Below are 115,343 nucleotides of genomic sequence, written 5' to 3' on the forward strand. Positions count from 1 at the left end.
AAAGGCAATATTTCTTGAACTGTAAATAAGTGATAGCCATCCAATATTAATTGAAATATATTTTCTTCAATATGTAATCTTACTTCTTTTTCATTTGAAATAATTTTTGTGTGCATCTCAAATTTCATGATAGATACAACCCCTTTTTATAATCTCTACATTTTAATAGTATAGTGGCTATGCAAGATTGACAAGTACATACACAGCAAAGTACACACTTTTCTATTGTTATATACTTCATGTATTTTATATAAAATACGGTATGTGAAATTTTATATTTTCTCCAAAATAAAAATGCCTATTATGACATCTTTATTTTTGTATAAAGTCTTTCATTACATAATATAAAACGGTAATTAAAACGATTGCGACGAAAAATGAGAACACTGCGACAATGTACCCATCTTTATTTAATAAAATACAGAATGAAATAGATATTATAAAAATCGGAAATACGAGACGTACTTTATCCTTCACTTCTTCTGTCGTATCTGTATGATGAAAATACTGCGTTATTCCTATCATTAAAAAAGACAAAATAATAACCGACAATAGTAAAGGTCCTGGCATTCCGATTTCTCCTTTCTCTATTTCTAATTCAGTGTAAAGTTTTTTATTACAATTGTACGATTCATTTTTTCTTCAAACACTCTTTTTAGAATTGATAATGAACAATTCACACCTATATAATAGCGTTTTTATCATTATAACTTCAAATAATTACACTTACAGTAATGTTGTAATATTCCCCCTTAGTCTCTGAAATCCTGCAAAGATAACTCGTCAAAATATGCGGTGACCAAATTAATATTTACCGTCAACTTTTGACAAAATTTATAAAGGACATTTCAGTACATATCAAGAATTAAGAATAAGAAGATATGTAAGGGAGGATGCATTATGACTGAACACGTTTTATTTTCTATTAGTGAAAACGGCGTTGCAACAATTACTTTAAACCGTCCAAAAGCACTTAATTCTTTATCTTATGACATGTTACAACCTATCGGACAAAAACTTAAAGAGTGGGAACACGATGAGCGTATTGCACTTATCGTGTTAAAAGGTGCTGGCACAAAAGGTTTTTGTGCAGGCGGCGACATTAAAACTCTTTATGAAGCGCGTTCCAATGAAGTGGCATTGCAACATGCAGAACGTTTTTTTGAAGAAGAGTATGAAATTGATACATATATTTATCAATATACAAAACCGATTATTGCTTGTTTAGATGGAATTGTAATGGGCGGTGGTGTCGGTCTTACAAATGGTGCGAAGTATCGCATTGTAACTGAGCGTACGAAATGGGCAATGCCAGAGATGAATATCGGCTTCTTCCCAGACGTCGGAGCTGCATATTTCTTAAATAAAGCACCTGGATATACAGGACGCTTCGTTGCTTTAACAGCATCTATTTTAAAAGCTTCTGACGTATTATTTATTAATGCTGCTGATTACTTTATGACATCTGATTCATTACCAGAGTTTCTTACTGAACTTGAAAGTGTAAATTGGCATAAAGAAGATGATGTACATACTAATTTAAAAGAAGTTATTCGTACATTTGCAACTGCTCCAAACTTAGAAAGCGAGCTGACTCCTTCATTAGAAGCAATCAATTCACATTTTGCTTTCGATACAATTGAAGAAATCATCCATTCATTGGAGAAAGATGAAAGTTCCTTTGCTCTAAAAACAAAAGAAACACTGTTATCAAAATCCCCTATTTCACTAAAAGTAACCTTAAAACAGTTTATTGATGGACAAGATAAATCCGTTGAAGAATGCTTCGCTACGGACCTTATACTTGCTAAAAATTTCATGAGACATGAAGATTTCTTCGAAGGAGTACGCTCCGTTGTCGTTGATAAAGATCAAAATCCGAATTATAAATATAAACAGTTAAGTGACGTTTCAGAAGAAGATGTGAATCGTTTCTTTAACTTACTTAATGCATAAAATGAAACTGTAATGCGTGGGTGTTTTGTTCATCCCCCACCTAACTTCTTTGCTTCAGCTAAATCTTGTGCGGTGGAAATCTTACTACCCGCAAATAGCGGGATAAAATCGAGGCTATATAGTAGTGTAATTACAGCTACTATATAGCCTTTTTATTTAATGATTTTTAATAAAATTTAATTTTATTAAATACACTTTTGTGCTACACTGATTTTAATCAAATATTCTAAAAATAAAAAGGAGGGACGGCTATGATAGAAAATTATCTTCTTTTCATCATTATGTCTATTTGTCTTATCATTTTACCTGGTCCAGATACAGCAATGGCTACGAAAAATACATTGATTGCCGGTAAAGTCGGTGGAGTAAAAACAGTGTTCGGTACATGTATCGCGCTATTAATTCATACTTTAGCTGCTGTAATTGGTCTTTCTGCACTTATTGTAAAGTCAGCTCTTTTATTTTCTATTTTCAAGTACGTTGGGGCTCTCTATTTAATATATATCGGTATTAAAGCCCTTTTAGCAGTAAGAAATAAAGAAGGCGTAGATACAAATGATATATCTTTAAATAATGAAAACAAACATACTTCTTGCTTTCGCCAAGGATTTCTAACGAATTTATTAAATCCTAAGATAGCAGTCTTCTTTTTAACTTTTTTACCGCAATTTTTAAATCCAAATCATAATACATTTATTCAACTTCTTGTAATGGGCCTTACTTACCTCGTTTTAACCGCCTTTTGGTTTGCGTTTTATATATTTTTAATTGATAAAATTAGTGCTTTTATGAAAAAACCGAAAACGCAACGTTATATTCAAGGGCTAACAGGAATCGTCCTAATTGGATTTGGTGTTAAACTAGCTTTTGAAAAAAGTAATTGATAAAAACGAAAAACACCACTATTAATAGTGGTGTTTTTCATTTCACAACTAATTTGACAGTCTACTCTTTATTAAAACCAGCGCTCAGTTACAACTTTTTTACGTGTATAGAATTGAACGCCATCTGTACCATTTGTACCTAAATCACCAAAGAATGAAGCTTTATTCCCTGCAAATGCGAAGAATGCCATTGGTGCTGGAACATTTACATTTACACCAATCATACCAGCATCGATGTTATCACGGAATGTTTGTGCATGTTTACCATTTGACGTATAAATAACCGCACCATTTGCAAATTTAGATTGATTTGTTAGTTTAATACCTTCTTCTAAATCTTTAACACGTACAATGCTTAATACTGGAGCAAAAATTTCATCTTGCCAAATTTTCATTTCTTGATTCACGCCATCAAAGATTGTCGCACCTACAAAATAACCTTCTCCAACTTCTTCATTAATTTTACGGCCATCTACTAATAAAGTTGCCCCATCTGCTACACCACTATTAATATAGCCTAAAACACGCTCTTTATGAGATTCACGAATTAATGGTCCAACATAGTTATCTTCGTTAAAGCCATCGCCTACTTTTAATTTTTTCGTTTCTGCTACTAATACATCAATGAATTCATCAGCAATTTCATCCACTACTGCTACTACTGAGCATGCCATGCAGCGCTCTCCACTACTTGCAAATGCAGATCCAATTACACCTTGTACTGTTTTCTCAAGATTGCAATCTGGCATTACAATCGCATGGTTTTTTGCACCCGCTAACGCTTGTACACGTTTTCCGTGTTTCGTACCTGTTTCATATACGTAACGAGCTACTGGCTCAGAACCGACGAACGAAACAGCTTGAATATCTTTATTTTCTAAAATGCTATTTACAACATCTTTTCCGCCTTGTACTAAATTTAATACGCCTTTTGGGAAACCTGCTTCATAGAATAATTCTACAAGTCGCTCCGCTAAAAGTGGCGTTCTTTCCGATGTTTTTAATACGAATGTATTACCGCAAGCAATTGCAAGTGGGAACATCCATAACGGAATCATCATTGGGAAGTTAAATGGCGTAATACCAGCAACAACTCCGATTGGGTAGCGCCAAATTGATCCATCAATTCCACTAGCAATATTCGGCAGCGCTTGACCCATCATTAAATTAGGTGCCGATGTTGCAAGTTCCACTGCTTCAATACCACGCTGTACTTCACCTGTTGCATCCGTTAGCGTCTTACCATTCTCTAGCGTAATGATTTTTGCAAGCTCATCTTTGTTTTCTTGTAATAGCTGTAAATATTTATATAAATTTCTTGAACGATTCGGAACTGGTACTTTAGACCACGTTTCGAATGCTGCTTTTGCCGCTTCAACAGCTTTTTCAACATCTTCTTTTGGAGATAGTGGAACGTAAGCGATAATTTTTCCAGTCGCTGGATTTGGAACTGCTTCTACTTCCGTACCTGTCGATTCAACCCACTCACCGTTAATGTGATTTTTTACTCGTTTAATTTCAGTTGTAATCATTGTATTCTCTCCTTTGTATAATTTATTTTTGATTAGAAATTAATTGCTCGCTAACTTTCTTATATAAAGCAGCCATATCGTTTTCACCATATCCAGCTTGACTCGCTTCGTCATATACGTTTAATAACATTTCGCTTACCGGTAAATGGAGTTCGCTTTCCTTAGCTAAGTCAACTGCAAATCCTAAATCTTTCTTCAATAAGTTCACAGTAAATCCTGGCTCGTAGTTTTCAGGTGCTATAAAACTTTTAAAATTACGTTCATAAATTCTACTTTGACCGTAACTTACATTTAAAATATCAAACATTTTATCTAAATCCATATTGTTCTTTTTCGCTAATGTTAAAGCTTCACTCACTCCAGCTGTATAAAAACCAATTAATAAGTTATTAATTAACTTAACAGTTGTACCACTATCAATCTGCTCACTAACGTGGAAAATGTTCGCGCCTAGTACGCCCATGATAGATTCCGTTTTCTCATATACCTCTTTTGATCCACCAACCATAAACGTTAATGTACGGTTTTCGGCTCCGATTACTCCACCACTCACAGGTGCTGCTAAAAAGTCTACTTTCTTTTCCTTTGCAGCTTCCTCTAATTGTTTGTTTAACTGCGGCGATACCGTACTTGTATCAATGAAAACTACATTCGAGTGACCATTTTCAAATAATCCTTCTGCTCCAAAATATACCGCTTCAACAGCACGAGGAGAAGGTAAACTTGTAAAAACTACATCACATGTTTCTGCTAGTTTTAAGATTGATAGACCGATAATTCCGCCTTCTTTTTCAAAGGACGCTTCTGCCTCTTTATTTAAGTCCACGCCATATACTGTGTAACCTGATTTAACTAGATTTTTTGACATCGGAAGACCCATGTTACCTAAACCGATAAAACCAATCTTTTTCATATCGCTTTCCTCCTATTTACACAATATATTTCCCACGATTTATAATAGCTTTCGCAATTTCTCTCTTCTTCATAAATACGTTCGTGTATAAAGGTACTAATAATTGACGGATTTCAGCTAAAATCACATGTCTATCTTTTTCTTCTGTGACAGCCGCTGAAAGTACAGAAATCGCCGCTTCTTCTACTTTACGATATCCTTCTTCACAAATAACATCCGTTATTTGTTGCTTCGTACGTTCTTTTTCCTCACCATTTTTACTTACTGCTTTTCTCGTACGTAAAAACGCTGATTCCATGACGTACACGTCCGTCAACATATTTGATATTACACGTGAATATTCTTGTTCTTGGTCGATTTTTAGACTTGGAGTTTTAGAGAGCGTTTTCAAAGATTGTTTCAACAATTTTTTCGCTAATAAAATGTAACGATGGTTTCTTTCGACATTTGCTACATCACTTTCTACTTCAGTATCTTCTAATTGTTCGATTTGCTTCATTAACATTTTGGCAACTGTTAATCTATTAATTTCGTTCGTTCCTTCAAAAATACGACTAATTCTAGCATCACGATACAATCGTTCTACCTCGTACTCTTGCATATAACCGTAACCACCATGAATTTGTACAGCTTCATCTACAATATAAGCAAGTGTTTCAGAAGCATTTACTTTATTTAGTGCACATTCAATTGCAAATTGAGACATTTTTTTCATAAGATCTTCATCGCTCTCATGAATTGCTTCATCAATTACACCTGCTGTACGGTAAGCTGCACTTTCGGCTCCATATGTAGCAATGATCATATTTGCAATTTTCTCTTGAATCATCGTAAAGTCTACTAATTCCGTTTGGAACTGTTTTCGCTCTTTTCCATATTGAACCGACAAACCAATTGCTTGTTTTGCTGTTCCAATATTTCCAAAAGCAAGTTTAAGTCTAGCAAAGTTAAGAATATTAAGAGCTACGTGATGCCCTTTCCCAACTTCCCCTAAAACATTTTCAACAGGGATGACAACATCTTCTAAAATAAGAGTCGCCGTTGAAGAACCTTTAATACCCATTTTCTTTTCTTCTAACCCAATGGATACACCTTCACATGTTCTTTCGACAATAAATGCTGTCATTCCTTTATTTGTCTTCGCAAAAACAACGTATACATCTGCCATATGAGCATTTGTAATCCATTGCTTCTCACCATTTAACTTCCAAGCTGTTCCCTCTTCATTCAATACTGCGCTCGTTTTTGCACTTAATGCATCCGAACCAGCATTTGGCTCAGTTAAAGCATAAGCCCCAATCCATTCTCCCGATGCGATTTTTGGTAAATATTTTTCTTTCTGTTCTTTCGTTCCGTAATATATGTAAGGCAATGTACCGACACCAGCGTGTATATTAAATGAAACGCTAAATGCACCAGCGTAACCCATTTTCTCTGCTACAAGACCTGAGACAGCCTTTCCTAACTCGAACCCGCCATAATCTTCTGGTACCTCAATGCCTAATAATCCAAGTTCCCCAGCTTTCTCAAATAATTGACGAGAAACTTTATAGTTATGTTGTTCAATATTCTCCATTTGTGGAACAATTTCTTGTTTAACGAATTGTTCTGTCGTTTTTGCGATTAAATCTTCATCACCTGAAAAATCTTCTGGTGTAAAGTAAGTATGATTTATATCTTTATTGAGTGAAAAAAATTCATCCCATGGTAACTTCGTTTTCTCCATATGTATCCCCCTATCATTCGGCTTTCATAGCTTTTTGCTTATGCTCGTCTACGATGAGTGGAATATCTTTTTTTGAAAATAGAAGGCGATGATTTTTCACATCAAGCATTTTATTTTGCCAAAGATGTATTTTCATCGCCTTCACTGCTTTATCTATTGATCTTCTGATAATACTGTTTTTGCAATACCAGTATCTAACTCTTCAAAGTCATGATATGAAATTGTTTCGTATAATTCACTTCTCGTTTGCATATTAGAAAGTGCATCTTTTTGAGAACCTGTTTCTTTAATCAAAGTAAACACATTTTCATACGCTTTCGCTGCAACGCGAAGTGAAGTTACAGGATAAATAACCATTTGGAAGCCCATATTCGCAAATTCCTCTGCACTATAATATGGAGTTTTTCCGAATTCAGTCATATTCGCAAGTAAAGGTGCATTTACCTTACTATTAAATAGACGGAATTCTTCCTCTGATTGAAGCGCTTCAGGGAAAATTGCATCTGCACCTGCTTTTACATATGCATTTGCTCTTTCAATTGCTTCATCTAACCCTTCAACGCCGCGAGCATCAGTACGTGCTACAATGTATAAGCTCGGTGCAACTTCTTTAATTGCTTTAATTTTTTGAACCAATTCTTCTGTAGTAACAAGTTTCTTACCATTTAAATGTCCACATTTTTTTGGTAATTGCTGATCTTCAATTTGGACAGCTGCTACTTTCGCTTCCATCATTTCTACAGCTGTTCTCGCTACATTTAGTACACCACCAAATCCTGTATCAATGTCAACAAGAACAGGTAAGTCTGTAGCTCTTACTAAATCTCTTGCTCTCTCAGCCACTTCAGTAGACGTCACGATACCTAAATCTGGTAACCCTTTACTTGCAGTATAAGCAGCTCCGGATAAATAAAGAGCTGAAAAACCTGTATTTTTTGCAACTAAAGCCGCCATTGCATCATGAGCACCTGGAATTTGCAAAATTTCATTTGCTTCTACTAAAGCTCGGAATCGATTCGCAAGCTCCTCTTGTGTTGACTGCTTTTTCACAACCCAAGCCATTCTAAATTCCCCCTATTATTAAATTAAGAATAGATCTACAAATTCGTTTACATTCATATTTTCTAGTTTTTCTTCATTTAAACAAACTTCATGAATTTGTTCTTGTTGCTTACTAGAATAATGGCCTGCCATATTTGCAGTGAACTTTTGAACAACTTTTGGGATTGCTTCGTCTCTACGGAAACGGTGACCAAGTGGATATTCACATTCCACATTTTCTGTTACTGTGCCATCTTTAAAGTGAACTTGAACAGCGTTGGCGATTGAGCGCTTGTTCGGGTCAAGGTAATCTAAACTGTACTGTTTGTTTTCAACAACAACCATCTTATTACGTAATTCATCTACACGTGGATCGTTTGCTACTGCATCTTCATAATCGTCTGCAACGATATCTCCTTTTAATAAACCAATTGCCGTAATGTATTGTAAGCAATGATCACGATCAGCTGGGTTATTTAATGGACCTTCTTTATCAATAATACGAATTGCTGATTCATGAGTTGTAATTGTAATACGGTCAATTTCATCTAATCTCTCTTTAATTTCCGGATGCAACTTCACTGCACATTCTGCAGCCGTTTGTGCATGGAATTCTGCTGGATATGACACTTTAAATAATACATTTTCCATTACATATGACTCTAGTGGTCTTGCTAATTTTAATTCCTGTTTATTGAATAATACATCTTGGAATCCCCATCCTGGTGCAGATAGGGCTGTTGGATAACCCATTTCACCTTTTAGAGCAGTCATTGCAAGATGAACACCGCGGCTCGTTGCGTCACCTGCAGCCCATGATTTACGTGAGCCCGTATTTGGAGCATGACGATATGTACGAAGACTAGAATTATCAATCCACGCATGTGATAATGCATTAAAGATTTCTTCACGTGTTCCGCCAAGCATTTTCGCAACTACTGCAGTTGTTGCTACTTTTACATATAATACATGGTCAAGACCAACTCTGTTTAAGCTGTTTTCTAAAGCGAGCACGCCTTGAATCTCATGTGCTTTAATCATCATTTCTAATACTTCACGTACTTTTAAAGCTTCTTTTCCTTCTGAAATACGAACAAGGCTAATATAATCTGCAACCGCTAAAATTCCGCCTAAGTTATCAGATGGATGTCCCCACTCTGCTGCAAGCCAAGTATCGTTATAGTCTAACCAACGGATCATACATCCGATATTAAATGCACCTTTTACTGGATCTAGTACATAAGACGTACCTGGTACACGTGTACCATTTGGCACGATTGTTCCTGGCACAACTGGTCCTAGTAATTTCGTACATTCTGGATATTGCAGTGCTAAAATTCCACATCCAAGTGTATCAAGTAATACGTAACGAGCTGTACTGAATGCTTCTGCACTAGTAACCTCTTTATTTAATACATAATCGGTAATCTCTTCTAATAATGCATCTTTTTGCTTAATTTCATTTGTTTTAATCATGCTATCCTTCCCTTTCTGTCGAAAATTCGTTATTATTAATGATGGGTGTCGGTCAAACACCCATCTGGCGGGCGGCGCTAACAACTCCCCAGTTGTTCTTATTTACTAAGTACATGTCGCTCGCCAATATAATTTACACGTGGACGGAACAAACGATTATTTGCATGTTGCTCAATAACGTGCGCACATAACCCCACTGTTCTAGAGCTAAAGAAGATTGGTGTGTAAAGTTGAATTGGAATACCTAGCATCCAATATACTGGAGCTGCATAATAATCAAGATTTGGATAAATTCCTTTTTCTTTTTCCATAATCTTTTCTCCAGCTTCACACATTTCATATAGTGTATAATCACCTTTTACATCACATAACTGTTTTAAAGCTTCCTTCATCATAAGTGCTCTTGGATCCATCTTCTTCATATAAACACGGTGTCCAAAGCCCATAATTTTTTCTTTGTTATATAGTTTCTTCTGTAATAACTCTTCAAATTTCTCAACATTACCAGCTTCTAAAAGCATGTACATAACCGCTTCATTTGCACCGCCATGTAAACTTCCTTTTAAAGATGCAACTGCACCTGTTAAAGCACCGTATAAATCTGATTGTGTTGATGCAATAACGCGAGCTGTAAATGTAGAGTTTGGCATTTCATGCTCACTATATAAAACAAGGGAACGATCAAAGATCTTTTCCTCAAGTTCAGTTGGTTTTTTACCAGTTAACATATAGAAGAAATTCGCACTATAAGATAATTCTTTAAGAGGTTCAATTGGCTCCTCATTATTTAAAATATGATAGCTATTCGCTACAATGTTTGGCACTTTACTTAACAGCTTGTACCCTCGGCTTTTATTCACTTCTAACGAGCGGTTTTCGATATCATTATCGTAACCAGCTAACGCTGACACACCTGTACGTAATCCATCCATGGGATGCGTCTCTTTAGGCAATGCCTTTAGTACGTTGAATACACCTTCTGGTACTGCATATTCTGCTTTTAGTTTCTTTTCAAGTGTTGCTTTTTCATCTTCATTCGGTAGGTGTTCCTCCAATAAAAGGTGCACAATGTCTAAATACTCTTTTGTTTTTGAGAGTTCGATTAAGTCATACCCTTGAATTACAATTTCACCTTTTACTGTGTCAAGAAACGAAATTTTCGTCTCCGCTGCCACTATACCATCTAATCCCGGGGAAAATTTTTCTTCAGCTTTCATCATTATTTCCTCCAATCCTAATAGATCTTCGTGCACATAACTGTAAGCCTTTACAATATTGTGAAACTACATTTCTACTTCAATGTATCAGAGTTTTTAGAAGATTTCAATTTATTTTATAATGATAAGTTTCCTACACTTTTCTTACTGTAACAATACAATTTTTTGAAAATAATTCTTATGTTTTATAAAGAAAGAATAGACTTCTTTGCGTATTTTAAAAAACAAGATATAAAGATTTTTCATATAACACCGCCAAATATACAATTATTCTAATTTTATTTGAGAAATAAAAAAAACGAGCTATACATAAATACAGCTCGTTACTATATGATATTTATTTCACTATCTCTTAAATATAATTTTTATATAAAACTTATTCATTTTTAATAAAGTTATTATTTTACATAATTAAATTGAATTTCTTCCATTTCCTCATGATAACTTACAAATAAATCATAGTTTTGAAAATACCAAAGATCATCACAATCTACAAAAAATATAATACCTTCCTTCTCAACTGACACTATTTCTCCATCTGGTTTCTCAGCAACAACCCCTAAAGAATATCCGGGCTGAATTGAACTATCCCCTCCGTACCTTACAGTAAAACGTACAGATTCACCGTGCTTTATACGTAATTCTTCCTGGAACCATTGTAGAGCTTTACGATCAATTGAAATTTCCATCTTTATTCCTCCAGTTTACACAAACTCTTTTTTTCCTAATCGTTGTTTTACAAAGAAGACGAAAATAATTAAGGCTATCAATGCTGAAATTGCACTCCCTGAAAATAAAATACGATAACCAAACATTTGTGAAACAACTCCAAGTACAATAGCACCTAACCCGATTCCTAAATCAAACGCTGTAAAAAATGAAGCATTTGCAACTCCTCTTTTACTCGGATCGACAATTGTAAGCATTGCCGCTTGCAAAGCTGGCTGCGCTGAACCAAATCCAATACCGTATAATGTTGCTGCGATAATTACACCTATCAAACCATTTGAAATAGTTAAAACAACTATAGCTAAAATAGTAATACATAATGCTGGGAGTATGATGAATACTTCTCCATACTTATCTAATAGTTTCCCTGAAATTGGTCTTACAATTGTTAATGCAATTGCATATACAAGAAAGAAAGTTCCCGGATTTACATGAATTGATGATGCAAATAACGGTAAAAAGGTTGTTATTCCTCCATATGCAAACGATAAAAAGAATACTACAATCGTGATTGTTAATACGGATTTCTCAAATAGCTGAATTTTTCCTTTTTCTTTTTGTAGCGTAAATGGCATCTTCGTTATTAGTGATAATACGACTGCCATAAAAGATAACAACGTCGCTAATAAAAATAGACCATTAAATGAATAATTTTGCACAACCCATAATCCAATCATAGGTCCGATGGCCATTGCAATTGTCATCGCCATCCCGTACCAGCCCATTCCTTCTCCACGGCGTGAATCTGGAATAATATCAGTTATTGCTGTTCCAACAGCTGTTGTAGAAACAGCCCATGTTACTCCGTGAATAACACGTAAAACAGCTAAAAGGACAATAGTCGATGCTATATTATAGGAATACATCGTTAATCCAAAAAAGATAAGTCCGAAAATAATAAAGGATCTTCTACCATATTGATCTAGCATTCCTCCAATAATCGGTCGTATTACTACAGCAGCTATCGTAAACATCCCCATCATGAGTCCAACTTGTGATTCATTGCCACCTATCTCTTTAATAAAGAGCGGTAGCGTTGGAACAAGTAAATAAAATCCTGTAAATAAAAATAACATTGCGAAAGTCATTTGAATAAGTGATTTCGTCCATAATCGTTCCATAAAAATACCTCCATACACTCGTAAAATATTACGATTAACAACCTCATTGTACATTTTATTGATCTCTTTTCCCTCCGCAAATAGACGTATCTTTTCATATTAAATAGTCCACCATCAGCTTACATTAGTCTTAAGACTTTGTACGCATGTTTTAAACGAAAGTCCTATATATGTACCTTTATACGTGTGAAAAGAATATACTAATTTATTAACACAACTTAGGAGTGAATATTTTATGTGGGTATCATTAAGAGTAACTGCCGTAGTTCCTTCGACTCCTGGGATACATGTTCCTGCAGTTCATACAGCTAGCTCCGATGTAGGAATTGAACTTCCCGCAACTTGGCAACAATATCAACTTCCCGGTCAAGTTACCCCCTCATTTTGGCATCATGGTGCACACCCAAGTAGTACTACCATTTATAGCCATAGTTATCCTCCACTACCTCCGACTCAAGTCTTTTATCATTTCCCTTCAATTTATTTCCAAAATTTTCATGGTACGTTTAACATTTAATAGCTATCACTGTATTACCCTACATCTTAATAAAGCGAACCTTTAATCCAGTTTCAACATAAAAAGTCGAATTTCTTAAATAAGAAATTCGACTTTTTTATTGTTTTCCAAACGAAAGTAACCGTTAAAGAAAGACATTTATTAAAGACTTGAATATAATTCCCTCTTATTTAATGCTTTATGTAATCCATTACAGTTAGTCCCTTTCCGGAATAACCCATACGTACAATCATTTCTCTCTTTACGTTACATTTCACATAAACTACATTCACTCTTTTTCTTCTATCCGGCCCTTAACATAAAATTTTCTATAGCAAAATGAAAAAAGCACTTAAGATTGTAAATTCCCACAAATCTTAAGTGCTTTTTTGAAAACTTTTCTATAATTTTTTCTTATTGTCCATTATTGGCAGGAACCTCTCCTGCATTTCCACCATTATTTGGTTGTACTGTTGCAGGTGGGGTTGGAGTTCCTTGACCTCCATCATTATTCGCTGGAGGTGTCGTTCCTTGGCCTCCTCCGCTATTTGCTGGAGGTGTCGTTCCTTGGTTTCCTCCGTTATTCGCTGGAGGTGTCGTTCCTTGACCTCCTCCGTTATTCGCTGGAGGTGTCGTTCCTTGGCCTCCTCCGTTATTCGCTGGAGGTGTCGTTCCTTGGCCTCCTCCGTTATTTTGTTCATTTTGTTTCTTTTCTTCTTCTTGTTTCTTTTGCTCTTCTAGTTTCTTTTGTTCTTCTTGCTTCTTAAGTTCCTCTTGTTTCTTTTGTTCTTCTTGTTTTTTCAGTTCTTCTTGTTTCTTTAATTCTTCTTGCTTTTTCTCTTCTTCAGTTTTTTGCTGTTGATCTTGTTTTGGTTGCTCCGTTGTATCCGGTACGCTAGTATTTGGCGATGAATCACGTTTTTCACCTTTTATACGTAGCTCACTACCTTCTTGAATGACGCTACTTGGCATTTTAAAGCGTGATTTATCTGTAGCCATTTCGCTCATCATTTCTTTAAAGATCAACTGTGCAATTTTCGTATTTTTACTACTAATATACTCGTCTTTGCCATCTTTCATATACCCAGTCCATACTGCCATCGTATATTGCGGTGTATATCCAGCAAACCAACTATCACGAGTTGCACTTTCTGGAATTTTATATTGAGCTAATTGTTTTGATGAGTAGTTTGTCGTACCCGTTTTTCCAGCTACATCTAAAGATGCTACATTTGCAGATGTACCAGTACCTGATCTAACTACAGAACGAAGCATATCTGTAATCATATATGCTGTAGAATCTGTCATAACTTGTTTTGGTTTTTGTCCAAAACTTTGTGACTTACCATCTGGATAAACGACTTTCTTAACAAAATGCGGTTTCGTATATTTACCATCATTACCAAATGCCGCATAAGCGCCCGCTATTTCAGTTGGTGATACTTCATTTGTACCAATCGCTGTTGATTCAGTCGGTGCTGCATTAAATGTAATGCCTAATTTCTCAGAGAAGTCTTTTGATTTATTAATTCCGACTTCTTTCGCAGTCTTAATTGCTGGGATATTTCGTGACTTTTCTAATGCTACACGCATTGTAATTGGACCCATGTGACTTCTATCTGAATTTCGTACTTCTTGTCCCGTTGAATACTTAAATGGAGAGTCATCAATTTGATGGTACGTAGCCCATTTTAAATATTCAATTGCAGGAGCGTAGTCGAAAATCGGCTTCATCGTTGAACCAGCTGCACGATCTAATTCAATTGCCATATTGTGCCCTTTAAATACAGCTTTATTTTCTCCACGGCCACTACCTATAGCACGAACTTCTCCTGTTTTCGTATCCATAAATGTAAATGCACCTTGGAATTTATCGTTCGGATAATCAATGATATTATTATTTAAAATATTATCAGCAAGTTTCTGTGCTTTCGGATCTAACGTTGTATAAATTTCTAAACCGTCAGAACCTATATTAGCATCTGGCAATTCTTTTTCTACTTCTTTCACAACTGCATCCATAAATGCAGGATATGGCATTGTTTGTAGTTGAGTTGCAGGCTTGAGTCCCTTTTCTACGTCAACTTTTGATGCTTCTTCCATTTCCTGTTTTGTTATATATCCATGTCGATTCATTAAGTTTAGAACAACATTTCTTCTTTCTGTTGCTTTTTGAACATTTTCTTTTTTCGTTGGATCATAGTTATTCGGTGCTTTCGGTAAACCTGCAAGCATCGCAACTTCTGGTAATGTTAAGTCCTTCAATTCTTTACCATAGTAGTTTTGTGCTGCTGTTGCGATCCCATATGAACGGTTTCCTAAGTTAATTTTATTTAAGTACATCTCTAATATCTCATGTTTTGAATACTGTTGTTCTAGCTTATAAGCTAAATATATTTCTTGTGCCTTACGCTTTGGTGTTTTGTCCATTGATAAGAAGTAGTTTTTAATAACTTGCTGTGTTATCGTACTTCCACCTTGAGAACCATAATCTCCTTTAAGACTTACTAGAACAGCACGGGCAGTACCTTTAAAATCTACTCCGCTATGCTCATAAAAACGTGAATCTTCTGTCGCTAAAAATGCATTTTCTACTAATTTAGGTATTTGCTCATACGTAACATTCGTCCTTTTTTCTTTTCCATATTCATATACCAAATCCCCGTTTTTATCATAAATTTTTGAGGATAACGGATTAACAAGTTTTGCTTTCTCAAGTTTTGGTGCATCCTTAATCATTACAAAAAAGGTAGCAACCCCCGCCACTAAACCAACAATACCAAGTAATAAACAAGTAATTAAAAACTTGCGAAAGAATGATGTTTTACCTTTTGGTTTTTGTGTTTTAGACGCTGGCTGTTTTTTCTTTTTAACTTGTCGTCGTTCCTCTCGAGAACGATAATTTTCTGACATGTTACTTTCTCCTGCCTTTCAATTCTCCCGTTGATTTACTTAAAAATATTGAGGTCACTTTCTAAAATGAATTTGATTAAGAAAGTATATTGACCTGGAGCATTCAATATTTTCCCAATTCACAGATTATAATTTTTAGAATACTTCTTATACAAACTATTTTCACTTCTATTTTTCCTAATAACGCTGCCCCTTTAAGCATAGAATGTAAAAAGTGAATTTTTAATACCTCGTATAAATAATATACCTTTTTTTCAAATGGTCAATATTTTCTTATTTATAAATCAAAGGTGAAATAAAAATAGCACAACGATATGTACTTCGTGTGAACTTCCTTATAATTACGTATAACAAACATTTAATATATTGCATATAAGTATAATACCTCTTAAATTATAAGGATTTCAACTTCATAACCTCAACATCTACAAGAAATTATTAAAAATGAAAAGTGAGGAGTTGCGTAATGATGAAGCTATCTCCCGTGATTTCAAAAAATATAGTTGCTGTTGGCTACAATCCTTTTTCTATGATTTTGCGAATCCAATTAAAGAATGGTATGTACGATTTCTTTAATGTACCAGAAAGTATCTATACTGGCCTATTACATGCACAATCTAAAAGTTATTATCATAAAACTTACATTAAAAATTCTTTCCGCCACACAAAAATTTAAACTTAACACCCACTAAAAAAAGGAGGTTAATCCTCCTTTCTTTTAAAAATATTTCACGGATAAATTACCTTCGATTCCTCTTATTAATTTCATCATATGCTTGAATTTGTTTTTTCAAACGCCGATCAGCTTTTTTATCATGCACTACAAGAATTGCATGTATAACTCCTGGAACCCAAAATATTAGTGTTAATATGAAATTTATTATTGCCTGAATTGGTTTTCCACAAAATAATACAGCAACAGGCGGAAGAAAAATTGCTAATAAATACATCATCCCTTGAAAACTCCTTATTTTGTATTTTATATATCACTTTTCAAAATATACGCAAAGAAACCTACTACTATTTTAATCTTAACTTGCCTCTAAAATCAATGTCTCTCCTTCTACTTATATAAGTATTTCAGACTTTTCATTGTTTGCTAGCCTATTTTCTTCCTCTATTGCAGTTACTCCAATTGCAGAAATTAACGTTCCAACCGCTTGTATCCAAATACCAATGAGTGCAATTATTCTCTCATCCTTCTTATCAAAAATTCTATCTTCATTTTCTCTCTCATCTTTCAATAAATTTGAAACGCCTTGATACGCTTGTAATCCAGCTCCTAAACTTTGCATGGAGTTACCTAGTATAATAATTTTCTGTAGTACATTTATATCCATCAAAGCTGCTTCTACTCCTAAAAAAGCACCGATTGATTGTAAACTGTTCCCTATAATAATAAGAAAATCATTTTCTTTCAATTGTTCATTTATATTAAAATATGTTCCTATTACATTTGATATATTCCCTAATGCTAATAACTCAATTCCTATTTTATCAAGTAATTTACTTTGATTCTCTAAGCCTATATTTTGATTTTCTCTTTTTTCTTCCCCGTCATCATACTTGCTCGCAATGATTTGTAATATATACCCGAGGGCTTGTAATGAGCTCCCTACAATAACAAGGTCCGATTCAACTTTCTCTTCTCCAATAAATCCTCTTGTCGTCCCAATAGCAGCTGTAAGGTTCCCTCCCACTTGAAACCATGCCCCTGTCACTCTTAAACCGCGTGGATTCATTTTTATCACCTATTTAAATATTTTCTAAAGCTTTCAAAACAAACAAATCTCACCCTTAATCGTTTATTTTATTTTTCATATGTAATTTTGTGAATGATATAATGTACTACTAATATAAAAAAGCACCTTAAAGGTGCTTTTTTATATGCATGCTGGACATGTCAACGAATCTCCATTTTTATCTATTGTTATATTCAATATATATTGAATTGCTTTATGTGACCAAGTTTCAGGTGTAGGTGATTCATTTATATATTGTGGAGCACATGACTTCAGCATTGGAGTACTAATACTCCCTCCAGGATCTAAAGCAACTACAGCCATGCCATAGGGTAATTCCAGGGCCATAGATTTAGTGATACCTTCAATAGCAAATTTCGAGGCACAATATGGCGCAAGCTCAGCCTCACCTTCTCTTCCCCAACTAGAACTCATATTAATGATAATCCCTTCTTTCCTAACTACCATTGCTGGAACAAACGCTCTTATTACATTTACTACACCATTCACGTTTACATTCATTACATTTTCAAATTCTTGAGCCGTAATTTTCCAAAGTTGTGCATTTTGATTTACAATCGATGCATTATTTATTATCAGATTGGGAGCCTTATGTCTATTAAGTATATAATTTGCCCAATTGTTAACTTGCTGAGAATCTGAAATATCAATTACTTGGAAATCATGTATTTTACTGTACTGTTTTTTTAGTTCTTCAATTTTATCTTTTGAGCGTCCACAACCATATATGTTCCACCCTAATTCATGAAATCGATCAACCATCGCACGTCCTAACCCTTGTGTCACACCTGTAATAATTACAGACTTACCAATTTCTTTTCTCTTCATTTCGCTCATCCTCCTTCCCTATATATTACTCTCTTCATTTTTATTCAGCCATTTACTATAGTATCAACTCAACTCATACTTTAGTAATAGTTTTGATATTGCATACATAAACAAAAAAAGTAACCATCATGGTTACTTTTTGCTACCTATCTAAAAATTCATTGTTTATTTCATTATTGTTTTTACATTTCAACTTCTCTTTTCCACATTTCTCACACTGGTACATATAAACTACACCTAATGTACCTTTTTTAAAATCCTCATTATCCTGCATCTTAATAAAAATATATTTATGTTTACAATGCGATTCACCCAAATAATTTTTAAACCACTTTTTCAACACAACACATTCCACCTTTATGATAGAACCTTTATTTAGCTGCCTTATGACATACTTTTATTTAAATGTTCAATCTCATATTGCAATTTTTTAAATTGCTCAAAATGCATGGTAATAGATTGACTACTACCATAATCAACATTTTGTTTCACTAATATAACACCCGTATCATGAAAAAGCGCTTCAAGTTCTTTCCTAATAGAAACTTTCGCAATATGAGCTGTTTTAATTGCAGATAAAATTGCAATTTCATTAAACTTTAATTTTATTTCATTTGGACAAAATGCGTCTTCAACTAATATAACTTCATTACTATAAATTAGTGCAACAAGATTACTTGATTTGGCATCTGTTAAATCAACTTTTTTCATAATATCTTTCATTACATTTTGCCTCCTTTATTTTCATATATATTAATTATACAAATTTTTCAAAAAAATACTCAACTTTATTATATTAATTTTAACACACTTTTATTGAAATCCATGCTCCAAACGTTTTACTATCCCACAATTTTTATTGTATGAACCATCTGGACTATAACTCCATATAGTAATGTTAACAACTTATTATAAAGCAGGTGAAAATTATGCCATCAGTTGTAGGAAATTTAGTTGTACAAAATAGTAATGGTTCATTTAACTTAGGTGATTTCTACAACGTTTCTCCGAAAGAAAATACGAAAGCTTATAATGGCTCCGGCGCATCAAACGTTGGTTTTGTTGTTAATACTTTTAGCGGTGTTAGCGCGACCAATACATTTGATTCTGACCTTGCAGATCAAAACCAAGTGGGTACAGCCTAATCTTATGTTTAACCTTCTGTATAGAAAATTTTAATTTGTCTATACTATAATCAGGCTGTTTGACAGCTCTTGTTGATTTTGGAGTACCCTATCTTTTTCTCCCTTTCCCTGGGGCTCAGCAGCTAGCACGAAGCTAGCTGCTTTTTCTTGTATTATTTATTTCATAAATCAGAAATAAAAGAAGCTGCCATTTAATATTCAGCTTCTTTTACGTTATTTCAATAATATCCATAGCGTTAAATACGTAAGTTTTATAAAAGGCGTCTGTACAAATTACAATTTGTTTTACCGGATTAATATGTACAACTGTCATGTAGCTTGTTAATATGTAGCCATCTTCAAAATATGTTACCAATATTTCTTTCTCAGACAGTAATGAATTTAATAATTTATCAGAAATTCTCTCTTTTGCTTCATTTGTTAAAAGCGGTTTTTGTACTTTTAATTTCTCTCCAATAATCTTTCTCATATTTAAAAGTTGTTCGGATATTACTGTAAACGGAACCCACTCTCTTTCTTCTTTTTGTATCTTTACATCGTTCATTTTTTATCTCCTTGATCATTTATACATTTATTTAGTCATACTATCCCTTAGTTATTTTTAATACTCACTAAACTCGGATTTACTTCTAAATTATAATTAGGTTATCCCTCTGAGGAACATTAGTTCTTATTATACACGAACTTACGTTCTTTTGAGAAGAGCCATACTTATTATTTTTTAACAAAAAACACAATTTTATTTACCTCTATACTTTCTTTTTCCTTTATCAAATAAACTTCTCATTTCTTATGTAAAATGAAATACATATAACAACTAAAAAGCGACTTCACACAAAGTGAAATCGCCTTTTTCTAAAAAATATTTCAAATTTTATTTTTCTATCCTAACTAATGTTCTTTCTGGAATACATAATTCATCTATATTAAAATGATTTATTTTTAATTTCAATTCCCCTACTCGTTCCTTACCTTCATAACCAACCCAACAACTAAATAATTCGAAATAGTCTCCATCTTCCAAATGGCCTTCCATAATCTTGCATAAAGTTAAAAGTTTTTCTTTCGCTTCTTTTTTTTCCTTTACGTTTTGCCACTCGACAAGTTCAATTCCCCAACTAGTTGAAACCTCATATGTGAAATTTGTTTGGAATTGATACTCTTGTACAATTTCAAGCATACTTTCATCTGAAAAACACGGTCCAAAAACAATTACATCATTAGAATCTGGAACCGTTAACGGAATTTCTACATTACAGCCTATGTAACTAGCTAAACTCATTTTATACTCCTCCAATATTCGTATAAAAAATACTTCATAGTATATTTATTCATATATAAAATCCCTACCCAAACAAAAAAGTTTTAAATTTTTTCGTTTATTAACCATCTATAACTGAAAACATATACTATGATGAACGAACTCACAAAGCATAAGAAAAGAGAACATTTACAACACTCTCTTTTCTTACATACTCTATGAAACTTTGCAAAACTGAATCAGTGATTTTTATTATTATATTTTATTACATATACATAGGTTGTACTATTATATGTAACTCTCTCTCTGTATCCGATTTTTTCGGATGACGAAAATAATTAAGTTCGTACTTTAACACTTTATACTCAACCATCCCTATTTTAATCCCTTTCGTTTCTTTTAATATTGCTAATAAATCACTTATATTTTCATCATATGACTCAAAAATTTTCGCACCGCCCTCTCCCTGAAAGATTACTTTCATATATTCTCCCCACCTAATTTATTGATGTGGTAAATGACGCGTTTAAAACGATTCATTCTTTATCCTAAAATGTTCATACTAAAAAGAACATCCTTTCCAATCGAATGCTCAGTTTTTTACTAATTATCCATGTTAAATATTTATTCAAAAACATTATATGTACTATTTTTTAAATTAAGTTCGATATCCATTATTAAAGAGTAAATATATGTAATAAACTTACATAATGAAAACCGTATCATATCTACTTCCATTGAAATAATTATAATTCCTTTAATTTAAACCCATAATTTCCCATTGTAATTCTTAATATTTAAATGTAATATTGTATTGTCTTACTATCTATTTATAACTCACACACTAATTAGAAAAGGGAACTCTATATGAGTTCCCTTTTCTAATTATGATTACAGTTATTATTTCTTTTCTAGAAATTTAAATGTATCTTTAAATTCTTTATTATTCACTTTAATATTAGCATCTTTCAATAAATCATTGACTACTTGTTGTTTCCATTTACCTGTCGTATCTTGTAGTCTTTGTTGTTCTAAATCTTTACGAATTTTATCCTTTACTTCATCAAATGGCTTCAATTCTTTTTTATCCGTCACTTTAATAATATGGTAACCGTAAGTTGTTTTAACTGGATCACTTACTTGGCCTGCATCTAATTTATACGCAGCTTCCTCAAATTCTTTCACTGTTTGCCCAGGAGCAAAACCAGATATTTCCCCGCCCTGTTCCTTTGAACCAGTATCTTCTGAATACTGTTTTGCTAAGGCAGCAAAATCTTCACCATTATTTACTTTCTCCTTTATTTCTTTAGCCGTTTTTTCATCTTTCACTAAAATGTGACTTACTTTCATTTCTGGTTTATAGTTATCTTTCACATCTTTTTCTGTGACTGTTGCTTTGATTGCTTTCTCAAATGCAATTTCTGGCTTCATTTTTTCTTTTAATTCATCTTCATTTTTCAATCCAAGTTGTTCTAAAGTCGATTTAAAGTTCTCACCCATTTTATCTTTTGCTTCTTCTACTTTCTTTTTTGCTTCCTCATCTGAAACTTTATATTTATCTAGCAATGCCTTACTTAACATCATTTGATATAAAGTACTTTCTCCATATTGTTGTCGTAATTCTTTACTTAATTCTTTCTCTGTAACATTTCCTACTTTTGATGTTACTACGTTGTCTGAGGAACCACATGCAGATAATGCTAGCATCACGCATGAAATAATCGTTCCAATAAATATCTTTTTCTTTTTCAATTCAAATACCTCACTTTTATCATTATGCAAATTAACTATACACAGTCATTGTGAAAACAGTGTGTTTTCTACATGTAATTCATTTCATATGAGTAGACTATGTATCATGTATTTTCATTTTTAAATATAAAGAGTTTTCTTACTATGTATAGTAAGAAAACTCTTTATGTGCTCCAAAAAAAATATAGCTTCTATAGTTACTTAATAATTACATGTTCTTCAGGTATCCAACTATTCTGCCCGATATCTAACGCATTTCCCACTCTACCCCACACTCGAAAAGATGTCGATCCATCTATATTTCCTTTATAATTCATACATTCAGGCTCTTCATAATAATTTACTCTGTAGCCGACAGGATATTTCGAAGTTGCATAAAACCATTTCACCTTAAAATGTTTTAAATATGCCCACTGCTTATCGTTCCCTAAACAAATCATATCTTGCTCACCGCCTCCCCAATAACCTGTTAAGATTAAATATGGAATTTTCTGAGTGAGTGCACCTGTAAATTGAGGATTCATGGGGTTCTCATATAAATTTATTCCGTATCCATCAGGATATTTCGAAACTGCAATACCAATGCCATTCGGTTGCTGTTTATACACTATGTTAGATTGATTTGCTTTGTTCGAATCTATAAACCAAGAAAGTGACTTATTTCCTACTAATCGATTCAGATCACATTTCCCAATCCCAGGAACATTCCCTGAATCCGTATATTGCCAAATATCACATGGATATGCTGGCTTATTCCCTCCATAACGAGGGATCCATACGAAATCAGCTTCAATATTACGTGCTCCAAATGATAAATACATGTGATGCCCTACATATAATCCTACTTTTTCCGCACCTAAACGGCGTAATTCATCAATAAATGCCTGTGTCCCGCCTTGCATATCTGCCATCGTTTGAACTTCTACGTCCGCCACCCAAAACTTAGCTGATTGATCACCACGATTCCAAAAATCTTGTGCCTCTTTCTTTGCATCAGCAATAGATATAAAACGGCAAAAAGCATAATTACCGAATGGGATACTATACTTTTTCATTTCACTAACATAATTTTGATACATAAAATCCACCGTATTAGAGCCATCTTGAACTCTAGCAATCACTAAATCTAGCTGAGATGCTGCAATATCCCAATTGATAGTTCCATTCCATTTTGAAATATCTACAATATAACCCATACATTCCAGCTCCTTTTTAATGTCTTATTCATAGCTTGTTTTATTGTAAGCCTTATCTCTCTAAAACTAGCTATCTATAATATAAATAAAAAGAATCGTTACTGTTTTTCAAAATATATTCTCTTTCAGAAATATTTCTATTAGCTTTAACATGTATGTCACAAAAAATATTATCATATTCGAAATATACCTTACTATTTGTTATGTAGTCTCATCCTATCAATTTAGGTATTGATCATTTTTACGGATATTAGAAAAAATCCTCTTATAGTATTAACTTAAAACTTCCAGTATCAATTCCCTTTCAGTTAATAAAAATCATTCCTCATTTTCTATATATTCTTAAATCAAAATTACTATCTTTCCATGAAATATGAGATTTAGAAAAATTTTAATTAATTGAAAATTATTCCTGTTAACCTACAATTGTCCAACCTGAACACTATTGGTGCATAAAAAAGACATTTTCTATTACTGAAAATGTCTTTTTATAGTCTAATAAAACAATTTTGGTGTTAAATCTTTATTTTGTAATTGTGTATTTTCACTGTTCATAACACAACTTGTAGAAAATAATATTGGGCTATCACAAACCTCATCATTCATTACATTACGAAATACATTGGCAGCAACACCTGTAAACGTTTGACATAAGTTAGAAATATCGTCATTAAAAAACTGAATGACTTCCGCAGTGAACACCGGAAAGACAACATTCGGTCCGCCAGGGAACTGAGGCTGTACCACAACTTGTTCAAAATAAGGATTGTTTTCTAGTGCTACTTGAAATAAATGAGCTATTTCAAATGCATCTAGTGGACAAGGAAATGGATTTACAATTTCATTCTCATTATTCGTTACAATAACTGTCACACTTACATTCCCAAATTGTACAAAAGATTTTAAAAACGTTGCTAACGCTCTCGCTTTTTCATTACTTAACGCATGCACTAAAATAATATAATTACCACCAACAGGAATAAGTGGCCCAACTGTAACAGTTGGATCAGCACCTATTGAATTTTTTAATTCATTAAAATATGTGATCCACGGTGGCGAAAGCTGAGCTTGTACATTTTCTTCCACTATTTTATACTACCTCCTTATACAATTCTTACTAACATGATATGTAACAAATTAAAAAATGTATTAGTTATATTAACTATTTTCGTGTTTATTGATTATATTAATTATACATTTTATTTCGCATTCTCAATTTCCCTTTTACATCTTTAAGCACTTTTACTACTATGAAATTCTTTATTATAAGCAAATCCACTGAAATTTCATATTATACTAATACGACTCTATATCCATTAAATTATAATACTCAATATTAGGAGCTGATTTCATGGAAAAAAAGCCTATCGTGTTCAAAATCCCACCAAATTCAAAGCTAAAAGTTACATTTTTCGGTCCTTGTAACGAAGTAATTACAAATGTGTCTATTATTAATCAACTATGCACCCCAAAATGTCAAACTATCACGCAATATCCAGACTTTAAGAAATATGTAACTGAAGTACGATCGTTATCCCGTTGTTAGTCCGCATAATGCACGATTTTCACAACTTTGTTACCTAAAATAACTGAGAAAGAAAATGACTGCATTTCTAGACTAAAATTACTCATTTTATGATATTCCATCGATAATTCATTGATTTTTTACACGTTTTTATTAAAAGGACATATATTATCGTATGGAGATTATCCACTCATAAAACCTATCTTTCTTTGGAGCGTACTTATTATGTATGCTCTTTTTTTATGTAACCGTCCCCTTCTAAATTGACCAACAATATATTAAAATTCTTTATGTACTCAAGGAGGTCAAATATGTTCAAGCTGCATCCAATACTACTCATCTTAGGATTGATTTTGTTTTTATATAGTGTAATCGCCTTTATGTTATTCTTTTCAGTGTACTAGCATTCCCTACACAAATTTATGTTCAATATGTAATTTCTATATAGTAAAGAAAAAACGTAATGATACGATCTTTTATGTATTTCGTCTTTCTTGTTCTATAAAAAAACTAGTAAACTTACTAACACTGAGTTTTCAGAAGCATGTTACTTATTTACATATTATTTTTTTCATTATCTGAATAAGGTTAAAGCCTCTACAAATTAAACTACACTTTACCTGTTTACTTATATATTTTAGAAAAACAATAATAATCCCCCACCATTTGGTAAGGGGATTAACTAAACCTACTAAAAAACATTTAATGATCTGTTTTATTTAATTGGAGAAGGAAATCTTGCCGCTTCAAAGTGAACCGTATTTAAACCATTAACATTTTGTACAATTACGCCCGCAATACTACTTTCTGCAAAAACTTCAACTGAATCTCCTGCTTCTAATTGAAGAATAGTAGTTACTGAAACATCATTATTAAAAAATACTCCTGTTCCAAAGAAATCATTATCTATCGCTATTGCTGGATTTCCATTTACACGAATTTCTACTCTAGCTCTGTAATTCACATTAAAATCATTTGGAGAAAATGTTATATTTCCTAATACACTATATACTCCTCTAGTTTTCGGAGTGAAAATGGATGTTACTGGATTATATTCATTCGCTAGATCAAATTGTTCATTTTGAAATAATACTTTAACAGGAGTATTTGCTAGAACAGGTTGATTAACTGTATTCACAGCTCTAAATGCCGATGCCCTTACAAGCTCCTCTTTCTTATCATCACAACACTTCACCTTTACATACTTCCTATCACATTTACTACTTTTTCTATAACAATCATGACTTTCCTTTTTGTAATCTTTACAATACTTACAGTAATAATAAGACATAGTTAGTCCCCCTTTACACTTATTTTTATATAGTATGCTATATAGATTAGAATAGCTTGGACGACCTGTTACTATTTTTAATAGAGTAAAAAACCCTCACCATTTCGGTGAGGATTTACCTTTAAGCTTCTGTAAACTCAATGTTTAATGACTTTATTTAATCGGAGAAGGAAATCTTGCTGCTTCAAAATGTGCACCATCTTCTAAAGGACTTAAAACTCCATCTATACTACTTTGTGCATAAACCTCAACTTCATCCCCTGCATTCAATTGAACAATCGTCGAAACACTTACTACATTTCCAAAACTTATTGGACCAAAAAAGTCATTATCTATAGCTATCGCTGCGTTTCCATTCACACGAATTTCTACACGCGCTCTATAATTTAAAGTTGGATCGTTTGGAAAGAAACCAATCGTTCCAATAATAGAATATACTCCTTTAGTCTTCGGCATAAAAATAGATGTTGCTGGATTATACTCATTCGCTAAATCAAATTGTTCATTTTGAAATAACACTTTCACAAAAGTATTAGCAGGAACATTTTGATTCACAGTATTTCTAGCTCTAAATGCCGATGCTCTAACAAGATTGTCCTTGTTATCATGGCACTTACTAGTGTTCTTACAACAATCATGGTGCTTCTTTTTATACTCCTTACAATACTTACAGTAGTAATAACAAGACATACTAATTCCCCTTTCAAACTTATTACTACATATTATGTAAGATTGATTTATAAGGTTTGGACTAGCTATTTTTATTGTTCATAAGGGCGCTATTAACCTGCACCCTTATTTATATACACCACATAATTCCTTACTAGTTATAAGTTGTATACAGTTCCATATGGAATAGTAAGAAAAGAACTTCCATACGGTGTAACATGATGTACTGGGTAAAAATACTCTACGGATGAGTAATATGGTTGCACTCCTTGCTGCTGCATTTGCATTTGTTGTTGCATTTGTAATGCTTGTTGAATAGCTTGGACTGTACTTTGTGCTCCACTATACGTTATAGACGTACCATACGCTGGTCGCATGCCAGCTTGAGAATTAAAATATGAATAAAACATGATTTTCAACTCACTTCCGTATAAGTTATTACAAAATATGTTATGATTCTATATTTCAGTGAGTGCAAAAGCTAATTCACTAGCTCTTATTAAGGTTAAACATTTTCAATATAAATATCATTCTCTAAATAAAAGCACACTCAACGGATGCTTTTGGTTTCTCGCTAAATTTTCCTACTGCCATAATTCATTAGCAATAATTTAGTTGTCCACGAATTTCACCATTAGGATGTTGTACTGTATGAACATTAATATATATGTTTCCAGATATAATCTCATTTATAAGAGTGCCTAATGTTTGACCCACTAGCGTTCCGACCAAATCTTCTTGAGTAATCATTCCCGTAAAAGTTGCACACTCTATTGAAATTGGATTTGTTATCGGTCCAAATAAAAAAGCTACAACAGGACCGTTCTTTCCTTTTAATCCAAGATGCAGATGTGCAGCTACTACATCCTCTATATCGAATAAATCCAACTTAAATTTTAGGCTAAGCTCGTCCCGGCTTAATTTAAAGAAACCTTCTCCTCGAGCATCTGTTTCTACTGGTGGAACTTCATTTCTACCACGCAACTTTGCAAAGAACATATCTATCACTCCTATAATTTTTATACTTCTAATATATTCTGACCCTTCTTATAAAGTGACAAAAAAGCAGCTGTTAGGTCAATTTTAATTTATTAAATATAATAGTTTAATTTATTAATTATATTGAATTCATACATTTAACTATTACACTTTTTAAGTTTAATCCATATACTATATTAGATTACTAGAAAGGAGGCGTAAGCATGGAAAGTTGTGTTTTGTTCGTTAATGGACAACCTCTTTTAGTGATTTCAGTTGCTGGAATCGAAATTGCTAGATTAGAACTTTCTCTTCAAGTAGCATTGACTCTAATAGCATTAGGAATTCCAATTTGCGCATAATAGTTAGATAATTATAAAAAAGAGGGTTTAAACTCTCTTTTTTATTTATTCCTTAACAATAAAAAAAGACACCACTTGGATAATGGCATCTATCGAAATATTCGTCATAAGTTTCATTACTACTAAACTAACAATCCTACTAATTCACGTGTAATTCCTGAGAACGAATAGCCATATGCAAAACCTACAATACGAACTCCTGTATTCCATTTTCAATAAGTATATGTTATTTTTCTAAAAAGCAGTTTCTATTACCAGTTTTCATGAAAACTTTTCGCTTTTGCTAACCGCTCTTTTTTATTAAACTAATAATACTCCTTGAACCCTTTTTACTTACTGCATCATATAATTTTAAACTTAGCATTCAATAAAAAAATTTCCTACTATCAAATATGCGCAATATGTGAGGCTCTTTTACAACTAGTCTATTTATCGCTCCCTTCTAACTCCTCACTTTCTTCACGTATTTGTCCAATTAATGAAAATATAGAACCTACGGCTTGAATCCAACTTCCTATGGTATCTATTGACTGGCCTTCTTTCTTTTTATCCAGTTGACTATTTGCTTGATTGTCTAAAATTTCCCCTGTATCATTTACTAGATTTTCTTTACTATCCTGCCGATCTCCTCTAATACTTTTTAGCTCATATATTCCTCCAATCGCTTGCAAGGAATTTCCTATAGCTTGCAATAAGTTTCCTACAACATTAAAAGACTCATCCTTATCTGAAGTATCTTCAAATTCATCTGCTAATGCTGTAAGTCCTCCTAAAGCCTGCGCCCAATTTCCAGAAATAACTAATTTAACTTTTGTTTCATCTTTAAAATCAATAACTAACCCTGATATTACAGTTACATTACCAATTGATTGGATTTCATTCCCAATTTTTTCAAGAGAAATTCCCCCTTGACCATCAGCCTCTAAAGCGTTACCAACTGCTTGCAATGTGTTTCCATATATATTCAGATTCTCCCTTACATTACTGCTTATAAAATAGAACGGTGTACTTCCAATAGCGGAAGTTATTGTACCTATAGCTGCTATCAATGCACCAAATATTTCTTTTAATTGGTTCTCCATTTATAACCTATCCCAACATTAAATAATTACTTTTATCCTATTTAATCACACAGCTCTCTGTTAGAAATTCAAACTGTCCCTTAACCTGTTCCTTCTTTATTATATTGTCTTATAAAAATAAACATCCTTAAAAATAACACCTATATATTGATCGTTTCTCTACATTGTTTTGTATAATACATATTACTAACACCGCTTTTTTTATGTTCCTATCTTTAAATGTATTAAACCACTCACTAGTCATTATTCTCTTCACATAAATTGCTCATTTTATGATTCGAAAAAATAAATAAATTTCCATTAAACTTTTTAACCTTTATTATATTTCCTATTAATAACCAAGCGTTGATATATATCCAATTAGAACCTCCCAATTTTCTTGAAAATTTTTTAAAAACTCAGAAGCGATAATAATTTATCTATATCACGATCTAAGCTAATCTTCCTAGCCATACATATTCTTCGCCTTCGAATCATGTCTCTATAAAATAAAAAAACAGCTATTAAACTGCTTTAAATTCATTTTATCCCCAAAAGAAATGATATATATATTCTCCCGTTACACTTTAATTGATTCCAACAATTCTAGCAAATCTCATCAAGTCCGCTCCCTGAAGAAAATACATTGTGAGCGTAACTGGCACTTGTGACCACATAAATTGATAAAACTCCTCGACTCTCCGATTTGTCGAAACAATTAAATCATTTACAGGTCCTTGATTCCATATTGAAGTTCTAACTGAAGTAAACGGAAGATCTTTCCCATTAACCACTATTCTGGCCATACTTTGAGTTATGTCCACACCAATTCCCTCCATCGTTATAAAGATCGGACCTGTTTCTACAGTCATATTTTATAAATATTCTTGGCTGTTATAAATGATTAAGGCAAATCCCTAATAAAATTTTTTATTAATTACTTTCCATTACATTTATATAAATTCTAGCCTTATACAGTTTTTATAATAAAATATGAAATATTCATGTGTTATCTTCAGTACGTTCTTTTCTTTTTATAATGTCGTGTGAGATATACCATGACTTGAAGCCCTAGCCTCCTAATCCTAGGGCTTCTCCATTGAAATAACGATTTTAATAAAACTTTTCACCTTTTAACTGGACAAGCATATATTATTGTATGGAGGCATCCACTCATAGAAATCTATCTTTCTTGTGAAAGAGCATGCTTATATGCATGTTCTTTTTCGATATTATGAAATAAAGACTTCACATACATTAGAGAAATACATACAATACTTATGATCATCTCATTATGAATCATTTAGTATCATTTTCCATACATTCCTTGGTCATGGAACGCCTTTCTCCCAAGGCGTTCTTTAATTTCCAGATAAGGGGTTTGTTAAAGAATTGAATAAAGTGAAACTCTAATCAATGGGGGGGTGTTCATCCCCCATTGATTATTAGCCCTCACCAATCGGGCTTTTACGGGCAGCCCGACCCCCACCTAACTTCTTTGCTTCTGCTGAATTTTAAGGTGGGGTCTTACTGCTCACAAATAGCGGGCTAAAATCTTTAAATCCACTGAAACCATGTTCCTTTGTCTCTCTGATTCCATCAATTATAGAAAATAGCTAAACTAATTAACGCCTTTGTTCACTGTAGTAATTTTCTTGTATAATAAAAGTTAATTAATCTAAAAGGAACTGAATTATGCGCAGATATCAATATTTTTAAACTACCTATTCTTACAACATAACGGAGGTAAAAGTATTGATTACTGAACTACACACACAACGATTATATTTAAGGCAAATGAAAGCATCTGATTCATTAAGTATGTTTAAAATATGGTCTGATCCTGATGTTACTAAATTCATGAATATAAGTAATTTCACCGATGAAAGCCAGGCAAAAGATATGATTCAATTTCTTAACGAACTCGCTCAAAATAATAAAGCTATACGTTTTACTATTATTGAAAAAGAATCTAATCACATTATCGGTTCATGTGGCTATAATTCCTTAGATTTTGAAAACTCAAAGACTGAGATTGGTTATGATATTTCAAAAAAATTTTTGGGTAAAGGATATGCCCCTGAAGCAATATCCTCTTTATTAGATTATGCTTTTACACATTTAAAACTATATCGTGTTGAAGCAAAAGTTGAACCTGCAAATGTAAATTCCATAAAGGTATTAGAAAAATTAAACTTTACTTTTGAAGGGACTCTGAGAAAGAGCGAAAAATCAGCTGGAAAGCTTATCGATTTAAATATCTATTCGAAATTAATAAGCGATTAATTTTAGTCACTCTGCCCACACTCAATCAAAGTGTGGGCTTCTTTAATTGCTGTATAAAATTCAGAAGTTTGACACAATCCTGGAAAAAGCTTATAAAGAAAAGTGAGGTTCCGTTATTTTCACACTTAGAAGTCCAGTCATGTTATATACAATTTAAAATACAGTTTTATAAGTGTGAACGAACTACAAAACTAAAAAACAAATAATAAGTTTGCAACATGTTTGCAAATACGAATTTTGCATATAAATTCGTGTAATATTGAAAGGAGTTTTACTTATGAAAGAAATTAAAACAGAACAAGAATTCAAAGACATCATCGCAAGCGAGGAGCCTGTAGTTGTTAAGTTCTTTACTACATGGTGCCCAGATTGCGTACGTATGGACAACTTTATCGGAGATGTAATGGAAGAGTTCAATAAATTTGAATGGTATTCTATTAATAAAGATGAGTTTCCAAGTATCGCTGAAGAGTATCAAGTAATGGGTATTCCAAGTTTACTTGTATACCAAAATGGTGAGAAGCTAGGCCACTTACATAGTGCTAATGCAAAAACTGAAGAGCAAGTTACTGAGTTTTTAGAAGCATACTAAAATAAAAGCCCTCTGGAAAATATTTTTCAGAGGGCTTTCATCTGTTTTCACAATTATCTTTTGATGTTTTTCATCGTTTAATGAATTACACCCTGTCATTATAAGAATAGTACATATTAAGAAAAGTATTCGCTTCTTCATCCATCTACCCTCCTATCTCTTTAGTAAATAAACTCTAATTAGGTTCACACCCTGACTTTGTACTTTTCAACATATTTTTCCTTCACGAAACTTTGTTATCCCCTTCTTAAAAAGCTATAAAACGTCAACAATGTTTGTATAGACCCACACGACTTTCGTTTGATACTCTATTTATAGAAAGAAATTCCTTTAAAGAAAGGTGAGTGATTAAAATGGATACTCTTTCTCATAAAGAAGCTGATAAAGGTGCTATTGTCAGCATTATGGCCTACATATTTTTATCCTCTATGAAAATCATCATCAGTTATATTACCCTCTCTAGCGCATTACGTGCTGACGGTTTAAATAACTTAACGGATATCGGTGCTTCTTTAGCGATATTAATTGGTCTAAAAATATCTCGTAAACCTCGTGACCCAGATCATCCGTATGGGCATTCACGGGCCGAACAAATCGCATCACTTGTTGCGTCCTTCATTATGGCAACAGTCGGATTAGAAGTTGTTATTAGTGCCATTCAATCTTTCTTAAATCCGAAACAAGCAGCACCTAATGTACTCGCTGCATGGGTTGCTTTATTTTCTGCTGTCGTTATGTACTGCGTGTATTTGTATACGAAAAAAATTGCAGCACGAACAAAAAGTAAATCACTAGAAGCTGCTGCAAAAGATAATTTATCAGATGCACTCGTAAGTATCGGTACTGTAGTAGGTATTGTCGGTTCTCAGTTCCAAATGCCTATTTTAGACCCTATTGCCGCTTTAATTGTTGGTCTTATTATTTGTAAAACTGCATGGGAGATTTTCGTAGAATCTTCTCATATGCTAACAGATGGAATTGATCCTGATAAAATGGAGGAATACGCTGATGCTATTGAGCATATTGGCGGTGTGGAAAACATTGTAGATATTCGAGCACGTATGTACGGGAATCAAACGTACGTTGATATTACAATTGAAGTAGATGCTCGTATGGATGTTGGAGAAAGTCACTGTATTACCGACAACATCGAAGCTATGCTTCGCAAAAAGTTTGGAATTTACCATGCACACATTCATGTTGAGCCAATGAAAAAAGAACCTATTATGACATAGGTTCTTTTTTTATGAACGTTTTATGGAATATAACACATAAAACGAGCCAGCTACCGCCAGCTGCCCATCCTGCTAATATGTCAGATGGATAGTGCACGCCAAGATATATTCGGCTAACTGAAATAGATAATACAACAAAGCTTGCTATAAGAATAATTAGCAATTTTTTATGCAACGAAATACGATCTTCAGTAATTGTGACGTATGCAATAAATCCTAAAAAAGCCGTAGCATTCATCGTATGACCGCTCGGAAAACTATATCCAGTTGCAGTAACAAGCTGCGTAACATCAGGTCTTGCTCGTTCGTACCATAGTTTAAGCAGACTGTTTAAATAACGAGATCCGTAGTAATTAATTGTTAGAAGCAATGCACTAAGCAACTTTTTTCTAACGAGAAAATACATTACAAGAATAATGAGTAATGGGAAAAATATCCTTTTGGAACCGATAAAAGACACCCAAGTAAAATAGGTCGTCAAATAATCGTTTCGAAAGCTTTGAATAAAATGTGCGACTATATTGTCAAAATTCTCAATACAAGCGGTATGATACGAAAGTGATAATACGACAAAACAAATGAGTAACGTAAAACTTAGCAAGTATAAATGTCGATATCGTTTCACATACATAACCTCACTATGCAAAAAAATGGAGCGGTTGTTTTAGTTTTCCTCTCCATTTCTTTTTTATGCATAGTTTATTAAAAAATATAATTATTAATTTTTTGCTTCATCTCAGGGATATCTTCTCTTGTTACGGTAAAACGAATCACCTTCTCATCAAGATCAAGCGCCTCAGCGAATAATCCAGCTAAACCACGAGATTTTCTATCTACTTCCATAATAATTTCTAGTCGATCGTATGCACGTGGCAAGATTAATAATTCTAATTCATCTAATTTCCCATAATACTCTCCAGAAACTGGAATAAACTCAAATTCTTGTGCGAATGGAACTTGCTTACGTAATCGATGCGGTAATTCTTCACATTCTATATGACGTGCTTTAAACCCTAATTCATTTACACTATCTAAAACACTACTTAATAATGCATTGGGTAACACTTGAACGTAGTCGCGGTCACTTGGGTCTATACTACGTTTAATATCAAGACCTGTATGAATCCAAACCGTTTTCATACCAAGTGTAAGTGGTGCTTCAATTGGCATTGGAAAAGAAAATGGAATTTCAACTTTTTCATTCGGTTCTATAGAAAATGGTTCTGTTAAGCGTACTCGCTCTAAATCATACGTTGCTGTTACTTTTTTATCATCCACTTCTCGTACATACGACGTCGATAATGTTAAGTAAATGCTTTCAATTTGCTGGCTAACTGAACCCCCAGTTATATGAACCTTTCCAACTATTTCTTCCCCAACAATATACTCATCTTTTTCAAGAACAGTATCTACCTTTGCACTTCCAATACCAACGCTTGCTAAAAACTTTTGAAACATGGAGTCTCCATCCTTTCTAAAGCAGAAGCTACATCTTGTTTTAAATCTTGTACATTCTCATAGTACGGCGTTTTTATTTGTAACATTCGCATAAGCATTTCGCGATTATAATTTTCCAAAGTTAATTCTTCGTACCATGGTTTTTCCTGTTTTTCATTAGATTCATATCCTGCATATAATAAAAATAACGAGAAATGACCGAGTGCATAAAAGTCGCTACGAAAGTGGACTTCTCGCATCAAAGCTTGTTCACCTTCGTAAGTTGTAGCTCTCTCATCACCCTCACCTTTCCATTTAGCCAATCCAAAATCAATAATACTAATTTGATTTTCTTTCATTAATATGTTTGGAATGCGTAAATCTCGGTGAATAATGCCTTCACTATGAAACACCGATACAATTTCTAATATTTCATATAAAATCTCAAAAACTTCACGTTCTGTATATACATACCCATCTATGAAAATATAATCTTCAAAATTTTTACCAGGCATGTACTCCATCACAAAGAAGCTCTTTTTCTCCCATATGAAATGATCATACAGACTAGGAATTGCATGATGATTTAATGTTTGTAAAATCATTTTCTCTTGTTCAAATGATTTTCTACCAGACTCATATCTTTGTTTACTTTGTCTTAATTGTTTTAAGACTTTATATCTATTTACTTGTAAATCATTAACGACATATGTGACCCCATAACTGCCCATTCCAATTACTGATTCAATTTTATAACGTTCTGCAACAATTGTATTTTTCCGCAGTGGTCTATCAAATAATGCTAGTACACGACGCCATTTCATCAGCTACTTGAAAAGAAGCTACGGCTTTTACGTTTTCTTTTATAATGTTGATGTCCATAACCAGATGAACGTCGTTTATAATCGCTACTTGAATACGAGCGCCCTCTACGACGATAATCACTACTTGAATACGAACGATATTTTTTCTTTCCTAATAAAGAATCAATAATTTTTTTGAACATCCCTTCACCTCTTGAGTAAAATTTCATTTTAATTATACCAATAATTATTGACTATATTTGTGACAGGTTTGTAAAGAGTAAAAAAACGACGAGTTATGCCCGTCGTTACTTTCATTCATCCTCTTCATCAAAAACTTCATCAATCATGCATTTCTCTAATAAATACTCAAATGTAATATCTGCGAGATCTTCAATTTCTTCTCGTTTCGGGACGTACCCTCTTTCAATTAGTTGCTCATAAAAAAACTCCGCAATCTCTTCCGTATCAATCACGACTTCAATTTCCTTCATGAGCATCACTCCTTTATTTCTGTTTTATGAAAAAATCTCAAAATTATGTATATGAGATTAGAAAAATAGATTTTATTTTTTTATAGGTCATAAGCTTTGGACGAGATGCATACGATTGTAGTACAAGCTATTCAAAGGGGGAAATAATAATGGAAAATCAATATGAAGTAGGACAAACAAAAGAAGAGTTCATGCATGAAGATCAATGGGCAGACTCTCTTATAAAGTGGCTTTTTATTTTTTTAATAATTGTAGGCATACCTTATACTGCATATGTTGTTGTTCAATTTATTCTCTCTTTCTAGTTAACTATTTTTTCTCTGTCAATTTAACTAAATAATTATGAACAACATCCATTACAATTTTATATTCTTCATCTTTAAATGTATCGAACAATAATTGATAATCGTTATAAATATCAAGTAATCCATCAATGATTTCTTGACGATTCGTCTTAACACTCACTTTTTTCGAGTTGTTAATTGACTTTAGCTTACCTAAATCTAATTTATTCATACCTGCTTTATCTTGTTTCAGTTTCTTCAAAATTGCATTTGCCGTTTGAGCATTGGCAAGTAACGTTAAATCTGACTCATCCGCTTCTAACCATTCACCATCCGTAATCCGTGACAATTCATAAATTGTATCTTCCCATGCGTCATTCTTATATCTCCATACTTCTGTACGAAAACCAACAATACGGAAAACATCTTTATCATATCCAGTTACTTGCACAAGATCACCAAACGTGAAATTATAATTTAATTCAATCCACTCCGTATCGCCCTTTTTCATATCTTGCTCTGTAACGTGCTGCAGCGTTTGCTCTACGTAAAATCCATCGTGATTATTGACTTCGTATACATAAACTCCATCTAAAACCTTCATATTTGTGATTTTCCCAACGGTTCCATATAGCGTAATCACGACTATGTCCCCTACGTTGTATTTAGGTTGTTTTTTTCTTGCCATCTCTATCTCTCCTTTTTTTGACGTCGTGATTTTGATATCAGTATATGCAACCTACATAAAAACGCTTATCACAGAAGCTTATATTCATAAATTTTTTCAATAAAAATTATAATCTTATAAAATTTACGTTACACTCAAAAAAAAGCTAGTAACTAGACTAGCTTCAAATCAACAAATTTCATATAAAAAAACATACAGAATACTTCACTTTAAACAAAGTAATGTATTCTGTATGTTTTCAAATAGTTTTTATCTATCTTGTATGTATAAATCCCAGGCTTCATCAAATATAGACATACTTTCTAGCATTCCGCTCAACTCTAAGTATGAACTAATTTCATCATAGTCTTCAGATTGCTTCGGAAAACTTAAATCATCATACATCGCCTCTGCTAAATCTGAAATTTCATTTCTAAATAAAGCTGCACGATGCTTCATCATATAATGGTAAAATGTCTTTTTCAAAAATATTCCCTACCTTTCTAACTTGGGTACATTATACAAGGCAAAAAAGAAAAAAACCAGCATAAAAGCTGGTTAAAAGTCGAAGTAATTTCTTTTTAATAGACGTGGTCTTCCCATTAATTCTTCATATGTTAGTTGTTTTGGTAAATCTTTCGTATAAATTAAAAATAACTGATCTTCAATTTCTTTTACTGTATGGTCTGATTGATAGTCCATCCCGCACGAGGAACAAGAAATACATGGTGTCTTTTGGATTTCAATGGCTTTCGTACCATCTGGTAATTCCCAATATACAGTATTCAAGCTTTCTTTCGCTTCTGTACTGTCACACCACATACAATTCATACTGCATCACCCTCAGTTTTTTTGTCGTTTTCTTCTAATTTAGCCATTTGTGCTTGATATTTTTTATCTTTTAATTGATCACGCTTATCACGTTTATCTTTTAAAGATGCATGAGTATCATTATCTTCGTAGTCTTTACGACGGTTCATACGCTGTAAGTCGTCTGGAACGAGGTTAAATTTCTTATCGCTCATAAGACCTGCGATACCAACATCTGAACGTTTTTCTTCGTAGTTCGGATAAATCTCTTTAAAGTATCCTTCCGCTCTTCCTGGAATATAGCTCTCTGGCTCTGGATACGTCGTAATAACACCTTCAAAGTTACGAAGTACAACTTTATCTGCACTTTGTGAGATTAAATAGTTTGGTTGAAGTGCAATTTTACCGCCTCCACCTGGCGCATCAACAACGAATGTCGGAACTGCATAACCAGATGTGTGTCCACGTAAACCTTCAATAATTTCAAGACCTTTAGATACTGGTGCACGGAAGTGACCGATACCTTCAGATAAGTCACATTGATAAATGTAGTATGGACGTACACGGATTTTTACTAAGTCATGCATAAGTTTTTTCATAATTGGAACGCTGTCGTTAATACCAGCTAAAATTACTGCTTGGTTTCCGACTGGAACACCAGCATTCGCTAACATTTCACATGCCTTTTTCGATTCTTCAGTAATTTCAATAGATGTATTGAAATGTGTATTTAACCATACTGGATGGTATTTTTTAATAATGTTACATAAATTTTCTGTAATACGTTGTGGGAATACTACTGGTGCTCTCGTTCCGATACGAATAATCTCAACATGCGGAATCTCTCGTAAATTTTTCAATACATATTCTAAAATTTTATCGTTAATTAGAAGTCCATCACCACCGGAGATTAATACATCTCGTACTTGTGGTGTTTCACTAATATAAGCAATCGCATCATCTAATTGTTTCTTCGGTACACCCATTCCAATTTGTCCACTAAAACGACGGCGTGTACAGTAACGACAATACATAGAACATTGATTTGTTACTAAGAATAGTACACGGTCCGGATAACGATGTGTTAGCCCTGGAACTGGTGAATCTTCATCTTCGTGAAGCGGATCTTCTAAATCATATTTTGTTTTATATAACTCTTCCGAAATCGGTACTGATTGCATCCGAATCGGACAGCGTGGATCATCAGGATTCATTAGCCAAGCATAGTACGGTGTAATGTTTAACGGGATCGTTTTCGTTGAAATTTTAACGCCCTCTTCTTCTTCAGGTGTTAAGTTAATTACTTTTCTTAAGTCATCTAACGTTTTGATCGTATTCGTTAATTGCCAAACCCAATCATTCCATTGCTCTTCAGTAACATCTTTCCATAATTCGATATCCTTCCAGTGACGATTTGGTTTGTATACATCATGTAACATTGCTATTCCCCCTTTTTATACGCTCACCCTTTATATAAGCAATAGTTATGCCAACTTTACATTGTTGATAAGTAAATGTGCGGAGAACCCTATTATATAAGCGAAAAAATATTTTTAAGCGTTGTATGAAATCAATACTTAACATTATATTCATTACTTTATATATATGTAAACGCTCTTTTATTCGTGCAAACACACAAAAACCGCCGATTATTCGGCGGTTTTGTCGTACTTGCTCAGTTTATATTGAAGCGTTTGACGAGGGATACCTAACATTTTTGCGGCTTGTAATATATTCCCTTCCGTTTCAATCAACGCTTGATCTATTAATTCTTTTTCTGTTTGATGAAGTGCTTCTCTAAGTGGCATTATACCCTTCTTCTTCGAAAACTTCTCTTTCCGAAATGTACGTGGTAAACAATTGGCTGTTAATGTATTCCCTTCTGCAATAATAACAGCATGTTCAATCGTATGTTTTAACTCCCGGACATTTCCAGGCCACTGATAAGCTTGCAGTCTATCTTTCGCTTCCTCATCAATTTGAAGTACACCTTTTTTATAACTTTTATTATATTCTTCCAAAAAATAAGATGCTAATAATAGTACATCCTCAGTTCTTTCACGAAGTGGTGGGATATATAATGAAAATACGTTTAAGCGATAATATAAATCAGTGCGAATTTTATTCTCTCGTAAACATATTTCTGGAGGCTGGTTCATTGCGGTAATAACGCGAACATCTACTTTTCTCGTCTTATTATCACCAATTCTTCTAATGACTCCATCTTCTAACACTCGTAACATTTTTGCCTGCAAATCAAGAGGCATTGAATTCAGTTCATCTAAAAATAATGTACCACCATCAACAAGTTCAAATAGCCCAGCTCTTTCAATCGCTCCTGTATAGCTTCCTTTTGTCGTTCCAAACAATAAACTTTCTAATAACGACTCTGGTAAAGCTGCACAGTTTTGTGCAATAAATGGCTTGTTTTTTCTTTTAGAAGCTTCATGAATTGCTTGTACGAACAGTTCTTTTCCTGTTCCTGTTTCACCATATATTAAAACATTTGCGTCTGTTGGTGCTACTTTTTGTGCTAGCTCTTTCGTCTGTTTAAACCGCGTATCATTTGTCACTATCGTCTCAAATGCAGCATGCTTTTTAATCAATTTTTTTCTAGATGACCGTTTTATTTTCGACTGTAAATCAACAATTGTGTCAGTAAGTTTTTGAATTGTAGAGTAATCCTTTGCAATTTCAACAGCCCCGGCAATATTCCCATCTATAAAAATAGGTAACGTCGTATTTACTGTACAAACATCTTCACCATTTAAATTTTGATAATGCTGTACTTGATGTACGATAGGTTTTTTTGTATCTAATACTTTCATCAATGTACTCGTTTCCCTTGATAAAGACGGGAACACTTCTAACAAATGCTTCCCTAACACTTTTTCAATCTTGGATCCATCGTGTTTTGCAGCTACAGAGTTATAAAATATTGTAATTCCATTTTCATCTACAGCGTGTATAGCCTCATCAATACTGCCCAAAATCGCTTCAATGACTTCTTGTGTCGAAACTGCTAGCAATGTCATCCCCCCTTTTGCCGAAAATCCAGCAATTACATGCCGAATTTTCGGCATACCTATGTGCGATTGTAAGCATGACGATTCCGTTCTATAATTTTGATCAATTTTATATTTTAATTAGTACGGCTTGTTCGAACACCCAGCTCCACCTAACTATTTTGCTTTACAGCCGAATTTTGAGGTGGAATTTTTACTGCTTTCGAATAGCTAGATAAATCTTTCACCCATATATTCATATCTTCCAACTTATCGAAAATGTAGCAATTATTCGCCAGTCTTCCTGTATACGTATAGCCTAATTGATGAAATGCAGCATTCATTCCGAAAGAAAGCGATCGAGCAATTGTATAGGAACAGAAAATAGATTTTTCTCGGAGCTCTTCCTCTAATTTAATTAGTAAACTTTTCATAAATCCATGTTTACGATATTCAGGTAAAGTAGCACAATTTGTTAATTCTGCATTCCCTTCTTTTATATTCATTTCTGCAGATGCTGTACTAATAATTTCCCCCTCAAATTCATACACGTAGTAAATTGTATCGTCTTCTTTCATCGTCTGTAATACATAACTCGCTTCATTTAAAGGTGTCGGATACACTTCAAATACTTTTCCGAATACAGTTGCTAATTCTTCTGCATCTTCTTCAGTCGCTTTTCTCAGCAGAAATTTCTCTGGAACTACTTTTTCTTTTATTTCTTTTCCTTTTACACCGCTTAATATAGTATCTTCCTCAGTCCAATGCATACTATTTCGTCTTTCATCATTATTATATTTCACAAAAAAGTATGCATCGTGTCCTTGAAAATAATGAGGTATCGTTGCTTCCAACAAAAAACCGAAAGAGAGCCATGTTGAAACATGCTCTCCCTTTCCTTTAATAATACATTTAGTGAAAGAATGTTTCTCTGCTAGTTCGTCAATTGTCTGTATAATACTTTCAACATTTCCTGTATAGTGGTCTACTCGGATACGTTTATTAAAATAATCTAAAACGCCTTCTACTGTATAACAATTCGTCTGTTCTCTAAAAGATTCATAGTATTTCATTTTTTCACCTCACACCAATCTAGTAATGTACATGCAATAATTTTTGCGGCAGCTATCATTTTATCAACTTCTATATACTCGTTTGGATAGTGTGCTACTTTTGTCTCTCCTGGACCAAATACTATAGTTGGTACACCTGAGATTTGTGTAAATAAACCTCCATCAGTCCCCCAAGGAGATGCTTCAATAATTGGTTCGTTCCCTTCGATTTCAACAAAGTTATGATGAAGTGCGGTAATAAGTTCATGATTTTCTTCTAATTCACCAGGAACCCATCTCGCTCCAAACCATTCTACTTCTACTGGATTTTCAACAAACCAATTGTCCACATCATTTAATTCAGCAATCCAATTCTCAAATTCTACTTTTGCCGCCTCTATAGTCTCATTCGGCGCAACACCGCATCTTCCTTCTAAAATTAATTCATCGGGAACAGAACTTGGCCAACTCCCTCCTTCAATTTTCCCAATGTTAATTGGAATTGGAATCGGAATTCCTTTAAATAACGGATCTGTGATTCGACTATTTCTTTTCTCCTCTAGCTTTCTTACATGTTCTATAACAAACATACTTTTTTCAATTGCACTAACCCCTTCATAACGCGTTCCACCGTGTGCTGCTTTCCCTTTTACACGTAGACGAAACCACATGGAACCTTGTTGTTTCGGAAAAAACTTCATATTAGTAGGTTCTGGAATAATGACACCATCTGCCTTATATCCTCGTAATATAGTTGCTAATGTCCCTGCTCCGCCACTTTCCTCTTCTATTACACTTTGAAAATAGATGTCTCCTTTTAATTCAATGCTAGATTCAATAATCGCTTCCATCGCAAGCATGAGTGCGACATTTCCGCCTTTCATATCCGTCGTTCCACGGCCATATATACGATTTCCTATTCTCTCACCACTATAAGGATGATGTTCCCACTGATTCACATCCCCTTCCGGAACTACATCAATATGCCCATTTAATATCATAGATTTCCCGTCGCCACTTCCTTTTAAAGTTGCTACAATATTTGGGCTATCTGAAAAACTTGTACGGGGTGATACAAAATAAGGATGACCTTTCATTTTAGAAAAAGAAGGCTCCCAAATATCGAGGTCTAAACCTAATTCACGTAATTTTTCAATCACAATCGCCTGCGCACCGCTTTCATCACCAGATACGCTCTTTTCTTGAATTAATCGCTTTAAAAATTTTACACTTTCTTCTTCATGACTCTCAATATAATCACAAACTTGCTTTTTTAATTGCTCCACATATTACATCTCCCTTCATTCAATTACTAGTAAGTTAGAACTAATTTGAAAATCAGCTTCTGTATGTCGTTTTACATCTTCTACTGTGTATGGGCTCATTAATTCTTGTAATATAAGTCCACTCGGAGTTACCTCCATGACCGCCATATCAGTAATAATTAAATCTACACATTTCTTTGAAGTTAATGGCAATGTACACTCTGAAACAATTTTTGCATTTCCATACTTATCAACATGATTCATCACAACAACGACCCGCTTCGCTTTTTGTGCTAAATCCATTGCTCCACCAATGCCTGGAACACGTTTTCCAGGTACAATCCAGTTTGCTAAATCACCATTTTCACTTACCTGTAATGAACCAAGAATCGTTATATCTAGCAAACCTTTTCGAATCATACCAAACGCTGTACAGCTATCGAAATAACTCGCTCCTGTTATAAGAGAAGTTGGTAAACCTGCTGCGTTACACAAATTTTCATCTTCATTCCCTTTACTTGGTGTTGGTCCCATTCCGACGATTCCATTTTCCGCATGAAACATAACATTTATATCGTCAGGCAAATGATTTGGTACAAGCGATGGTATGCCAATACCTAAATTTACAATCATGCCATTTTGTATTTCTTTCGCCGCTCGCCTAGCAATCTTATCTCTCACTTCTACGCCCATACCCATTTCCAGTTCACTCCTTCCGACGGTACAATATAATTTACGAAAACACCTGGAACGACGATTTCCTCTGGATCTAAACTTCCTAGCGGGACTATTTCTTCTGCTTCTACAATTGTTATATCCCCAGCCATTGCTACGTGAGGATTCATATTTCGTGCACTTTTGTCAAAAACAAGGTTACCAAACGGATCTGACTTTTTCGCATATACAATTGAAACTTCAGCAGTTAATGCTGTTTCAACTAAATATGTCTTACCATTCATTTCAACTGTTCGTTTTCCCTCTTCCACAATCGTATCAACACCTACATCAACTAAAACACCACCAAGACCAACACCACCAGCACGAATGCGCTCTGCTAATGTTCCCTGCGGAGAAAACTCAATTTGTAATCTTCCCTCGTTTAGTTGCCTTCCTGCATTTGGGTTGGAGCCAATGTGAGAAGTAATTAGTGATTTAACCCTTTCATTTGTAACAAGACGACCGATACCTACATCAGGAAATCCAGTGTCATTTCCAACCAAATTTAAATTTGTAACGCCTTTTTCTAAAATTGCCTGTATTAAAGATGGAGGGGATCCAATCCCTCCAAATCCCCCAAACATTAATGTCATATCATCATGGAACAAAGAAATTACTTCCTCAATTTCTTTTAATTTACCGAATGTATTTGTAATAGTTGTCATGCGATACTATGCCCTCCTTTTTGCATCATCTCTTCCACACTTTTAGAGAAAATTGAAAGTAATTCATCTAACTCGGAATATGTAGTTGTCATTGGCGGTGCTACTAGCAGTGCACTATCTTCTTTTCCTGCTTGCCCTGAAACTGCTTGGTATAAAAGCAGGCCATTTTTAGCTGCAACCGAAATAAGCTCCGACGCTTTTGTAAACGGTTGCAATTCTACTCCAATTAGCAACCCTTTTCCGCGCACATCAGCAATGATTGTCGATTGTTGTTGAACTTTCTGTAAGCCTTTTATTAAATATTCTCCCTTTTCTGCTGTTTTTTCAGGGAGATTATGTTTCTCCATATATTCAATAACAGCTAAAGCCGTTGCTGCAGACAATGGATTTGCACTTAACGTATGACCGCTCATTACTGAACGTGATCCACGTAATATTGGTTCTATAACACGATCACTTACAACTGTCGCTGCCATCGGTGTATATCCCGCTCCTAGCCCTTTACCAAGTGTCATAATATCAGGTTCTACACCCCAATGCTCCATCGCAAACCATGCTCCCGTACGACCAAGCCCAGTCATTACTTCATCCGCAATAAATAAAATATCGTAATGGTTGCAAATATCTTTAATGACTTTATAATAGTCTTTTGGCGGAACAACCGCGCCTCCAGCTGCTCCGATAATCGGCTCAGCAATAAAAGCAGCAATATGCTCTGCACCAATTCTTTCAATTGATCTTTCTAATTCAGTCGCACATGCCAGCTGACAAGTTGGATATACCTTTTGAACAGGACACCTGAAACAATATGGAGCTGGTATAGTCGGATAATCTTCCAAAATAGATACGAAACGTTGTCTACGTAGTGGGTGACCAGACATCGATAACGCACCCATCGTAATACCGTGATAACTCATCCATCTCGATAAAATTTTATGCTTACCTTGAATACCTCGCTCTTGAAAATGCTGAATTGCAATTTTCATAGCTGTTTCATTTGCTTCCGTACCACTATTTACAAAGAAACTCCAGTTCAAATCTCCTACACTTAAATCACTTAACTTCTTCGCTAATTTTTCAGCTGGTTCACTCGTAAACTGTGATCTATAAACAAAAGCAATCTCCTCAGCTTGCTTTTTAATAACGTCTGCAATCTCCTTTACGCCATGCCCAATACCTGCCGTAATTGCTCCTGACGAACCATCAAAATATTTATTACCATTTTGATCATACAAATAAACACCTTTTCCATGTGAAATCATTGGATACGGCTGACCAACAAGTGGTTTAATTAAGTAATCGCGCATAGCGCTCCCCCATTTCTCCAATTTGTATATATATATGAAGAAAATTGACGTTTCTTTCATAAAAAAGAATCCTCTGCAAAAGCAGTGAATTTATCAAAAAACTATTATAAAATATACAAATGAGTGCTTAAAAATACCTATAAAACAGAAAATTCAGAACTTGAAATGAAGACCAACCCTTTTCTATACGCCCAAGTAACCCTCCCTTTTATATGAAATGACTACATCACCAAATGTTTTTATAGCATAATGCCAGCTGCCCTCAAATGCCGACATTCTGTACACTTCGACGGAACTCCCGTTAAACTCCTTCCTATTATCCTACTTTAAATTGCATATTTTAAAACAAATTTCGACAACGCTACACCTTTCTAATCAGTTCAGATTCATATTTAATATGTAAATTTTTCATTTTTAAACTATAAAAAAAGAACCGATTAACCACATTAATCAGTTCGTCATGACGCTCTCTTATGGGTTAATACTGTCAATTGCTAAAATAAATAGAAAAATCAAGTTTACAAATTCATCCTACAGCCTATAACACAAAACCTTTTCATAACTTCATTCACAATTACTATCAGGATATCCCTATCCCGAAGTGGCACCCCTTTCCTCAGATTCAAACTACCTTTCCTTTATAATTTATGTAGGACAATTATCACTTTGTATGTGTATTTGCCTATAATTAAAAAAAACCCTAGTTTTCTAGCGATTGCTGGACATGTATTCAATATGTTATTGGAATGCACTTTCAATTTGGCATTTATTTTACTTTCGTGCAATCATATGTACTGCTTTACTCTGCAAAATACTCGTAAGCACAAGCACCTCTTTATGACAACATATTTGTTGTAAATTTTTAATTTTCCCCTTTATAAAATCATTTTTTCGCATAACCGCTTTCTTGCTTCGCATATAATTTTAATGATGACAAAGGAGGAATGTTCATGTCTCAATCTGAAATTGAAAAATATGGACAAGAAGTTACGCAATACGAACAGCTCGCACGTTACTATCAGTTTCGTAATCCTAAAAAATATATAGAATTATATATGAAATATTGCGATGCACTTTCAAAACTTGTACAGGCGCATGAAACAAGGGATTCACAAGAAGCTACTTTACCGTCACATATAAGAATTTTTCATGCCGATCCAAATATACCGGCGGTTGACATTTTAGTAAACGGACAAAAAGTTATTAAAAATATTTCATTTAAGCAATTCAGCCCTTATTTATCATTAGTACAAGGTAAATACCGTATAGATATTGTCCCTGTCGGAAATGAAACTCCAATCTTTTCAGCATTGGTACCAATAATGGGAAATCATACTTATACTCTTGCTGCAATAAATAGTGATAACCACCTACAATTACAGCCTATACTTGATAATACACATTTACCAGCTGGTCAAGCCAAAATACGCTTTGCACATTTCTCTCCAGATACCCCTGTTGTAAATGTCGATTTAAAAGATGGAGATCATTTATTTGAAAATGTAATCTTTAAACAGATAACAGATTTTTTGCAAGTTAGCCCCGGTACAGCGGATATTGAAATTTCACTCGCAGATAATAAAAACGTTTTATTGACTATACCGAAATTCAATGTTGAACCAAATGTTATTTATACAATTTCAATAGTAGGTTATTCAACTAAAGATCCTAAATTAGAAGCCGTTATACTCACAAATTAAAACAGTCTACACCATTCATTTGGTGTAGACTGTTTATTTTTGAAATGCAATTTGAAATTCTGTCCAATCGTTATCTGATCGACACATAATGGACCCATTATGTTTTTCCACAATTTGTTTACATACAAATAAGCCAATACCAGTTCCTAACTTTTTAGTAGTTACAAACGGTTCAAAAATCGTTTCTACATTTTCAGCAGGAATCATTGGTCCATTATTTTTTATCACAATTCGAATAGCTTGATCTTCTTCAAATACATCAATGATAATTTTTCGTTCTTCTTTCATTGATTCAAGAGCATCAATTGAATTCATTAATATGTTTAAAAATACTTGTCTCACTTCACTTCGATAACCAACAAGCGGAATTGGATACGGTAAATTCTTTTCAATTGAAACATTCGCATTGACCAAACTCGGATATAAGAATTGTATAATGTCTTGAAACAAGTCATTAAGCCAAAACCGTTCCGATTCATTCCACATTTCTTTTTTCGATACGAGTAAAAATTGCGAAATACGAAAATTTAATTGATCTAATTCATGCGAAATAATATCTAAATACGATAAACTCGGATGATCTGCCTTTAATAGTTTGACAAATCCCATAATGGAAGTAAGCGGATTACGAAATTCATGTACAAAACTAGCTGACATTTGCCCTAAAATCGTCAGCCTTTCTTTATGTGTTTCATTAATATATTGCTGTTTTTCCTCTAAATTCTTCGATATAATTTCCGAGTATTTTAAAACGGTATAATAAATTAATTTGTCAAAACAAGTATGTATTTTTGCCATAATTGGTTTCAATTCACGAGCGCTAACATCTAATTCACACATCGCTTCGAAAAGTTCATTTCTTCCCACGTTTGCGTTATAAACAAAATCTCCAATATTCGCATCTGCTCCAGCACGTTCAATAGCAATTTTCTCGCATAACGGTTGAAGATAATTTATATCTTTATCTTCCATAGTAAGTTCGATAATCAACTCTAGTAAATCCTCTCCATTTTGAACTACTTCTAGTTTAAATGGATCTTTTTCGGAAATTATCATTTTGTTTTTCCAGTTCTCTACGAATTGGTGCCTATTGTTTTTCAAGTGTGAACAAAATATTTCTTTAATATCCTTATCGATTGGAAAAACCTCCATTCCCTCCATTTCCATACGACGAATACCCTTTATATTTTGAATATTAACACAAAAAAGATGATTCGTTAATAGATTTTTGTCACATTTTGTTAATTTCTGTTGATAAAATTATTTTTTTCTTTCTTATTTAACTAATTGTATGCAAATACCCTTTTTCCTTCACACATTTTCATTATTTCCGTAGTCAACACGACTTTTTTTTGCATCATTTTTAATTCTTGCGTACAATAGAAAATGAAAGGTGTGAAAAATATGGTAAATAAAAATGTGGAAGATTATCTCCAAGAAGGCATTTACGGCCAAAAGCAAAACAAACCAGAAGAACGTAATATGTATTTAACTACATTACGTGAGCGTGTAGAAATCGCTTTAACGATCGGTCAAGTAATGCAAAGTAATGTATACTCTGAAGTGGCGGGTAGCATGCGCTCTTCTCAATCATTACAACTCCTCCTAAATGGTGGCATTGCTTACCCACATTTATCAAAATACATTAAATTAGCAAACGAAAAAAATGTTCCTTTTACAATTGTTCAAAATAAAGATACAAAAACACCAATCGGTTTAGTATTAACTCATGCTACTGCTGTAGATAAAGAACAAATTTATGTAGAAGATACTATTTTCAAACAAGAAATGAAGTAAAAGTTACACTTAATTAAATAGTTACTAGAAGCGTAAAAAACGAGTATGGAATCGTAAACATTTCCTACTCGTTTTTTAGCGCAAAGTTTAAGTTTTTCTACTTTATTTTTTAATACATACTAATTTCATTTCTGTCATTTCTTCTATTGCATATTTAATTCCTTCGCGCCCCGTGCCACTTTCTTTCACACCACCATAAGGCATATGATCTACTCTGAACGTTGGAATATCATTAATCATGACACCACCAACCTCTAACTCATCGATTGCACGCATTGCTTTAAATAAATTATTTGTAAATACTCCTGCCTGTAAGCCGTAACGCGAATTATTTACTTGCTCAATCGCTTCATCAAATTCTTTAAATGTATTTACTGTCATGAGTGGACCGAATACTTCTTGGCACTGCACAGATACATGATTTGGAACATTTGTTAATACAGTCGGTTCAAAAATTCTTGCATCCCGCTTCTTACCACCGTGTAAAATAGTTGCTCCTTCCTTGATTGCTTCTTGAACCCACATATCAATTCGCTCTACATCTTTTTTTGAAATTAAAGCTGATACATCCGTTTCTTCAAGCAGTGGATCACCAACAACTACTGATTCCATCGCTTTCTTTAGCTTCGAAAGAAATTCATGCATTTTCGTTTCATGTACAAAAACACGTTGTACGGAAATACAAACTTGCCCATTATTAACAAATGCTCCCCATTTTACACGTTCAATGATTTCATCTGTTAACTCTACATCTTCATCAATTATAACAGCAGCATTTGATCCTAGTTCTAACGTAACTCGTTTTAACCCAGCCTTTTGTTTTATTCCGATTCCAACTTTTGGACTTCCGGTAAAAGTAATAGAAGCAACATAATCATTTTTAACGATTGCCTCACCCACCGTGGAGCCAGGACCAGAAATGATATTTAAAGCTCCATTTGGCAATCCTGCCTCTTCAAATAACTCAACTAATGCATAAGATGATAATGGCGTTTGATCAGCTGGCTTTAACACAACTGTATTTCCGGCAGCAATTGCAGGTCCAACTTTATGCGCAACTAAATTTAATGGGAAATTAAATGGTGTAATAGCCCCTATTACACCAATCGGCTTTCGGATTGTATATGCAATACGCCCATCCGCACCAGGTGCGGCGTCTAATGGCAATGTCTCACCATATATACGCTTCGCTTCTTCAGCTGCAAATTTGTATGTTTGAACAGTACGATCCACTTCTCCCCTAGCAGCACGTATTGGTTTTGCAGCTTCTTTTGCAATAATCTCTGCAAATTCTTCTCTTCTTTCATCCATTTTTTGTGCAACCTTCTCTAAAATAATCGCACGATCATATGCGGATAATTTATTCATTTTTGTCATTGCATTTTTTGCAGCAATAACAGCCTCTTTTACATCTTCTTCCGTTCCTTGTGCAATTTCTGCTAATATTTCTTCAGAATATGGTGCGTATAATGGTTTATACGTGTTTACAGATTTCCAATCTCCATTTATATATAAATGCTTTTTCATACTTCTTCTCCTTCCAAATATATGTATACAACAATAATTCACCTAGTGAAAGGTCTGGCTTATGTCATTGTATCATAGCCCCTATCCCTCAAAAAACATTATGCTCAAAAAAACTCTGCTATTTAGCAGAGTTTACGAGCTAATTTGCTCTTGTAATGAAATTTGTTTTTCATCTTCTAAAATAACAATCGATTCTACTATCTTTGTAACTTCCAATCTTTTTATATAGTGTCCATCTAATTCTTTCACACAAAACTTATAATTTTCAATTTCAATGGAATCCTCTTCAGCAATCTCTATATTCTTCGTTAAAATCCAACCACCAATTGTATCAACACCATCATCATCAATCCCTAAACCAAATAACGTATTCACTTCACTAACAAGTACTTTTCCCTCTAGTATCGTCTTCGTTTCACTAACTTGTTGAATTTCTGGCTGCTCATCCGTATCAAACTCATCCTGAATATCTCCAACAATTTCTTCCAGAATATCTTCAACAGTAACAAGTCCAGATGTCCCACCATATTCATCTATCAATATAGCAATATGTGTTCTTTCTTTTTGCATTTTTAAAAACAAATCATGAATTGGGATAGAATCGATAACTAAAATAATTGGTCTCATATATTGCTCTACTGTCTTTTTATTAACAGCTTTATGTTGTACAAACTCAGTAAAAATATCTTTAAAATTCACAAAACCTATTACGTGGTCTTTATCGCCATCAACAACTGGATACCTTGTATATTTTTCACGAGACATTTTTTGCAAAGCTTCTTCAGCAGGCATTTCTTTACTTATAATATTCATTTCGGTTCGAGGTACCATTATTTCTTTTGCAATCCGATCATCAAATTCAAAAATTTTATTTACATATTTATATTCAGATTGATTAATTTCACCATTTTTATAACTCTCTGAAACTAACAACCGTAATTCTTCTTCTGAATGAACCTCATCATGCCCCTTCGGCGGTTTCAACCCTAGCAACTTCGTAATGATTCGAGCTGAACCATTTAATATCCAAATAAATGGGAATGCAATACGATAAAAGAAAATTAACGGCTTAGAAACAAGCAAACTTACTTGTTCAGATTTTTGAATTGCAAATGTTTTTGGGGCCAATTCCCCTATTACAACATGTAAAAAAGTAATTAAAAAAAATACTAAAATTACAGCAAAAATGTCTGCTAGTTGAGTAGAGATATTCCAATTTGCAAAAAGCGTATCAAACATTTGCTTTAACGCAGGTTTACCAAACCACCCAATTCCTAAAGCTGTAACAGTAATTCCTAGCTGACAAGCAGATAAATATTCGTCTAAGTTTGTAATGACTGTTTTGACCGATGTTGCACGATTATTTCCTTCTGCAATTAAATAGTCAATTCGTGAACTTCTCACTTTAACAATTGCAAATTCTGCTGCAACGAAAAATGCCGTTAAGGCAATTAAAACAATCACTATACTTATACTATATATGTCCAAATACTTTTCCTTACTTACATTGTAAGCAAGGAAGCCACCTCCTACTTAATTATATTCAAGTGAAGTAAGCATTCTAATACTCTAACAAAATTCTACATTAGCAACCACCTTTTTATATATTATATGCATACATAAAAAAGATATTTATCATTATGATAATCTAATTCATTTACACTAGTCAAATTATTCTAAATGTTACGATAAAACATTTTTATTTAAACGAACTATTCTTCTCAACTCAATTTCGTGAAAAAACACTTTCTTTGCCGATTCCACACTTCTTTTGTCGCACTAGAAGGGAACTTACTTCATAGCTCGAAATCATTCAACAGGATATATATAGGAGGGATTATTTTGGAATATAAAACACCATTTATCGCAAAAAAATTAGGTGTTAGCCCAAAGGCTGTTGTCCGGATCGCGCAACAATTAAATCTTACGATAGAAAAAAACAAATATGGCCACTTTATTTTCACACAAGATGATGTCGATCAAATGTTAGAACACCATCTATTTCAAATAGAGCAGTCTCAAAATCCTCAACCTACTCAAAAGGCTTCCTCAAATGAGGTTGAAGAATTAAAAACTCAAGTCAATACAATTGTTCAAAACATATCATCGAATGATTTTGAGCAATTAGCTAATCAATTAAACACTATTACAAGAAGGCTCGATCGAATGGAAGAACAAATGCAAGATAAGGCAAATGATGTCGTCACGTACCAACTTTTACAACACCGTCGTGAAATGGAGGAAATGTTAGAGCGAATTCAAAAGTTAGAAGCTGCGCTAACGAAAGAAGAACCCATTTATATTACTCCTGATTCAAAACCAACATACGAACGAGAAAAGAAACCGAAGCGCCGCAAAATGATTTTTAGTATATTTGGATTATAATTTTTAGACCCTTATTAAAATAATAAGGGTCTTTTTTAATGAAGAGTTATATCTTATAAAAATATTATTCTCTTTATTATACATATTCACTTCGTTTTATTTCGTTAACATAATATTTTTACTGTATTCTGCAATTAATGCCTGTGCATGAGCATTCCCTTGAATCACATCACGAAATTCTTTTAAAGAATACAAATGCGTAACCCCTTTTCGAGCATGAATTCTTACTGGTACACCTTGTAAAGTATCATGAAACTGAAATGGATTATCTATCGGTTCAATTGGAAAACCGAGTGTAAGTAAATACATATACATTCTTTTTGTCACTGCTGCAATGTACCATTCAGCTTTTGTTTCTAACGCATGTATAAATAAAATAGCTGTTAACCTTTTGAAATGTCCTCTCCCACGAGATGTTTTCGAAATACTTAACTTGCCTATTTCATACACATTCTTCAAATCTTTTACTAAATCATTTTTAGAAAACGGATAGAAAAACTCAGAATTTGATTGTTCAGGTACCGTATACTTAATACATTCTACTGTACCAATAGGATGTTCATCTTCTATTAATAAAAATCGTGATGGATTTAAATTACGTTCTACAAACATTAAGTTTCTTTCTTCACAAAAATCTCCCCATAGTTGCTCGAACCCAAAATGTTCTTCCTTTGTTTGAACACGCTGGAACATATTTAACCGCCTTTCCCATCGCCGCTCTGTTTTTGATAACGCTTTCACTATCTATCATATAAGAACAAATCTTCGTATGCAACTAAAAATATTTATGACTTATTATATTCTGCAAAGTGAATTAGATTCCAATTTAATCGACTTTTATCCCGCGCTCACATTCCTTTTAATAACACATTCGTATCACTTTTCAAACCTAAATTACATTATGTTTCTTTCCATACAGCATATAATTCTTCTTAATCTAAAAAAATCCTTTATGAAAAAGGATTTCTTTTACTTCTGAATGCTTTTTAACCATTTTTCAAAAATTTGTACCATCCCATGTTTTCCAGCTAATTTCTCTTCCCCTTGTTTCGTCTTATATGGATATAACTGCAAGAAAACACCGCATCCAGACTCAATTTTTTTACTATGCATATGGCTTCCTGGATATACACAAATGACTTCATAAATTGACCTTCGATAATAGACTCGCTTTCCATCCTGTTCTTCTACATACTTTATAGACCAGTACTTATACATTTGCTCAGTTGCTTTTGTATTTCCGACATGCTGAAAAATATTGTACATTGGACTGTATTTCACTTCAATAATAATAGAAGATTTATATACGTAGTTCCCATCTTCTTTTACATAACAGTCTAAGCGAATATCTGGCTTCTTCGTATCCTCACCATTGTAAAAATTACTACCTTTACTTAATGCAATAAGAGGATGTGTTTCAATTAAATCATTAAATGCGGCATGCACCTTTATATCATCTCGTTCTAAAACTACTGTCGTTCCATCTTGTAATCCATCTACATAAAAATGTTCTTGTATTTGTTCACGAATTGAGTTTCTAGCCTCAAAACCAATTTGCTCTAAAATTGAAATAACGATAAAAAAAGCGTAATATTCATACACTAAAAACGTTGGCTTATAAACAAATAATAACGATGGAGATTGATCCGTATATTGCGGGAGTACTTCTAAATGATGTAGTAATTGTTGATGTGGTATCGGTAAATCATGTAAGTTCATGTTACTTGTTTCAGTAACTTCCCTCCAAAACGAAGAGTGCATTAACATTTGAAAGTATTGTACATTTTCATGCACGATATGCGCCAATATTTTATATTCTTGTATTTTCATTGAGCTCTTTCGTAAATCGGCTTCTTTTAGTAAATGTATATTTTTATATTTTTGCTTCTCTCTATCGGTTACCGATCCATTTCGCTCAATTGTTTGTATAATCGTTTTTACGGCTTGAAACTCTTCTGATTTTTTCTTTTTTTCTCTTTCTAAGATTTCAATTGTTTGACGTAAAAAACTTTTAGCTTCAATTAAATAATGATAAAATTGCATCGCTTTATATTTAAGAAATGCATTTTCCTTACTATTTTTTTGTTCTATAAACTTACGATTATAATGTTTGGCATAAGGTTTTCTTTCTGCCACTATAGTTCCTCTTCTTGTTGGCTTTCGCTCTTTTCCTTCCCATTTATATGCATTTATAAATTTTGAACTTGATTCTATTTTCTTAAAGATTTGCTTTATCATTTTCATTTTTTGGGGTAACTTTCTAAGCAACACTAAATAAGAAGAATCCTCAATATCGCTAAGTGCAGAGAAAGTCTTTTTATAATAACCTCTATCCAAAATCAACTCATTTAAAATTGACTTCACATAGTCTTGAATCATTTCAAATTGATCATCAAAAAAGTTTTTCGGTACGATTTGAAAAGCGCCATAATACGTTGTATCTTCTATGCGCACTTCAAAATGGTATAAACCGCAGCGCCATGGATAAAAGAATTCTGTTTTCCCATGTTCATATATTAATACTCTTTGTTTTTTTTCATTTATTTCATATTGAGCCTCTTTTATATTTTTCTGTCCCTCATATACTTTATTCCATATAAAAGTAATATTCATTGGGATTTCATAATTATACTGCAATCTAATTGGTTTTAATTCTTGTACTTTATAAATACATTGAACCAATGCTGTAGTAGATGTACAAAGACGATTTAATAAAATATAATCTCCTTTCCCCTCATTTCCAATGATTAACTTTAATACAAAAGGGAGCGTTTCATTCGTATCAACGATTTTTGTTTCGTAACGCCCTTCATTTTGCATATCCATACAGCTCCAGTTCCCTACGTTTTTCTCGTATATATGCTAAAGAATGTTCAAATGTAGATACTCTGTTTGCAAGTGCAGATTGCAAAAGAGGTACTAAGGTCGCTCCCCTTTTTGCTTCTTCAGAAAGTAAAGACCCAACCATCATTTCGGTCCCTCTGATTTTCGTTAATACACGCTGCTTTATTTGTAAATCAAACCCCTCTTCTCTACTGATCATATAGGTATGGTTATTTTGGAACGGTATGTTTTGCAAATAAGTCGCAATTGCATTTGCACATCGGAAAGAAATTCCCTTAGACGCATCATGTGATGACAATACGACATGCAACTTATCTAATAGCTCTAATTCTTCTTCAGAAAACACTTCAATCATCGCTTTATTTCTCATCCAATTTATCCGAAATTCTCCCGCTGTTACTTTCAAAGGTGGGTGTAATACGACTTTCCCCTGTTCCATGCCCATCTCACAAAACGGAATTTTCTGTAACGTTATTAGGTTCGTTCGGTCTAATAATCGATCGGAGAGCTCTTTCGTTGTTTCATCAAAATTCACAGTACCTACAAATATAATATTTTCTCCAATTTCAATTGTTGATGGAATTGAATTCTCAATGTCCTGAACACCCTCATACAAGTTTAAAATACGATTTTTTGTTTCAAGTTGAAGAACAGAGAGAAATGGAGTAAACCAATGCTCAATATGAGACATGTTCATTTCATCAAAAACGATTATATACAGTTGATTTTGATTTTCTTTCGCCTTCATTAACGTCCTAACTAACTTCGTTTCACTTTCAATAAAAGTACCATTCGGATGAAGGTAACCAAGTAAATCATGTGGTTCTTGATACGATGGCGAAATTGGAATCCAAACCAATTCCTCCCCATACTGTAACCCTAATGCTTCTGCATAAGTTTGCACAAAACGTGATTTCCCAACGCCCGGTATACCACCAAGAATCGTTAACATATTTGTTTTTACACTTATATGGAAATTATAAATATCCGTTTCATCCAAATATAGCCCTTTATTATGCACCATACTTTGTACATACTGTAAAAAGGACGATTCACGCTCATCCCATTCCCATTCCTCTTTTTGCACTTTTATATCCTCTACTTCAACTATCTTACCTTCTTCATGCATTCGTTTTTTTAATTGCTCATACACATGATCACTTACAAAATATAATTGATCTTCTACCGCTATTTCTACATACTTCGTCCAGTCACTGCAGTTTATATATTTACATTCCCGTTTCTGTTCAAAATATGCGATTGAGCTAATTGATGACTTTAAGGATATGTTTCCGTACAGTCTTCCATCATGCCACAATAATTCGGGAGGCTCAAAGTCTTTCGGAAATTTTGGCATAAGAAATGATAAATAACCGTTGCTAAGTTTTCGTTCTAAAGACTCTCTTTTTTTATTATTTGTAACTTTAGGTGCCGGAATCATTTTATAGCTGCTTGCTATTTCTTTCGGTTCTTCTGTACATATTAACTCCACGTATACATTTCCTCTTTCATAATAAAGACGAAACATCACTAATTGCTTTTCTAATTTCCTCTTCTTTAATTCCGAAAAGATTTTTTCATTCTTTTTATTACTACATACCCCTTCAAATACATATGGTTCATTTGCAAATTGTTCCTGTAAAGTGAATGGTATTGGCGATAAGCATTGTACAAAGAAATTCTCTCCACTCTTCTCTTTCTCAGCTTTTGTAAATTTCCCTAAAAATCTCATATAGTACATTCGTTTTATAAAACTTGGCTGAAGAGCTTTATGTAATCTCACCTTAGTCACCTTCTTTTTTCATACTATTCTTAGTGTATGAAAGAAACGAAAAACTAGAAATAAAAAACCTGACGTTATCCGCCAGGTTCAAAATTAAAACGTATATTAATGAGAAGGAAATGCTTTTTTCTCTTGTAAAATTGCATTATGAGCAATTTTCATTTTAGCAAGTACGTAACGTAATCGATCTTCAGCATTTTCATCTTTACTTTTTTGTAATTCCGCCAAATTTTCAACAGAACTTGCTAAATTTTCAATGACTCCTCTCAATTCAGGATGATGATTAAAAAAAGATTCTTGCACTAATACTTTCCTTAACTCACTAGCTAAATCAATTATTCTAGACAACTGTTCTTTTTCTTCCATTCTCATCCCTCCTGAATATCTTATGTAGTAAATATTCTCTAAACAAAGAAAAAAGCCCTTTAAATAAAAAGGACTTTTTACATTTTTATATTTCCAGTTAATAACATATACAGGGATGTGATAGCCGCAACAATAATTGCCCACATCACATATCTCTCTGCACCTGCAAAACAACGGTTCCCTTGTTCTTTTCTTGCAAACGTGTAAACAATAATTCCAATTCCATACACAATTGAAACTAGTAGTAAATTCTTTAAACCAGCTGCATAAAGAAGCCATACAGAGTAAATCGAAGCAATTAAAGCTAACGCTCCATTTTTTAATTTAGCGTCTTTTAGCTCGTTTGTAATGACTAATTTTAATTGGAATAACGCTGATAATAAATATGGTAATAAAATTGATGTTGATGCAATGAAATACATAATTTGATATGTTGATTCTGAAAACAGAACGATGATAAATATAATTTGAGCAACACCATTTGAAATCCATAATGCCATGTGCGGTGTTTGCTTTTTATTTGTTTTCGTAAAGACTTTTGGAAATACGCCATCTTTTCCTGCTACATGAGAAATTTCAGAAACAAGTAAAAACCAGCCAATTAATGTACCGACAAGTGAAGCAACTAACCCGATATTAATCGCACCTGCCCCCCATGGACCAACAACATGCTCTAATACATGTCCCATTGACGGAGTTTCTAACACAGAAAGTTCGCCTCTTGTCATAGCTCCCATTGATAGGACAGAAATTAAAATATAAATGGACATTACTAAAATAAGCCCCATTACTGTTGCCTTACCAACGTCTCGGCTATTTTTCGCTCTTCCAGATAATACAACCGCTCCTTCAACTCCAATGAAAACCCAAAGTGTTACAAGCATTGTATTTTTCACTTGACCAAGTATAGCGGAAACTGAGATTGTTCCTTCCCCCCAAAAATCATGTGTAAATGTGTCCCAGCGAAATGCTGTTACCATTACAGCGATAAATAGTACGATTGGAACTAACTTTCCTATTGTTGCGATAACATTCATAATAGAAGCTTCACGAATTCCAAATAAAATTAGAAAGTGAAGTGTCCATAATAAAAGTGATGCCCCAACGATTGACGCAACATTATTTCCTCCTTTAAAAATTGGGAAGAAATAACCTAATGTACTAAACAGTAACATAATTGTTGCGACATTACCTAAGATTCCTGCTAGCCAATATCCCCAAGCACTATTAAACCCAATATATTCACCGAAACCAGCACGTGCATAACTATAAATTCCACCTTCAAGTTCCGGTTTTTGTCTTGCTAACGTTTGATATACGAGCGCAAGTGGAATCATTCCCATCGCTGTAATACACCAGCCAATTATTATTGCGCCACTGTTTGCTCCTACTGCTAAATCATGCGGTAAACTAAAAACACCGCCACCAACCATCGTTCCAACTACTAATGCGATTAATGGAAAGAATCCTAATTTCTTTTCTATTTGTACCACCCCATCTGTCATTCTAGGTGTTATGTTCGTTCAACTATTAAAGTCACCTTTTTCTCTAATAGACGTTTCTCTTATATTTTTTCAGGAAAACATTACTTATTCTAAAAGAAAATGAACAAAAATGGAATACTTTTTTGAAAAAATGTATAAGTATGCACAAAAAAACCGCTCATTTTGTAATGAACGGTCATTTCAAACATATAAATTTGTATATTTCTTGTAAATTTAACGAAGTAAATTCTCTTTTTGTAAAAATTGTTTTGCGACTTCTTCACTACTTTTACCATTCACATTAACTTCATAATTCATTTTTCGCATTTCTTCATCTGTAATCTTTCCAGATAATTTATTTAATACCTTTTCAAGTTCAGGATATTTCTGTAACGTTTCTTTTCTTAATAATGGTGCTCCTTGATAAGGTGGGAATAACCCTTTATCATCTTTTAGCACTTTTAGTCCGTATTGCTCCAATTCACTATCTGTTGAATATGCATCAATTACGTTAACATCTCCAGATTGAATTGCGCTATAACGCAGCTTCGGCTCCATCGTTTTAACATTCGAGAACTTATAGTTATATAATTTTTGCATTCCTTTATAACCATCTTCACGATCAGCAAATTCCAATGTAAATCCTACTTTGGCTTCCTGCGCAACATTCCCTAAATCAGAAATAGTATTTATATTCTTTTGATCTGCTATTTTTTTCGGCATGGCTAGTGCATATGTATTGTTATACTCCATTGGCATCAACATAATCATATTATATTTCTTTTCCAGTCCAACGCGAGCCTGCTCATATACTTCATCACGATTTGTACTCTTTGGTTCTTCTTTCACGAAAGTAGATAGCGCTGTTCCTGAAAATTCTGGGTACACATCTACTTCACCTGATTTCAACGCTTCAAATACAAATGCTGTTTTCCCAAGACCTGGTTTTAATTGTACGTGTAAATCGGTATCTTGTTCAATAAGCTGCTTATACATTTGAATTAAAATTTCAGGTTCTGATCCAAGTTTGCCCGCAATAACAATATCTTTCTTTTCTGTACTCCAAAGAAATGGAGTAGCAATCATTACTACAACTATACATATCGTCAATATAACACGCTTAGAAGAGCGTTTCGGTCGTTCAAGTATGCGAAGTACTATATCAAAGAATAAAGCGAGTAACGCGGCTGGTACGGCCCCTAAAATGATAAGTGCATGATCATTTCGATCTATACCTAATAATATAAGCTTACCTAGCCCACCAGCACCAATGAGAGCTGCTAATGTAGCCGTTCCAACAATTAATACCATCGCTGTACGAATACCGGCCATAATGATAGGCAATGCAAGAGGAAGTTCTACCTTCCACAACCTTCTCCAACTATTCATCCCCATAGCTCTCGCGGCTTCTATTAGTGATTCATCTAATTCCCTTATTCCTGTATATGTATTTCGTAAAATAGGTAATAGTGCATACACAACTAATGCGATAATCGCTGGAAGTTTTCCGATTCCTACTAACGGAATTAATAGTCCAAGTAATGCAAGTGATGGCACTGTCTGCATTACCGCAGAAGTTCCTATTATAAATTCAGCCATTCGTTCTTTTCTTGTTAATAAAATGCCAAGTGGCACCGCTATAATTACTGCAAAAAATAATGAAATAAGCGATATTTGTAAATGCTCACTTAATGCAGTTAGTAATTCTATTTTTCGTTCTTGGAACGTTTGTATAAAATTAGTCACTGTTTAACCTCTTTCCTTCATTTGTTCAACAATGTAATTGACAATATGACGACTTGTTAACGCTCCAATATATTGACCGTTTTCTTCAACTGGAACGACCTCCTCGTCACGCACACGAACTAGCGCTTCTTCTAAAGAAGAATGTAATGATAGTGCCTGCCCTTCTAATTGCACACTTTGATCAAGCGGCAATACATCTGCTACACTTTTCTCCTCATACCAAGTTCGTCCACGATTTCCAATGAACTCCTCTACAAATTCATTTTTCGGATTATGTATAATTCCTTCTGGTGTATCTAGTTGAACAACTTTTCCTTCTTTCATAATACAAATGCGATCTCCAAGTGATAATGCTTCTTGCATATCATGTGTTACGAACACGATTGTTTTTTGAATCTTTTTTTGCAACTGTACAATATCCTTCTGAAGCTGTTCCCTACTTAACGGATCTAACGCACTAAATGGTTCATCCATAAGAACGATTTTCGGGTTTGCGGCTAATGCTCGCACGACACCGACACGTTGTTTTTGTCCTCCTGACAATTCATCAGGCATACGATCTCGATATATATCCGGATCTAATCCAACCATATGTAACAAGTCATCGACGCGTGCTTTTATTTCCTTTTTGCTCCATTGCCTCATTTCAGGAACAACTGCAATATTTTCAGCGATTGTCATATGAGGAAACAAAGCGATTTGCTGCAACACGTATCCTATATCCCAACGTAATTCGTTTATATTATATTGTTGAATATCTTTTCCATCGATTAAAATCGATCCTTCAGTCGTTTCGATTAAACGATTAATCATCTTCATTGTCGTTGTTTTCCCGCAACCACTCGGACCGATGAGAACGAAAAATTCTCCCTTTTTAATTTCTAAATGCAATGAATCCACTGCTTTCGTGCCATCTTCATACGATTTTGACACATGATTAAATTGAATCACAAACACAACTCCTTTACTGTTGTTTCCTTTATTTTGATGGAATATGGCATTCATTTCAAATGATACGCTTTTAAATTAAAAAAGAGCTCGCATTTGAGCTCTAACGGTCGAACAATATTGTTTTCATAATAGCAGCATATTCGCGAACATACATTTTTCTCTTAGAACGAATTGGTGTTTCAGCAGCTAGCGCCTCCATCTTCATACCTAAACGCTTTGCAATTATTTTCGTTCGATATAAATGATATGTATTACTTACAACTACCGCATGTTTCACATTATATAAATCCATACTAAATTTTAAGTTTTCATACGTATTTGTAGATTGATCTTCTATTAAAATACGACTCTCATCTATACCGTGTACCATTAAATAATTTCTCATGCTATGAGCTTCCGGTATATCTTCATCTTCTCCTTGACCACCTGAAACAATTACTTTCGCTTCAGGATGGGAAAATAAATACTCCAACGCTACATCCAAACGATTTTGAAGAGATAAAGACGGTCTATCTCCAAATAACTTTGCACCCAGTATAAGAACGTACGGAGAGTGATAGCTCAACTTTTCACGAGCAACTTTGTTCATTCGAAACGTCATATAAATGATGTATAGTGGCGGTAATAATAAAATCATAAGAAAGATCCATTTGTTCATAAATAAGTATTCACTCCCTTTCTTGTTATTATATAGAAAAAGAAAGGGATGCAGAAGTGTTTTTTCAAACGATTGATTTATTAGAAACATGCGCCGCTACTTTACGTTGTGATAGTACATAATAAATAGCGATTCCTAATGAGAAGATCAATATGCAGCTTAATACGTAAAACGGCAGCATGACTCCGACTTTAGATACACCCGCTGTAAACAACATTAATAATAAAATTCGTATTCCAGTACCAATTAGGCGAAATAAGCTGTCTACACGTCCCATTACTTCGTTTGGAATTTCCTCCATCATCAATACATTTCTCGCCACTCTTGTACCCGCATTTCCAACTGCATGAAAAATTGCAAGTCCATATAAGAAAATTACGGAAGGTTCAATAATCATTACGGTAATTGAAATTACATAAATGAACATCGTCATAACGATTGAAACTTCTGTTTTTACATATTTCATTATGAGTGGAATACAGATTCCTGCAACAACCGCTCCAACACCGTACATCATCCCCTCTATTGCGTATACAAAGGCATTGACTTTAAGTATATCCGAAATATAAACTGGTATTAAATAATTTGCCATCATAACACCTATAAACGGCATATAAGTGGCCAGTAAGAACCAAAAGAGCTTAGGACGTTTTTTCATAAAGTGAATTCCTTCAAACAATTGCTTCTTAAATATTATTTTTCTTTTCACTTCTTTTTTCTTTACGTACGGTATACATAAGAAAAGAAAAAATGCTCCAGCAAAAGTTAACATGTCTACTAACAAAATCCACTTCAAAGATACAATTTCAATTAAGAAGCTCGCGGCCGCTCCAGAAATAACTTGTGTTAACTGTCCTTGTATTTCCATCGTTCCACTTAAACTTTTATAATGTTCCGCTTGAAATATCTCTTGGTTGAACGCAAATATTGTAGGATAAAATAATAAATAGTAGAATGATCCGGCTATATAAATAAGAATATAGTGAATAGAATGATAAGGTTGCCCCGCAAATCCCCATATAACCATTATTCCAATTACGGCAATTCCGATTCCTTCGTTACATAGCAATAAAGATTTTCTTGAAAAACGATCAATACTTTGCCCAATGAGTGGTGTTAATAAAAACATAATGAGGGTTGCAATGATAGAAACATAACCAAACGTTGTCTCTCCTCCACTCTCTTTAATTAACAGCCACGGAATCGTTATCATAACAATTCCGGAACCAATAGCAGATAGACTATTGGCCCCTAGAATGTAATACAAGCGAGAATCATGATAAAGTGAGGACATATCACTCCACTCCTAGTTGCTTTTTCACCTCTTTATATACGCTCATATATGCTTTTAATTCTTTAACTACATCATGAATTAATGGTTTGGCATCTTCCCCAAGTTCACCATCTTGCACATGTAATCCATCAAGCACAACTTGTTTTGGAATTGCATTTGCATAAACACCTCTAGCGACCGTTCGCATGCTGTTTAATGCATTTATTCCACCTTTACCGCCACCAGCAACCGCTAACAACGCAACTGGTTTATGAATAAATTCACTACTACTTAAGTAATCTAAAGAGTTTTTCAGCGCACCGCTCATCGCATTATGATATTCTGGTGTACATAATACAACCCCATCCGCAGCTTTCACTAACGTTTTCAATTTTTTTACTGCCTCTAAATCACGTTGTGACTCTTCTCCATTGTATAAAGGTAACTCCTCAATTGCTAAATCATATAATTCCCCTTCAAATTGATCCGCAATATATTTTGCCACCACGCGAGTTCTACCAAATTTTCTTGGTGTACCGTTAATAACGACTAGTTTCATGATTATTTCTCCCCTTTGTTTTCAAGTTCTACTTATATATTATCAGAAATTTCTATACAAAACACAATATAAAGAGTTAACTTGTTTCATAAAATAGTATGATAAACAAAAAAGAACTCATACTTTCGTATGAGTTTCGTATAATTACTTTGTTTCATCTCTCAGACTCAATGTACCTAAACTTTCATTTGCTTCAAAATGATTATATGCTTTTTCCGCTAATTTTTTCCGTTCTTCTGGTAATTCTATATATTTCATTACGTTTTCAATTATTTTTTCGTACGGAGTAAATACAATTCCCGGCCACTCTACCTCATCTTCTGGATTACTATTTTCGGAAATAATAAATTTCTTATTTGCGACTGCATAAGACACGCGAGGTGTTTCAAGAATTCCTGATAAGTAAAAATGAATATTTAATATAATTTTAGCTCTAGCAATCAATTCATTTCTAACAATTCCCCACGCATTATTTTTAAAAACTATATTTAAATTCGGGGCAATCGCTTTTAGATGATCAAAAATAGCTTGCCGCCTCGGATTAAGGGCACCTATAAACAGAATATCAATATCTTCAGTAATCTCATCTTCAAATGCATCTTTTTTTATTTCCAAAGTTGGAGCATAGTTCATTTCTACATGTTTTATTTCTTTTCCTACCCCTTTTTGTTTTAGCCATTCTATATTTTGTTTACTATAATCCCAAATCACTCTATCTTTTAATAATATTAAATAAAGGGGGTGCGCATATGGACTTCCTTCGTATAGCTGTTCTAAATTATAAATAATTGCATCTTTCGGAAGAAGATTCGGGTTATATGCGTATGTATGTGCTCCAAAAACAACTGTATTCTTTACATTTTCCAGTATTGTTTCTGATATAATTACTGTATTTCCCTCCTGCTCCAACCGCCACTTTAAAGCTCGCGCAACATCTATGAAACTACCGTATGTCTTTGGACATATAAAAAGACAATAATCATATTCTTTATTCAAATAAGCTTCCATTAATTTTAAATTATTTTTATATAAATCTACATCCGGATGTTTAAGTGCTAACTCATTTGCATGTTTTCTTGCTACTTTATATAATCCAGCATAATAAGCAGCGATGCATCTTCTTAATTCGATTCTTTCACGATGTTCATCTAATACATCCATGTTTAAAAGAAGATTTGCGATACAATACGCTTTTAAATGATCACGATCATAATAATAGTCTAGTAGTGGCATCAATTCTTCATACGTATTTCCATGCACCGATTCTCCTAGTTCAATCGCCCATCGCATTAATTCCATGATTACTCCACTACTCCTTTAACCGAAAATGTATTTAATAAAATTTCGCATTATTCTCTACTATATTTGCTATATGAAATGGAATCTCTTCTTTAATCGATTCCAAATACTTTTGCGACACGGCCCCTAAATGTTTTTTATGAGGTATATAGAAAGCACTAATAGAAATTTCATAGTCAAATAAGTAATCATACACATGATAATCTACAAATAGAAGATCATCCTTTGGAAAAGGAATTTCCTTCCCTTGCAGAGCATACATCAAAGCAATATTGTTTTGAGATCGTAATCGATACAACCTTGCAAGTTGGTATAATGGCTCAGCCCGAGTTGGTCTATATTCCCACGCTTTTTGAAAATAAAAAACAGCTAATGCTAAATATTGCTCTTCTTGCCCTTTAACATTTTCTTTTTCATCAGCATCTGTCACTTCATTTTGTTTATTTGCTGAACGATTTGCTAACTGCTCATAACAAAATCCTATTCGCAATAACGAATAGAATACCTCTTCAACCCATCCCCCTGCTTCCACTCGTTTTTTATACCATTTAATCGAATCTTCAAATTGACTTAAATGAAAATAAGTCTGGGCTAAATAAAATAAATATCTTATATGCAAATCTGGCGTTGTTTCTGGGTCATTTATTCCTTGTAACAACAACCTCTCATCTCTTTCAAATTTATCAGCTTTACTCCCCCCATCTCCGGGATCATTCACGACAAGAGTCTCTAACCGATCTACCCTCGTATTGTAATTCGCTCCAACTTTTGAACGATCTATATCCCAATACTCATGAGTAACACCGACAGATTTCCATGGTAAAGAAGCTTTTAATAGACGTGTAAGCCAATATTTAATATGAACATCATATTGCAATGTAAGATAATGATCTTCCGTTAAGCTCGTTTTATCGAAATTCGGATCAACCTCTAAAATCATATCCGCATCTAATATTAATAAATAATCCGCTTCTGGATATGTTTTTTGCGCTAATGAAACTGCTAAGCTTCTGTTATAACCAAAGTTTTTAAACGGCTCATGATGAACTGTCCCAGGTATCTCATTTTCCTTACACCAATTTCCAATAATTTCAGGCGTATTATCCGTCGATCCAGTATCACAAATAGAAACATAATCTACAATTGATTTTGTTGCATTTAAACATCTTTCCATAATTCTAGACTCATTTTTGACGATCATACAAAGACATAACTTTTTTTCTTCCTTTACAGACTTCACTTGCTCATTTCCCATTTAACCACCTCATATTTTATTAACACGCTCTTCTCATATGTAACAACATTTTTTAGCTATACTGATGACATAAGCACCCTTTTACTATTTATGAAAACTTCATTTTATTTATTCTTACTTTTATGTTGGGACATATTTCATGCTTCGCTTTATATTTGATACAATCAATATAAAAAAACATAATACGGGAATCCGTACATTTCAAAGTCTAAGAGGAGGTTATATTTTGTTGGATTACATTTGGCTAGATGACAAATCACCAATTTTAGAACAACTACCAAGAAACTTTAAATCTGCAGCTATATTGCTACATCCTTTTGTCCAAATGCCTTTAGGATGGGAAAAGTCTGTGAGAAAAAGACCATATGAGCACATCTATCCTAGCGCTGAAGAAATCATTCATAATGGGAAGTCCGTTTCTTGGAAGGAAATGATGTCTTGTAGTGGATTACATTCATACGCAGACCTAGCAATGGCCATGTTGACTTCCATTAGTGCCTTTTCAGAAGAATATAAAAGAGAGGATTTAGCTGAAAAGCTACATTCAAACTTAAAAAAGATTTTTATTATCCAACAGAAGATTATACGTCTATATTTTTATTACACAAATTACTTAAACTCCTCGGTTCTAGAGGTGCAAGAAATCTATATTTCTCTGAACCAATTCTTGATACAAACGGATTATTACAGGTAAATAATACTACTCCATTAGATATTTGGGACATTAGCAATAATGAGTTAATTATTACTGGCGAAGACAATGAGTATGCGTTTATGAGTATATACGATTCCTTTACAACCTTATTATTAGCTAAAGAAGAAAATATAGAATATATTGTTCAATCAATGAATGTTGAAGCTGTCATTTGTGACAACAAAACGATGATTGATTGGTATTTGTAAATTAGTAATTTCTTAAACTATAAAAAAGAAACTTGCGCTTATGCACAAGTTTCTTTTCAAAAACATCCTTATTTTTTTACAACTTCATGTCCACCGAACTGATTACGTAGTGCTGAAACTACTTTTCCATGGAATGTATCATCTTCCTGAGAACGATAGCGCATAAATAATGACATCGCGATTACTGGTGCCGCTGCTTGTAACTCAAGCGCAGTTTCAACAGTCCATTTCCCTTCTCCTGAAGAGTTCATTACACCTTTAATGCCATCAAGTTTAGGATCATCTGCAAATGCTTTTTCAGTTAAGTCCATTAACCAACCGCGGATTACTGATCCGTTCGCCCATACTTTTGCAACATCTTCATAATTGAAATCAAAGTCACTCTTATCTAGTACTTCAAATCCTTCAGCGATTGCTTGCATCATGCCGTACTCAATACCGTTATGAACCATTTTCAAGAAATGACCACTACCAACGCGGCCAGCATAAGAATAGCCATTTTCTACTGCTAAATCTTTAAATAAAGGTTCTAATTGGTCGTAAATTTCTTTTTCTCCACCAACCATTAAGCAAGCACCATATCTAGCGCCTTCTACACCGCCTGATGTACCGATATCTACATAATGTAACCCAAAGCTTTTCGCTTCTTCAGCACGGCGTAACGTATCTTTATAGAATGAATTTCCGCCTTCAATAACGATATCACCTTCATCTAATAATGGATATACATCTTTTAGTACTGACTCTACAACTTCTCCTGCAGGCACCATTACCCAAATTGTACGAGGTGCTTCTAATTCAGCGATCATTTCTTTTAATGTATGACGTGCAGTAACTCCTAGTTTTCCTGCCTTTTCAACAAGCTCTTTATTTACATCGTATACAACTACTTCGTGCTTGTCTTCATGTAAGTGTTCAGCTAATGGAAATCCCATTTTTCCTAATCCAATTAAACCTAGTTTCATATTAATCAATCTCCTATTCTATACAAATATATTTAATATCGAAATTAGCCCAAGCGCTACTACAGATAATATAGTCTCCATTGCAGTCCATGTTAATAATGTTTCTTTCACAGTCATTCCGAAATACTCTTTAATCATCCAAAATCCTGAATCATTCACGTGTGATAAAATTAATGACCCTGCGCCTGTTGCAAGTGCTAGTAATTCAACATTTACACCAGGTATACTTGCTGCAATCGGTGCTACAATTCCAGCTGCTGTCATCATAGAAACAGTTGCCGATCCAGTTGCGATTCGGATTAGTGCCGCAATTCCCCACCCTAATAATATCGGTGAAATATGCGATTCTTTCGCCATATCTGCAATTGTCGTTCCAATTCCAGAATCTAATAGTACTTTATTAAATGCGCCGCCTGCACCAATCACTAACAATATGTTTGCAATTGGACCAAGGCAATCATTTGTAAATTGTAATACTTTATCTTTCGAGAAACCTTTTGCATATCCAAGACTAAAGAAAGAGTAAATAGTTGCAATTAATAAAGCGACAATCGGATCTCCAGTAAAGTGTAATACTTGTGCTAGTTGACTCGTTTTATTTAATGCAACTTCTGCTATTGATGCACCAAGCATAAGAAATACTGGAAGTAAAATTGTAAACAATGTATTCCCAAAGCTAGGAAGCTCTTTTTTATTATCTTTTTCAGCAAATTGCTCCGCTATATCTAACGGTACTTCCTTATGTATACGAGCTCCAATCCATTTCCCGTAAAGTGGACCTGATATGATTGCAGTTGGAAGTCCGACAATTAATGCATATAAAATTGTCTTCCCTACATCTGCTTTAAAAATACCAACTGCCGCCATTGCCGCTGGATGCGGTGGAACAAGTCCGTGTACGACTGACAGTCCTGCTACTAGCGGAATACCGATTGTAATAAGTGATACCCCAGTTTCTAACGCAATTGTAAATACTAACGGAATTAATAGGACAAATCCAACTTGGAAAAATACCGGAATCCCTACTAAAAATGCAACGAACATCATCGCCCAGTGAACTCGTTTCTTCCCAAAACGATTAATTAATGTGTTAGCGATACGTTCAGCACCACCAGATTCGGCCATCATTTTTCCAAGCATCGTTCCTAGTGCTAAAACTATTGCTAAAAATCCTAACGTATTACCAAGCCCTAGTTTAATAGAATCAATAATTCCTGGATCTTTTGGTGAAGTTCCAATTAAAGGCATTCCCATTGCTAATCCTACACCAATTGCTGTTAAAATTAATGCGACAAATGGATGCCATTTTACTACCGTAATAAGTAAAAGTAGTATGACAACTGCCGCTAGTACGATCCCAACTACCATTTCTCCCAATCCCCCTATTATTTACGTTGGAAAGCAGCTATACAATCAAATTCTTCTTTCAAGCGATTGTAAAGTCGTTCATACATATAAAACATTTCTAAATATATAGCCGTATTTTCTTTATTCGGTACATGGTGATGAACAATATCAATCCAATCCTTTACCTCTTCAAGAGAATCAATTTTTCCTACAGCATATAAAGCAACTGCCGCTGCCCCAAGCGCAGATGCTTCATGACTTTCAGGTACAAGCAATTCTTTCCCCATCATATCGGACAACATTTGTCTCCAAAATGCAGATTTCGCAAACCCTCCTGAAACTCGTATTTCAGTAAGTGGCCCTGTACAATCTCTAATTGCGAGTGCTACTGAATATACACTCATACAAACACCTTCCATCACTGCACGTATAAAATGTTCTCGCTTATGTTGAAGATTGATTCCAAAGAATGTGCCACGAGCATTTGCATTCCAGTAAGGTGCGCGTTCTCCAGATAAGAAAGGTAAGAACAATAGCCCATCCGCTCCAGCTGGTACGCTTTCTGCATATTTAATTAATAAATCATAAGGATCAATTCCGAGCTTTCTTGCTACTTCTTGCTCTGGACTACCAAATTCATCACGTAACCATCTCAGTAATATTCCGCCGTTATTCGTTGGACCACCGATTACCCAGTGCTCATCTGTTAATGCGTAACAAAACGTTCTCCCTTTCTCATCTGTATTTATATTTGATGAGATTGTTCGAACCGCACCACTCGTTCCAATGGTAATTGCAGCCGCACCCGGTGATATCGCCCCAACTCCTACATTTGCAAGAACCCCATCACTTGCTCCTATGACAATTGGTGTCTCTGCACTTATCCCCATCTTCTGTGCTAATTCTGGCTTCATACCTGATAAAATATATGTAGTTGGTACAGGGGTTGATAATTGTTCTGGTGACATATGTAACATAGTTAAAACATCTTCATCCCAGTTTAATGTTTCTAAATTAAATAACCCCGTAGCAGAAGCAATCGAATAATCAACTACGTAGCGTGAAAATAATTGGTAAATCACATACTCTTTAATGGAAATGAATTTATAAGCACTTGTATATAACTCTGGTTCCTCTTCTTTCATCCATAACAATTTAGAAAGTGGTGACATCGGATGAATTGGTGTACCTGTACGTCTATAAATTTCATGCCCATTCATTTGTTGTAATAATTTTTCTGATTGCTTCGTACTTCGATTATCTGCCCAAATGATAGAACGCGTTAATGGCGCACCATTTTCATCTACTGCAATTAATGCGTGCATAGCTGTACTAATACCGATTGAAGAAATATCTTCTGGTAATACATTACCCTTTTCGATGGCAACGCTTACACTTTTGTATACAGCGGCACATATTACATCAGGATCTTGCTCAGCCCATCCGACGTTCGGTTGAATAATTGGGTAATCGATTGCATGTGATGCAATGACTTTTCCTTTTTCTGTGAACACAACCGTTTTCGTACTTGTGGTACCGATATCAATCCCGATTACTCTCCCCCTTGTTTCCATGCGAATCTTCCCTTCATTTCTAGCAAAATACGATTTAGTAAACCGTTTACATGAATTAGTATATAAAATATTTTTTCATTTATCAAGTTATAAAAAGAAAATTTTTTTCATATAAAAAAATAAATCTACTCATTCCATTTCACTTATACACTAAATTTAGCTACTCCTTGCGGTAAAATTACGTTATATTCGTTACGCAATACACTCTTTCCTCTCATTAACAACACATACATAGTCCTCCATACGTTCTACTCATTTGCATGAAGAAAGAGTTGAAAAGCAATATTCATTTTTAGCGGTCACGTAATATCGCTATCAAGCCAAGAAAAGTAACTACCCGCAGAATGAAAATTCTGTGCATTTTGCTCTTGTTTATTGTTTTAAGTTCACTAGTCCTTTTGTCTTGATAAAAATAGAGCGCGGCCCCTACTATTACTTTTTTATCTTGTAAATATATCTTGCATACTATAAAATTCAACAGTATTTTTATTTTTCAGAAAAATAAAACAATAATATAGAATTTATTGTATAATGTTGTAAAAAGATGTCGGAGGGATTTAATGTTAAATACAATATCTCAATTCACAATTAAGCTTTCATCAATTCTTTTATCACTCTTACTATTATTAAATTTACCTTATTTATTTATCACTCAACAAGGATTTACCTTTCAACCAATTTATTTTTTTAATCAGATCGTTACCATGTTAAAACAGGTCTTCTCCCTTGAATCATTAGTGATTATAGGATCCGACCCGAAGTTTGGCCATTTCAAAAAAACACCATTATTTCCAACTGTTTTAGAACCTTACCTATATTCATTTACTATATTATTTTTAGCCTTTTTTCTTGCTCTCTTTTTATCATCTAGCACGGCATTTTTTTATTTTTTAGCAAAAGATTATATAAAAAAATGGATAAACCGAATTGTGTTCATATTAGAAGCTGTCCCTGATATGATGATGATGATTTGTTTGCAAATATTTTTCATATGGGTACTTCAGAAATTTGGGGAATCTCCTGTCACTATTATTTCTTTTAATGAAAATCGAGCTTATTTACTCCCTATTTTATCATTAGCTGTCTTACCTACATTACAAATGTTTCGGATGATGGTGTTATACATAAAAGAAGAACAAGGAAAACATTACGTAGAGGTTGCATATGGAAAAGGCCTTTCATCAAGTTATATATTATCCATTCATTTATTCAAAAATATATCTATCCACTTCTTCCACCATTTAAAAACGATTTTTGTTTTCTTACTTTCTAATTTATTCATTTTAGAATTTGTTTTTAATATGGAAGGCATTATTCAATTTTTATTTAATAAGGCGTTTGTTTCACCTCCAGCTACATTTATTATACTTGTTATGATTATTTTACCGTTTTACGCCATTTTCCAAATAATCTCATTCATGATGAATAGATGGAAAAAGCAATTGAAAGGAGTATCATTATGAAATCTATTTGGAAATCAAAACGCTTTTTAATCGGCTTTACTTATTTATTCATACTTATTTCAGCTAGTTTTATTTATAGTTGGTTCTTTAAAGATAACATCCCAAAACCTCCTCAGTTACTTTACAATGAAAATAACGAATTACTTGGAAAGGCCCCCTTTCCGCCTTCGTTAATTCCACCTTTTGGATCTGATCGTTTTGGAGAGTCTGTTTTCTTACAAATTGTAGAAGGAGCAAAATTTACTATTTTATTAGCCGTGGCAATTAGCTTCTTTCGAATTTTATGCGGAACATGTATAGGAATCCTCTTAAGTTTATTTGCTCCAAAACTCAAGAGATTTTTCCAGTCATGCTCAGAAGTTTTTTATTATATTCCAACTCTATTTATCGCATTCATACTTATCACGCCCGTTAATATTGTAATCACGTCAAATGCTGATGGGGTAGATCCAAATATTTCATTTACGTTTTATCAAGTACTCGTACTTATTTTCGTCGCTCTGCCTACACTTTCTTTATACATATCCTCAGAGGTTGATGAATTTATGAAACAAGATTACATCTTAAGTTCACAATTACTGGGGGCTAGTCGTTTTCATATTATTAAAAAACACTTACGAGTCTTATTACTTGACCGCTTATTTGTATTATTTATGGAACATATCGTCCAAACACTCATACTCGTTATCCATTTAGCGTTGCTTAACATTGTAATTGGCGGCATACAAATGCGTGAACTCTATGACGGAGTGCTCAAACCTGTTTCTCTATCTAATGATTGGGCAGGCCTTATTGGATTAAATCGTAATGAAATGAATCTTTCATGGTGGATTATTTTTTATACTCTCGCTTCATTCTTTATTACGATTCTATTTATTAAGCTTATGACCATCGGGATTCAAGATGCACTGAAAGCAAGAGATTCGCAAATTGTAGCAATTCAAAACGTTCCAGATCATAAAAAATTTGTTAAACATAAAGATTCTTTTTCGTTTGCAAATAAAGTAAACCTTTAATCGTTTCTCATTAATCAAGTATTAATTGGCATCGATATTAGTAGAAAATAAAGAAGATGATCCCTATTAAATACAGGGATCATCTTTTTATGCCGTCTAACTTTTTTTACATGTCCTTTGCTAGACTCACAATTTTTATATTTAAAGTGAATTATTTGCAATCACAATTATGTTTTTTAAAATCAATTACCATACGCCCTTGAATTCTACCTTGTTCCATTTCTTCGAATACATTTTGTACTTTATCTAGCGAACAAGTTTGAACAACCGGCACTACTTTTCCTTCTGCCCCAAACATAAACGCCTCTTCCAAATCTTTACGAGTACCAACTAGAGAACCAACTACTTCAATTCCATCCAGTACAAGTCGCGGGATGTTTAAGTCCATTGTTTCTACTGGTAGCCCTACTGCAACTACTTTACCGCAAGCACGTACTGCATCAACTGCTGAGTTAAAGGCTACTTTAGAGACTGCTGTTACTACCGCAGCATAAGCGCCACCAAGCTCCTCTTGAACAATTTTATCAGCAGGACCTTGAGAAATTGGATTGATAGTCATATCAGCACCAACTTCTTTCGCTAAGGCTAATTTGTCGTCATTAATGTCTACTGCGATTACCTTTGCACCAAATACATTTTTAGCATATTGGATAGCTAAGTTACCTAATCCACCGCAGCCATAGATTACAATAGGTTGACCAGGTTTAATATCTGATACTTTAATAGCTTTATATGTAGTTACACCAGCACATGTAATTGATGATGCTTGAGCAGGATCTAATCCTTCTGGTACTTTTACCGCATAATCAGCTGTAACGATACATTGTTCAGCCATACCACCATCTACTGAATAACCTGCGTTTTTAACTTCACGGCAAAATGTTTCTCTACCAGTTACGCAATATTCACAACGTCCACAAGATTGGAACATCCATGCAATACTTACACGGTCACCTATCTTTAGCGAATTAACATCATCAGCTATTTTCGTAACAATACCTACACCCTCATGACCAAGAATACGGCCATCAGTGTTACCAAAATCATGATTCGCAACGTGTAAATCAGTGTGGCAAACTCCACAATACTCTACATCTACTAACGCTTCACCTGAGCGTAACGGACGTAATTCTTTTTCAACCACTTCGATGTTTGCTTTGCTGTTTTTATTAACCACTACTGCTTTCATATGTGATCTCCCCTTTAGTGTTCTAGCGTTTTAATGAGTTTATCTCACAACTACTTTCCTCACTACTTTGGCTAGTTACCGTACCAAATTTAAGTATTCAATCATCATTACATGTTCATCATAACATGACACTTCATAAACAAATTGTGAAATTATGAACAATATTTGAATCATTACACAAATCGGTCTTTATTTTTAATTTTTAAAAATGAGAGTTTATCACTGACTATATGTAAGTCATACATTTCTAAAAGAAAAGAAAAGAAAATAAATTAACAAACTTCTCAACGATAAAAAAAAGCTCTTTACTCAATATTTTCTACATTTAAACACTTAGTTTCACAGTAATAGCCTTTACCGCCAACATAAACTTTTTCTATTTTATTTTTGCTATTGGTTGCTAATTTAACTAATATTTCGGAAGGCGAGTGTAAAGAATAACCTTGTTCAAATACATAGACTTCTTTTTGCAAATAGTGCTGTTCATAAAGGTAGCAAGCTAATGCACCGTTTGAAGTTCCAGTCGCTGCTTCTTCATTAATGTCGTATAGTGGAGCAAAATTTCTGCATATAATTCGATTGTCATTAAAAGTATATAGATGCATCCCAACAACATTATAATACTTGCTGATTTCTTTAATTTTTTCAAAATTAGGTTTCAGTGCATGTAATTGTGTTTCGCTTTTTATAGGAATTAAAATATCTTTTAAGCCCGTGGAGACAATTTGGATTGGGTATTTATTGTCTATATCTTTAATGTCAAAACAGTCGGTGAACTCATTTGGAGATACAACATCATAGAATATCGGTTTATTTTGTTCCATGAATATGATGTCATCTGTTATGGTAATAGTAAGAACACCGCTGTTCGTTTCAATCGTATAGCGATTCTTGAAAATTTTATTTAAATGCATCAGTATCGCGAAAGAGCCAATTGTGGCATGACCACATAAATCAACTTCTTCTTTTGGAGTAAAATACTCAAATTTATAATCAGCAATTTCAGATTCTGATATAAATGCGGTTTCCGCATAACCCAGTTGTTTCGCTATTGTCATTTTTTGAGTAGTGGTCAATGTATTTGTATTCTCAATAAATACCACTCCTGCTTTATTTCCGCCTTTATGATCCTTGCTAAATGCACTTGCAACATAAACGGATATTTTCATAAGACACCTTCCTCACTTATAGTAAATTATATATAGAAAGCACTACATATAAATGTAATTGGATAAATTATCCATAAAATACGAGACAAACTATTTTTAGCATTTGAACTCTCCAAAAATAGTTTGTCTACAGTCTGAAAGCTCTTCATTTGAAGAGCTTTTTTATATTCGCTTCATCGAAATCGTTTCACGTATACTTTGTAAATTTTTAAGCGTTTCCTCTTGTCGCTGCAACGACAACCCTACATACAAAGTATCTAATAAGCTTAACTGTGCTAATCGTGATGAACTTGCTTCTGTGCGGAACTCAGTCTCACGTGTTGATGTATATAACGTTATATCAGCAAGTTGACTTAATGCTGATTTCTTATAGCTCGTAATCGCAATAATTTTGGCCCCTCTTGCTTTCGCTACTTCTAATGCTTCAAGTAATCCTTTATTGCTACCAGAGTGAGAAATGCCAATAACAACTGAATTTTTCGAGAGTAAACCTGCTCCCATAATTTGAAAATGCGAATCAGTATGAGCGATACAAGAAATACCCGTTCTCATAAACTTATGATACGCATCCATCGCAATAATACCAGAGCCACCATTTCCATAAAACTCAATTCGACTTGCTTCTTGCAAGGCTCGTACAGCCTGCTCAAGTGCTGTTTCATTTAGCAAATGTAAAGTATCTTGCAGTCCTGTAATATGCGAATGAAAAACTTTTTTAGCAACAGTTACCATACTATCTTCTGCTGATACCTCTTCATGAATATTTTGCATTGGTGTATGTACAATTTCACGGGCTAATGTAATCTTTAAATCTTGAAAACCTTGCAAACCAAGGTGTTTACATAAGCGGAATATCGTAGCTTCGGAACTATTCGTAACTTCAGCTAATTCTGTAATAGATTTATGTACAACATCTTGTGGATGTTTCAAAATATGTTCGGCAATACTTCGCAATTTCGGTGATAAACCATTTAACGAAGCCTGAATCTTTCCAATCCCACTTCTTGTACCAGGCATAGCATATCTTCCCCTTCCATCGTAGCTTTATCCTGTAAAAATCGATTAGTTTAACTAATCATCAGTGGGGATGGTCCCCCCTGATTAGAGTTTCACTTTATTGTACCTAATTATTAAAAGAAGAAAAACCTATATTAGGGATTACTATAAATTTTAATTGCTCCTATGTATTCTGTCATACGATATAACAGAATTATTCATACTTATGAATAATTCTCCCCATGTTTCACTGCGTATAATGCGGCTTGCGTACGATCATCCACTTCCAATTTAGCTAAAATGTTTGAAACGTGTGTTTTCACAGTTTGTTCTGTAATATGAAGTTCTGCTGCAATCTCCTTGTTGCTTCTTCCTTTCGCAATTTCACGAAGTACCTCTTGCTCTCTTTTCGTTAACATTGAAAAAGGATTTTCTATTTCCTTCTTTACTGCGGAACGCCCCATTAATGCAGGTGTTACTTTCGGGTGAAAATTCGCATTTCCTTGTTGTACTGCAATAATAGAAGCGACAAGTTGCTCAGGTTGTACTTCTTTTAATTGATAACCATCTGCTCCAGCTTCAAGTGCTGGTATAACATAATCTTGCTCTGAAAAACTACTTAATATAAGTACCTTTATCGTCTCATCGTATTGCTTTAGACGTTTTGTCGCCTCAATTCCATCCATTTTCGGCATTGATACATCCATTAGTACGACATCTGGTTTTTCTTTTTGCACGAAATGTAATGCCTCTTCGCCATTTTCCGCTTCCCCAATAATTTCAAATTCTCCTCTCGTTTTCAAAAAGAATACAAGTCCTCTTCGAACGATATGATGATCCTCAACTAATAGCAATTTAATCTTCAATCTTATTCTCCCCTTCAAATCGGCAATTGAATTTCTATTTTTGTACCCTTTCTCAGCTCTGTTATAATTTGAAACGATCCCTTCATTAATTGAATACGTTCCTTCATACTTTTCAGGCCAAGTGCTGACTCCCTTACTTGATCTTGTATAAATCCTATTCCATTATCTTCTATGTAAAAAAATAACTGGTTATTTTCTATTTTTAAAAGAACATGTACCTTTTCACACGAAGCATGCTTTTTACAATTATGTAGCGCCTCTTGGCTAATACGCCATAAAACTTCTTCTATTTCATCCCCAATTGAAACCATCCCATCAATTCGAACTTCCACTTGAACTCCTAACAACTTCCCGTAATTTTGAATTGCTTCTGCTAATCCTTTCTCTAATCCTTCAGGTCTTAATTGCCAAATTAATAACGTCATCTCTTGTAATGCTTCTTGTGATAATTCTCCAATATAACTTAACATCTCTTGCAATTCTCTATCTTGCGTCATATTCAAAGTACCTTTTGCTGTTAGCATAATAGAAAATAACAATTGTTTTACTGAATCATGTAAATCACGTGCAAGTCGATTTCTTTCCGCTACCACTACATATTTACGTTCTTTCTCAACTAATTGAATACGTTGTATTGTCGTTCCAATTTGAAATGCAATTGATTCTAATAACGCTAACTCTTCCTCAGAAAAATGTGTCTTATGAGGCGCGGCTACATTTAATAGGCCAAATTTCTCTGATCCAGACCTAAGCGGAATTGTCGCATGATGTGTAACATCTTCTGTCTCTCCCCAATTACATTCAATTGCATCTTCTATTCGCTTACATTCAATAATATTAGTCGCTTTTTCTAATCTCCCATTCACAAAACGTTCTACACACCAACAGTTTCCTTCACACATCGGCTTCTTCTCTTGCCACGTAAGAGCCTCTGGTAAATTTTCGTCTACAAGCATGCTATGCTTTCCACTTTCATCAATAAAGAATATCCACCCTGTTTGTAAATTCATTACTTGTAACAATGTATGCAACACTTTTTCTAACATATCCTGTAAGTTTGTTGCTTCATTTAATAATTCAGCAATTTCTTTTAATGCTTCTAAACGATGCATCTCTTTTTCTTCAAAGTTCATTCTCATCACCAACTACAATTATAACATTAAGAAATTTCTAAATTCTATAAATAAAAAAAGAACCGAATTCCTTCAGCCCTTTCTTTATATCAATCATTTTATTATTGTTATTCTATCCAATGTTGGAATCAGAATTTTTGTTAACAAGCGATTCTACTTTAGCTGTCCGATAAAGATTGTCCACCATGAATATGCTGTAAACTTTCAGTAGTAACAACCATATTCGCTGCCGGCATTTGCACTTGATTCTTATGGAATATAGACATTAATTCAAATCTTACTTGTCTAGAAGTTTCAAAATAATCTTCTGGCTTTATTAAACCTGTAATACAAAATTCATAGCCAACATATTTCAGGTTAGGATTTAAGTCTGTAACACCGACGTATTTAAATGGTTCAACAGCCTCATCCTCTACTCTATAAAGAGTTTGATCCAATTTTTCATTGCATATAACACATACTTCTTCTAACAATTCCTTCACTCTTGTTGGATCTTCCTGATAACTTACCGTGATGCGTTCAATTACACGCATCCATCCTTTATTAAAATTTTGTATCGTTCTAATCTCTCCGTGTGGGATGGTAAGTAATTTTCCTGACCATTCACGTATTTGCATAAAACGAATACTAATCTCTTCAATAGTTCCTGAATTTGTTCCGTTAAAAGTTACAAAATCACCAACTCGAAACTCTTTGTCCGCTAATCTTGCAAAGCCTAATATAACATCTTTTAACATCTGTTGTGCAGCAAAACCGATGACAACTCCAGCTATCCCTGCACCTGCAATAATACTTTTTATATCTACAAATTGGCTAATTAAATATATGATAAGACTGATGATAATGATATATCTAAAAATAGATCGAATTACACTTTGAATCGTCTGCTCTACCTCTTCATCAAAAAAGCTTGATTTCCTAAAAAACCAATCAATAATACGGTTTATTACAAACGAAATAATGATTAAAACTAAAGCAAATAGCAAAAATCTTAAAAGTAAAAACTCCCTTACATAATTAAAAAATTCTTCAGTATACGTTAATAAACTCATCCATCCACTTCCTTAACTAATAAAAATTCTATACAAAGCCGCTATATTTTTTAAATTCATTAGACATTCTTCTATAAATATACCCTTTTTCATAACCTAAAGGGAGCTGGCAATTGAAATTTTTTATGACTTTACTTTAAAACTACACTACTCATCTCAACAAAAGGAAAACATTTACATTATATCGAATAGTTCATTTGAAAATATTATTACTCACGGAGGTTACAACCAATGGGATATATTGAAGAACTAAGAGAAGTTGTTGGATCAAGGCCACTCAATTTAGCAGGCGTTGCGGTAGCTGTTTTCAATGAACAAGGACAAATATTACTACAACAAAGGCGAAATGGCATGTGGGGTGTCCCAGGAGGTTTTGTGGAACTTGGTGAATCTACAGAAGAAGCTGGAAGACGAGAAGTACTTGAAGAAACAGGAATTGAAATTGGTACACTTCAGCTAGTAAGTGTATTTTCAGGTAAAGAATTTTTTGTGAAATTACCGAACGGAGATGAATTTTACCCTATGACAATCGCTTACCTTTGCAAAGATATTACAGGTGGCTCGCTACAAGCTGATCGAGTCGAATCATTACATGTACAGTTTTTTAATTTAAATGAGCTACCACAAAATATTAGTCCATTCATAAAAAAATTAATTGAGCAAAATGTCGTCTCGGTTTAAACGCAAAAAAGAGACCTTTTTAAAGGCCTCTTTTTCATTTCACTTCTGCATGTAAACAAGATTTAAAATGTCCAAGTGCAAATTCATGCCCTTGCGCATTAAAAGATGCAACTGCCTTTTCATAAACAACAATTTTAAATCCTTTATTATACGCATCTACTGCTGTATGAAGAACGCAAATATCAGTACAAACACCTACAAGATGAACTTCTTCTATTCCTCTTTCTCTTAACTTCATCTCTAAATCTGTTCCAGCAAACGCACTGTATCGCGTTTTATCCATATAATATACATTCTCAGCATTTTTATATGTTTCGTATACTTCTTGTAACTCACCGAATAAGTCTCTACCATTTGTACCTGCTATATTATGAGGAGGGAATAATTTCGTTTCGGGATGATATTCATCATTTTCTTCATGTTTATCAATTGCAAACACTACGTAATCTCCATTTTCAATATATTGCTTCGTTATATGTACAATTTCCTGTTCGATTTCTTGACCTGGTTTTCCGCAAGTTAAAGCGCCTTTTTCCGCTACAAAATCATATGTATAATCAATATTAATAAGAGCTCGTTTCATAACTACTATCTCCCCTTCTCCTGTTTCACAGTAAACAATAGAAAATTTGTTATTACGACATCGTATGTACTATTCGACATTTCAAATGAAATACCTACATTTTTCTTGTAAAACTTATCTTAATCAAAGTTTATCATAAAACAGGCACACAATGACAAAACATATACTTCCCATTAACAAGTCATAAGTTTGATAATTAAACGTAAGTTGATTAACGTCTTGTATAGTAACCCAAATTACTGACATGATTATACTAATCAAGAAGATACGAACATATCGATTCATACCTTCAACCTTTTTCTCCATCATAGTAGTAACAAGTGATTCCTTACTGCTTAATCGTACTAGAAAACGAAATAAATTATTCCCTATTACACCATTCCATCCAAACAAAAAAGCACACTACTTTTTTGAGTAATGTACTTTTTATTCTGATTAAGACGCAGGCTTTGTCTCAAATGTTGCTTGATTAAAACTAATAACCTTTCCTTTCGGGTCATTGTTTTCATACTGAACTGCAGTAATTGTATGACTACCTGTTTCCAGCGTCTTTTCTTTTAATTGTACTGTTGTCTGTGTTGTACTAGTTACTTGATGTTTATCTGTATACATTTGATCTACAAATATGAATGTTTCTTTATCACTTTGAAAATTAGAAAGTTCTAATTCAACTTGCTGAATTAAAGTATCCTTTTTGATGAATACAGTCGGTATATTTCCATTTTCAGAAGTACCATCTGGAGTAATAACTTTTACTTTCCCTTCTCCAATTGACATTGCGCCTTCAGGAAATACAACCATATTCTCATCACTTGCGTTTACAACTTGTTCTTCCTGTTTTGATTGCGCGTCCTCTTTTTCCTGTGGAGCACCGCAACCTACTAATAACAATACAGACAATCCAGTGATTATGAATTTTTTCAAAATTCATCCCCCCTGTCATTTGATTATAATTTATTATACAAAAATAACTTTTAAAACTTTTATGAACATATAGAAGCTTGCTCACGATTAATGTATCATACTTTCCTTAATAGAACATTAATTTTTTTTATGAAATAAATAGTAATTCCTTCTTATTTATCATTTTAGCCCAACAAATCGATATAATACCCGCTCCAAAATAAAAAGACATTGATATGTCCAATGTCTTTTTATTTTGCACTTTAAAAAACAAATGTTGTGATTTCTTCTACTTCTTTTCTTGGAAGTTTTTTTGGCTTATCTTTCGGAAATCCGAGTGAAATAACCATATTTATTTGTTTTTCAGGCTCAATTTGTAAATATTGGCGCAGTTCATCTTGAGCTAGCAATACTGGCCCTGTCATTGGACAAGTACCAAGTCCCTTTGCATGTGCAGCTAACATTAAGTTTTGTGCCGCTAAACAGCTACTCTTAATCCCTTCTTCTTCCCAAACTGAATCTGGAACAAAAGCAATGGGATCAAATATCTTTTCACGAAACTTTGATTCATATGGTGTTGCCAAGCATACGATTAATACTGGTGCCTCAGAGAAAGCTGTCGCATATGGTCCGAAAGAACGCGTAAGTAATTTCCCTGCTTTCTCTTCTCCATTATCTGTTGCTTTTGCCGCAAGTTTATGTAAAGCATCCCATGTCATTTGTTCAATTTCTTTAATCTTCTCTCGGTTCATAATGACCAAGAATTCCCACGTTTGTGAGTTCGTATCGCTCGGTGCATAACGAGCACAATCAATTATTTCTTTTATATCATTAGTAGATACTTCTTGTTCTGTGAACTTTCTAACACTTCGTCTTCCGTGAATTACTTCTTTAAAACCTTCATAATTCATACATTAAATCCCCTTTTTACAGCGTTTTCAAATCTTGTCCTACGCTTGAATTATATCATGAAAAAAAGCTGAAGGAATATCAGCTTTTTTCTTCAATATTAGTTCATAACTTTAAACAATCTAATACTTTCTTCATATGCCACTTGGAGTTTCTTTGTAATTGGTCCTCTTTCGCCGTTTCCAAACTGTTCATCACCAATTTGAACGACTGGGAATATTTCAAGCGGCGTCGCTGTAAAGAAGCACTCATCAGCCTCATATACTTCTTGTAATGAAAACTCTCGTTCCTCTACTTCGATATGTAACTCTTTCGCTAATGTAATAACATAGTGCCGCGTAATGCCCTGTAGAATGAAATTGTCAGCCGGATGTGTAATCAATTTATTATTTTTCACCATAAAGAAATTCGAATGACACCCTTCAGTCACAATGCCATCTCGTACTAATATTGCTTCTTGATACCCTTGTTCATTTATTTTATTTTTAATCATGATATTTGGTAAAAGATTTAATGATTTTATATGGCAAAACTTCCACCTGATGTCCTCTTCTACCGTTACCTTAATCCCTGCCTTCATTGAAGCAACTGGTCTTGGGAACGAAACAAGATTTGCAAAATATGTCGGTTGTAAATCTGATTCATATACATGATTGCGTGGTTGTGCACCTCTTGATATTTGTAAATATACATTCCCATCTTCTTGAAATTGATTTTTTTCAATCATTTGATGTAACTCTTCCACTAATTCTTCCTTCGTAAATGGTGGAATTAGTTTTATTTCTGCCATAGAGTTAAAGAATCGTTCCAAATGTAAATCTAATAAATGAGGCTTGCCATCGTATAGTCTAAATACTTCATAAATACCATCACCAAATTGGAAGCCGCGCTCTTCTAATGCGACCATCGGCTGTTCTTCCTTCGTATTAATCATTCTCCCATTAAACAAGATCCACTCTTTATGAGTAGCTTTCATTCTTCCCCACTCCTTTATCACATGATTGATTTTATTGTACAACTTATGTCACCCTTAAAGAAGGAATTTTCTGTATTTTCACGAACAAAAAATACATCACTTCGTAAAAGTGATGTATTTTATCATTTATTTAAGGAAATATTTTTCAATATCATCTAACATAAGATTCGCAGCTTTAATACCGCCTGCTGTATTCCAGATTACTTCATCCACTTGGAATACTTTATTATTTTTAGAAGCCTGTAGTTGCTTAAAGAGTGGATCTTCTGTCCATTCCTTTGCTAACGAATTTCCTTCATTATTCTTATCTGCATCTTTATCAGACGTGAAATAAAATAAGTAGTCCCCGTCCATATTTGGAATTTGCTCTTTTGTAATTCCTTTTATCGCAAAATCATCTTTATCTTGTAATGGTGGTCGTTTAAATCCAATATCATTTAAAACAACTCCCGAGAATGAGTTTTTTTGATAAATACGAACATCACCTGGCACGAAACGAATAATAGAAACTTTAGAATTCAATTTATCGCCTAACTTCTCTTTCATTCCTTCAATACGTTTTTTATAATCATCAAGAGCTTTTTGCCCTTCTTTTTCTTTATTTACAGCTTTTGTATAAAGCGTAAAGTTTTCTTTCCAATCACCGCGTAATGTTTCTGCATAAACAGTTGGTGCGATTTCTTTTAGCTGATCATATATTTTTTCGTGACGCATTTTATTTCCGATAATTAAATCTGGCTTAAGCTTCATTACTGCTTCTAAATTAATATCACGTTCAGTTCCTACAACTTCCGTATTTTTTAATTCTTTCGCTACATGAGGGTACCATTCATCACCAGCACGTGGTTTCGTAGTCCCCACTGGCGTTACGCCCACAGCTAGGAGAGCCTCTGCACCTTCATTTGTTAAAACAACAACTTTTTTAGGTGTACCATTTACTGTCGTTTCGCCCATTGCATGCTTGACCGTATATGAATCTTTTGCTTTAGCTGATATATCATTTTCTTTTTTCTCTTCTTTACTACATCCTGCAATTACAACCATGAGTATCATAATGCAGAACATAATTAGTTTTTTAGTATGTATCATATGTCCTCCCTAGATGAAATCGATTATCATTAACAATTAAAGATTAATGTATACTACATACATTGTCAATGTATATCAGAAAACTTTTTTAATATATACCATTTCGATTCTATTGGCTTTTCTAATGTTTCTTTTTAACATATAGTGTATAAGTATGAAAATTTATGTTGTTATTACAATGCGTATCTGAGTTATACATAACAAAGATACGCATCCATATTGCATTATCATTTTAATTCCTAATATTGAGTATACTTAATATACGATGGATCATTATATACCCACTGATTTCCACCAAGGTTTAACCAGCCATTTTCATTTATATATACTAAATAAGATTCTGGAGGATTTAATTGACGGATAACTGCAGATGTAGTTGATGGACCACTTCTTAAATTTACATTCATCCCTTGTATATATGCAACCCCAATCGGACTTCCATCACTATTGCTTGTCTTTACAAAATTAATGTAAGAAGGATCATTATACACCCATTGTCCATTCCCCAAATCTAACCATCCGTTACTTTCCTGATATACAACGTAAGATTCTGGAGAATTTAATTGACGAATAACTGAGGAAGAAGTTGATGGACCATTTCTTAAATTTACATTTTTCCCAAGGATATAAGCGATTCCCTTCGTTTGAGGTGTCGGTTGTGGGTTTGGAGGTTGTGGATTTGGAGCTACTCCAAAAATAGCCGCTATTCCATTTGCATACGCTTGACTTAGATCTTCAATAAATTGTGGATTCTTTAATAAATTTGCATCAAACGTTGTATCAATAAAGGCAGTCTCAGTTAAAATTGCATCCATTGCGGTTTCTCTTAATACCGCATAATTTTCTTTTTTTGCTCCTCGATCACGAAGACCGTATTTTGTTAATACAGGATTTACTGCTGTATGCATCTTTTGTTGCTTTGCATATGCAGTGCTGCTGTTGGATAGCGCATTATAAATATAGCTTTCAAAACCTGTACCCCCGCCGCTATTAATATGAAATGAAATAAAATAATCCGCACCAAAAGCATTAGCAATATTAGCACGTTCCGATAAGGAAATAAACACGTCACTATCACGTGTCATTTTAATTGTAATTGGGTAATTTACCGTTAAAATATCTCGAACGCGTCTAGCAATTTGAAGCGTTAAGTTTTTTTCTACTAAGCCATTACCAACAGCACCAGAATCATATCCACCGTGCCCTGCGTCTATAACAAGTTTCATTTTACTACCCCGCCCCTTTCTTGTAATATGTTAGCATTGCTACTCGTCCTATTTTATGTGAAATGTACAAGTTCTGTTACAATCACAAATAAAAAAACCGCCTTATGTAAGGCGGTTTCTATCATCTTGCTTTAACCAATTTAAAATAAATATATACGATTGATAGTGAATATAACGTATGCAAAATAAAATAAATAAAAGTACTATTCCAACACCACTATAAAGTAAACCGAACTTTAAAAAAACATTCACAAGTGGTGGAAAGTTCATTATATTTTGTAATGTACTAAGCATACAAAATATAATGAAAAAGACAGGGACGTATTGTAATTCATACGGCTTTCTTTTCTTAATCATTCTTTTCCGAATGATTATATGACATAGTTCTGCTACTATAAAGCACCCTCCAATTAATACAAGACCAGAAGTCATTGTCATACATCCACCTGCCTTATATTTATTGTATCGCATAAATAATCATCGTTATATTTTCTTCACATACGCTCCATCTTCTGAAGTAAAGCCAAAACTCTCTATGAAAGAATGCGCTTTTTCTGTTAATTCCTCTTGTAGCACTTTTATTTCTTTCACATTTCTTTGTTTCATCATTTCTTCAAATGTAAAATACGTATTTGTACCATAACCATAACCTTGGTAATCAAAATGAATAATTAGCTGTGATAAAACAGCTCGTTCCTCTTGAACACTATAATCTATTACACCAATATATGTATCATCAACTTTCACACAATACTGTACCTTTTTCTCACCTAAACTATGCGATTTAAACATTTCTTTAACAACGCTTTCATTTTCTATAGTAACTTTCTCAAACGTAATCATATGTTGTCCATCCTTTTACTATTATTGTATCAATAATACTTCCTATTTATGAAAAAAAACCTTAAGACCGTATGCGATCTTAAGGTTTTTCTAATTACACTAAGCTATACGCACGTTTTGTTTCTTCATGGAACTTGTTCGTATCGTATTTATGCTCAACATAAATTTGGTGCCATACCATAAACGCAAGTACAGTCCAAATTTTACGGCTATAATCGCCTTTATCTGCACAATGTGCTTCCAGTAAGTTTAATACATACTGTTTGTCGATTAAATGCTCTGTCTTACTTTCGTTTATAATATTTATAGCCCAATCATGCATTTCGTCTTTTAACCAGTGACGAATTGGTACTGGGAATCCAAGTTTTTTACGATCTAATACGTGATCTGGAACGATTCCGCGTGCTGCTTCACGTAAAATAGCTTTCGTAGTTCCGTTAGCAATCTTAAGTTCAGTTGGAATTTTAGATGCAACATCGAATACTTCTTTATCTAAGAACGGTACACGAAGTTCTAATGAGTTTGCCATTGTCATTTTATCAGCTTTTAATAAAATGTCACCGCGTAACCATGTGAACATGTCAATGTACTGCATTTTACTTACATCATCATAATCTTTAATCTCGTTATACAATGGTTTCGTGATATCCATATAGTTAACACTTTCATTGTAATACTTCATTAATTCAGCTTTTTCTTCTTCACGGAAGATTTTCGCATTTCCATAGTAACGCTCTTCAATTGGTGTACATCCACGCTCTAGGAAGCTCTTACCTTTAAATCCTTCTTTAAGAGCACCACTCAATGCTTTTAGAACACTCTTACCTGGGCTAGGAATGTAAGAGAACATTTTTAGTGAGTTTGGCTCACGGTAAATGTTATAACCACCAAATAGCTCGTCTGCGCCTTCACCTGAAAGAACAACTGTTACATGTTTACGTGCTTCTTTAGCAACGAAGTACAATGGTACAGCTGCTGGATCAGCTAAAGGATCATCCATATGCCAAATGATTTTTGGGAACTCATCCATAAATTCTTTCGCTGAAATGAATACGTTATGGTTTTTAACGCCTAATTTCTCAGCAGTTTCTTTTGCAACATCAACTTCACTGAAACCACGTTGCTCAAAACCAACAGAGAATGTTAAAAGATTTGGATTCATTTCTCTTGCAATAGAAGCGATGATAGATGAATCGATACCACCAGATAAGAATGAACCTACTGGTACATCACTACGCATATGCACTTTTACTGAATCATATAGTACATCACGAATTGCTTGGATATGCTCCTCTTTCGTTGCACTTGAAGCATTGAAATAAGGTTTCCAGTAGCGATGGATTTCCATCTCTTTACCGATTTCTTTTACGAAATAATGACCAGGCTCGATTTTATTAACATCAATTGTTAATGTTTCTGGCTCTGGGCCATATTGGTACGTAAAATAATGTTGTAGTGACGTTGGATTAACGCCTTTATCTTCCATCACATGCATAATACTTTTCTTCTCAGATGCGAAGAATGTAGTATCACCTTGCTGTGCGATGTATAGAGGTTTAATACCGAAGTGGTCACGTGCACCGAAAAGTTTCTTCTCTTCACGATCCCAAATCATAAATGCAAACATACCACGAAGGTAGTCTACACATTTTTCTTTCATATGTGCATACAATGCAATAATAACTTCTGTATCAGATTGCGTTGCAAACGTTGCACCTTTTTCAAGTAACATTTCACGTAATTCTACATAGTTGTAAATTTCACCATTAAAAATAATTACATATCGATCATTTTCATAAGTTAGCGGCTGATGTCCTGCCTCTAAGTCAATGATACTTAAACGGCGGAAGCCAAATTGTACATGTTCATCACGAAAATATCCTTCGTCATCTGGACCACGGTGGAAAATCATCGTGTTCATATTTTCAAATTGATGTTTTTCTGTTTCTGAAAACTCTCTAGGGTTTTCACATAAACATCCTACAAAACCACACATACTTCTTACCCTCTTTCGGTTTTCATTCTGTTTCTATACTACTATATCAACCCTATTTATACTAGCATAATCAACTGAATATGGCGACCAAAAACTATAAAAAAATCACTCCATTTCACATTTTTAACAATTTTTTATGAAAACATGAAAACTAGGCACTCACCTTTCTCCGCTTTTGTCATATGATATTGCAAATTGATTTCTAGGAGGGAATACCATGAGTGAAGAAAAAAAAGATTCTTCTCGCCCACCGGTTCGTAATTACTTAAAGCAAATTGATGATTTCTTCGAGCAAACACCTCTTCGCAATGTAATCGCTGATTTAAATCATTTTTTCCAAAAAGGAAACCGTTTATTAACATTCCCTGTAGATTTATATGAAGTTGGTGAAGAACTCGTTGTTACAGCTGAACTACCAGGTATACAAAAAGAGCAAATCCAAATTGAAATACAAAGTGAATACTTAAAAGTCTCTGTAAAAGAAGAGATACTCGAAGAGGAAGAAGAAACATCCCATAACTATTATCGCCGAGAACGTTCCATTTCAGAAGCATCAAGATTGATTAAGTTGCCGTATTCAATTAATAAAAAAGCAGCAAAAGCTTCTTATCAAAACGGCGTATTAGAAATTCGGGCGCCGAAACTTCCCCAACAACATGACATTTTATCCATAGACTAATGCAAAAAAAATAAGGGTGCTATGCACCCTTATTTTTAATCCACTAATCGCTTCATATCACGTATAATGTCTTCGTATGGCGTATTACTAATGCCACTATACTTTTTCATTACTTTTCCGTTTTGATCAATTAAATAAAATGATGTACCATGCATGACCTGACCGTTCTCCGGCTTATCTACAAGTGATTGGAAATTATCTTTTGAAAACTTTGTAATATCTTCTAACGAATATCCCGTTAATAAATTCCAGTTACTAGTATCCTCTGTAAACTTTTGAATAAATGCTTTCAGATTTTCTGGTTTATCAAGGTCTGGATCTACACTAAATGAAACAAACTGAACGTCTATCTTCTCTTCTTTTGCCATCTTTTGCAGCTTGGCCATATTTGCAGTCATTGGTGGACAAACTGTTTGACAATTTGTGAACATAAAATCTGCAACCCAAACTTTCCCTTTTAAATCTTTTGTACCAAATTGCTTTCCATCTTGATTTGTAAATTGGAAAGTTTCTAAATCCCAATTCAATGGTTTACGAAGCTTTGAACCTGATCCACTACATCCAGCAAGTACAAAGAGACAAAATACAACCATAAGACCAATTATTTTTTGATAACGCTTCATTTATAAACCTCTTTTCTCTATCCTAAATTTAAATAGGTTATGTTTATAATAACAAAAGTTAACACTACGAGAAAATTGTTTACTACATTTGTTCACGAAATCGTACGAATTTACGTATGTTACTTCTTTATTTCAAGCGAATTACTAGACAAAATATATTTTTTTACTATTATTTCTATAAATAGAAGTGATAAAACTAATTTTATTGTTACTTTTGTAAATATCTTTCCCTATTTTTTAACAATTCCTTAAACATTAATCCATGTTTTACACTGTATTCCTTAACAACATTTCGGTACAATACAAATACAACGATTTTAAATGAGGTGATGTTCATGGCAAAGCGCTATGAAAATATGGATAATGTTAGTACAAAAAAATCAATTCGCTCTTTTTTACGCTGGCGTAAAGAACGAAAGCAAAACAAAAAAGATTTTTCTTTCTTAGTAGAACAATCACCCGTTAAACAAAGTGCATTTTTGCAAAGTAATGTAAAAAAAACGACTGTCACATGGATTGGGCATTCTACTTTTCTTATCCAAACGAATGGACTTAATATATTAACAGATCCAGTATGGGCCAATAAATTAAAGCTAGTTCCAAGACTTACAGAACCTGGACTCTCTATAGAAGCACTACCTAAAATTGATATTGTCCTTATTTCACATGGTCATTATGATCATTTAGATTTTTCAACTCTTCGTCAGTTGAATGATGATGTTCTATACCTTGTACCTATCGGATTAAAAAAATTATTTACTCGTAAGAAATTTAAACATGTAGAAGAGTATAAATGGTGGGAAAGTACGATAATTAACGAAGTTTCTTTTCACTTCGTACCTGCTCAGCACTGGACGAGAAGATTCTTATTTGATATGAATACGTCTCACTGGGGGGGATGGATTATTGATAATGAAACGACTATGGAAACCATATATTTTTGTGGCGACAGTGGCTATTTCCAAGGTTTCAAAGAAATTGGTGAACGCTTTTTAATTGATATTGCTCTTATGCCCATTGGCGCTTATGAACCAGAATGGTTTATGAAAGTATCTCATGTTTCACCTGAAGAGGCTGTGCAAGCTTATTTAGATTTAAACGCTACTCATTTTATACCGATGCATTACGGAGCATTTGCACTCGCCGATGAAACACCTCGTGAAGCAATAACTAGACTTCGAAATAATTGGAATTTGCGCATGTTACCATGGGAACAACTGCATGTACTCTTTTTAGGCCAAACTTTTATTTATAGTAACGCAACAAATGATAAGCAAATAAATGAAAAAATTGAAACTTTACATGTGTAACGTAGCGACTGATTTTCTACATCTAACATATAATATAGAAAATCCTATAGTGAAGGCTTTTACGGACAGCCCGTTACCTAACCTCTTTGCTCCAACTAAATTTTGAGGTGGGAGTTTTACTGTCCGCAAATTGCGGGATAAAGGGTGTTTTCTATGAATAGATATTTACAGACTCGCTATATCATTAGCGGTAGTGCCTGTATAGCTCTTCTTATTTCTTACTTTCTATTTACATAAAAAAGCTACTTGAAATATATTTTCAAGTAGCTTTTTTATTACTCTGCTAAATACATAAATCCGATTGCACCCGGACCTGTATGAGTACTAATTATAGGCGTTGTATAGAAAATTTCTGATTGAGCAAACCCACTCACTTTTTCAACCGCCGCTTTCATACTTTCAGCTAAAGGAATTGCTTTCGCATGTGGAATTGCAACAGCCTTTACAACTTTTCCAGCTGTATCTTGCTCAAATAACTTAGCTAATGTTTTTACAATTTGGCCTTGGCTACGAACTTTCGTTACAGGATTATAAACACCGTCTTCAAGACTAGCAATTGGCTTTATATTAAGCAGCGAACCGATAAACGCTTTTCCTTTACCGATACGTCCACCCTTCACTAAGTTTTCTAATGTATCTACTACTACATATAAACGAGTATTCTTTCTTACTTCATCTACACGTTTTAAAATTTCTTCTAGTGAGCGCCCTTCATTTGCCATTTTTGCAGCTTCAATTACTTGATATGCTAAAGCATGTGTAATAAATTGAGAATCAACAACTGTTACTTTTGTATCGGTCATTGATGCAGCACTATTTGCAGTTGCTACAGTACCACTCATTCCACTTGTCATATGAATGGAAAGTACTTCACTTCCATCTTCACCTAACTTGTCATACATTTCTACAAATGTACCCATTGCTGGTTGCGATGTTTTTGGTAATTCCTCTGATTTAAGCATTTCTTCAATAAATTCATCTGGTTGTAGATCAACGCGATCTAAATATGTTTGTCCATTTACAGAGATTGATAATGGTAGAACATGAATGTCATACTTCTCGATTACTTCTTGTGATAAATCTGCCGTTGAATCTGTTACAATTTTAATTTTTTGCATATTATATTCTTCCCTTTCCAATACGCTCTCCTTGTTATTATACTAGTATTCCCATTGCTTTCAACAATTTGGAACGAAATTTCATCAAATTAATTATATTTTTATATCTAAAATGAAAAAGACAGAGCTCCTAACCCTGTCTCTACTCTATATCATGCATTTTTTTCAAGAGTATTTGTTTTATATACATTTAAATAATCATTCCACTTCAAACAATTTTGTAAATATTCACGGAAAGAATATGCAAATCTTGGATGTTTTTGTTTTTGAATTTTTGCAATAAATAATTGAAGACGAGACTGAATTAGAAACGATAATGGATGCTGCGCCTGTAGGACAGGGATTTCGAATATTTTAATACAATCCCCTGTTGAATGAGTGAAATAAAAACTTTTCGTAATCACAATATCAATCCTCTTTTTCATTGGATTTTTGAACTTCCTCTACTTTGCGTTGTAACACGTTGTTTAACGTGGAGTAAAATCAGACTTATATGATTTCTGTAGTCCTTATGGCTAGAAGATTTATACTCTATTCATCTCCACCTAATCCATCTTCCCATCCTAAATATCTCCGAGACGGGAATCTCATTATCCATCAATTGTTTAATACATTTAGTATAAGCTTATAAAAGCGCAAAGTTTGTCTAAATTTTGGAGATTCTATAATTTTTTTCTTCTATATATTGTATACGTTTATAGCTATAGTATAACCAATAAATAAAAAAGTGCCTTTATAACGAGGCACTTTTCGACTGCATTTCTTCTCTTTTCTTTTTCCTCTTACTAACAACCTTTGATAAAGCAATACTTACTTCATAAATACAAATAAGCGGCACCGCAACTAAACTATGAGATAAAAAGTCAGGCGGTGATATACAAGATGCAATGATAATCAGTGCTACGTAAGCATATCTTCTTATTTTTATTAAAAATTCCGCCGTAAGTATTCCAATACTAGTTAAAAACATTACAACGACTGGTAATTCAAAAATCACAGCAAATGGGACTGTTAAATTAAGTACAAAATGAAAATACTTTTCTGTCGTAAACATCGTATTAAACATTTCATTACCTATCGTAGTTAAAAAGTGAAATAGAAATGGCATTACAATAAAGTATCCAAAACATAAACCTGCAATAAATAATATAGACAATACCGGTATATACATTATTGTCATCTTTTGTTCATTTGGATGTAAACCCGGTTTTACAAATAACCAAATTTGTATAGCAGCAAAAGGAATTGTACAAACGATAGCAAATACTGTAGCAATCGAGAAAAAAATCCACAATACATCACTTGGACCGAGAACAGTTAATTTCATTGGTAAATCTTTTACAAGCCAAAAATAAATATCCTTTGTAAAAGTAAATCCGATAATTAAAAATAGTACAAAGGATAACACCGTATATATTACTCTTTTTCGAAGCTCAACAATATGTTCTACTACGCTCATTTCCCGATCTTCCAACTCGTTCACCACACTTTATTTATCCATTACAAGGAAAATACATTACATTTTTTCTTTCTTTTCCTTTTCTTGAAATGCGTCATCTGTCAATTCTTTCGTTGATTTTTTAAACTCTTTTAACGTTTCCCCTAAAGCCTTCCCGATTTCCGGCAATTTTTTAGGCCCAAATAAAATGAGTACTGCTACTAAAATTAAAATTAACCCTGGAAAGCCAATATTTGAAAACATTTCCCCATCCCCTTTATTAGTAGTTTCCTTGTCCTACTATTACATAATTTTATTTTGTCAAAAAAGTTTGAAAACGTCAACAAATCCATTGCCTTTTGTCAAAAAAATTCAAAAATATAATCAATTATACAAATTTCATTTTCTATTGCCCTTGTGTATGATATGGTAAGGGAAATGACATATTATTTCATGATAGTAGAAAGGATTTGCATTATGACTGAAAAAATGACACGAATGACCCAATTTGTAAAAGAAGAAATTGCAAATGCAATTACACATGGTATCGGTGCCATTTTAAGCATCCCTGCCTTAATCATATTGATTATTCATGCTTCTAAGCACGGTACCGCATCAGCTGTAGTTGCATTTACTGTTTATGGTGTAAGCATGTTCTTACTGTACTTGTTTTCAACATTGCTACACAGCATCCATCATCCTAAAGTTGAAAAAATATTTACTATTTTAGATCATTCAGCCATTTACTTATTGATTGCTGGCACGTATACTCCTTTTCTACTTATTACACTTCGTGGCCCATTAGGATGGACGTTACTTGCTATTATATGGACACTTGCAATCGGAGGTATCGTCTTCAAAATTTTCTTTGTACGTCGCTTTATAAAGGCATCAACTTTATGTTACATCATTATGGGCTGGCTCATAATCGTTGCCATTAAACCACTTTATGAAAATCTAACTGGACATGGTTTTTCACTACTTTTAGCAGGTGGAATTTTATATTCTGTCGGAGCTATATTCTTCCTTTGGGAAAAGCTACCTTTCAACCATGCCATATGGCACCTGTTCGTTTTAGGTGGTAGTGCGATGATGTTCTTTTGTGTACTCTTTTATGTCTTACCTACAGCATAGTAAAAAAGGTTTCAGCTTACTATAAGCTGAAACCTTTTTTACTACTTATGTAATTGTGATGCGATAACTTCCTGTGTATGCTTCGTTAATTCTTTAATATCCATATTCGCATAATCTTCAGGTGTAATCGGCTTAGAAATTGTTACTGTTGCATGAGCTGGCTTCATACGATTTCCATTCGCTTCAAACATCTTATATGTACCATCTAACGTTACAGGTAAAATTGCTACACCTGACTTTACTGCAAGATGAAAACTACCAGCCTTAAACTCTCCAACTTCGCCACCCTTACTTCTTGTCCCTTCTGGGAAAATTACGATAGAATGTCCATTCTTTAATAGCTCGATTCCATCTTTAATTGCTTTAAGAGATTGACGACGATCGCTACGATCCATAAATACACAATTCATAAGTTCCATCCAAGTTGGCACAACTGGGAACTTTTTAATTTCTGCTTTTGACACGAATCCAATTGGTTTATTTAAGTAACCTAGTAAAACAGGGATATCCATATTACTTTGGTGATTACTTACAACTAGTACCGGCTTGTCTTTCGGAACATTTTCAAGCCCTTTCACTTCTACTGTCCCTCCAGCTACACGTACCATTTTCTTACCAAACCAATTTGTCGTTTTGTACACAGCATTATCTTTTTCTTTTGGCGCCATCGTATTTACTTGTCTTTTAAGACGCCACATTCTCGGTGTAATCGCAATTACGATTAAAATTAAATAAAAGATTTTAAAAAACGTTTGAATCATACAGAACCCCCACCTATTATCATTCCGACCTTCATTATACTAGACAAACGAAGGAAAAAGAAGAAAAAAAGTCCAAACATCAAGTGTTTGGACTTTTTAAGGCATTCTATATTAGAAACGTTTTGCTAATTCACGAGCATTAGCAATTGCTGCTTCTTTAATTTCTTGTGCTTTTTCAGGGTTTGCATTCATACCTTCAACTGCAATATATTCAGTTTCATTTACTCCGACAAATCCTAATACAGTTTTTAAGTGATTACGACCGAAGTCTACAGCTGCGTATGCTCCTTCAGAATATACGCCACCTGTTGCTTGAATGTGAAGTGCTTTTTTACCTTCTAATAAGCCAACTGGACCATTTTCAGTATATTTGAATGTTTTACCTGCGATTGCTACGTTATCTAAGTATGCTTTTACTACTGGTGGATAGCTAAAGTTCCACATTGGAGTTACGAATACATAACGATCTGCATGCATAAATGTTTCTAAGTTTGTGTTCATTGCTGCTACTTTTTGTTGTTGAACTTCAGTTAAAGTTTCAAAGCCTTCACCTGCTGCAAATTTACCCCAAGCACCAAATACATCTGCATCGATTGCTGGTACAGTAGTATTGAATAGATCAATTGTTACAACTTCGTCTTGTGGATGCTCGTTTTTATAAGCCTCGATGAAAGCTTCCCCTACTGCCATTCCGAAAGAACCTTCTGCTGAATTTGGATTTGCTGTGATAAATAGTACTTTTGTCATTGTATTCTCTCCCTTTTTTCTCTTTATCTTTAATTCAAGATTTATTTTTCGAAAGTTAATAACTTACCTTATGTAAGTATAATACAAAAAGTTTTAATTAATGTCAATAAAAAATAGCTACTTTTTTTTCGTAAGTTAATGATTTATTTTGTTTCTTTAAAATTTAGTATACAGATATTAAGACTCCTCATACAAAAAGGCTATCTCTATAATTTATAGAGATAGCCTTTTATTACATATTATTTTTGAAAAACATGTTTCACTTTTTCAGCTGGAATGTTACTTCCACCTCTACCTTTTACATCTTCAATCATCATTGTAATGACCATATCTGGTGAATTCAAATCAAATGCAGCGAACCAGCCTAGTTCTTTTCCTTCGGCCTCTTTGGATACTTTTAATTCCGCTGTACCTGTTTTTCCAGCAAGAGTCATTCCATCAATTTTAGCAATTTTCCCTGTACCATCCGGATCATTAATTACTTTCGTCATAGCAGTTTTTAATATATCCTGATTTCCTTTAGAAATTACATTTTCTTTCCAAGCTTTTGGTTGTTTATCTGTTTTAATAATATACGGTGATGGAATCGTTCCATCATTTACAATTGGCGCATACGTTAAAGCTAAATGAAGAGGAGTCATTAATACTTGCCCTTGTCCATATCCTGTATCTGCCATTTGAATATCATTTTTAATACCGTCATTTGCAATTTTAGAAGCAGGGAATCCATATTCAATTGGTAATTTTTCATCGAATCCGAATTTTTTCGCTTCACTCATAAACTTGTCTTTTCCGATTTTCAATGCTTCTTGTGCGAAGTAAATATTATCCGAGTATTTCATCGCCTTATCAAAATCAATCGGATTTGCATCTTTCACACGCGTTACATAATAATTACCCCAAGAAGAATCTTTTGTCCATTTTAATCCTTCAATTTTTAACTCTTCTTTTGGATCAATCGTTTTCGTTTCAAGACCAATTGCAGCTGTAATTGGTTTAAATACAGAACCTGGTACCGATAATTGTGTAAAGCGATTCGTCATCGGTTTTTTCGGATCATTATTCCAAGCTTCGCGTTGTGCTTTCGATGTTCCTCGTGCAATTAAATTCGGATCATATGCTGGACTACTTACTAGTGCAATTGTTTCTCCACTTTTCGGATTAATTGCTGCACTTGAACCAGCTTCGCCCTTCATTTCATTGTACGTTTTTTCTTGAACAGCACTATCAATAGTTAAAGTTACGTTTTCTCCATCAACAGCATCTGTTTTTGCCAAGTTTTTAATTTCTTTTCCTTGTGCATCTTCTACAAAGACACGGCCACCTTTTTTACCGCGTAGCTTTTCCTCTAATACTTGCTCTAAACCAGCTTTACCAACTGGATCATCAGCTTGATAGCCTTTCTTTTGAAGCGTTTTTAAATCTTCAGCATTTACCTTTCCGATATAACCAGTCAGATGAGCTGCCGCTTCCCCTAATGGATATGTACGAACATTTACAGGTTTTGTTGAAACACCTGCTAAATCAATGTACGTATTTTGCGTTGCCCCTTCAGGCAAAATTCCAATTGGTACGAGATACCCTGGTTTTACCCATTTAGCAGCTAATTTTTGATCAATTTCTTCTACAGACATATTTAATAACTTCGCTACTGTTTCTTTCGTTTGCGGAGCAGTATCGCCTAACTTTTCAGGAATCAATCCGATTTCAGAAGCTTTCCCATTTGTTGCAAGACCTTTTCCATTACGATCGTATATTTCACCACGTTTTGGCTGTGTTGTCTGCATACGCACTTTACTATCTTTCGTCATGCCAGGGAAAATAAAATCAGGAGTCCAATCTATTTTCCAAGATTCTTTATCTCCATCTTTTTCTTTCACCATTTTTGCTTCATGGCCAAAAGTAATTTTACCACCAACTGTATCCATGCTTACTTTAAAAGGAACAGGGCCTTCATCTTTTTTATCTTCTTTTACTTCCCCTGTTTCTACCTTTAAGTCTTTCACTTCGATACCAGAATAAATTTTTTCATATTTCTCAGTAAATTCTTTCTTTGAAATATCTTTTTTTGCATTTTTTGATAGTTGATCATACATATCTGCAAATTTTTGTTTATTCCACGCTTTTACATATGTATCAAACGCTTCTTGTGGTTTTTCTTCTTTACCACATCCAACTAACATGAATGTTAAGCAAAGAAAAAGAATCCCCCATATCTTTCTCAATCGATTCTCCTCCTCTTTCTATATTAGTACTTTTGAAAATTTTAGCATTTTTACATGCTACCTATCATTATAGCACTATCGAATCTCATCTATAAACTTATATTGGTGAATATAAATAAAAAGATTGATGCGAATTCTCACATCAATCTTCTTTATTATTGTTGTTTCTCATATACATGGTAATAATACGTATACGGGTTTTTTTCATCTGTTAAACCTTTTTCTACAAAAATCTCTTTCCAATTTGTCATATCCATTTCTGGGAAGAATGTATCTCCTTCAAATGCATAATGGATTTTTGTTATATACAATTTGTCTACATAAGGTAAAAAGAGATCATAAATTTGCGCCCCGCCAAAAATAAAAATCTCTTCTTCATTTTTACATAGTTCAAATACTTCTTCTACAGAATGAACAACTTCACATCCTTCAACGTGATATCCTTCATTACGAGTTACAATAATATTACGTCTTCCAGGCAGCGGTCTACCAATCGCTTCATAGTTCTTTCTTCCCATAATAAGCGGGTGACCCATCGTTGTTTTCTTCACGTATTGTAATTCACTCGGTAAACGCCAAGGTAAATTATTATCTTTACCAATTACTCTATTTTCGTCCATTGCGACCATAAATGAAACAATCATTTTTTCATCTCCTCTACAATTATACTGCAACCGGTGCTTTAATTGCTGGATGCGGATCGTATCCTTCAATCGTTAAATCTTCCATTTCAAAATCGAAAACAGATTTCACATCTGGATTTAATGTAAGTTTCGGGAACGGACGTGGTTCACGTGCCAATTGCTTTTCTACTTGTTCAAAATGATTTGTATAAATGTGTGCATCACCAATTGTATGAACAAATTCCCCTACTTCAAGACCACATTCGTGTGCAATTAAATGTGTTAGTAGTGAATAACTTGCGATGTTAAATGGTATTCCAAGGAATATGTCACCACTTCTTTGATATAGCTGACAAGAAAGCTTTCCGTCCGCTACATAAAACTGGAATAATGTATGACAAGGGGGTAATGCCATACTTGGTACGTCTTCAGGATTCCAAGCAGAAACGATTAAACGACGTGAGTCTGGTGTTTTTTTAATCATTTCAATTACATCTTTTAATTGATCAAGTGTCTCACCAGCTGTCGTTTTCCAAGCTCGCCACTGTTTACCATAAACGTCTCCTAAATAACCATATTTATTTGAGAAATCCTCATCTTCTAAAACGTTCTTTTTAAACAATTCCATCTGCTCATCGTACTGTACTTTAAATTCTTCATCTTGTTGTGAGCGAAGACCAAAATCCGTCATGTCAGGACCAGTATACTCATCACTTTCTACCCAGCTCTTAAACGCCCATTCATTCCAAATATTATTATTATGCTGCAATAAATAGCGAATATTTGTATCACCTTTCATAAACCAAAGTAGTTCACTTGCTACAAGGCGAAATGGTACTCTTTTTGTCGTTAATAAAGGAAATCCTTTACTCAAATCAAAACGCATTTGATATCCAAATACAGATACAGTTCCTGTCCCTGTACGATCTTCTTTCTTCGTACCATGTTTCATTACATGGCGGCATAAATTTAAGTATTCATTTTCAGCATGTTTCATATGTAGGAAAACCTTCTTTCAATCGTATATGCAATTTATCATAACATGAAAAATGGTAAATTTAATAATCCTAATTAATAAAATTTCTTCCGCTAATTCTTACAAAATTATTAACTTTCCAAATTTAAAAAGGTTTTCATTTTCTATTACCGAAAGTATAGTGCGGTAGAACAAAATTTATATTTGGAGGTTAGAAGTATGTCTAAAATTGAAACGCCTGTTATGACTTCTTTACAAACAGCGGTTGAAAAAATGATGAAGGATTTAAATGTTCCTGGTGCTGCTGTCGCTGTTATAAAAGACGGTGAAGTTATTATTTCAGAAGGTTTCGGCTATCGTAATATAGAAACAAAAGAGGCTGTTACACCGAATACTCGATTCGCAATCGGTTCCTCAACGAAAGCATTTGGCACACTTTCATTAAGCTTGTTAGCACAGCAAAAAAATTTTAATTGGGATATCCCTATCCAGTCTTATATACCTAACTTTACTTTATCTGAACTACTTGCTAGCTCACAAGTTACAGGACGGGATTTAGCTTCTCATCGAACCGGTGTAAGCCGTCATGAGGCTCTTTGGTATAGCTCTTCCTTATCTCGAAAAAATCTCGTTGAAAAAATAAAACATTTACCACTTGATGCGCCGTTCCGAACAGCGTTTCTATATAACAACTTAATGTATACAACAATCAGCTACATTGTGGAAAATATTACAAATAAAACGTGGGAACAATACGTTACAGAACATATTTTAGAGCCTTTAAATATGAATCAAACAAACTTCTCTGTTACAGATTCACAAACTACAGATGATTATGCTTTACCTTACGTTGAAAATGAAGGTAAAATAAAAGAAGTTCCATTCCATAACATCGATACAGTTGGAGCTGCTGGGTGTATTAATTCTACAATTGAAGATATGGCAAATTGGGTCCTTCTTCACTTAAACAAAGGTAAATTTGGAGATCATGAATTAATCTCCTCTGAATTATTACAACAAATGTATACACCACATAATTCCATTCCAGATCAACCAGTTTTATCACTTCCTGAATCTCCATTAAATAGTTACGGTCTTGGTTGGTTTATTAGCGCTTACCGTGGTAATAAGGTAATTCATCATGGCGGTAATATTGATGGGTTTTCAGCACTTGTTTCATTCATACCAACAGAAAACATAGGCCTTGTCATTTTAACGAATGCTGGAGGAACATTACTTCCTACTTATCTCGCTAATCAAATTTATGACGAACTACTTGAATTAGAATCCATTGATTGGCATAAACGTGCTGTAGAAGATACTGAGAAAATGAAGGAAATGATGAAAGAAGCAACTGAGTCGCTTCCTGAACAAATTAAAGGGACTACACCTTCTCACAAGTTAGAGGATTATACTGGTACTTTTGAACATCCTGCATACGGAACATTACAAGTATACAAACAAGATGATTCGTTATTTGTACAATTTATGGAGATGGAGGTTCAATTGCACCATCATCACTACGACATCTTCTCTGCAAAAATTGACTTATTCCAAATGAAAATGAGTTTATTATTCGCTTATGAAATGAATGTGAGTGGTGAATTCCCATCTCTTCAGTTACATGTGCCAGCTATGTTAAGTACTCAGCCGCTGACATTTAAGAAAATCAAATAATTATTTTGATGGTAAAAAATAAAGGTAGGTGCGAATCACACCTACCTTTTCTATTTCATATCCATCTTATCTGGTTGAAACCAAATCGGCTTCGATAGTTCAAAGTTTTTATGATCTTCTAATACAATATGAAGACGCTCTAACGTATCCTCCAACATATGCGGTGCTGCTCGTAATGTCCAGACAACTGATGAGAAAACTGTCATGCCAACGTACACCGCATATAATTTCCAGAACTCCTCTGGTATTCTCTCATTAAAGTATCCTTCTATTTGTCCGATTGAATATGGAATACTAATGTCTCTTGCAAATAGTGCAATTTTTACGAAATCATGCAGTGGGTCGCCCCAGTCATAACCATTAAAATCAACTACACCTACATATCTCCCATCCCGTACAATTATATTTTCTAAATGAAAATCATCGTGTTGAAATCGATTTGGGCGATCCTTTACATACATTTCATTTTCATCTATAAACTTAATAATTTTATCATCATTTTCAATTTTAATTCCGCATGTTTTATACGCCTCTAAATATTTCCTATGTTTTTTCATTGCTCTTTCATACCACGGAAGTATATTCTTAGGAGCTTCAAGTGTATGCATTTTCGCTAAATCTTTTCCTGCCTCTATGCCAATATCATATTGTTCTTTTGGTGAATACGTAGACAATAGTCTCTTCGCATCTTCCCCTTCTAAATATGAAAAAATACTATAGCATACACCTTCTTCTTCCAATATACCTATTTCAATTGGCCTTTGTGCCTGTACGTTACATTTTACCATTTCATTTAAAATTTGAAACTCTATTTTCTTTCTTTCATACTCTTTTATATCGCCTGTCCGAAATAAATATTTTTCATTATTCGCACTCATAATTATATATTTCTTGTCAGGCGAAAAACCTTTAGAAATTTCTTTAATATCCACTGCATCTTTTACAATTTGTATATTGTTTTGCTGCGCTGTAATTATCTTCATATCTATTCCCCTTACATTTCTGCCTTTGGTGTATAGGCAACTTCTACAATAAATCCATTCGGATCGTAAAAATCAATCGTATAGTAACCTTCCGAATAATGATTCATTTCAATTGGACCACGTATTACCTTCACTTTCGTACTAGAAAGAAAATCTGCTACTTCATCAACTACTTCTCTATGAATAGCTTGATAACAAATATGTCTAGGCCCTAACGTCCTTACGATTTCCTCATCTACTTCTTTAAAATATATTTCACTTTCTCCTGTGCTATATGCTACTTCATTTAACTTTCTCCATCCAATTATGGAAAACAACTTATTATAAAAAGAAATGGACTCCTCTAAATTCGCTACCCAAAATTCAATATGATGAATGCCTGCTCGAAGTGTATTCATATTAAGAATACGCTCCTTGTACTACTTCCACAATTTCCATCGGCTTATGAACCATATAATCTGGTGCATCTTTTTTCACTGTTTCAATGACATCATATCCCCAAGATACCCAAATCACGTTCACTCCAGCCTTTTTACACGCTGCTACATCTCGCTGTTCATCACCAACGTATAACATATCCTGCTCTGTTATCTTTTTCGATTTTAAAAATCTTTTTATCATTTTATCTTTACCAAACAGATTTTTAGAACAATACACTTCTTGTATATTTTCTATATCATTCTTGTGTAAAAATGCCCGAATATGCTCTTCTGAGTTAGATGATATAACCGCAATACCGTATCCTTTTTTATATAGTTCATCTAATACATCCTTCATCCCATGAAATAAAACAAGATCTTTTATAGCAGGCTGATATAATTTATAAAACTCCAACGCTAATATCGGTAATTTATACAGTGGTACATCGAGTTGTTTACATCTCTCTGGCATCGTTAATTTACGTAAATGTTCAATTTCTTCTTCCTTTACCGTTTTATATCCGTGCTTTTCAGCAATTTGATTATAAATTGGTACAAATATATTTTGCGAATCTACTAATGTGCCATCAAAGTCAAAAACAATGTATTTTTGCATCTCCATACTCCTTTTACTTCTTTTTTCTAAACCTATGTTATTCAACAACATAGTTGTCTGTCCCTTCTATAAACATAAAAAAGAACAAGATTTTCTCTTGTTCTTTTTAAGACAACCATTTCGGCGGTACATTTGTATTCCAATAAATATTTCCTAACTCATGATGTCCAGAGTATCCATCATCAAAACGGTGATAATGGAAATTAAAATAATAACCATCTTGCGGCGGATGATCTCTTCTTACATGGAAACGCAATAAATCATTTCCTGATTTCGTATCGTAGACGTGAAAAATCTTTTCATTATTTCCACCAGCTGGTTTTTGAGAAATCGCTAATGATTGTAGTGAGTCTTCTGGTACATCACTAGCAAGCTCAGCAATTGCCTCTTCAATTTTCGGTAATATTACATCTTTAAATTCATCTTCAATTACTGGACCAATTTTAGTACCAAACTTTTGCATCGACTGCTTCTCTGCTTCTTGCATTGCATAAGTAATAAAAGTATCGGTGGTTAACCTGTCATTCGTTTCTTCATATGTATAGGACGTGCTCTCCAAACTTTGTTGCCCAGCTGTGCTCGTAGGCTTGTCCGCAGCTTTGGCATTATCAAGCAATATGGAAGGAGGCGTCACTAAACCAAATGTAAATACGGTAATTAATGCGACTAAGGTTTTTCTAAACCAATTTGGCATTTATGTTCCCTCCCCTTTCACTCATTATTTTTTATATAACGGTGGTTTCTTCTATTATACAAAATGATTATAATTTTTGCACTTTACAATTTTGTTAACGTTCACATATTTTTCACTTGAATATGAAATTGTAAGATTTCATACAATATTAATACCACAATATTGAGGAGGCACTTGAATGACTTTAGATGTCATGTATTCCGCCGCAAGCATACTCGTTTTAGTATATTTTATTTATCAATGTGTTACAGACTAGAAAAAGAGCCGTCAATGGCTCTTTTTTTATGGTAAAAATACAATCCATACAATTAATAAAATAAAAACAAAGCCACCAATCACAGCTGGCAATAAATAAAACTGGGCAAGTATAACTATTGCATACAAGAGTATTGCTGGTAGTAGTAAATAACGATCTGCCTTCCACCTTAGCAAAAGTAATTTTCCTTCTTCACAATATAAATGAAGAAACATTTTTTTCGTAAATTCATTCCAATAATCACGCGCATAGCGAGAAATTGCAACTACAGTAAATACAAGAACAATAGCTGCAATCCACCTTGGAGTCATGATTATACTTGCAGTACTCATACATACAATTTGAATATAAAATATTCGTGCAGTACTTGTACGGAAAAATTCTTTCAAAAAAGATTCGATAATAAGAGAATCTGCTTTTTTTCCTAATAGTCTTTTAGAACGCGGAAACATCCACGGTTTTTTATTCGAGCTACTCGGTTTAGCTGCATGACCACCAACTTGCATAATTCCGCTCGTCCAGCGCATGCTTTCCTCTTTTTCTTTCTCGATTTCTTAAAAAAAGAACTTTTTATAATTCATTTTCTCTTTTACTAATACACTACTTAAGAAAATTACTAGACCGATAAATAGAATTGAATAATATAGATTTTTATAAATAAAAAATAAACTAATTCCAAAAAAGGACAAGCTCATAGAAAATACTACATTTTTTACAATCCATAAAACCCATCGTTTCCCCACCTGTACATGAATAAATCTTGTTAACAACGACAACATAAATCGAAATATAGTAAAGAATACCCAAAATAATACGACTTGTATCTCTGTTACTCCGATACTTTTCATCAACACTGGTAACATAATAACGACTACTATTACATTCGTTATCGCTATTCGAACAAATGTGTACATCATGCCATACTGGACTAATTTTCGCATATGTGTTGCATACGAAATTAAAAATAAACTATCCGCTTGCTCAAAAAACGAACGAACTCCTCTCGGATATGTTACTAGATAAAATGCGAGTAATCCTAATCCGAAATAAATCGTCTCTTCCATTGATAATTCATTTATCCATAGTGACCTATAATAGATTCCCATAAATATAAGTGTTGGAATAATAATATATAACGCGACTGTCCAATCTGTTACCGAACATATAGACTTCCACTTCCGCTGGAGCTCATGACATAATCTTTTATAAAATTGTTGTTTAATCATGTTGTTCACGCCTTACAATTATATCAAAGCAGTCTAGTAATGAGCTATCCGGCATTTCCGCTAACATTTGAATAGATTCTAAATGTCCATCTGCGACTAATGTACCTTGTGAAATGAGTAAAAATCTTTCACAAATTTTTTCAGCAGTATCCAATACGTGCGTACAAAGTAAAATTCCTGCTCCGCGCTCTTTTTCTTTATATAAATAACTTAAAAACTCTTTCGTAGCTACTGGATCTAAACCGATAAAGGGTTCGTCAATTATATAAAAATCTGGCTCAGTTAAAAACGCCAATATTAGCATCGATTTTTGTTTCATACCTTTTGAAAACTTTGATAAATATTCATGTTTATGCTTATCCATTCGAAAAGTATGTAATAATTGTCCCGCTCTTTCTTCCCAGCTTCCCATTTCACTTCCACGAGCTGCCATTAATAATTCAATATGTTCCCAGAGCGTCAAGTAATCATAGTATGTTGGATGTTCTGGTACGTATGCATACGGATTTTTCTTTTCACCGAATGATATTTCACCGTCCATATTTACAAGTAATCCCAGCATCGTTTTTATCGTCGTACTCTTCCCAGCACCATTTGCTCCAATAAGAGCAACTAGTTCACCTTTTTCGATAGAAAAAGCTATATCACGAATTGTTTTTTCACCTATTTCATATCCAGCTGAGCGGATATTTACTTCTAACATGCATTTCCCCTCTTTCCATTTCCAATACAATCAAGGAAAAGAATAACATATAACTATCTATATATCATTATAAAATATTTATTTTTATGGCAGGAAAAAACATTTTTTAACAGAATACTAAATGTTTGATTACATTTTATTGGAGTGGATAATATGTCTTTTCAAATTCGTGAAGCAACGATAGATGATATAGACGCACTTTGTTCTTTAACAAAAGAATTAAAAGGTTCCTCTATTTCCTATGAAGATATGAACAATCGATTACAATTCGTACAAATGAGTCCGTTTGATTTTTTATATGTTTACGAGGAAGAAGAAACTATATTTGGATTACTTGGATTTCGTATACGTGAAAATTTAGAAGATGTAACACGTTATGGAGAGATTTCAATTATTAGCGTTGATTCTAACATACGACGTAAAGGCATTGGACAAGTTTTGATGGATTATGCAGAACAATTAGCAAAGAAACATAATTGCATTGGCACATGGCTAGTTAGTGGAACAAAAAGAGTAGAAGCTCATCCTTTTTACAAAAAATTAGGCTATGAGGTAAATGGCTACCGATTTGTAAAACATTTTTAAACTACTTATAAATTGAAGGGGCTATAACTATGACAAACATTAAAGCAATTTTCATTGATCGTGACGGTACAATTGGTGGTGACACTACAATACATTATCCAGGATCTTTTACATTATTTCCATTCACAAAAACATCCTTGCAAAAACTAAAAGCTAAGAATATAAAAATTTTCTCTTTCACAAATCAACCTGGGATTGCAGATGGAATAGCAACTGTAGCCGATTTTGTACAAGAATTAGAAGGCTTCGGTTTTGATGATATTTATGTATGTCCTCATAAACACGGTGATGGTTGTGAATGCCGTAAACCGAGTACAGGCATGCTGCTTAAAGCAGCAAAAAAACATAGGCTTGATTTAACACAATGTGCTGTAGTTGGTGATCGCTGGACTGATATTGTTGCAGGAGCAAAAGTAAATGCGACAACGATTCTAGTCCGAACAGGCGCTGGGTATGATGCTTTGCATACGTACCGAGACAAATGGGCACATATTGAACCAAACTACATTGCAGATAACTTTGAAGATGCAACAAACTGGGTTTTAAATCAACTATAATACAAAGGTAGCAAGTTCCCTTTTGATAAGCAGACATTGCAATTCAAATTATATTTTTTATTACTAACAGCAATTAACGTAAAGAAGGAATAGCTTAGTGGCTATCCCTTCTTTATTGACTTCTATTATTTACATTTGTTATCTGTTTTTATTGAGTATTCTCATCGTTTTTATACTCCAAAATATCCCCTGGCTGACACTCCAAAGCTTTACATATCGCTTCTAATGTTGAAAAACGAACCGCTTTTGCTTTCCCATTTTTCAAAATAGAAAGATTCGCCATCGTAATTTCAACCTTCTCCGAAAGCTCCGTTACACTCATCTTTCATTTTGCTAACATGACGTCAATATTAATAATAATTGTCATATCCGCCACCTCAAACTGTCAAATCATTTTCTGATTTTATGTTAATTGCTTCTTGTAGAAGGCGTTGAAGGATAGCGGTAAAAACAGCGCTAACGAACGAAGCAAAAATGATAATAAGTCCCACTAACCCAATAGGAGGTTCCATTTTCTTCGCTATAAAATGAAAAAGTGGCAAACCTAATACATACAAACCACTGATTGTAACTGCACAGCGCTTTATATTCTTTAACGACTTTACAGATAATTCCGAGAACGCTGTGTTCTCGTCAATATACTGTAAAAGATTGAAAGCCTGATAAAGAGCAACATAAAAAGGCACAGCTGCTCCATACATCACAATGAAAACAAGATATTTTATCGGAGCGATATTAGGATACAAATTCGCTACAAAATTCGCCATTTCCGGCACTAAAAATATGCATAAGGCAAGCACTGCAATTCCAGAAAGAAAAATAATTACTTTTAAGAACGTTGTTGAACTTCATTTAAGATTCATTTACAATAACTCACTTATTTAATGACAACATAATTTTACCACATAATTTATCGTTTAACAATAAATAAATATCGTTTTATCGTTATTGTCATACTTTTTAATTTAGGCAAAAATAAAAAAGAATTTCTCATTACAAAGAAATTCTTTTTCTTGAAAATGCCTCTTTCAACTTAATTTTTTAAAACGTTAATTCGTAATGGAAATAACGATTATCTCTCAAATAACCATTTTCAGCATATAATCGTTGTGCTGATAAATTATCAATCTCTGTTTGTAATTTTACACCTTTTGCTCCATTTTCTAATGCGTATTCTTTAGCAGCTTCTAATAATTTTTTACCTGTTCCGGCTCCACGCTTCGCCGCTTGTACAAATAAATCATTTAAAATCCATAATTCTTTCATTGAAATGGAAGAAAATGATGGATATAGTTGTGTGAACCCAATATATTCGCCGTCTTCAACTGCTACGAAAATAACGGACTCTTTTTTCTCAATTCGGTTTCGTAAAAATACTTTTGCCCCTTCTAAATCAGAATCCTGCCTATAAAACATGCGATAGTTATTAAAAACTGATGCTAGTCCATCTAAATCTGCAATTGTTGCCTCATATATTCTCATTTTACTCCATTCCCCTTCCAATACTGTCTCATTATATCCGTTGCCCATTTAGGCTGGTGTATTTCTTCTTTCGGCATAAACTCTTTCATTATTGGTTTTATATCCAATATAGGAGTGCCATCAATAGCATCTAATCCCTCAACAATAATTGATTTACCTTCTCTTTTGATCACCTTTACAATTGTTACACCTATGCGATTCGGGCGATTTTTCCCGCGCTGTGCAAAAATACCTACTTCAGGATAATCCTTATTATTTCTAGGATGTCTAGCAAAATACTGAATTTGCTCGTCAGTTACTTTATGAAAATAAAAAACAACTTCAATATGAGAAAAATCTTCAATCCCTTGTATACTTTCTTCTGCATACATTTCAGTTAAAGTTATACGGGATCTTACTTCTCCCCACTCATCATCTTTTATTTCCTTTCTTTCATTATGTACAAATGCGATTGGTTGAACTGAAAACATGCGCATTCCCCCTTAAATGTAACCACTTACATTATAAAATATTTTCTGAATGTTTTCCAGATATATGAATTTAGTTTACATAATATAATTACATTCTATCTAGAGCTACCTTGACTGCTTCAATTGCATGTATATGAGTCGTATCAAATATCGGGACAGATACGTCTTCTTGCTTTATTAATAACCCTATTTCTGTACAACCTAATATGATTCCCTGTGCTCCTTTTTGCACTAACTCTTCGATGACTCTTTTATAATATTCTCTAGATTGAGATACTATTTTTCCTAAACATAATTCTGTATATATTACTTTATTTATTTCTTTTCTATTTTTTTCTGATGGTACTATTACTTTTATATTATTTTCTTCTATACGTGACTTATAGAAATCTTGCTCCATTGTATATGTAGTTCCAAGCAGACCAACCTTTTGAATGTCTTTTCTTTTAATTGCTTTTGCAGTTGCATCAGCAATATGTAAGACTGGAATATCAATTTTCGCCTTTATTTTTCCAACTACCTTATGCATTGTATTTGTACAAATGATTATAAAGTCTGCTCCTCCCTTTTGTAATGAATATGCCGCATTCCCTAGAATTTCTCCAGCACCATCCCAATCTCCGCTAGACTGACATCGTTCAATCTCTTCAAAATCTACACTATTAATCAAACATTTTGCTGAATGTAGCCCTCCTAATCTCTCTTTTATTTCTTCATTAATAATTCGATAATATTCAGAAGTTGATTCCCAACTCATACCACCTATAAGACCTATCGTTTTCATATAAACAACACCTACCTAAACTTTTTTATACAACTAATAACAACGTTTTATTGTATATATTATACATAATAAAACAAGACTTTAAGTTTGAAATATAAAGTCTTGTTTTACGGAATTTAATATGGAAATAATAAAGAGTAATTGTACTTTCATTTCCAAGGAAATTTTTATAGAATATTCTGAAATTAACAATCTGATGTTTTTATAAATTCTTTATACTTATAATTAAAACACTCTCGATACAACGCTTTGATTTCATCATATGATGGAACACGTGGGTTATTAGCTGGGCTACCACTTTCAATTGCATCTGATGCCATTTTAGAAATAGCATTTTCAAATTCAATTTCATCGATTCCATATTCTTTTAAATTTGGAATACGAAGATCAAAGCAAAGTTTTTTTATTTCCCCAAGCGTGTAGTCTGCTACTTCCTCATCAGAATTCGAATACAAATCCTTATTTAAACTACGTCCAATTTTTGCTAACCTTTTCACTGCACTTGTTTTTGTAAACTCTAACACTGTAGGTAATAGTATGGCATTTGATATTCCATGCGGTACATGAAATAATGCTCCCACTGGCCTTGACATTCCATGAACTAATGTAACTGATGCATTAGAAAATGCAATTCCAGCTTGTAAGGAAGCAATCATCATCGCTTCTCTTGCCTCCATATTACGTCCATCTTCATATGCTATACGTAAATATTTCATAATACTTTCAATAGCTGAAAGAGCAAGTACATCTGTAAGTGGCTGTGAAAATTTAGAAATATAAGCTTCAATCGCATGACATAACGCATCTATTCCTGTTGCTGCCGTAATTTGTGGTGGTAACGAACTTGTCAAAACTGGATCTATAATTGCTACTTTCGGTATAAAACTAGGATGCTTCATCATCATTTTTACATCTGTTTTTTTATTCGTAATTACTGCTACACTTGTAACTTCCGATCCAGTACCAGAAGTTGTTGGAATTGCAATAAGTGGTAGTGGATTGTTTTCTATTTCAATATCCTTTTCGACATAATCCTCAACTTCTCCACCATTTGTATATAAAACCGCTACTGCTTTCGCAGCATCAATACAACTTCCACCACCAATACCGATAATAAAATCACACTTTTCCTCTTTACAAAGAGATAAGGCTTCTAACACGTGTATATTTGTAGGTTCAGCATCCACTTTATTATATGTACTAACAGTAATACTTTTCTTATTTAGTTGTTGTATACACTTTTCAAGATATCCTAATTTCTCCATAATTGTATCAGTAACTATAAAAGCTCTTTTCCCTAACTTTTTTGATTGTTCCCCCAGTTTTTCAAGCGAATTCCTTCCATATAATACCGACTTTGGCATACGAAACTCAGAAACTTCTTGCAAGTACTCCACCCCTTCTTATCCTAATTAATATTTTATGATATAAATTATCGATTTGATGAATCTTTACGATTCGAATTTTTAATAGAGTCCTGTTAAAGTATAGAACGCGATAACTAAAAATACAGCAACCGTTTTCAAAATTGTAATAGCAAATATATCTTTATAGGACTGTTTATGTGTTAATCCTGTTACTGTAAGAATAGTAATAATAGCCCCGTTATGCGGTAGTGTATCCATTCCTCCTGATGCCATTGATACGATACGGTGCATAACTTCTAATGGAATATCAAATTGATTGGCCGCTGCAATAAATTTATCTCCCATTGCACTTAATACTATTCCCATTCCTCCTGATGCAGAGCCTGTAATTCCAGCTAAAATATTCGTCGTTACTGCACCATTCACTAACGGATTTGTGAAAGTAGCAGAGATGCCATCTCTCATAATTGCGAAGCCTGGAAGTGCTGCAATGACACCACCGAATCCAAACTCAGCTCCTGTATTCATCGTTGCAAGTAGCGCTCCACCAATACTTGTATTCAATCCAGCTTGGAAACCTGTTACTACTCGCTTCCAATATAATAATAACGTTGTTAAGATCCCTATAATAAGTGCCAATTCTACAGACCAAATTCCTACCACTGCACTTAATTCTACTTTTCCAAATGCTTTCATACCAATTGCAGAAAAATCAAAACCGCTTGGATACCACTTCGGTATCATAATAGTAAACACTTTATTCATTACACCTACTAAAATAAGTGGTATAAATGCAATAAGTTGTTGTGCTCTTGTAATTTCAATGTTATTAATTAATGGCATATTTTTTTGTTCTAATTGCAAAGATGCTGCCATTTCAGTATTTCCATCATTAAAACCAAAATATCCTTCACCTGCCGCTTTTGCCTT

General features: G+C 33.8%; 122 protein-coding genes and 2 pseudogenes (2 of these 124 cut by a window edge). 24 read left to right on the plus strand and 100 right to left on the minus strand.

Annotation, left to right across the window (positions count from 1 at the left end; all coding sequences use genetic code 11):
- Both N2V92_RS23645 and N2V92_RS23650 read right to left on the minus strand, forming a co-directional pair.
- On the minus strand, positions 1 to 128 hold the 5' portion of the coding sequence (locus N2V92_RS23645; protein WP_000667346.1) for a DUF2584 family protein. The gene continues 112 nt to the left of window position 1, outside the view; only the first 128 of its 240 coding nucleotides appear in the window; its start codon is at positions 126 to 128; its stop codon lies beyond the left edge, outside the window.
- A 184-nt stretch (positions 129 to 312) separates the two neighbouring features.
- Positions 313 to 570, minus strand: coding sequence for a hypothetical protein (locus N2V92_RS23650; RefSeq protein WP_001119404.1), 258 nt, complete (start codon positions 568 to 570; stop codon positions 313 to 315).
- 330 nt (positions 571 to 900) lie between these two features.
- On the opposite strand from N2V92_RS23650, the gene N2V92_RS23655 reads away from it, so the two are divergent.
- Together N2V92_RS23655 and N2V92_RS23660 are read left to right on the plus strand one after the other, a co-directional pair.
- A complete protein-coding gene (locus tag N2V92_RS23655; RefSeq protein ID WP_000134894.1) occupies positions 901 to 1,956 on the plus strand; it encodes an enoyl-CoA hydratase/isomerase family protein in 1,056 nt (351 codons plus the stop codon).
- A 251-nt stretch (positions 1,957 to 2,207) separates the two neighbouring features.
- Entirely contained in the window at positions 2,208 to 2,840 is a 633-nt protein-coding gene (locus N2V92_RS23660) for a LysE family translocator (protein ID WP_000572346.1), read from the plus strand.
- Positions 2,841 to 2,911: 71 nt separating this feature from the next.
- Here N2V92_RS23660 and N2V92_RS23665 read toward each other — a convergent pair whose 3' ends face one another.
- The 9 genes from N2V92_RS23665 to N2V92_RS23705 form a co-directional block, all read right to left on the minus strand.
- On the minus strand, positions 2,912 to 4,372 hold the full coding sequence (locus N2V92_RS23665; protein ID WP_000633339.1) for a CoA-acylating methylmalonate-semialdehyde dehydrogenase: 1,461 nt from the start codon (positions 4,370 to 4,372) through the stop codon (positions 2,912 to 2,914).
- 22 nt (positions 4,373 to 4,394) lie between these two features.
- Positions 4,395 to 5,285, minus strand: a complete 891-nt coding sequence (locus N2V92_RS23670; protein WP_000719402.1) for an NAD(P)-dependent oxidoreductase — start codon at positions 5,283 to 5,285, stop codon at positions 4,395 to 4,397.
- A gap of 16 nt (positions 5,286 to 5,301) precedes the next feature.
- The gene (locus tag N2V92_RS23675) at positions 5,302 to 7,011 is read right to left on the minus strand and encodes an acyl-CoA dehydrogenase family protein (RefSeq protein WP_000416004.1); all 1,710 of its coding nucleotides are present in this window, start codon (positions 7,009 to 7,011) and stop codon (positions 5,302 to 5,304) included.
- A 13-nt stretch (positions 7,012 to 7,024) separates the two neighbouring features.
- The gene (locus N2V92_RS23680) at positions 7,025 to 7,147 is read right to left on the minus strand and encodes a hypothetical protein (protein WP_000690878.1); all 123 of its coding nucleotides are present in this window, start codon (positions 7,145 to 7,147) and stop codon (positions 7,025 to 7,027) included.
- Between the two features lie 17 nt (positions 7,148 to 7,164).
- Positions 7,165 to 8,073 carry a methylisocitrate lyase gene (gene prpB, locus N2V92_RS23685; protein ID WP_000312638.1) on the minus strand — a complete coding sequence of 303 codons (909 nt, stop codon included), beginning with the start codon at positions 8,071 to 8,073 and terminating at the stop codon, positions 7,165 to 7,167.
- A gap of 18 nt (positions 8,074 to 8,091) precedes the next feature.
- On the minus strand, positions 8,092 to 9,528 hold the full coding sequence (gene prpD, locus N2V92_RS23690) for a 2-methylcitrate dehydratase (RefSeq protein ID WP_000598120.1): 1,437 nt from the start codon (positions 9,526 to 9,528) through the stop codon (positions 8,092 to 8,094).
- Positions 9,529 to 9,626: 98 nt separating this feature from the next.
- Positions 9,627 to 10,748: a citrate synthase gene (gene mmgD, locus N2V92_RS23695; RefSeq protein ID WP_002082827.1), complete on the minus strand. Its 1,122-nt coding sequence runs from the start codon at positions 10,746 to 10,748 to the stop codon at positions 9,627 to 9,629.
- A gap of 395 nt (positions 10,749 to 11,143) precedes the next feature.
- Positions 11,144 to 11,434 carry a HesB/YadR/YfhF family protein gene (locus tag N2V92_RS23700; protein WP_000406140.1) on the minus strand — a complete coding sequence of 97 codons (291 nt, stop codon included), beginning with the start codon at positions 11,432 to 11,434 and terminating at the stop codon, positions 11,144 to 11,146.
- Positions 11,435 to 11,449: 15 nt separating this feature from the next.
- Positions 11,450 to 12,595 (minus strand): MFS transporter, encoded by a 1,146-nt coding sequence (locus tag N2V92_RS23705; RefSeq protein WP_014894774.1) that lies wholly within the window; start codon positions 12,593 to 12,595, stop codon positions 11,450 to 11,452.
- Between the two features lie 235 nt (positions 12,596 to 12,830).
- Between N2V92_RS23705 and N2V92_RS23710 the strand changes: the two genes are divergently transcribed.
- Positions 12,831 to 13,112 carry a hypothetical protein gene (locus N2V92_RS23710; protein ID WP_000270163.1) on the plus strand — a complete coding sequence of 94 codons (282 nt, stop codon included), beginning with the start codon at positions 12,831 to 12,833 and terminating at the stop codon, positions 13,110 to 13,112.
- Between the two features lie 393 nt (positions 13,113 to 13,505).
- On the opposite strand, the gene N2V92_RS23715 is transcribed toward N2V92_RS23710, so the two are convergent.
- A complete protein-coding gene (locus tag N2V92_RS23715) occupies positions 13,506 to 16,004 on the minus strand; it encodes a transglycosylase domain-containing protein (RefSeq protein ID WP_001293953.1) in 2,499 nt (832 codons plus the stop codon).
- A gap of 466 nt (positions 16,005 to 16,470) precedes the next feature.
- Here N2V92_RS23715 and N2V92_RS23720 point away from each other — a divergent pair, with 466 nt between their 5' ends.
- Entirely contained in the window at positions 16,471 to 16,680 is a 210-nt protein-coding gene (locus N2V92_RS23720; RefSeq protein WP_000977080.1) for a KTSC domain-containing protein, read from the plus strand.
- Between the two features lie 64 nt (positions 16,681 to 16,744).
- Here N2V92_RS23720 and N2V92_RS23725 read toward each other — a convergent pair whose 3' ends face one another.
- From N2V92_RS23725 to N2V92_RS23745, 5 genes are all read right to left on the minus strand, one after another.
- Positions 16,745 to 16,957, minus strand: coding sequence for a YqaE/Pmp3 family membrane protein (locus N2V92_RS23725; protein ID WP_000990219.1), 213 nt, complete (start codon positions 16,955 to 16,957; stop codon positions 16,745 to 16,747).
- Positions 16,958 to 17,071: 114 nt separating this feature from the next.
- Entirely contained in the window at positions 17,072 to 17,746 is a 675-nt protein-coding gene (locus N2V92_RS23730) for a DUF6944 family repetitive protein (protein WP_016077763.1), read from the minus strand.
- A 141-nt stretch (positions 17,747 to 17,887) separates the two neighbouring features.
- Positions 17,888 to 18,595: an SDR family oxidoreductase gene (locus tag N2V92_RS23735; protein WP_000823053.1), complete on the minus strand. Its 708-nt coding sequence runs from the start codon at positions 18,593 to 18,595 to the stop codon at positions 17,888 to 17,890.
- 142 nt (positions 18,596 to 18,737) lie between these two features.
- Complete coding sequence (locus tag N2V92_RS23740) at positions 18,738 to 18,938, minus strand: hypothetical protein (protein ID WP_000915145.1); 201 nt, start codon at positions 18,936 to 18,938, stop codon at positions 18,738 to 18,740.
- A gap of 41 nt (positions 18,939 to 18,979) precedes the next feature.
- Positions 18,980 to 19,318 carry a hypothetical protein gene (locus tag N2V92_RS23745; RefSeq protein ID WP_000651908.1) on the minus strand — a complete coding sequence of 113 codons (339 nt, stop codon included), beginning with the start codon at positions 19,316 to 19,318 and terminating at the stop codon, positions 18,980 to 18,982.
- A gap of 206 nt (positions 19,319 to 19,524) precedes the next feature.
- Here N2V92_RS23745 and gerPF point away from each other — a divergent pair, with 206 nt between their 5' ends.
- A complete protein-coding gene (gene gerPF, locus N2V92_RS23750; RefSeq protein WP_001141569.1) occupies positions 19,525 to 19,740 on the plus strand; it encodes a spore germination protein GerPF in 216 nt (71 codons plus the stop codon).
- A gap of 208 nt (positions 19,741 to 19,948) precedes the next feature.
- Here the strand turns inward: gerPF and N2V92_RS23755 are convergent, their stop codons facing one another.
- From N2V92_RS23755 to N2V92_RS23780, 6 genes are all read right to left on the minus strand, one after another.
- The gene (locus N2V92_RS23755) at positions 19,949 to 20,284 is read right to left on the minus strand and encodes a YolD-like family protein (RefSeq protein ID WP_002082834.1); all 336 of its coding nucleotides are present in this window, start codon (positions 20,282 to 20,284) and stop codon (positions 19,949 to 19,951) included.
- Between the two features lie 330 nt (positions 20,285 to 20,614).
- Complete coding sequence (locus N2V92_RS23760; protein ID WP_016077764.1) at positions 20,615 to 21,022, minus strand: hypothetical protein; 408 nt, start codon at positions 21,020 to 21,022, stop codon at positions 20,615 to 20,617.
- 244 nt (positions 21,023 to 21,266) lie between these two features.
- Positions 21,267 to 21,485 (minus strand): hypothetical protein, encoded by a 219-nt coding sequence (locus tag N2V92_RS23765; protein ID WP_000864273.1) that lies wholly within the window; start codon positions 21,483 to 21,485, stop codon positions 21,267 to 21,269.
- 416 nt (positions 21,486 to 21,901) lie between these two features.
- Positions 21,902 to 22,753, minus strand: a complete 852-nt coding sequence (locus N2V92_RS23770) for a peptidylprolyl isomerase PrsA (RefSeq protein ID WP_000727350.1) — start codon at positions 22,751 to 22,753, stop codon at positions 21,902 to 21,904.
- Between the two features lie 197 nt (positions 22,754 to 22,950).
- The gene (locus N2V92_RS23775) at positions 22,951 to 23,949 is read right to left on the minus strand and encodes a glycoside hydrolase family 25 protein (protein WP_000540666.1); all 999 of its coding nucleotides are present in this window, start codon (positions 23,947 to 23,949) and stop codon (positions 22,951 to 22,953) included.
- A gap of 495 nt (positions 23,950 to 24,444) precedes the next feature.
- The gene (locus N2V92_RS23780; protein WP_016077765.1) at positions 24,445 to 25,035 is read right to left on the minus strand and encodes a hypothetical protein; all 591 of its coding nucleotides are present in this window, start codon (positions 25,033 to 25,035) and stop codon (positions 24,445 to 24,447) included.
- A gap of 265 nt (positions 25,036 to 25,300) precedes the next feature.
- Between N2V92_RS23780 and N2V92_RS23785 the strand changes: the two genes are divergently transcribed.
- Complete coding sequence (locus tag N2V92_RS23785; protein ID WP_000412557.1) at positions 25,301 to 25,495, plus strand: hypothetical protein; 195 nt, start codon at positions 25,301 to 25,303, stop codon at positions 25,493 to 25,495.
- Between the two features lie 694 nt (positions 25,496 to 26,189).
- Here N2V92_RS23785 and N2V92_RS23790 read toward each other — a convergent pair.
- From N2V92_RS23790 to N2V92_RS23805, 4 genes are all read right to left on the minus strand, one after another.
- A complete protein-coding gene (locus N2V92_RS23790) occupies positions 26,190 to 26,765 on the minus strand; it encodes a hypothetical protein (RefSeq protein ID WP_000122944.1) in 576 nt (191 codons plus the stop codon).
- 153 nt (positions 26,766 to 26,918) lie between these two features.
- On the minus strand, positions 26,919 to 27,455 hold the full coding sequence (locus tag N2V92_RS23795; RefSeq protein WP_014894775.1) for a C1q-like domain-containing protein: 537 nt from the start codon (positions 27,453 to 27,455) through the stop codon (positions 26,919 to 26,921).
- Between the two features lie 137 nt (positions 27,456 to 27,592).
- Positions 27,593 to 27,844: a DUF3947 family protein gene (locus N2V92_RS23800; protein WP_000500101.1), complete on the minus strand. Its 252-nt coding sequence runs from the start codon at positions 27,842 to 27,844 to the stop codon at positions 27,593 to 27,595.
- 190 nt (positions 27,845 to 28,034) lie between these two features.
- Positions 28,035 to 28,433 carry a CHRD domain-containing protein gene (locus N2V92_RS23805; RefSeq protein WP_016077766.1) on the minus strand — a complete coding sequence of 133 codons (399 nt, stop codon included), beginning with the start codon at positions 28,431 to 28,433 and terminating at the stop codon, positions 28,035 to 28,037.
- Between the two features lie 203 nt (positions 28,434 to 28,636).
- Between N2V92_RS23805 and N2V92_RS23810 the strand changes: the two genes are divergently transcribed.
- A complete protein-coding gene (locus N2V92_RS23810; RefSeq protein ID WP_000443218.1) occupies positions 28,637 to 28,774 on the plus strand; it encodes a DUF3956 family protein in 138 nt (45 codons plus the stop codon).
- 425 nt (positions 28,775 to 29,199) lie between these two features.
- On the opposite strand, the gene N2V92_RS23815 is transcribed toward N2V92_RS23810, so the two are convergent.
- The gene (locus tag N2V92_RS23815) at positions 29,200 to 29,856 is read right to left on the minus strand and encodes a DUF6944 family repetitive protein (RefSeq protein WP_016077767.1); all 657 of its coding nucleotides are present in this window, start codon (positions 29,854 to 29,856) and stop codon (positions 29,200 to 29,202) included.
- Between the two features lie 566 nt (positions 29,857 to 30,422).
- Positions 30,423 to 30,707, minus strand: coding sequence for a hypothetical protein (locus N2V92_RS23820; RefSeq protein ID WP_002082840.1), 285 nt, complete (start codon positions 30,705 to 30,707; stop codon positions 30,423 to 30,425).
- 883 nt (positions 30,708 to 31,590) lie between these two features.
- Between N2V92_RS23820 and N2V92_RS23825 the strand changes: the two genes are divergently transcribed.
- From N2V92_RS23825 to N2V92_RS23835, 3 genes are all read left to right on the plus strand, one after another.
- Complete coding sequence (locus N2V92_RS23825) at positions 31,591 to 32,121, plus strand: GNAT family N-acetyltransferase (protein WP_016077768.1); 531 nt, start codon at positions 31,591 to 31,593, stop codon at positions 32,119 to 32,121.
- A 277-nt stretch (positions 32,122 to 32,398) separates the two neighbouring features.
- Positions 32,399 to 32,713 (plus strand): thioredoxin family protein, encoded by a 315-nt coding sequence (locus tag N2V92_RS23830; RefSeq protein WP_000658787.1) that lies wholly within the window; start codon positions 32,399 to 32,401, stop codon positions 32,711 to 32,713.
- Between the two features lie 353 nt (positions 32,714 to 33,066).
- Positions 33,067 to 33,948, plus strand: coding sequence for a cation diffusion facilitator family transporter (locus N2V92_RS23835; protein WP_000380385.1), 882 nt, complete (start codon positions 33,067 to 33,069; stop codon positions 33,946 to 33,948).
- Here N2V92_RS23835 and N2V92_RS23840 read toward each other — a convergent pair.
- The 5 genes from N2V92_RS23840 to N2V92_RS23860 form a co-directional block, all read right to left on the minus strand.
- Entirely contained in the window at positions 33,938 to 34,573 is a 636-nt protein-coding gene (locus tag N2V92_RS23840) for a phosphatase PAP2 family protein (RefSeq protein WP_002082842.1), read from the minus strand. The genes N2V92_RS23835 and N2V92_RS23840 overlap by 11 nt on opposite strands.
- A 77-nt stretch (positions 34,574 to 34,650) precedes the next feature.
- Positions 34,651 to 35,406: a sporulation protein gene (locus tag N2V92_RS23845; protein ID WP_000486617.1), complete on the minus strand. Its 756-nt coding sequence runs from the start codon at positions 35,404 to 35,406 to the stop codon at positions 34,651 to 34,653.
- A complete protein-coding gene (locus N2V92_RS23850; RefSeq protein ID WP_000872072.1) occupies positions 35,388 to 36,209 on the minus strand; it encodes a serine/threonine protein kinase in 822 nt (273 codons plus the stop codon). Before N2V92_RS23850 ends, N2V92_RS23845 begins: the two co-directional genes overlap by 19 nt.
- Entirely contained in the window at positions 36,209 to 36,391 is a 183-nt protein-coding gene (locus N2V92_RS23855) for a hypothetical protein (RefSeq protein ID WP_000473371.1), read from the minus strand. Before N2V92_RS23855 ends, N2V92_RS23850 begins: the two co-directional genes overlap by 1 nt.
- Positions 36,392 to 36,502: 111 nt before the next feature.
- A complete protein-coding gene (locus N2V92_RS23860; protein WP_000658451.1) occupies positions 36,503 to 36,682 on the minus strand; it encodes a YozD family protein in 180 nt (59 codons plus the stop codon).
- 149 nt (positions 36,683 to 36,831) lie between these two features.
- Here N2V92_RS23860 and N2V92_RS23865 point away from each other — a divergent pair, with 149 nt between their 5' ends.
- A complete protein-coding gene (locus tag N2V92_RS23865) occupies positions 36,832 to 36,987 on the plus strand; it encodes a DUF3930 family protein (RefSeq protein WP_000431485.1) in 156 nt (51 codons plus the stop codon).
- A gap of 4 nt (positions 36,988 to 36,991) precedes the next feature.
- On the opposite strand, the gene N2V92_RS23870 is transcribed toward N2V92_RS23865, so the two are convergent.
- From N2V92_RS23870 to N2V92_RS23915, 10 genes are all read right to left on the minus strand, one after another.
- Positions 36,992 to 37,654 (minus strand): hypothetical protein, encoded by a 663-nt coding sequence (locus tag N2V92_RS23870; RefSeq protein ID WP_000101498.1) that lies wholly within the window; start codon positions 37,652 to 37,654, stop codon positions 36,992 to 36,994.
- 249 nt (positions 37,655 to 37,903) lie between these two features.
- Positions 37,904 to 38,119 (minus strand): YozE family protein, encoded by a 216-nt coding sequence (locus N2V92_RS23875; protein ID WP_000750717.1) that lies wholly within the window; start codon positions 38,117 to 38,119, stop codon positions 37,904 to 37,906.
- A 72-nt stretch (positions 38,120 to 38,191) separates the two neighbouring features.
- Positions 38,192 to 38,464 carry a YokU family protein gene (locus N2V92_RS23880; protein WP_000995766.1) on the minus strand — a complete coding sequence of 91 codons (273 nt, stop codon included), beginning with the start codon at positions 38,462 to 38,464 and terminating at the stop codon, positions 38,192 to 38,194.
- Entirely contained in the window at positions 38,461 to 39,882 is a 1,422-nt protein-coding gene (ablA, locus tag N2V92_RS23885) for a lysine 2,3-aminomutase (RefSeq protein ID WP_000902145.1), read from the minus strand. Before ablA ends, N2V92_RS23880 begins: the two co-directional genes overlap by 4 nt.
- A gap of 210 nt (positions 39,883 to 40,092) precedes the next feature.
- Positions 40,093 to 41,478, minus strand: a complete 1,386-nt coding sequence (gene rocR, locus N2V92_RS23890) for an arginine utilization transcriptional regulator RocR (RefSeq protein WP_014894777.1) — start codon at positions 41,476 to 41,478, stop codon at positions 40,093 to 40,095.
- A 143-nt stretch (positions 41,479 to 41,621) separates the two neighbouring features.
- Complete coding sequence (ablB, locus tag N2V92_RS23895) at positions 41,622 to 42,521, minus strand: putative beta-lysine N-acetyltransferase (RefSeq protein ID WP_000878599.1); 900 nt, start codon at positions 42,519 to 42,521, stop codon at positions 41,622 to 41,624.
- On the minus strand, positions 42,518 to 43,786 hold the full coding sequence (locus N2V92_RS23900) for a peptidase (RefSeq protein WP_016077769.1): 1,269 nt from the start codon (positions 43,784 to 43,786) through the stop codon (positions 42,518 to 42,520). Before N2V92_RS23900 ends, ablB begins: the two co-directional genes overlap by 4 nt.
- 15 nt (positions 43,787 to 43,801) lie before the next feature.
- The gene (locus N2V92_RS23905; RefSeq protein ID WP_000525278.1) at positions 43,802 to 44,464 is read right to left on the minus strand and encodes a CoA transferase subunit B; all 663 of its coding nucleotides are present in this window, start codon (positions 44,462 to 44,464) and stop codon (positions 43,802 to 43,804) included.
- On the minus strand, positions 44,449 to 45,147 hold the full coding sequence (gene atoD, locus N2V92_RS23910; RefSeq protein ID WP_000208111.1) for an acetate CoA-transferase subunit alpha: 699 nt from the start codon (positions 45,145 to 45,147) through the stop codon (positions 44,449 to 44,451). Before atoD ends, N2V92_RS23905 begins: the two co-directional genes overlap by 16 nt.
- A complete protein-coding gene (locus N2V92_RS23915) occupies positions 45,144 to 46,454 on the minus strand; it encodes an aspartate aminotransferase family protein (protein ID WP_001205878.1) in 1,311 nt (436 codons plus the stop codon). Before N2V92_RS23915 ends, atoD begins: the two co-directional genes overlap by 4 nt.
- Positions 46,455 to 47,404: 950 nt before the next feature.
- On the opposite strand from N2V92_RS23915, the gene N2V92_RS23920 reads away from it, so the two are divergent.
- A complete protein-coding gene (locus N2V92_RS23920; protein WP_000083277.1) occupies positions 47,405 to 48,154 on the plus strand; it encodes a DUF4397 domain-containing protein in 750 nt (249 codons plus the stop codon).
- A gap of 33 nt (positions 48,155 to 48,187) precedes the next feature.
- Here N2V92_RS23920 and N2V92_RS23925 read toward each other — a convergent pair whose 3' ends face one another.
- Complete coding sequence (locus N2V92_RS23925; RefSeq protein WP_000425087.1) at positions 48,188 to 49,321, minus strand: BA2291 family sporulation histidine kinase; 1,134 nt, start codon at positions 49,319 to 49,321, stop codon at positions 48,188 to 48,190.
- A 237-nt stretch (positions 49,322 to 49,558) separates the two neighbouring features.
- Here N2V92_RS23925 and N2V92_RS23930 point away from each other — a divergent pair, with 237 nt between their 5' ends.
- A complete protein-coding gene (locus N2V92_RS23930) occupies positions 49,559 to 49,951 on the plus strand; it encodes a YueI family protein (RefSeq protein ID WP_000247560.1) in 393 nt (130 codons plus the stop codon).
- Positions 49,952 to 50,053: 102 nt separating this feature from the next.
- On the opposite strand, the gene N2V92_RS23935 is transcribed toward N2V92_RS23930, so the two are convergent.
- Positions 50,054 to 51,478 carry an aldehyde dehydrogenase family protein gene (locus N2V92_RS23935; RefSeq protein WP_000716437.1) on the minus strand — a complete coding sequence of 475 codons (1,425 nt, stop codon included), beginning with the start codon at positions 51,476 to 51,478 and terminating at the stop codon, positions 50,054 to 50,056.
- Between the two features lie 132 nt (positions 51,479 to 51,610).
- Positions 51,611 to 52,966 (minus strand): hemolysin family protein, encoded by a 1,356-nt coding sequence (locus N2V92_RS23940; RefSeq protein WP_000356245.1) that lies wholly within the window; start codon positions 52,964 to 52,966, stop codon positions 51,611 to 51,613.
- A 354-nt stretch (positions 52,967 to 53,320) separates the two neighbouring features.
- On the opposite strand from N2V92_RS23940, the gene racA reads away from it, so the two are divergent.
- Positions 53,321 to 53,863: a chromosome-anchoring protein RacA gene (gene racA, locus N2V92_RS23945; RefSeq protein ID WP_000456012.1), complete on the plus strand. Its 543-nt coding sequence runs from the start codon at positions 53,321 to 53,323 to the stop codon at positions 53,861 to 53,863.
- A gap of 96 nt (positions 53,864 to 53,959) precedes the next feature.
- Here racA and N2V92_RS23950 read toward each other — a convergent pair whose 3' ends face one another.
- From N2V92_RS23950 to N2V92_RS24005, 12 genes are all read right to left on the minus strand, one after another.
- Positions 53,960 to 54,556, minus strand: coding sequence for a hypothetical protein (locus N2V92_RS23950; RefSeq protein WP_000487795.1), 597 nt, complete (start codon positions 54,554 to 54,556; stop codon positions 53,960 to 53,962).
- Positions 54,557 to 54,832: 276 nt separating this feature from the next.
- Positions 54,833 to 56,683, minus strand: coding sequence for a hypothetical protein (locus N2V92_RS23955; protein ID WP_002082856.1), 1,851 nt, complete (start codon positions 56,681 to 56,683; stop codon positions 54,833 to 54,835).
- Entirely contained in the window at positions 56,673 to 58,490 is a 1,818-nt protein-coding gene (locus tag N2V92_RS23960; RefSeq protein ID WP_001236574.1) for an AAA family ATPase, read from the minus strand. Before N2V92_RS23960 ends, N2V92_RS23955 begins: the two co-directional genes overlap by 11 nt.
- Before the next feature lie 105 nt (positions 58,491 to 58,595).
- Positions 58,596 to 58,856, minus strand: a complete 261-nt coding sequence (locus tag N2V92_RS23965) for a hypothetical protein (protein WP_000391447.1) — start codon at positions 58,854 to 58,856, stop codon at positions 58,596 to 58,598.
- A gap of 77 nt (positions 58,857 to 58,933) precedes the next feature.
- A complete protein-coding gene (locus N2V92_RS23970) occupies positions 58,934 to 60,361 on the minus strand; it encodes a basic amino acid/polyamine antiporter (protein WP_000129439.1) in 1,428 nt (475 codons plus the stop codon).
- A 213-nt stretch (positions 60,362 to 60,574) separates the two neighbouring features.
- A complete protein-coding gene (locus N2V92_RS23975) occupies positions 60,575 to 62,086 on the minus strand; it encodes an ABC transporter permease/substrate-binding protein (protein ID WP_016077770.1) in 1,512 nt (503 codons plus the stop codon).
- Positions 62,087 to 62,089: 3 nt separating this feature from the next.
- The gene (locus N2V92_RS23980; protein WP_000614075.1) at positions 62,090 to 63,037 is read right to left on the minus strand and encodes an ABC transporter ATP-binding protein; all 948 of its coding nucleotides are present in this window, start codon (positions 63,035 to 63,037) and stop codon (positions 62,090 to 62,092) included.
- Positions 63,038 to 63,137: 100 nt separating this feature from the next.
- Entirely contained in the window at positions 63,138 to 63,695 is a 558-nt protein-coding gene (locus N2V92_RS23985; RefSeq protein WP_001045718.1) for a YdcF family protein, read from the minus strand.
- A gap of 64 nt (positions 63,696 to 63,759) precedes the next feature.
- Positions 63,760 to 64,989 carry an MFS transporter gene (locus N2V92_RS23990; protein WP_016077771.1) on the minus strand — a complete coding sequence of 410 codons (1,230 nt, stop codon included), beginning with the start codon at positions 64,987 to 64,989 and terminating at the stop codon, positions 63,760 to 63,762.
- A 1-nt stretch (position 64,990) separates the two neighbouring features.
- Complete coding sequence (locus tag N2V92_RS23995) at positions 64,991 to 65,527, minus strand: NADPH-dependent FMN reductase (protein ID WP_000780355.1); 537 nt, start codon at positions 65,525 to 65,527, stop codon at positions 64,991 to 64,993.
- A gap of 144 nt (positions 65,528 to 65,671) precedes the next feature.
- Positions 65,672 to 66,826, minus strand: coding sequence for a hypothetical protein (locus N2V92_RS24000; RefSeq protein WP_000422331.1), 1,155 nt, complete (start codon positions 66,824 to 66,826; stop codon positions 65,672 to 65,674).
- Between the two features lie 34 nt (positions 66,827 to 66,860).
- Entirely contained in the window at positions 66,861 to 68,081 is a 1,221-nt protein-coding gene (locus N2V92_RS24005; RefSeq protein WP_000526233.1) for a glycosyltransferase, read from the minus strand.
- 139 nt (positions 68,082 to 68,220) lie between these two features.
- Here N2V92_RS24005 and N2V92_RS24010 point away from each other — a divergent pair.
- Positions 68,221 to 68,984 (plus strand): annotated as a pseudogene (locus tag N2V92_RS24010) (DUF2711 domain-containing protein).
- Between the two features lie 68 nt (positions 68,985 to 69,052).
- On the opposite strand, the gene gnd reads toward N2V92_RS24010, so the two are convergent.
- Genes gnd through gntK form a run of 3 tightly spaced genes read right to left on the minus strand, consistent with a single transcriptional unit; the run spans position 69,053 to position 72,870 of the window.
- The gene (gnd, locus tag N2V92_RS24015; protein ID WP_016077774.1) at positions 69,053 to 69,949 is read right to left on the minus strand and encodes a phosphogluconate dehydrogenase (NAD(+)-dependent, decarboxylating); all 897 of its coding nucleotides are present in this window, start codon (positions 69,947 to 69,949) and stop codon (positions 69,053 to 69,055) included.
- An 18-nt stretch (positions 69,950 to 69,967) separates the two neighbouring features.
- The gene (locus N2V92_RS24020; RefSeq protein WP_016077775.1) at positions 69,968 to 71,317 is read right to left on the minus strand and encodes a GntP family permease; all 1,350 of its coding nucleotides are present in this window, start codon (positions 71,315 to 71,317) and stop codon (positions 69,968 to 69,970) included.
- A gap of 17 nt (positions 71,318 to 71,334) precedes the next feature.
- On the minus strand, positions 71,335 to 72,870 hold the full coding sequence (gene gntK / locus N2V92_RS24025; protein WP_000449998.1) for a gluconokinase: 1,536 nt from the start codon (positions 72,868 to 72,870) through the stop codon (positions 71,335 to 71,337).
- Positions 72,871 to 73,430: 560 nt separating this feature from the next.
- On the opposite strand from gntK, the gene N2V92_RS24030 reads away from it, so the two are divergent.
- The gene (locus N2V92_RS24030; RefSeq protein WP_000935300.1) at positions 73,431 to 74,333 is read left to right on the plus strand and encodes an ABC transporter permease subunit; all 903 of its coding nucleotides are present in this window, start codon (positions 73,431 to 73,433) and stop codon (positions 74,331 to 74,333) included.
- Positions 74,330 to 75,349 (plus strand): ABC transporter permease, encoded by a 1,020-nt coding sequence (locus N2V92_RS24035; protein WP_000836579.1) that lies wholly within the window; start codon positions 74,330 to 74,332, stop codon positions 75,347 to 75,349. Before N2V92_RS24030 ends, N2V92_RS24035 begins: the two co-directional genes overlap by 4 nt.
- 151 nt (positions 75,350 to 75,500) lie before the next feature.
- Here the strand turns inward: N2V92_RS24035 and adhP are convergent, their stop codons facing one another.
- The 6 genes from adhP to N2V92_RS24065 all read right to left on the minus strand — a co-directional run bounded on the left by adhP (position 75,501) and on the right by N2V92_RS24065 (position 81,754).
- Entirely contained in the window at positions 75,501 to 76,538 is a 1,038-nt protein-coding gene (gene adhP, locus N2V92_RS24040) for an alcohol dehydrogenase AdhP (protein WP_000649140.1), read from the minus strand.
- 305 nt (positions 76,539 to 76,843) lie between these two features.
- Positions 76,844 to 77,707 (minus strand): PhzF family phenazine biosynthesis protein, encoded by an 864-nt coding sequence (locus N2V92_RS24045; RefSeq protein WP_016098469.1) that lies wholly within the window; start codon positions 77,705 to 77,707, stop codon positions 76,844 to 76,846.
- Positions 77,708 to 77,869: 162 nt separating this feature from the next.
- A complete protein-coding gene (locus N2V92_RS24050; RefSeq protein WP_001119645.1) occupies positions 77,870 to 78,724 on the minus strand; it encodes a MurR/RpiR family transcriptional regulator in 855 nt (284 codons plus the stop codon).
- A gap of 203 nt (positions 78,725 to 78,927) precedes the next feature.
- On the minus strand, positions 78,928 to 79,569 hold the full coding sequence (gene casR, locus N2V92_RS24055; protein WP_170264790.1) for a two-component system response regulator CasR: 642 nt from the start codon (positions 79,567 to 79,569) through the stop codon (positions 78,928 to 78,930).
- Between the two features lie 14 nt (positions 79,570 to 79,583).
- Positions 79,584 to 80,681, minus strand: a complete 1,098-nt coding sequence (gene casK / locus N2V92_RS24060; RefSeq protein WP_170264794.1) for a two-component system sensor histidine kinase CasK — start codon at positions 80,679 to 80,681, stop codon at positions 79,584 to 79,586.
- Between the two features lie 179 nt (positions 80,682 to 80,860).
- Positions 80,861 to 81,754: a mechanosensitive ion channel family protein gene (locus tag N2V92_RS24065; RefSeq protein WP_000055429.1), complete on the minus strand. Its 894-nt coding sequence runs from the start codon at positions 81,752 to 81,754 to the stop codon at positions 80,861 to 80,863.
- A 231-nt stretch (positions 81,755 to 81,985) separates the two neighbouring features.
- On the opposite strand from N2V92_RS24065, the gene N2V92_RS24070 reads away from it, so the two are divergent.
- Positions 81,986 to 82,435, plus strand: coding sequence for an NUDIX hydrolase (locus N2V92_RS24070; protein WP_000540506.1), 450 nt, complete (start codon positions 81,986 to 81,988; stop codon positions 82,433 to 82,435).
- Between the two features lie 34 nt (positions 82,436 to 82,469).
- Here the strand turns inward: N2V92_RS24070 and N2V92_RS24075 are convergent, their stop codons facing one another.
- From N2V92_RS24075 to asnB, 9 genes are all read right to left on the minus strand, one after another.
- Positions 82,470 to 83,018 carry a cysteine hydrolase family protein gene (locus tag N2V92_RS24075; protein ID WP_000816792.1) on the minus strand — a complete coding sequence of 183 codons (549 nt, stop codon included), beginning with the start codon at positions 83,016 to 83,018 and terminating at the stop codon, positions 82,470 to 82,472.
- Positions 83,019 to 83,453: 435 nt separating this feature from the next.
- Positions 83,454 to 83,942 carry a hypothetical protein gene (locus N2V92_RS24080; protein ID WP_000713494.1) on the minus strand — a complete coding sequence of 163 codons (489 nt, stop codon included), beginning with the start codon at positions 83,940 to 83,942 and terminating at the stop codon, positions 83,454 to 83,456.
- 242 nt (positions 83,943 to 84,184) lie between these two features.
- Positions 84,185 to 84,832 carry a nitroreductase family protein gene (locus N2V92_RS24085; RefSeq protein ID WP_001105348.1) on the minus strand — a complete coding sequence of 216 codons (648 nt, stop codon included), beginning with the start codon at positions 84,830 to 84,832 and terminating at the stop codon, positions 84,185 to 84,187.
- 98 nt (positions 84,833 to 84,930) lie between these two features.
- Positions 84,931 to 85,806 carry a D-amino-acid transaminase gene (dat, locus tag N2V92_RS24090; RefSeq protein ID WP_000648395.1) on the minus strand — a complete coding sequence of 292 codons (876 nt, stop codon included), beginning with the start codon at positions 85,804 to 85,806 and terminating at the stop codon, positions 84,931 to 84,933.
- A 126-nt stretch (positions 85,807 to 85,932) separates the two neighbouring features.
- Positions 85,933 to 86,895 (minus strand): ABC transporter substrate-binding protein, encoded by a 963-nt coding sequence (locus tag N2V92_RS24095; RefSeq protein WP_000581983.1) that lies wholly within the window; start codon positions 86,893 to 86,895, stop codon positions 85,933 to 85,935.
- Between the two features lie 239 nt (positions 86,896 to 87,134).
- Entirely contained in the window at positions 87,135 to 88,121 is a 987-nt protein-coding gene (locus tag N2V92_RS24100; RefSeq protein ID WP_000779884.1) for an N-acetylmuramoyl-L-alanine amidase, read from the minus strand.
- Positions 88,122 to 88,223: 102 nt separating this feature from the next.
- The gene (locus N2V92_RS24105) at positions 88,224 to 88,553 is read right to left on the minus strand and encodes a hypothetical protein (RefSeq protein ID WP_000200457.1); all 330 of its coding nucleotides are present in this window, start codon (positions 88,551 to 88,553) and stop codon (positions 88,224 to 88,226) included.
- A gap of 51 nt (positions 88,554 to 88,604) precedes the next feature.
- Positions 88,605 to 88,964, minus strand: a complete 360-nt coding sequence (locus N2V92_RS24110) for a GNAT family N-acetyltransferase (protein WP_000627501.1) — start codon at positions 88,962 to 88,964, stop codon at positions 88,605 to 88,607.
- A 94-nt stretch (positions 88,965 to 89,058) separates the two neighbouring features.
- Positions 89,059 to 90,960, minus strand: coding sequence for an asparagine synthase (glutamine-hydrolyzing) (asnB, locus tag N2V92_RS24115; RefSeq protein WP_000333819.1), 1,902 nt, complete (start codon positions 90,958 to 90,960; stop codon positions 89,059 to 89,061).
- Between the two features lie 217 nt (positions 90,961 to 91,177).
- Here asnB and N2V92_RS24120 point away from each other — a divergent pair, with 217 nt between their 5' ends.
- Complete coding sequence (locus N2V92_RS24120) at positions 91,178 to 91,639, plus strand: Hsp20/alpha crystallin family protein (protein WP_001288086.1); 462 nt, start codon at positions 91,178 to 91,180, stop codon at positions 91,637 to 91,639.
- A 35-nt stretch (positions 91,640 to 91,674) separates the two neighbouring features.
- On the opposite strand, the gene N2V92_RS24125 is transcribed toward N2V92_RS24120, so the two are convergent.
- Positions 91,675 to 92,262, minus strand: a complete 588-nt coding sequence (locus N2V92_RS24125; RefSeq protein WP_000833341.1) for an SCO family protein — start codon at positions 92,260 to 92,262, stop codon at positions 91,675 to 91,677.
- Positions 92,263 to 92,597: 335 nt separating this feature from the next.
- On the opposite strand from N2V92_RS24125, the gene N2V92_RS24130 reads away from it, so the two are divergent.
- The gene (locus N2V92_RS24130; protein WP_001129637.1) at positions 92,598 to 93,572 is read left to right on the plus strand and encodes an MBL fold metallo-hydrolase; all 975 of its coding nucleotides are present in this window, start codon (positions 92,598 to 92,600) and stop codon (positions 93,570 to 93,572) included.
- 275 nt (positions 93,573 to 93,847) lie between these two features.
- On the opposite strand, the gene N2V92_RS24135 is transcribed toward N2V92_RS24130, so the two are convergent.
- From N2V92_RS24135 to N2V92_RS24150, 4 genes are all read right to left on the minus strand, one after another.
- Entirely contained in the window at positions 93,848 to 94,690 is an 843-nt protein-coding gene (locus tag N2V92_RS24135) for a DegV family protein (protein ID WP_021036079.1), read from the minus strand.
- Positions 94,691 to 94,842: 152 nt separating this feature from the next.
- The gene (locus N2V92_RS24140; RefSeq protein WP_000629010.1) at positions 94,843 to 95,094 is read right to left on the minus strand and encodes a DUF2535 family protein; all 252 of its coding nucleotides are present in this window, start codon (positions 95,092 to 95,094) and stop codon (positions 94,843 to 94,845) included.
- 329 nt (positions 95,095 to 95,423) lie between these two features.
- Positions 95,424 to 96,149: a twin-arginine translocase subunit TatC gene (gene tatC, locus N2V92_RS24145; RefSeq protein WP_000117643.1), complete on the minus strand. Its 726-nt coding sequence runs from the start codon at positions 96,147 to 96,149 to the stop codon at positions 95,424 to 95,426.
- Positions 96,150 to 96,206: 57 nt separating this feature from the next.
- Entirely contained in the window at positions 96,207 to 96,392 is a 186-nt protein-coding gene (locus N2V92_RS24150; protein WP_000492443.1) for a twin-arginine translocase TatA/TatE family subunit, read from the minus strand.
- A 213-nt stretch (positions 96,393 to 96,605) separates the two neighbouring features.
- On the opposite strand from N2V92_RS24150, the gene trhA reads away from it, so the two are divergent.
- Complete coding sequence (gene trhA, locus N2V92_RS24155; RefSeq protein ID WP_000136889.1) at positions 96,606 to 97,262, plus strand: PAQR family membrane homeostasis protein TrhA; 657 nt, start codon at positions 96,606 to 96,608, stop codon at positions 97,260 to 97,262.
- A 41-nt stretch (positions 97,263 to 97,303) separates the two neighbouring features.
- On the opposite strand, the gene N2V92_RS24160 is transcribed toward trhA, so the two are convergent.
- The 5 genes from N2V92_RS24160 to N2V92_RS24180 all read right to left on the minus strand — a co-directional run bounded on the left by N2V92_RS24160 (position 97,304) and on the right by N2V92_RS24180 (position 102,615).
- Entirely contained in the window at positions 97,304 to 98,023 is a 720-nt protein-coding gene (locus N2V92_RS24160; RefSeq protein ID WP_000616579.1) for a lysophospholipid acyltransferase family protein, read from the minus strand.
- A 111-nt stretch (positions 98,024 to 98,134) separates the two neighbouring features.
- Positions 98,135 to 98,770 carry an FMN-dependent NADH-azoreductase gene (locus N2V92_RS24165; RefSeq protein ID WP_000170033.1) on the minus strand — a complete coding sequence of 212 codons (636 nt, stop codon included), beginning with the start codon at positions 98,768 to 98,770 and terminating at the stop codon, positions 98,135 to 98,137.
- A gap of 239 nt (positions 98,771 to 99,009) precedes the next feature.
- Positions 99,010 to 100,995 (minus strand): penicillin-binding protein 3, encoded by a 1,986-nt coding sequence (pbpC, locus tag N2V92_RS24170; RefSeq protein WP_001227242.1) that lies wholly within the window; start codon positions 100,993 to 100,995, stop codon positions 99,010 to 99,012.
- Positions 100,996 to 101,150: 155 nt separating this feature from the next.
- Positions 101,151 to 101,639 (minus strand): dihydrofolate reductase, encoded by a 489-nt coding sequence (locus N2V92_RS24175; RefSeq protein WP_000637207.1) that lies wholly within the window; start codon positions 101,637 to 101,639, stop codon positions 101,151 to 101,153.
- Positions 101,640 to 101,658: 19 nt separating this feature from the next.
- Entirely contained in the window at positions 101,659 to 102,615 is a 957-nt protein-coding gene (locus tag N2V92_RS24180) for a thymidylate synthase (RefSeq protein WP_042597951.1), read from the minus strand.
- Positions 102,616 to 102,813: 198 nt separating this feature from the next.
- Here N2V92_RS24180 and N2V92_RS24185 point away from each other — a divergent pair, with 198 nt between their 5' ends.
- The gene (locus N2V92_RS24185; protein ID WP_016077780.1) at positions 102,814 to 104,271 is read left to right on the plus strand and encodes a serine hydrolase; all 1,458 of its coding nucleotides are present in this window, start codon (positions 102,814 to 102,816) and stop codon (positions 104,269 to 104,271) included.
- A gap of 50 nt (positions 104,272 to 104,321) precedes the next feature.
- Here the strand turns inward: N2V92_RS24185 and N2V92_RS24190 are convergent, their stop codons facing one another.
- From N2V92_RS24190 to N2V92_RS24215, 6 genes and pseudogenes are all read right to left on the minus strand, one after another.
- A complete protein-coding gene (locus tag N2V92_RS24190; protein ID WP_016077781.1) occupies positions 104,322 to 105,254 on the minus strand; it encodes an aminoglycoside phosphotransferase family protein in 933 nt (310 codons plus the stop codon).
- Positions 105,255 to 105,265: 11 nt separating this feature from the next.
- Positions 105,266 to 105,652, minus strand: coding sequence for a VOC family protein (locus N2V92_RS24195; protein WP_001094667.1), 387 nt, complete (start codon positions 105,650 to 105,652; stop codon positions 105,266 to 105,268).
- A 1-nt stretch (position 105,653) separates the two neighbouring features.
- Positions 105,654 to 106,289, minus strand: coding sequence for an HAD family hydrolase (locus tag N2V92_RS24200; protein WP_001174980.1), 636 nt, complete (start codon positions 106,287 to 106,289; stop codon positions 105,654 to 105,656).
- 106 nt (positions 106,290 to 106,395) lie between these two features.
- Complete coding sequence (locus N2V92_RS24205; RefSeq protein WP_001134421.1) at positions 106,396 to 106,983, minus strand: YpjP family protein; 588 nt, start codon at positions 106,981 to 106,983, stop codon at positions 106,396 to 106,398.
- 282 nt (positions 106,984 to 107,265) lie between these two features.
- Positions 107,266 to 108,465: pseudogene (locus N2V92_RS24210) on the minus strand (ABC transporter permease).
- Entirely contained in the window at positions 108,458 to 109,168 is a 711-nt protein-coding gene (locus tag N2V92_RS24215) for an ABC transporter ATP-binding protein (protein ID WP_000895248.1), read from the minus strand. The pseudogene N2V92_RS24210 and the gene N2V92_RS24215 overlap by 8 nt, the downstream one beginning before the upstream one ends.
- Before the next feature lie 153 nt (positions 109,169 to 109,321).
- Between N2V92_RS24215 and N2V92_RS24220 the strand changes: the two genes are divergently transcribed.
- Positions 109,322 to 109,753, plus strand: a complete 432-nt coding sequence (locus tag N2V92_RS24220) for a GNAT family N-acetyltransferase (RefSeq protein WP_016077782.1) — start codon at positions 109,322 to 109,324, stop codon at positions 109,751 to 109,753.
- A gap of 29 nt (positions 109,754 to 109,782) precedes the next feature.
- Entirely contained in the window at positions 109,783 to 110,310 is a 528-nt protein-coding gene (locus N2V92_RS24225) for an HAD-IIIA family hydrolase (protein ID WP_016077783.1), read from the plus strand.
- Positions 110,311 to 110,458: 148 nt separating this feature from the next.
- Here the strand turns inward: N2V92_RS24225 and N2V92_RS24230 are convergent, their stop codons facing one another.
- The 7 genes from N2V92_RS24230 to N2V92_RS24260 all read right to left on the minus strand — a co-directional run.
- Positions 110,459 to 110,632 carry a helix-turn-helix domain-containing protein gene (locus N2V92_RS24230; RefSeq protein WP_015945765.1) on the minus strand — a complete coding sequence of 58 codons (174 nt, stop codon included), beginning with the start codon at positions 110,630 to 110,632 and terminating at the stop codon, positions 110,459 to 110,461.
- Positions 110,633 to 110,687: 55 nt separating this feature from the next.
- A complete protein-coding gene (locus N2V92_RS24235) occupies positions 110,688 to 111,134 on the minus strand; it encodes a DUF2975 domain-containing protein (RefSeq protein WP_033668863.1) in 447 nt (148 codons plus the stop codon).
- 217 nt (positions 111,135 to 111,351) lie between these two features.
- Positions 111,352 to 111,792: a GNAT family N-acetyltransferase gene (locus tag N2V92_RS24240; RefSeq protein ID WP_001223866.1), complete on the minus strand. Its 441-nt coding sequence runs from the start codon at positions 111,790 to 111,792 to the stop codon at positions 111,352 to 111,354.
- Positions 111,789 to 112,262 (minus strand): SAM-dependent methyltransferase, encoded by a 474-nt coding sequence (locus tag N2V92_RS24245; protein WP_000493250.1) that lies wholly within the window; start codon positions 112,260 to 112,262, stop codon positions 111,789 to 111,791. Before N2V92_RS24245 ends, N2V92_RS24240 begins: the two co-directional genes overlap by 4 nt.
- 88 nt (positions 112,263 to 112,350) lie before the next feature.
- Positions 112,351 to 113,046, minus strand: coding sequence for an aspartate/glutamate racemase family protein (locus N2V92_RS24250; RefSeq protein ID WP_000848566.1), 696 nt, complete (start codon positions 113,044 to 113,046; stop codon positions 112,351 to 112,353).
- Between the two features lie 185 nt (positions 113,047 to 113,231).
- A complete protein-coding gene (locus N2V92_RS24255) occupies positions 113,232 to 114,434 on the minus strand; it encodes an iron-containing alcohol dehydrogenase (RefSeq protein ID WP_001158664.1) in 1,203 nt (400 codons plus the stop codon).
- A 78-nt stretch (positions 114,435 to 114,512) separates the two neighbouring features.
- A protein-coding gene (locus tag N2V92_RS24260; RefSeq protein WP_016077784.1) for a GntP family permease crosses the window boundary here: on the minus strand, positions 114,513 to 115,343 show its 3' portion. Its footprint extends 609 nt past the window's final position; 831 of the gene's 1,440 nt are visible here — the last part of the coding sequence; the start codon falls outside the window, past its right edge; the stop codon is at positions 114,513 to 114,515.

Source organism: Bacillus sp. CH_48 (assembly GCF_038008465.1).
Classification (GTDB): domain Bacteria; phylum Bacillota; class Bacilli; order Bacillales; family Bacillaceae_G; genus Bacillus_A; species Bacillus_A thuringiensis_S.

What these genes read in the sequence shown, in the direction of transcription:
- N2V92_RS23860 (WP_000658451.1), bottom strand. Translation starts at nt 36,682, where the DNA reads ATGAAGGAAATTGAAGTCGTGATTGATACGGAAGAGATTGCGGAGTTT.
- mmgD (WP_002082827.1), bottom strand. Translation starts at nt 10,748, where the DNA reads ATGATGAAAGCTGAAGAAAAATTTTCCCCGGGATTAGATGGTATAGTG.
- N2V92_RS24225 (WP_016077783.1), top strand. Translation starts at nt 109,783, where the DNA reads ATGACAAACATTAAAGCAATTTTCATTGATCGTGACGGTACAATTGGT.
- N2V92_RS23820 (WP_002082840.1), bottom strand. Translation starts at nt 30,707, where the DNA reads ATGACTGTAGAAACAGGTCCGATCTTTATAACGATGGAGGGAATTGGT.
- N2V92_RS23655 (WP_000134894.1), top strand. Translation starts at nt 901, where the DNA reads ATGACTGAACACGTTTTATTTTCTATTAGTGAAAACGGCGTTGCAACA.
- N2V92_RS23805 (WP_016077766.1), bottom strand. Translation starts at nt 28,433, where the DNA reads ATGTTCTTTGCAAAGTTGCGTGGTAGAAATGAAGTTCCACCAGTAGAA.
- N2V92_RS23710 (WP_000270163.1), top strand. Translation starts at nt 12,831, where the DNA reads ATGTGGGTATCATTAAGAGTAACTGCCGTAGTTCCTTCGACTCCTGGG.
- N2V92_RS24150 (WP_000492443.1), bottom strand. Translation starts at nt 96,392, where the DNA reads ATGTTTTCAAATATTGGCTTTCCAGGGTTAATTTTAATTTTAGTAGCA.
- N2V92_RS23725 (WP_000990219.1), bottom strand. Translation starts at nt 16,957, where the DNA reads ATGATGTATTTATTAGCAATTTTTCTTCCGCCTGTTGCTGTATTATTT.
- N2V92_RS23930 (WP_000247560.1), top strand. Translation starts at nt 49,559, where the DNA reads ATGGTAAATAAAAATGTGGAAGATTATCTCCAAGAAGGCATTTACGGC.
- N2V92_RS24175 (WP_000637207.1), bottom strand. Translation starts at nt 101,639, where the DNA reads ATGATTGTTTCATTTATGGTCGCAATGGACGAAAATAGAGTAATTGGT.
- N2V92_RS23995 (WP_000780355.1), bottom strand. Translation starts at nt 65,527, where the DNA reads ATGAAACTAGTCGTTATTAACGGTACACCAAGAAAATTTGGTAGAACT.
- N2V92_RS24020 (WP_016077775.1), bottom strand. Translation starts at nt 71,317, where the DNA reads ATGGTAGTTGGGATCGTACTAGCGGCAGTTGTCATACTACTTTTACTT.
- N2V92_RS24250 (WP_000848566.1), bottom strand. Translation starts at nt 113,046, where the DNA reads ATGAAAACGATAGGTCTTATAGGTGGTATGAGTTGGGAATCAACTTCT.
- N2V92_RS23965 (WP_000391447.1), bottom strand. Translation starts at nt 58,856, where the DNA reads ATGGAAGAAAAAGAACAGTTGTCTAGAATAATTGATTTAGCTAGTGAG.
- N2V92_RS24135 (WP_021036079.1), bottom strand. Translation starts at nt 94,690, where the DNA reads ATGCAAAAAATTAAAATTGTAACAGATTCAACGGCAGATTTATCACAA.
- N2V92_RS23765 (WP_000864273.1), bottom strand. Translation starts at nt 21,485, where the DNA reads ATGAAAGTAATCTTTCAGGGAGAGGGCGGTGCGAAAATTTTTGAGTCA.
- N2V92_RS23660 (WP_000572346.1), top strand. Translation starts at nt 2,208, where the DNA reads ATGATAGAAAATTATCTTCTTTTCATCATTATGTCTATTTGTCTTATC.
- N2V92_RS23650 (WP_001119404.1), bottom strand. Translation starts at nt 570, where the DNA reads ATGCCAGGACCTTTACTATTGTCGGTTATTATTTTGTCTTTTTTAATG.
- N2V92_RS23745 (WP_000651908.1), bottom strand. Translation starts at nt 19,318, where the DNA reads ATGAAAGATATTATGAAAAAAGTTGATTTAACAGATGCCAAATCAAGT.
- N2V92_RS23915 (WP_001205878.1), bottom strand. Translation starts at nt 46,454, where the DNA reads ATGCGCGATTACTTAATTAAACCACTTGTTGGTCAGCCGTATCCAATG.
- prpB (WP_000312638.1), bottom strand. Translation starts at nt 8,073, where the DNA reads ATGGCTTGGGTTGTGAAAAAGCAGTCAACACAAGAGGAGCTTGCGAAT.
- N2V92_RS24005 (WP_000526233.1), bottom strand. Translation starts at nt 68,081, where the DNA reads ATGGGAAATGAGCAAGTGAAGTCTGTAAAGGAAGAAAAAAAGTTATGT.
- adhP (WP_000649140.1), bottom strand. Translation starts at nt 76,538, where the DNA reads ATGAAAGCAGTAGTGGTTAATAAAAACAGCAAAGCAAACATCGAAGTG.
- N2V92_RS23715 (WP_001293953.1), bottom strand. Translation starts at nt 16,004, where the DNA reads ATGTCAGAAAATTATCGTTCTCGAGAGGAACGACGACAAGTTAAAAAG.
- N2V92_RS24245 (WP_000493250.1), bottom strand. Translation starts at nt 112,262, where the DNA reads ATGTTTTCAGTTCAACCAATCGCATTTGTACATAATGAAAGAAAGGAA.
- N2V92_RS23905 (WP_000525278.1), bottom strand. Translation starts at nt 44,464, where the DNA reads ATGGGTATGGGCGTAGAAGTGAGAGATAAGATTGCTAGGCGAGCGGCG.
- N2V92_RS23935 (WP_000716437.1), bottom strand. Translation starts at nt 51,478, where the DNA reads ATGAAAAAGCATTTATATATAAATGGAGATTGGAAATCTGTAAACACG.
- N2V92_RS24030 (WP_000935300.1), top strand. Translation starts at nt 73,431, where the DNA reads ATGTTAAATACAATATCTCAATTCACAATTAAGCTTTCATCAATTCTT.
- N2V92_RS23870 (WP_000101498.1), bottom strand. Translation starts at nt 37,654, where the DNA reads ATGGCAAGAAAAAAACAACCTAAATACAACGTAGGGGACATAGTCGTG.
- N2V92_RS24100 (WP_000779884.1), bottom strand. Translation starts at nt 88,121, where the DNA reads ATGAAACTTGTTATAGACGCAGGGCACGGTGGATATGATTCTGGTGCT.
- N2V92_RS24125 (WP_000833341.1), bottom strand. Translation starts at nt 92,262, where the DNA reads ATGAAGCGTTATCAAAAAATAATTGGTCTTATGGTTGTATTTTGTCTC.
- N2V92_RS24035 (WP_000836579.1), top strand. Translation starts at nt 74,330, where the DNA reads ATGAAATCTATTTGGAAATCAAAACGCTTTTTAATCGGCTTTACTTAT.
- N2V92_RS23670 (WP_000719402.1), bottom strand. Translation starts at nt 5,285, where the DNA reads ATGAAAAAGATTGGTTTTATCGGTTTAGGTAACATGGGTCTTCCGATG.
- N2V92_RS24220 (WP_016077782.1), top strand. Translation starts at nt 109,322, where the DNA reads ATGTCTTTTCAAATTCGTGAAGCAACGATAGATGATATAGACGCACTT.
- N2V92_RS23675 (WP_000416004.1), bottom strand. Translation starts at nt 7,011, where the DNA reads ATGGAGAAAACGAAGTTACCATGGGATGAATTTTTTTCACTCAATAAA.
- N2V92_RS23800 (WP_000500101.1), bottom strand. Translation starts at nt 27,844, where the DNA reads ATGTTTTATTCATATTTTAATTCTCAAGCTGGCATGCGACCAGCGTAT.
- rocR (WP_014894777.1), bottom strand. Translation starts at nt 41,478, where the DNA reads ATGACATTGCTAGCAGTTTCGACACAAGAAGTCATTGAAGCGATTTTG.
- N2V92_RS24075 (WP_000816792.1), bottom strand. Translation starts at nt 83,018, where the DNA reads ATGAAACGAGCTCTTATTAATATTGATTATACATATGATTTTGTAGCG.
- N2V92_RS24165 (WP_000170033.1), bottom strand. Translation starts at nt 98,770, where the DNA reads ATGACAAAAGTACTATTTATCACAGCAAATCCAAATTCAGCAGAAGGT.
- trhA (WP_000136889.1), top strand. Translation starts at nt 96,606, where the DNA reads ATGACTGAAAAAATGACACGAATGACCCAATTTGTAAAAGAAGAAATT.
- N2V92_RS23795 (WP_014894775.1), bottom strand. Translation starts at nt 27,455, where the DNA reads ATGTCTTGTTATTACTACTGTAAGTATTGTAAGGAGTATAAAAAGAAG.
- N2V92_RS23705 (WP_014894774.1), bottom strand. Translation starts at nt 12,595, where the DNA reads ATGGAACGATTATGGACGAAATCACTTATTCAAATGACTTTCGCAATG.
- gnd (WP_016077774.1), bottom strand. Translation starts at nt 69,949, where the DNA reads ATGAAACTAGGTTTAATTGGATTAGGAAAAATGGGATTTCCATTAGCT.
- N2V92_RS23815 (WP_016077767.1), bottom strand. Translation starts at nt 29,856, where the DNA reads ATGGAGAACCAATTAAAAGAAATATTTGGTGCATTGATAGCAGCTATA.
- N2V92_RS23830 (WP_000658787.1), top strand. Translation starts at nt 32,399, where the DNA reads ATGAAAGAAATTAAAACAGAACAAGAATTCAAAGACATCATCGCAAGC.
- N2V92_RS23810 (WP_000443218.1), top strand. Translation starts at nt 28,637, where the DNA reads ATGGAAAGTTGTGTTTTGTTCGTTAATGGACAACCTCTTTTAGTGATT.
- atoD (WP_000208111.1), bottom strand. Translation starts at nt 45,147, where the DNA reads ATGACAACTATTACAAATACATTCGGTAAATTAAAAGAAATTGAGGAA.
- N2V92_RS24180 (WP_042597951.1), bottom strand. Translation starts at nt 102,615, where the DNA reads ATGAAACATGCTGAAAATGAATACTTAAATTTATGCCGCCATGTAATG.
- N2V92_RS24240 (WP_001223866.1), bottom strand. Translation starts at nt 111,792, where the DNA reads ATGAGAATATATGAGGCAACAATTGCAGATTTAGATGGACTAGCATCA.
- N2V92_RS24110 (WP_000627501.1), bottom strand. Translation starts at nt 88,964, where the DNA reads ATGATTACGTTTGAGAAAGTTACTATAGAAAATGAAAGCGTTGTTAAA.
- N2V92_RS23775 (WP_000540666.1), bottom strand. Translation starts at nt 23,949, where the DNA reads ATGGGTTATATTGTAGATATTTCAAAATGGAATGGAACTATCAATTGG.
- N2V92_RS24000 (WP_000422331.1), bottom strand. Translation starts at nt 66,826, where the DNA reads ATGGAATTAATGCGATGGGCGATTGAACTAGGAGAATCGGTGCATGGA.
- N2V92_RS23730 (WP_016077763.1), bottom strand. Translation starts at nt 17,746, where the DNA reads ATGAATCCACGCGGTTTAAGAGTGACAGGGGCATGGTTTCAAGTGGGA.
- N2V92_RS23880 (WP_000995766.1), bottom strand. Translation starts at nt 38,464, where the DNA reads ATGAATTGTATGTGGTGTGACAGTACAGAAGCGAAAGAAAGCTTGAAT.
- N2V92_RS24085 (WP_001105348.1), bottom strand. Translation starts at nt 84,832, where the DNA reads ATGAATTATGAAGGTTTTAAAGAAGTAATTCACGGAAGACGAAGTGTT.
- N2V92_RS23680 (WP_000690878.1), bottom strand. Translation starts at nt 7,147, where the DNA reads ATGAAAATACATCTTTGGCAAAATAAAATGCTTGATGTGAAAAATCAT.
- N2V92_RS24185 (WP_016077780.1), top strand. Translation starts at nt 102,814, where the DNA reads ATGTCTAAAATTGAAACGCCTGTTATGACTTCTTTACAAACAGCGGTT.
- N2V92_RS24105 (WP_000200457.1), bottom strand. Translation starts at nt 88,553, where the DNA reads ATGACTTCTGGTCTTGTATTAATTGGAGGGTGCTTTATAGTAGCAGAA.
- ablA (WP_000902145.1), bottom strand. Translation starts at nt 39,882, where the DNA reads ATGTTACATGATGTATACAAACCAAATCGTCACTGGAAGGATATCGAA.
- N2V92_RS23790 (WP_000122944.1), bottom strand. Translation starts at nt 26,765, where the DNA reads ATGTCTTATTATTACTGTAAGTATTGTAAAGATTACAAAAAGGAAAGT.
- dat (WP_000648395.1), bottom strand. Translation starts at nt 85,806, where the DNA reads ATGAAAGCTACTCATAAAGAGTGGATCTTGTTTAATGGGAGAATGATT.
- N2V92_RS23865 (WP_000431485.1), top strand. Translation starts at nt 36,832, where the DNA reads ATGGAAAATCAATATGAAGTAGGACAAACAAAAGAAGAGTTCATGCAT.
- N2V92_RS24230 (WP_015945765.1), bottom strand. Translation starts at nt 110,632, where the DNA reads ATGAGTGTAACGGAGCTTTCGGAGAAGGTTGAAATTACGATGGCGAAT.
- N2V92_RS24120 (WP_001288086.1), top strand. Translation starts at nt 91,178, where the DNA reads ATGAGTGAAGAAAAAAAAGATTCTTCTCGCCCACCGGTTCGTAATTAC.
- N2V92_RS24050 (WP_001119645.1), bottom strand. Translation starts at nt 78,724, where the DNA reads ATGCCTGGTACAAGAAGTGGGATTGGAAAGATTCAGGCTTCGTTAAAT.
- N2V92_RS24070 (WP_000540506.1), top strand. Translation starts at nt 81,986, where the DNA reads ATGGGATATATTGAAGAACTAAGAGAAGTTGTTGGATCAAGGCCACTC.
- N2V92_RS24200 (WP_001174980.1), bottom strand. Translation starts at nt 106,289, where the DNA reads ATGCAAAAATACATTGTTTTTGACTTTGATGGCACATTAGTAGATTCG.
- N2V92_RS23970 (WP_000129439.1), bottom strand. Translation starts at nt 60,361, where the DNA reads ATGACAGATGGGGTGGTACAAATAGAAAAGAAATTAGGATTCTTTCCA.
- N2V92_RS23855 (WP_000473371.1), bottom strand. Translation starts at nt 36,391, where the DNA reads ATGTTCAAAAAAATTATTGATTCTTTATTAGGAAAGAAAAAATATCGT.
- N2V92_RS24195 (WP_001094667.1), bottom strand. Translation starts at nt 105,652, where the DNA reads ATGAATACACTTCGAGCAGGCATTCATCATATTGAATTTTGGGTAGCG.
- ablB (WP_000878599.1), bottom strand. Translation starts at nt 42,521, where the DNA reads ATGAAATACTATGAATCTTTTAGAGAACAGACGAATTGTTATACAGTA.
- N2V92_RS23720 (WP_000977080.1), top strand. Translation starts at nt 16,471, where the DNA reads ATGATGAAGCTATCTCCCGTGATTTCAAAAAATATAGTTGCTGTTGGC.
- N2V92_RS23700 (WP_000406140.1), bottom strand. Translation starts at nt 11,434, where the DNA reads ATGGAAATTTCAATTGATCGTAAAGCTCTACAATGGTTCCAGGAAGAA.
- N2V92_RS24065 (WP_000055429.1), bottom strand. Translation starts at nt 81,754, where the DNA reads ATGAGTTTATTAACGTATACTGAAGAATTTTTTAATTATGTAAGGGAG.
- N2V92_RS23850 (WP_000872072.1), bottom strand. Translation starts at nt 36,209, where the DNA reads ATGAAATGGCGTCGTGTACTAGCATTATTTGATAGACCACTGCGGAAA.
- N2V92_RS23735 (WP_000823053.1), bottom strand. Translation starts at nt 18,595, where the DNA reads ATGAAGAGAAAAGAAATTGGTAAGTCTGTAATTATTACAGGTGTGACA.
- N2V92_RS23760 (WP_016077764.1), bottom strand. Translation starts at nt 21,022, where the DNA reads ATGAGTTTAGCTAGTTACATAGGCTGTAATGTAGAAATTCCGTTAACG.
- N2V92_RS23665 (WP_000633339.1), bottom strand. Translation starts at nt 4,372, where the DNA reads ATGATTACAACTGAAATTAAACGAGTAAAAAATCACATTAACGGTGAG.
- N2V92_RS23990 (WP_016077771.1), bottom strand. Translation starts at nt 64,989, where the DNA reads ATGTCCTCACTTTATCATGATTCTCGCTTGTATTACATTCTAGGGGCC.
- N2V92_RS23925 (WP_000425087.1), bottom strand. Translation starts at nt 49,321, where the DNA reads ATGGAAATGGAGGGAATGGAGGTTTTTCCAATCGATAAGGATATTAAA.
- N2V92_RS24095 (WP_000581983.1), bottom strand. Translation starts at nt 86,895, where the DNA reads ATGATACATACTAAAAAACTAATTATGTTCTGCATTATGATACTCATG.
- N2V92_RS24130 (WP_001129637.1), top strand. Translation starts at nt 92,598, where the DNA reads ATGGCAAAGCGCTATGAAAATATGGATAATGTTAGTACAAAAAAATCA.
- gntK (WP_000449998.1), bottom strand. Translation starts at nt 72,870, where the DNA reads ATGGAAACAAGGGGGAGAGTAATCGGGATTGATATCGGTACCACAAGT.
- N2V92_RS23835 (WP_000380385.1), top strand. Translation starts at nt 33,067, where the DNA reads ATGGATACTCTTTCTCATAAAGAAGCTGATAAAGGTGCTATTGTCAGC.
- N2V92_RS24205 (WP_001134421.1), bottom strand. Translation starts at nt 106,983, where the DNA reads ATGCCAAATTGGTTTAGAAAAACCTTAGTCGCATTAATTACCGTATTT.
- N2V92_RS24190 (WP_016077781.1), bottom strand. Translation starts at nt 105,254, where the DNA reads ATGAAGATAATTACAGCGCAGCAAAACAATATACAAATTGTAAAAGAT.
- N2V92_RS23785 (WP_000412557.1), top strand. Translation starts at nt 25,301, where the DNA reads ATGGAAAAAAAGCCTATCGTGTTCAAAATCCCACCAAATTCAAAGCTA.
- prpD (WP_000598120.1), bottom strand. Translation starts at nt 9,528, where the DNA reads ATGATTAAAACAAATGAAATTAAGCAAAAAGATGCATTATTAGAAGAG.
- asnB (WP_000333819.1), bottom strand. Translation starts at nt 90,960, where the DNA reads ATGTGTGGTTTTGTAGGATGTTTATGTGAAAACCCTAGAGAGTTTTCA.
- casK (WP_170264794.1), bottom strand. Translation starts at nt 80,681, where the DNA reads ATGCATCGTTTAGAAGCATTAAAAGAAATTGCTGAATTATTAAATGAA.
- tatC (WP_000117643.1), bottom strand. Translation starts at nt 96,149, where the DNA reads ATGAGCGTAGTAGAACATATTGTTGAGCTTCGAAAAAGAGTAATATAT.
- N2V92_RS24160 (WP_000616579.1), bottom strand. Translation starts at nt 98,023, where the DNA reads ATGATTCAAACGTTTTTTAAAATCTTTTATTTAATTTTAATCGTAATT.
- gerPF (WP_001141569.1), top strand. Translation starts at nt 19,525, where the DNA reads ATGCCATCAGTTGTAGGAAATTTAGTTGTACAAAATAGTAATGGTTCA.
- N2V92_RS23755 (WP_002082834.1), bottom strand. Translation starts at nt 20,284, where the DNA reads ATGAACGATGTAAAGATACAAAAAGAAGAAAGAGAGTGGGTTCCGTTT.
- N2V92_RS23920 (WP_000083277.1), top strand. Translation starts at nt 47,405, where the DNA reads ATGTCTCAATCTGAAATTGAAAAATATGGACAAGAAGTTACGCAATAC.
- N2V92_RS23955 (WP_002082856.1), bottom strand. Translation starts at nt 56,683, where the DNA reads ATGCAAAATGAAGGGCGTTACGAAACAAAAATCGTTGATACGAATGAA.
- N2V92_RS23845 (WP_000486617.1), bottom strand. Translation starts at nt 35,406, where the DNA reads ATGTTTCAAAAGTTTTTAGCAAGCGTTGGTATTGGAAGTGCAAAGGTA.
- N2V92_RS23985 (WP_001045718.1), bottom strand. Translation starts at nt 63,695, where the DNA reads ATGAACAAATGGATCTTTCTTATGATTTTATTATTACCGCCACTATAC.
- N2V92_RS24215 (WP_000895248.1), bottom strand. Translation starts at nt 109,168, where the DNA reads ATGTTAGAAGTAAATATCCGCTCAGCTGGATATGAAATAGGTGAAAAA.
- N2V92_RS23950 (WP_000487795.1), bottom strand. Translation starts at nt 54,556, where the DNA reads ATGTTCCAGCGTGTTCAAACAAAGGAAGAACATTTTGGGTTCGAGCAA.
- N2V92_RS24045 (WP_016098469.1), bottom strand. Translation starts at nt 77,707, where the DNA reads ATGAAAATATCCGTTTATGTTGCAAGTGCATTTAGCAAGGATCATAAA.